Source organism: Brevundimonas intermedia (assembly GCF_004614235.1).
GTDB classification, from domain to species: Bacteria; Pseudomonadota; Alphaproteobacteria; order Caulobacterales; family Caulobacteraceae; genus Brevundimonas; species Brevundimonas intermedia_A.
The window spans coordinates 1,448,901-1,543,057 of record NZ_SPVH01000006.1; the positions used below are offsets into that span (position 1 = coordinate 1,448,901).

At 66.0% G+C, this 94,157-nt stretch carries 95 protein-coding genes, 3 tRNA genes and 1 other RNA gene (1 of these 99 only partly in view); 66 read left to right on the forward strand and 33 right to left on the reverse strand.

The window, feature by feature from the left end; all coding sequences use genetic code 11:
• On the reverse strand, window positions 1-274 hold the 5' end (the start) of the coding sequence (locus EGY25_RS13530; RefSeq protein ID WP_135195455.1) for a patatin-like phospholipase family protein. Its footprint begins 1,484 nt before the window's first position; only the first 274 of its 1,758 coding nucleotides appear in the window; the start codon lies at window positions 272-274; the stop codon falls past the left edge of the window.
• 851 nt (window positions 275-1,125) lie between these two features.
• Here EGY25_RS13530 and serS point away from each other — a divergent pair.
• The 10 genes from serS to EGY25_RS13585 all read left to right on the forward strand — a co-directional run bounded on the left by serS (window position 1,126) and on the right by EGY25_RS13585 (window position 9,593).
• The gene (serS, locus tag EGY25_RS13535) at window positions 1,126-2,592 is read left to right on the forward strand and encodes a serine--tRNA ligase (protein ID WP_135195456.1); all 1,467 of its coding nucleotides are present in this window, start codon (window positions 1,126-1,128) and stop codon (window positions 2,590-2,592) included.
• A gap of 2 nt (window positions 2,593-2,594) precedes the next feature.
• Window positions 2,595-2,984, forward strand: coding sequence for a hypothetical protein (locus tag EGY25_RS13540; RefSeq protein ID WP_135195457.1), 390 nt, complete (start codon window positions 2,595-2,597; stop codon window positions 2,982-2,984).
• 2 nt (window positions 2,985-2,986) lie between these two features.
• Window positions 2,987-3,781: a 5'/3'-nucleotidase SurE gene (surE, locus tag EGY25_RS13545; protein WP_135195458.1), complete on the forward strand. Its 795-nt coding sequence runs from the start codon at window positions 2,987-2,989 to the stop codon at window positions 3,779-3,781.
• A 133-nt stretch (window positions 3,782-3,914) separates the two neighbouring features.
• Window positions 3,915-4,559, forward strand: a complete 645-nt coding sequence (locus tag EGY25_RS13555) for a protein-L-isoaspartate(D-aspartate) O-methyltransferase (RefSeq protein ID WP_135195460.1) — start codon at window positions 3,915-3,917, stop codon at window positions 4,557-4,559.
• A 38-nt stretch (window positions 4,560-4,597) separates the two neighbouring features.
• Window positions 4,598-4,993, forward strand: coding sequence for an OmpA family protein (locus EGY25_RS13560; protein ID WP_135195461.1), 396 nt, complete (start codon window positions 4,598-4,600; stop codon window positions 4,991-4,993).
• 96 nt (window positions 4,994-5,089) lie between these two features.
• Window positions 5,090-6,190, forward strand: a complete 1,101-nt coding sequence (locus EGY25_RS13565; protein WP_245159464.1) for a M23 family metallopeptidase — start codon at window positions 5,090-5,092, stop codon at window positions 6,188-6,190.
• Between the two features lie 104 nt (window positions 6,191-6,294).
• The gene (yajC, locus tag EGY25_RS13570; RefSeq protein WP_135195462.1) at window positions 6,295-6,612 is read left to right on the forward strand and encodes a preprotein translocase subunit YajC; all 318 of its coding nucleotides are present in this window, start codon (window positions 6,295-6,297) and stop codon (window positions 6,610-6,612) included.
• Between the two features lie 34 nt (window positions 6,613-6,646).
• On the forward strand, window positions 6,647-8,239 hold the full coding sequence (gene secD / locus EGY25_RS13575; protein WP_135195463.1) for a protein translocase subunit SecD: 1,593 nt from the start codon (window positions 6,647-6,649) through the stop codon (window positions 8,237-8,239).
• Entirely contained in the window at window positions 8,239-9,228 is a 990-nt protein-coding gene (gene secF / locus EGY25_RS13580) for a protein translocase subunit SecF (RefSeq protein WP_135195464.1), read from the forward strand. The genes secD and secF overlap by 1 nt, the downstream gene beginning before the upstream one ends.
• An 89-nt stretch (window positions 9,229-9,317) precedes the next feature.
• Entirely contained in the window at window positions 9,318-9,593 is a 276-nt protein-coding gene (locus EGY25_RS13585; RefSeq protein ID WP_135195465.1) for a hypothetical protein, read from the forward strand.
• A gap of 49 nt (window positions 9,594-9,642) precedes the next feature.
• Here the strand turns inward: EGY25_RS13585 and EGY25_RS13590 are convergent, their stop codons facing one another.
• Window positions 9,643-10,848: a pyridoxal phosphate-dependent aminotransferase gene (locus EGY25_RS13590; protein WP_135195466.1), complete on the reverse strand. Its 1,206-nt coding sequence runs from the start codon at window positions 10,846-10,848 to the stop codon at window positions 9,643-9,645.
• Between the two features lie 125 nt (window positions 10,849-10,973).
• Between EGY25_RS13590 and EGY25_RS13595 the strand changes: the two genes are divergently transcribed.
• From EGY25_RS13595 to EGY25_RS13635, 9 genes are all read left to right on the forward strand, one after another.
• Window positions 10,974-11,687 (forward strand): TVP38/TMEM64 family protein, encoded by a 714-nt coding sequence (locus tag EGY25_RS13595; protein WP_135195467.1) that lies wholly within the window; start codon window positions 10,974-10,976, stop codon window positions 11,685-11,687.
• A 73-nt stretch (window positions 11,688-11,760) separates the two neighbouring features.
• The gene (locus EGY25_RS13600) at window positions 11,761-12,216 is read left to right on the forward strand and encodes a hemerythrin domain-containing protein (protein WP_167762552.1); all 456 of its coding nucleotides are present in this window, start codon (window positions 11,761-11,763) and stop codon (window positions 12,214-12,216) included.
• A 221-nt stretch (window positions 12,217-12,437) separates the two neighbouring features.
• Window positions 12,438-13,478 (forward strand): rod shape-determining protein, encoded by a 1,041-nt coding sequence (locus tag EGY25_RS13605; RefSeq protein WP_135195469.1) that lies wholly within the window; start codon window positions 12,438-12,440, stop codon window positions 13,476-13,478.
• Between the two features lie 151 nt (window positions 13,479-13,629).
• Complete coding sequence (mreC, locus tag EGY25_RS13610) at window positions 13,630-14,778, forward strand: rod shape-determining protein MreC (RefSeq protein ID WP_135195470.1); 1,149 nt, start codon at window positions 13,630-13,632, stop codon at window positions 14,776-14,778.
• Window positions 14,775-15,293, forward strand: coding sequence for a hypothetical protein (locus EGY25_RS13615; RefSeq protein ID WP_135195471.1), 519 nt, complete (start codon window positions 14,775-14,777; stop codon window positions 15,291-15,293). The genes mreC and EGY25_RS13615 overlap by 4 nt, the downstream gene beginning before the upstream one ends.
• Entirely contained in the window at window positions 15,290-17,320 is a 2,031-nt protein-coding gene (mrdA, locus tag EGY25_RS13620) for a penicillin-binding protein 2 (RefSeq protein WP_135195472.1), read from the forward strand. The genes EGY25_RS13615 and mrdA overlap by 4 nt, the downstream gene beginning before the upstream one ends.
• On the forward strand, window positions 17,317-18,471 hold the full coding sequence (gene rodA / locus EGY25_RS13625; RefSeq protein ID WP_135195473.1) for a rod shape-determining protein RodA: 1,155 nt from the start codon (window positions 17,317-17,319) through the stop codon (window positions 18,469-18,471). The genes mrdA and rodA overlap by 4 nt, the downstream gene beginning before the upstream one ends.
• Window positions 18,472-18,602: 131 nt before the next feature.
• Window positions 18,603-19,784, forward strand: a complete 1,182-nt coding sequence (locus EGY25_RS13630) for an acyl-CoA dehydrogenase family protein (RefSeq protein WP_135195474.1) — start codon at window positions 18,603-18,605, stop codon at window positions 19,782-19,784.
• 4 nt (window positions 19,785-19,788) lie between these two features.
• The gene (locus tag EGY25_RS13635) at window positions 19,789-20,907 is read left to right on the forward strand and encodes an acyl-CoA dehydrogenase family protein (RefSeq protein WP_135195475.1); all 1,119 of its coding nucleotides are present in this window, start codon (window positions 19,789-19,791) and stop codon (window positions 20,905-20,907) included.
• Here the strand turns inward: EGY25_RS13635 and EGY25_RS13640 are convergent.
• Window positions 20,904-22,235 carry an Hsp70 family protein gene (locus EGY25_RS13640; protein ID WP_135195476.1) on the reverse strand — a complete coding sequence of 444 codons (1,332 nt, stop codon included), beginning with the start codon at window positions 22,233-22,235 and terminating at the stop codon, window positions 20,904-20,906. The genes EGY25_RS13635 and EGY25_RS13640 overlap by 4 nt on opposite strands.
• 208 nt (window positions 22,236-22,443) lie before the next feature.
• Between EGY25_RS13640 and EGY25_RS13645 the strand changes: the two genes are divergently transcribed.
• Window positions 22,444-23,283 (forward strand): hypothetical protein, encoded by an 840-nt coding sequence (locus EGY25_RS13645; protein ID WP_135195477.1) that lies wholly within the window; start codon window positions 22,444-22,446, stop codon window positions 23,281-23,283.
• Between the two features lie 70 nt (window positions 23,284-23,353).
• On the opposite strand, the gene EGY25_RS13650 is transcribed toward EGY25_RS13645, so the two are convergent.
• Window positions 23,354-23,443, reverse strand: a tRNA-Ser gene (locus EGY25_RS13650).
• 107 nt (window positions 23,444-23,550) lie between these two features.
• On the opposite strand from EGY25_RS13650, the gene EGY25_RS13655 reads away from it, so the two are divergent.
• From EGY25_RS13655 to EGY25_RS13675, 5 genes are read left to right on the forward strand one after another with little or no spacing between them, the layout of a single operon-like run.
• A complete protein-coding gene (locus EGY25_RS13655; protein ID WP_135195478.1) occupies window positions 23,551-24,399 on the forward strand; it encodes a septal ring lytic transglycosylase RlpA family protein in 849 nt (282 codons plus the stop codon).
• Between the two features lie 49 nt (window positions 24,400-24,448).
• Window positions 24,449-25,081, forward strand: coding sequence for a dTMP kinase (gene tmk / locus EGY25_RS13660; RefSeq protein WP_135195479.1), 633 nt, complete (start codon window positions 24,449-24,451; stop codon window positions 25,079-25,081).
• A complete protein-coding gene (locus EGY25_RS13665) occupies window positions 25,078-26,070 on the forward strand; it encodes a DNA polymerase III subunit delta' (protein ID WP_135195480.1) in 993 nt (330 codons plus the stop codon). Before tmk ends, EGY25_RS13665 begins: the two co-directional genes overlap by 4 nt.
• On the forward strand, window positions 26,070-26,852 hold the full coding sequence (locus EGY25_RS13670; RefSeq protein WP_135195481.1) for a TatD family hydrolase: 783 nt from the start codon (window positions 26,070-26,072) through the stop codon (window positions 26,850-26,852). Before EGY25_RS13665 ends, EGY25_RS13670 begins: the two co-directional genes overlap by 1 nt.
• On the forward strand, window positions 26,849-27,643 hold the full coding sequence (locus EGY25_RS13675) for an MBL fold metallo-hydrolase (protein ID WP_135195482.1): 795 nt from the start codon (window positions 26,849-26,851) through the stop codon (window positions 27,641-27,643). Before EGY25_RS13670 ends, EGY25_RS13675 begins: the two co-directional genes overlap by 4 nt.
• 66 nt (window positions 27,644-27,709) lie before the next feature.
• Here the strand turns inward: EGY25_RS13675 and EGY25_RS13680 are convergent, their stop codons facing one another.
• Together EGY25_RS13680 and recG are read right to left on the reverse strand one after the other, a co-directional pair.
• Window positions 27,710-29,323: an NAD(P)/FAD-dependent oxidoreductase gene (locus tag EGY25_RS13680; protein WP_135195483.1), complete on the reverse strand. Its 1,614-nt coding sequence runs from the start codon at window positions 29,321-29,323 to the stop codon at window positions 27,710-27,712.
• 84 nt (window positions 29,324-29,407) lie between these two features.
• On the reverse strand, window positions 29,408-31,495 hold the full coding sequence (recG, locus tag EGY25_RS13685) for an ATP-dependent DNA helicase RecG (protein WP_135195484.1): 2,088 nt from the start codon (window positions 31,493-31,495) through the stop codon (window positions 29,408-29,410).
• Between the two features lie 144 nt (window positions 31,496-31,639).
• On the opposite strand from recG, the gene EGY25_RS13690 reads away from it, so the two are divergent.
• Together EGY25_RS13690 and mfd are read left to right on the forward strand one after the other, a co-directional pair.
• Window positions 31,640-31,969 carry a succinate dehydrogenase assembly factor 2 gene (locus tag EGY25_RS13690; protein ID WP_135195485.1) on the forward strand — a complete coding sequence of 110 codons (330 nt, stop codon included), beginning with the start codon at window positions 31,640-31,642 and terminating at the stop codon, window positions 31,967-31,969.
• Complete coding sequence (gene mfd / locus EGY25_RS13695; RefSeq protein ID WP_135195486.1) at window positions 31,969-35,424, forward strand: transcription-repair coupling factor; 3,456 nt, start codon at window positions 31,969-31,971, stop codon at window positions 35,422-35,424. The genes EGY25_RS13690 and mfd overlap by 1 nt, the downstream gene beginning before the upstream one ends.
• 4 nt (window positions 35,425-35,428) lie before the next feature.
• Here mfd and EGY25_RS13700 read toward each other — a convergent pair whose 3' ends face one another.
• Complete coding sequence (locus EGY25_RS13700; protein WP_135195487.1) at window positions 35,429-36,736, reverse strand: diguanylate cyclase domain-containing protein; 1,308 nt, start codon at window positions 36,734-36,736, stop codon at window positions 35,429-35,431.
• 297 nt (window positions 36,737-37,033) lie between these two features.
• Between EGY25_RS13700 and EGY25_RS13705 the strand changes: the two genes are divergently transcribed.
• Window positions 37,034-37,879, forward strand: coding sequence for a YihY/virulence factor BrkB family protein (locus tag EGY25_RS13705; protein WP_432417381.1), 846 nt, complete (start codon window positions 37,034-37,036; stop codon window positions 37,877-37,879).
• On the opposite strand, the gene EGY25_RS13710 is transcribed toward EGY25_RS13705, so the two are convergent.
• Together EGY25_RS13710 and EGY25_RS13715 are read right to left on the reverse strand one after the other, a co-directional pair.
• Window positions 37,857-38,087: a sulfurtransferase TusA family protein gene (locus tag EGY25_RS13710; protein ID WP_135195489.1), complete on the reverse strand. Its 231-nt coding sequence runs from the start codon at window positions 38,085-38,087 to the stop codon at window positions 37,857-37,859. The two genes, EGY25_RS13705 and EGY25_RS13710, sit on opposite strands and share 23 nt — an antisense overlap.
• Window positions 38,084-38,572 carry a CinA family protein gene (locus EGY25_RS13715; RefSeq protein ID WP_135195490.1) on the reverse strand — a complete coding sequence of 163 codons (489 nt, stop codon included), beginning with the start codon at window positions 38,570-38,572 and terminating at the stop codon, window positions 38,084-38,086. The genes EGY25_RS13710 and EGY25_RS13715 overlap by 4 nt, the downstream gene beginning before the upstream one ends.
• Before the next feature lie 40 nt (window positions 38,573-38,612).
• Here EGY25_RS13715 and EGY25_RS13720 point away from each other — a divergent pair, with 40 nt between their 5' ends.
• Window positions 38,613-40,901: a spermidine synthase gene (locus EGY25_RS13720; protein WP_135195491.1), complete on the forward strand. Its 2,289-nt coding sequence runs from the start codon at window positions 38,613-38,615 to the stop codon at window positions 40,899-40,901.
• Here EGY25_RS13720 and EGY25_RS13725 read toward each other — a convergent pair.
• Window positions 40,898-42,037 (reverse strand): bifunctional 2-C-methyl-D-erythritol 4-phosphate cytidylyltransferase/2-C-methyl-D-erythritol 2,4-cyclodiphosphate synthase, encoded by a 1,140-nt coding sequence (locus EGY25_RS13725; protein ID WP_135195492.1) that lies wholly within the window; start codon window positions 42,035-42,037, stop codon window positions 40,898-40,900. The two genes, EGY25_RS13720 and EGY25_RS13725, sit on opposite strands and share 4 nt — an antisense overlap.
• Before the next feature lie 95 nt (window positions 42,038-42,132).
• Here EGY25_RS13725 and dusB point away from each other — a divergent pair, with 95 nt between their 5' ends.
• The 7 genes from dusB to EGY25_RS13760 all read left to right on the forward strand — a co-directional run bounded on the left by dusB (window position 42,133) and on the right by EGY25_RS13760 (window position 51,036).
• A complete protein-coding gene (dusB, locus tag EGY25_RS13730; protein ID WP_167762553.1) occupies window positions 42,133-43,188 on the forward strand; it encodes a tRNA dihydrouridine synthase DusB in 1,056 nt (351 codons plus the stop codon).
• Entirely contained in the window at window positions 43,185-45,455 is a 2,271-nt protein-coding gene (locus EGY25_RS13735) for a sensor histidine kinase NtrY-like (RefSeq protein WP_135195494.1), read from the forward strand. The genes dusB and EGY25_RS13735 overlap by 4 nt, the downstream gene beginning before the upstream one ends.
• A 9-nt stretch (window positions 45,456-45,464) precedes the next feature.
• Window positions 45,465-46,871, forward strand: coding sequence for a sigma-54-dependent transcriptional regulator (locus EGY25_RS13740; RefSeq protein ID WP_135195495.1), 1,407 nt, complete (start codon window positions 45,465-45,467; stop codon window positions 46,869-46,871).
• Window positions 46,871-47,731, forward strand: coding sequence for a D-amino-acid transaminase (locus tag EGY25_RS13745; protein ID WP_135195496.1), 861 nt, complete (start codon window positions 46,871-46,873; stop codon window positions 47,729-47,731). The genes EGY25_RS13740 and EGY25_RS13745 overlap by 1 nt, the downstream gene beginning before the upstream one ends.
• 101 nt (window positions 47,732-47,832) lie before the next feature.
• Complete coding sequence (gene hfq / locus EGY25_RS13750; RefSeq protein WP_003164861.1) at window positions 47,833-48,078, forward strand: RNA chaperone Hfq; 246 nt, start codon at window positions 47,833-47,835, stop codon at window positions 48,076-48,078.
• Window positions 48,079-49,392, forward strand: a complete 1,314-nt coding sequence (gene hflX, locus EGY25_RS13755) for a GTPase HflX (protein ID WP_135195497.1) — start codon at window positions 48,079-48,081, stop codon at window positions 49,390-49,392.
• A 6-nt stretch (window positions 49,393-49,398) separates the two neighbouring features.
• Entirely contained in the window at window positions 49,399-51,036 is a 1,638-nt protein-coding gene (locus EGY25_RS13760; protein ID WP_135195498.1) for a Na+/H+ antiporter, read from the forward strand.
• 3 nt (window positions 51,037-51,039) lie between these two features.
• Here the strand turns inward: EGY25_RS13760 and EGY25_RS13765 are convergent, their stop codons facing one another.
• The 3 genes from EGY25_RS13765 to EGY25_RS13775 are packed head-to-tail and all read right to left on the reverse strand — an operon-like array spanning window position 51,040 to window position 53,856.
• Window positions 51,040-51,696, reverse strand: a complete 657-nt coding sequence (locus EGY25_RS13765; protein ID WP_135195499.1) for an HAD family hydrolase — start codon at window positions 51,694-51,696, stop codon at window positions 51,040-51,042.
• Between the two features lie 7 nt (window positions 51,697-51,703).
• The gene (gene mazG / locus EGY25_RS13770) at window positions 51,704-52,498 is read right to left on the reverse strand and encodes a nucleoside triphosphate pyrophosphohydrolase (protein WP_135195500.1); all 795 of its coding nucleotides are present in this window, start codon (window positions 52,496-52,498) and stop codon (window positions 51,704-51,706) included.
• Window positions 52,495-53,856 (reverse strand): MFS transporter, encoded by a 1,362-nt coding sequence (locus EGY25_RS13775; RefSeq protein WP_135195501.1) that lies wholly within the window; start codon window positions 53,854-53,856, stop codon window positions 52,495-52,497. The genes mazG and EGY25_RS13775 overlap by 4 nt, the downstream gene beginning before the upstream one ends.
• A gap of 105 nt (window positions 53,857-53,961) precedes the next feature.
• On the opposite strand from EGY25_RS13775, the gene EGY25_RS13780 reads away from it, so the two are divergent.
• The 5 genes from EGY25_RS13780 (at window position 53,962) to EGY25_RS13800 (ending at window position 57,199) form a co-directional block, all read left to right on the forward strand.
• Window positions 53,962-54,819 carry a D-alanyl-D-alanine carboxypeptidase family protein gene (locus EGY25_RS13780; protein WP_135195502.1) on the forward strand — a complete coding sequence of 286 codons (858 nt, stop codon included), beginning with the start codon at window positions 53,962-53,964 and terminating at the stop codon, window positions 54,817-54,819.
• Complete coding sequence (locus EGY25_RS13785; RefSeq protein WP_167762554.1) at window positions 54,795-55,253, forward strand: hypothetical protein; 459 nt, start codon at window positions 54,795-54,797, stop codon at window positions 55,251-55,253. The genes EGY25_RS13780 and EGY25_RS13785 overlap by 25 nt, the downstream gene beginning before the upstream one ends.
• Before the next feature lie 96 nt (window positions 55,254-55,349).
• Window positions 55,350-55,952 (forward strand): NAD(P)H:quinone oxidoreductase, encoded by a 603-nt coding sequence (wrbA, locus tag EGY25_RS13790; RefSeq protein WP_135195503.1) that lies wholly within the window; start codon window positions 55,350-55,352, stop codon window positions 55,950-55,952.
• A gap of 4 nt (window positions 55,953-55,956) precedes the next feature.
• Entirely contained in the window at window positions 55,957-56,715 is a 759-nt protein-coding gene (ygiD, locus tag EGY25_RS13795) for a 4,5-DOPA dioxygenase extradiol (protein WP_135195504.1), read from the forward strand.
• A gap of 73 nt (window positions 56,716-56,788) precedes the next feature.
• Window positions 56,789-57,199 (forward strand): endonuclease domain-containing protein, encoded by a 411-nt coding sequence (locus EGY25_RS13800; RefSeq protein ID WP_245159466.1) that lies wholly within the window; start codon window positions 56,789-56,791, stop codon window positions 57,197-57,199.
• A 51-nt stretch (window positions 57,200-57,250) separates the two neighbouring features.
• On the opposite strand, the gene EGY25_RS13805 is transcribed toward EGY25_RS13800, so the two are convergent.
• Entirely contained in the window at window positions 57,251-58,795 is a 1,545-nt protein-coding gene (locus EGY25_RS13805) for an AMP-binding protein (RefSeq protein ID WP_135195505.1), read from the reverse strand.
• Window positions 58,796-58,978: 183 nt separating this feature from the next.
• On the opposite strand from EGY25_RS13805, the gene lipA reads away from it, so the two are divergent.
• From lipA to EGY25_RS13880, 15 genes are all read left to right on the forward strand, one after another.
• The gene (lipA, locus tag EGY25_RS13810) at window positions 58,979-59,941 is read left to right on the forward strand and encodes a lipoyl synthase (RefSeq protein ID WP_135195506.1); all 963 of its coding nucleotides are present in this window, start codon (window positions 58,979-58,981) and stop codon (window positions 59,939-59,941) included.
• Window positions 59,942-59,948: 7 nt separating this feature from the next.
• Window positions 59,949-60,401, forward strand: coding sequence for a type II toxin-antitoxin system RatA family toxin (locus tag EGY25_RS13815; RefSeq protein WP_135195507.1), 453 nt, complete (start codon window positions 59,949-59,951; stop codon window positions 60,399-60,401).
• The gene (locus EGY25_RS13820; protein ID WP_135195508.1) at window positions 60,398-61,513 is read left to right on the forward strand and encodes an NAD(P)/FAD-dependent oxidoreductase; all 1,116 of its coding nucleotides are present in this window, start codon (window positions 60,398-60,400) and stop codon (window positions 61,511-61,513) included. The genes EGY25_RS13815 and EGY25_RS13820 overlap by 4 nt, the downstream gene beginning before the upstream one ends.
• Window positions 61,510-62,061 (forward strand): sugar O-acetyltransferase, encoded by a 552-nt coding sequence (locus tag EGY25_RS13825; protein WP_135195509.1) that lies wholly within the window; start codon window positions 61,510-61,512, stop codon window positions 62,059-62,061. The genes EGY25_RS13820 and EGY25_RS13825 overlap by 4 nt, the downstream gene beginning before the upstream one ends.
• A gap of 155 nt (window positions 62,062-62,216) precedes the next feature.
• Complete coding sequence (gene rpmF, locus EGY25_RS13830) at window positions 62,217-62,399, forward strand: 50S ribosomal protein L32 (RefSeq protein ID WP_026108365.1); 183 nt, start codon at window positions 62,217-62,219, stop codon at window positions 62,397-62,399.
• 109 nt (window positions 62,400-62,508) lie between these two features.
• Window positions 62,509-63,126: a hypothetical protein gene (locus EGY25_RS13835; RefSeq protein ID WP_245159467.1), complete on the forward strand. Its 618-nt coding sequence runs from the start codon at window positions 62,509-62,511 to the stop codon at window positions 63,124-63,126.
• 89 nt (window positions 63,127-63,215) lie between these two features.
• On the forward strand, window positions 63,216-64,493 hold the full coding sequence (eno, locus tag EGY25_RS13840) for a phosphopyruvate hydratase (protein WP_135195510.1): 1,278 nt from the start codon (window positions 63,216-63,218) through the stop codon (window positions 64,491-64,493).
• 137 nt (window positions 64,494-64,630) lie between these two features.
• Complete coding sequence (locus EGY25_RS13845; RefSeq protein WP_135195658.1) at window positions 64,631-64,930, forward strand: FtsB family cell division protein; 300 nt, start codon at window positions 64,631-64,633, stop codon at window positions 64,928-64,930.
• Window positions 64,931-65,063: 133 nt separating this feature from the next.
• Window positions 65,064-66,092 (forward strand): pyruvate dehydrogenase (acetyl-transferring) E1 component subunit alpha, encoded by a 1,029-nt coding sequence (pdhA, locus tag EGY25_RS13850; protein ID WP_135195511.1) that lies wholly within the window; start codon window positions 65,064-65,066, stop codon window positions 66,090-66,092.
• A 3-nt stretch (window positions 66,093-66,095) separates the two neighbouring features.
• Window positions 66,096-67,475, forward strand: a complete 1,380-nt coding sequence (locus EGY25_RS13855; RefSeq protein WP_135195512.1) for a pyruvate dehydrogenase complex E1 component subunit beta — start codon at window positions 66,096-66,098, stop codon at window positions 67,473-67,475.
• A complete protein-coding gene (locus EGY25_RS13860; protein ID WP_135195513.1) occupies window positions 67,472-67,795 on the forward strand; it encodes a DUF5076 domain-containing protein in 324 nt (107 codons plus the stop codon). Before EGY25_RS13855 ends, EGY25_RS13860 begins: the two co-directional genes overlap by 4 nt.
• Before the next feature lie 4 nt (window positions 67,796-67,799).
• Window positions 67,800-69,101, forward strand: coding sequence for a pyruvate dehydrogenase complex dihydrolipoamide acetyltransferase (locus tag EGY25_RS13865; RefSeq protein WP_135195514.1), 1,302 nt, complete (start codon window positions 67,800-67,802; stop codon window positions 69,099-69,101).
• A 15-nt stretch (window positions 69,102-69,116) separates the two neighbouring features.
• Window positions 69,117-69,596 (forward strand): glutathione peroxidase, encoded by a 480-nt coding sequence (locus EGY25_RS13870; RefSeq protein ID WP_135195515.1) that lies wholly within the window; start codon window positions 69,117-69,119, stop codon window positions 69,594-69,596.
• Between the two features lie 2 nt (window positions 69,597-69,598).
• Window positions 69,599-71,005, forward strand: coding sequence for a dihydrolipoyl dehydrogenase (gene lpdA / locus EGY25_RS13875; protein ID WP_135195516.1), 1,407 nt, complete (start codon window positions 69,599-69,601; stop codon window positions 71,003-71,005).
• Between the two features lie 2 nt (window positions 71,006-71,007).
• Window positions 71,008-71,571 carry a hypothetical protein gene (locus EGY25_RS13880; protein ID WP_135195517.1) on the forward strand — a complete coding sequence of 188 codons (564 nt, stop codon included), beginning with the start codon at window positions 71,008-71,010 and terminating at the stop codon, window positions 71,569-71,571.
• A gap of 13 nt (window positions 71,572-71,584) precedes the next feature.
• On the opposite strand, the gene EGY25_RS13885 is transcribed toward EGY25_RS13880, so the two are convergent.
• From EGY25_RS13885 to EGY25_RS13905, 6 genes are all read right to left on the reverse strand, one after another.
• Window positions 71,585-71,767 (reverse strand): DUF3606 domain-containing protein, encoded by a 183-nt coding sequence (locus EGY25_RS13885; RefSeq protein ID WP_135195518.1) that lies wholly within the window; start codon window positions 71,765-71,767, stop codon window positions 71,585-71,587.
• 33 nt (window positions 71,768-71,800) lie between these two features.
• Entirely contained in the window at window positions 71,801-74,155 is a 2,355-nt protein-coding gene (locus tag EGY25_RS13890; RefSeq protein WP_432417375.1) for an ATP-dependent helicase, read from the reverse strand.
• A 157-nt stretch (window positions 74,156-74,312) separates the two neighbouring features.
• Window positions 74,313-74,462 carry a hypothetical protein gene (locus tag EGY25_RS16590; RefSeq protein WP_167762555.1) on the reverse strand — a complete coding sequence of 50 codons (150 nt, stop codon included), beginning with the start codon at window positions 74,460-74,462 and terminating at the stop codon, window positions 74,313-74,315.
• Between the two features lie 25 nt (window positions 74,463-74,487).
• Window positions 74,488-75,207, reverse strand: coding sequence for an SIMPL domain-containing protein (locus tag EGY25_RS13895; protein ID WP_135195520.1), 720 nt, complete (start codon window positions 75,205-75,207; stop codon window positions 74,488-74,490).
• 24 nt (window positions 75,208-75,231) lie between these two features.
• Complete coding sequence (locus EGY25_RS13900; protein ID WP_135195521.1) at window positions 75,232-75,456, reverse strand: ribbon-helix-helix domain-containing protein; 225 nt, start codon at window positions 75,454-75,456, stop codon at window positions 75,232-75,234.
• The gene (locus tag EGY25_RS13905) at window positions 75,453-75,860 is read right to left on the reverse strand and encodes a YbaY family lipoprotein (RefSeq protein ID WP_135195522.1); all 408 of its coding nucleotides are present in this window, start codon (window positions 75,858-75,860) and stop codon (window positions 75,453-75,455) included. The genes EGY25_RS13900 and EGY25_RS13905 overlap by 4 nt, the downstream gene beginning before the upstream one ends.
• A 106-nt stretch (window positions 75,861-75,966) precedes the next feature.
• On the opposite strand from EGY25_RS13905, the gene EGY25_RS13910 reads away from it, so the two are divergent.
• Window positions 75,967-76,851 (forward strand): DMT family transporter, encoded by an 885-nt coding sequence (locus tag EGY25_RS13910; RefSeq protein WP_135195523.1) that lies wholly within the window; start codon window positions 75,967-75,969, stop codon window positions 76,849-76,851.
• A 4-nt stretch (window positions 76,852-76,855) separates the two neighbouring features.
• Here the strand turns inward: EGY25_RS13910 and EGY25_RS13915 are convergent, their stop codons facing one another.
• The gene (locus EGY25_RS13915; RefSeq protein WP_135195524.1) at window positions 76,856-77,044 is read right to left on the reverse strand and encodes a DUF4169 family protein; all 189 of its coding nucleotides are present in this window, start codon (window positions 77,042-77,044) and stop codon (window positions 76,856-76,858) included.
• Between the two features lie 2 nt (window positions 77,045-77,046).
• Entirely contained in the window at window positions 77,047-78,294 is a 1,248-nt protein-coding gene (locus EGY25_RS13920) for a patatin-like phospholipase family protein (protein WP_135195525.1), read from the reverse strand.
• Between the two features lie 151 nt (window positions 78,295-78,445).
• Between EGY25_RS13920 and EGY25_RS13925 the strand changes: the two genes are divergently transcribed.
• Together EGY25_RS13925 and EGY25_RS13930 are read left to right on the forward strand one after the other, a co-directional pair.
• Window positions 78,446-78,685, forward strand: a complete 240-nt coding sequence (locus EGY25_RS13925; RefSeq protein WP_135195526.1) for a DUF2171 domain-containing protein — start codon at window positions 78,446-78,448, stop codon at window positions 78,683-78,685.
• Window positions 78,686-78,786: 101 nt separating this feature from the next.
• Complete coding sequence (locus EGY25_RS13930; RefSeq protein WP_135195527.1) at window positions 78,787-79,173, forward strand: YccF domain-containing protein; 387 nt, start codon at window positions 78,787-78,789, stop codon at window positions 79,171-79,173.
• 62 nt (window positions 79,174-79,235) lie between these two features.
• Here EGY25_RS13930 and fumC read toward each other — a convergent pair whose 3' ends face one another.
• Window positions 79,236-80,627 carry a class II fumarate hydratase gene (gene fumC / locus EGY25_RS13935; protein WP_135195528.1) on the reverse strand — a complete coding sequence of 464 codons (1,392 nt, stop codon included), beginning with the start codon at window positions 80,625-80,627 and terminating at the stop codon, window positions 79,236-79,238.
• 107 nt (window positions 80,628-80,734) lie between these two features.
• Here fumC and EGY25_RS13940 point away from each other — a divergent pair, with 107 nt between their 5' ends.
• The gene (locus tag EGY25_RS13940) at window positions 80,735-81,094 is read left to right on the forward strand and encodes a RusA family crossover junction endodeoxyribonuclease (RefSeq protein WP_135195529.1); all 360 of its coding nucleotides are present in this window, start codon (window positions 80,735-80,737) and stop codon (window positions 81,092-81,094) included.
• Between the two features lie 6 nt (window positions 81,095-81,100).
• On the opposite strand, the gene EGY25_RS13945 is transcribed toward EGY25_RS13940, so the two are convergent.
• The 3 genes from EGY25_RS13945 to miaA form a co-directional block, all read right to left on the reverse strand.
• Window positions 81,101-81,574 (reverse strand): SspB family protein, encoded by a 474-nt coding sequence (locus EGY25_RS13945; protein WP_135195530.1) that lies wholly within the window; start codon window positions 81,572-81,574, stop codon window positions 81,101-81,103.
• Between the two features lie 105 nt (window positions 81,575-81,679).
• Window positions 81,680-82,047: a transfer-messenger RNA gene (gene ssrA / locus EGY25_RS13950) on the reverse strand.
• Between the two features lie 10 nt (window positions 82,048-82,057).
• Window positions 82,058-82,930 carry a tRNA (adenosine(37)-N6)-dimethylallyltransferase MiaA gene (gene miaA / locus EGY25_RS13955; protein WP_280643956.1) on the reverse strand — a complete coding sequence of 291 codons (873 nt, stop codon included), beginning with the start codon at window positions 82,928-82,930 and terminating at the stop codon, window positions 82,058-82,060.
• Window positions 82,931-83,004: 74 nt separating this feature from the next.
• Between miaA and EGY25_RS13960 the strand changes: the two genes are divergently transcribed.
• Together EGY25_RS13960 and EGY25_RS13965 are read left to right on the forward strand one after the other, a co-directional pair.
• Complete coding sequence (locus EGY25_RS13960) at window positions 83,005-84,072, forward strand: Mrp/NBP35 family ATP-binding protein (protein WP_135195532.1); 1,068 nt, start codon at window positions 83,005-83,007, stop codon at window positions 84,070-84,072.
• Between the two features lie 78 nt (window positions 84,073-84,150).
• Window positions 84,151-85,248, forward strand: coding sequence for an NADH:flavin oxidoreductase (locus EGY25_RS13965; protein ID WP_135195533.1), 1,098 nt, complete (start codon window positions 84,151-84,153; stop codon window positions 85,246-85,248).
• Between the two features lie 19 nt (window positions 85,249-85,267).
• On the opposite strand, the gene EGY25_RS13970 is transcribed toward EGY25_RS13965, so the two are convergent.
• The gene (locus EGY25_RS13970) at window positions 85,268-85,588 is read right to left on the reverse strand and encodes a YbjQ family protein (protein WP_135195534.1); all 321 of its coding nucleotides are present in this window, start codon (window positions 85,586-85,588) and stop codon (window positions 85,268-85,270) included.
• 9 nt (window positions 85,589-85,597) lie between these two features.
• Entirely contained in the window at window positions 85,598-86,125 is a 528-nt protein-coding gene (locus tag EGY25_RS13975; RefSeq protein ID WP_135195535.1) for a dihydrofolate reductase, read from the reverse strand.
• A gap of 57 nt (window positions 86,126-86,182) precedes the next feature.
• Between EGY25_RS13975 and EGY25_RS13980 the strand changes: the two genes are divergently transcribed.
• Entirely contained in the window at window positions 86,183-86,770 is a 588-nt protein-coding gene (locus EGY25_RS13980) for a hypothetical protein (protein WP_135195536.1), read from the forward strand.
• Here EGY25_RS13980 and EGY25_RS13985 read toward each other — a convergent pair.
• From EGY25_RS13985 to EGY25_RS14000, 4 genes are all read right to left on the reverse strand, one after another.
• On the reverse strand, window positions 86,767-87,084 hold the full coding sequence (locus EGY25_RS13985; RefSeq protein WP_135195537.1) for a phosphoribosyl-ATP pyrophosphohydrolase: 318 nt from the start codon (window positions 87,082-87,084) through the stop codon (window positions 86,767-86,769). The two genes, EGY25_RS13980 and EGY25_RS13985, sit on opposite strands and share 4 nt — an antisense overlap.
• On the reverse strand, window positions 87,084-87,614 hold the full coding sequence (locus tag EGY25_RS13990) for a hypothetical protein (protein ID WP_135195538.1): 531 nt from the start codon (window positions 87,612-87,614) through the stop codon (window positions 87,084-87,086). The genes EGY25_RS13985 and EGY25_RS13990 overlap by 1 nt, the downstream gene beginning before the upstream one ends.
• The gene (locus tag EGY25_RS13995) at window positions 87,581-88,438 is read right to left on the reverse strand and encodes a thymidylate synthase (RefSeq protein WP_135195659.1); all 858 of its coding nucleotides are present in this window, start codon (window positions 88,436-88,438) and stop codon (window positions 87,581-87,583) included. Before EGY25_RS13995 ends, EGY25_RS13990 begins: the two co-directional genes overlap by 34 nt.
• Window positions 88,439-89,169: 731 nt before the next feature.
• On the reverse strand, window positions 89,170-89,712 hold the full coding sequence (locus EGY25_RS14000; RefSeq protein ID WP_135195539.1) for a DUF924 family protein: 543 nt from the start codon (window positions 89,710-89,712) through the stop codon (window positions 89,170-89,172).
• Between EGY25_RS14000 and ilvC the strand changes: the two genes are divergently transcribed.
• Complete coding sequence (gene ilvC, locus EGY25_RS14005; RefSeq protein WP_135195540.1) at window positions 89,711-90,769, forward strand: ketol-acid reductoisomerase; 1,059 nt, start codon at window positions 89,711-89,713, stop codon at window positions 90,767-90,769. The genes EGY25_RS14000 and ilvC overlap by 2 nt on opposite strands.
• Before the next feature lie 39 nt (window positions 90,770-90,808).
• Here ilvC and EGY25_RS14010 read toward each other — a convergent pair.
• Window positions 90,809-90,885, reverse strand: a tRNA-Pro gene (locus EGY25_RS14010).
• Between the two features lie 201 nt (window positions 90,886-91,086).
• Between EGY25_RS14010 and EGY25_RS14015 the strand changes: the two genes are divergently transcribed.
• Together EGY25_RS14015 and EGY25_RS14020 are read left to right on the forward strand one after the other, a co-directional pair.
• A tRNA-Gln gene (locus EGY25_RS14015) sits at window positions 91,087-91,160 on the forward strand.
• A gap of 86 nt (window positions 91,161-91,246) precedes the next feature.
• On the forward strand, window positions 91,247-92,911 hold the full coding sequence (locus EGY25_RS14020; RefSeq protein WP_135195541.1) for a site-specific integrase: 1,665 nt from the start codon (window positions 91,247-91,249) through the stop codon (window positions 92,909-92,911).
• The last annotated feature ends 1,246 nt before the right edge of the window (window positions 92,912-94,157 follow it).

The following is a 94,157-nucleotide window of genomic DNA, read 5'->3' on the forward strand; positions in this document are numbered from 1 at the left end:
CGGTGGCGGTGTGGGGGGTGCCGGCCAGCATGGCCATTTCGCCCACCGGCTCGCCGGTCTTGACCACGCCCAGCATGTGCGGCGGCTGATCCGCGTCCAGTCGGAAGACGCCCAGACGGCCCGAACGGACCAGATACAGGGTGTCGGAGGGATCGCCTTCTGAGAACAGCGGCTCGCCGCCGGTCAGGGCGAACCAACTGGCCCGGTCGATCATCCGACCTTCGAAGATGCGCGCGAGCGATGCCGCCAGCGTGTCGGGACGAAGCGTGGCCATGATGGGGTTGTAGGCGAGATTCTGTGGCGGGTGAACGGGTGTTTGGGCGTGCGAGCGCGGCCTCGCGCCTTCGCTGCGAAGGTGTTGGAGGGCTGGGCGGAGCGCCGGGCCTTCGCCCGGAGTGGAGTTTGTGTTGTTACCGTTTCGACGAAGGGTTGACGCTCCGCGCGGTTGGTTGGCCTGCAAGCTCGGGGCGTCGAGCGGTGGCGGTCTTATCGCCTAACTCCATAAGCCTGCGACGGGTCGGCGGGGTCTGCGAAACCCCGTCCCGAGTGCGATCGAGTATCCTCCTCGACCCTCCGACACCGCTCCATGAGTCGCTGTCAGCGCGGGCCGTTCCAGACCCGCTCCCGTTCCATCCGCTCCCGCCGCCGCAAGGTCGCAGGCCAAGCGAGCCCTCCGGGCGACGGGACGGGTTTAGAATACGCGTGTTTCGGAGGGGGGATGGGAGAACGGGGACATAAATCGGTAAGCGGCTGAAAACGCTAAGAATGAACCAGCGGCATTGTGCGGGTTGGAGTGCGATTCACGCCTCTCTACACCCGTCATCCTCGGCCTTGTGCCGAGGACCCACCTGTCCGCCGCATGATCATGGAGCGGGGCGCACGAACTGTTGTGCGCCTTCTCTTCACGTTCGAGTCCGCCTTACCGTGGGTCCTCGGCACAAGGCCGAGGATGACGGACATTAAAAAAGAGGCGAGACGCCTGTGGGACTTCAAAAACCCCTCCACCACGCTACGCGCGGTCCCCCTCCCCACGCTGTGGGGAGGAGACGACGGCTTGCGCGTTGCCCGTAACCGCGTGGGCGGGTAGAGCGTTCGGCTTCTCCCGCCCAGCCGAAGTTTCAGACCATGCACGACATCAGAGCCATTCGCGAGAACCCCCAGGTTTACGTGGCGGGCTGGTCGTCGCGCGGGGTGGATGAGGCCGACGGGCTGGTGGCGGACATCCTGCGGCTGGATGGCGAGCTGCGTCACGCCCAGACGACGGGGCAGGACGCCCTGGCCAAGCGCAACGCGGCGTCCAAGCTGATCGGCGCCGCCATGGGCAAGAAGGACATGGCCGAGGCCGACCGGCTGAAGGCCGAGGTCGAGGCGCTGAAGGGCGACATCGCGGCGGCGGCCGAGATCGAGACCAAGGTCGGCGCTGAACTTCGCAAGAAGCTTTCCGAGTTGAAGAACCTGGCGGCCGAGGATGTGCCCGACGGCGAGGACGAGGCGGGCAACGTCGAGGTCTCGACCTGGGGCGAGCCGCGTCGCACCGGCCCGGCCAAGGACCACGCCGATCTGGGCGAGGCCGTGGGGATGCTGGACTTCGAGGCGGCGGCCAAGATGTCGGGCGCCCGGTTCGCGGTGCTGAAGGGCCAGCTGGCGCGGCTGGAACGGGCCGTGGGGCAGTTCATGCTGGACCTGCAGACGGATCAGCACGGCTATCTGGAAGTGAACCCGCCGCTGCTGGTGCGCGACGAGGCGATGTTCGGCACAGGGCAGTTGCCGAAGTTCGAGGAGGATTTGTTTAGCACAGGCTACGCTACCGACGATATCCTTCGAGCCATTGAAGAAGCAGTCGGCTTATACAACGATGAGGTAGCAACGCTTGTGACTGCAACAATGCAGTTGGAGGAAGCACAAGCGACTGCCCTCCATAACCTACGAGAGCCGTTCGTCCGTCTGCTGGCTCAGGAAGTAGTAACCGACACGAAACGTCGTTTCCTCATCCCCACCGCCGAAGTCTCCCTGACCAATCTCGTGCGCGAGACCATCCTGTCCGAGGACGACCTCGCCACGCCGATGCGGATGACGGCGCTGACGCCGTGCTTCCGGGCTGAGGCGGGGTCGGCGGGGCGGGATACGCGCGGGCTGATCCGTCAGCACCAGTTCTCCAAGGTCGAGATGGTGTCGATCGCGCGGCCGGAAGACAGCGACGCCGAGCACGAGCGAATGACGGCCTGCGCCGAGGCGGTGCTGAAGGCGCTGGAACTGCCGTTCCGGCGCATGCTGCTGTGCAAGGGCGACATGGGCTTTTCGGCGCAGAAGACGTTCGACCTGGAGGTCTGGCTGCCCAGCCAGGGGACCTATCGCGAGATCAGCAGCTGCTCGAATTGCGGGGACTTCCAGGCGCGGCGCATGGATGCGCGGTTCAAGCGGGCCGGGGAGAAGAAGACCGAGTTCGTCCATTCGCTGAACGGGTCGGGCTTGGCGGTCGGTCGGACGCTGGTGGCGATCATGGAGAACTATCAGGAGGAAGACGGGCGGATCGCCGTTCCCGCCGTCCTGCAACCCTATATGGGCGGTCTGACCCACGTCGGAGGAGTGTGATCATGAAGCGTTTCGCCATTGCGGCCTTGGGCGTCCTCGCCCTGTCGGCCTGCGCCACGGCCTCGACCTTGCCGGATCCTGATTTCGACGCGTCCGCGAACAGCTTCACCGGCTGGGTGCGGGTGTCGGGCGGGGAGTTCCAACTGTTCAAGGAACAACGCGACCTGCGTGAAAGCGCAGCACCTCTGCGGTGCGTCAGCGGGGCCCTGCCGCGCAACGCCCAAGAGGCGGCCGGGGACCTGAACGGAACCCAGGTCACCTTCACCGGACGAGCCGTCGCCTGGAGCGAGCGCGACGGCGTGCAGACGATGACGCACGAGGGCGCGCGCATCCAGAACCTGTGCCGCAACGACTATGTCATCAAGGCCCAGTCGGTCCGGGTGCTGCGCTAGGCATGAGAATCCTGCTGACGAACGACGACGGCATCGAGGCCGAGGGCCTGGCGTGTCTTGAGCGGATCGCGCGCACCCTGAGCGACGACGTGTGGGTGTGCGCGCCTGCGGTCGAGCAGTCGGGCAAGGGGCGGGGGATCACCCTGACCGAGCCGCTGCGGGTGGTGAACCTGGGCGAGAAACGGTTCGCGGTGACGGGGACGCCGACCGATTGCGTCGTGCTGGCGGTCAACGACCTGATGCCGGAGAAGCCGGACCTGGTGCTGTCGGGGGTGAACCGGGGGCACAACATTGGCGAGGACGTCAGCTATTCCGGCACGGTGGCGGGCGCGCTGCAAGGGATGGCGTTCGGCATCCGCTCCATCGCCCTGAGCCAGAGCCTGGAGCGGTTTCACGACGAGGTCGTGGCGCACTGGGAGACGGCCGAGGCGTTCGCGCCGGCGATCATCAGCCGCCTGCTGGACCAGAAATGGGCGAACGGGGTGGTGATGAACCTGAACTTCCCCAACCGTTCGCCGGAAGCCGTCGAGCAGGTCGAGGTGACGACCCAGGGCTTCCGCAATGTGGGCGAGATGCATGCGGTGCGGCGCGTCGACCTGCGCGGCCGCGACTATTACTGGATGAGCTTCCGCGGCGAAAAGCAGGAGCATGCCGAGGGCACGGACCTGAGGGCCATCGAGGAAGGGCGGATCTCGGTCACGCCGCTGCATATCGACCTGACGCATATGACCAGCGTGCATGACTTGAAGAAGGTGCTGGGCGGGGCGCCGCCGAAGAAAACGGAACGGGCCGCATGATCCTCCACCGCGCAGCGGGGGAGGGGGACCGCGAAGCGGTGGAGGGGGCGACCCCACACACCGGCCTTTGGTCCGCCCCCTCCACCATCCTTCGGATGGTCCCCCTCCCCCGTGAAGAACGGGGGAGGATCTCTTGAACCTGCACGACGACCGGGCCGGGAGGCTGATCCTGTCGCTGAGGCAGCAGGGGGTTACGGACCCGCGCGTGCTGAAGGCGATGGAGAGCATCGACCGGGCGGTCTTCGTGCACGAGAAGTTCCTGGATCAGGCGTGGGAGGATCAGGCCCTGCCGATCGACTGCGCCCAGACGATCAGCCAGCCCTATATCGTCGGCCTGATGACCCAGGCGCTGGAGGTGCAGGCGCGCCACCGCGTGCTGGAGATCGGGACCGGCAGCGGATACCAGTGCGCGGTGCTGAGCCGGCTGGCGCGCTATGTCTATTCGGTGGAGCGGTATCGTAGCCTGTTGGTCGAGGCCGAGGCCAAGCTGCGCACGCTTCAAATCGACAACGTCATCACGCGGCACGGCGACGGCGGGCTTGGCTGGGCAGAACAGGCGCCGTTCGACCGGATCATGGTCACGGCCGCGTCCCCGACCGAGCCGACCGAACTGCTGAAACAGCTGAAGCCGAACGGGGTGCTGGTCGCGCCGGTGGGGCGGACGTCGGTGCAGATGCTGCATCGCTATGTGGGCCAGGGCGATGGGTCGTTCCACCGTGAGAGCCTGACGGAAGTCCGGTTCGTGCCCCTGGTCGAGGGGACGGCGAAGGAGGGGTAAGGGTTGCAAAAAGGCGTCGCCAGACGCATCGTCTGGGTATGAACCGCGCCATATTGTTATCGACGGCTCTCTGCGCACTAGCGATCCCCTCGCTCGCGTCGGCGCACCAGTTTCTCGACTATTTTGACTATGGGAGATCCGAGCTCTCACCGCTTGGCTATCGGACGGCTCGCGACGTGATGCGTTATGCAGGCGATGGGCGGCATGAGATCATTATCACTGCATATTTGGACACAGCTGAAAATCGTGAGTTCAGCGAAGAGCTCGCGATGCGAAGAGCGCAGTCCATGGCCAGTGAGTTGGTCAATCTTGGAGCAGACCCCGCTCTTATAAAGATGCGATCGGGCGGGATTGCTCTTGCGAAACCCACGCCAGATTACTCTCCAGAGCCTCTCAACCGTCGTCTCGTCGTCGATACGAACTGGCTCCGTTAACCTTCGCGCCCCAATTCCGCGATGATTGCGGGGTTGGCTTATGGGGCGCGAGCGGGCACACCGGGCGGGCGAGTTTAACCATGTGAGGAGCAGCCGGTGGCGGTGATTTCGGGCTGGATGAGAGCGGTTCTGGTGGCGGGGGCGTCGCTGAGCACAGCGGCCTGCATCAGCTATCCGTCCGAGCCGCGCTATTCGACGCATGCGAACCCGGCGCCCACCCAAGGGCAGGGCGCCTATCCGCAGCCGGCCTATCCGAACGCACCGCAAGGCCAGCCCAATCAACCGGCGCCCTATGAATCGCCGCCGCCCGCGACCGCGCCCATCGGCCAGGTGGAGGGCGGGGCCTTGCCGCCGACCGTCAGCGTGGGGCCGAGCCAGCCGGTCTATCAGCCGCCGACCGCTCAACAACCCGCCTACACGCCGGCCCCCTATCCGTCGTCGTCCGCGCCGGTTCGTCCGGGCGCGGCCTATGTGATCCAGCCGGGCGACACCATCTCGGGCGTCGGTCGGCGGTTCCAGACGCCGGTGCAGACGCTGATCGACCTGAACGGCCTGGGGCCGCGCGGGGCCATCACGACGGGCCAGCGAATCATCCTGCCGGAAGCGGCGGTGGATACGGGCAACGATCCCTATGCGACCGGGCCTTCGCCTGTCGGGGTTCTGGTGCCGAACAATGGCGTGATCCCGCCGCCGCCGCCGCCGCCCTCGGGCAATGCGGCCCTGCCGGTGCAGACGCGGCCCGTGACGCAGCCGTTCACTCAAGGACCGGCCCAGGCGCCGGCTGCCCAAGGGCCTGTCGCCGCCGGACAGCCGAACCTGCTGTGGCCTGTGCGAGGCGACATCGTGCGGCGGTTCGGGCCGGTCGGCATGGGCGAGCGCAACAACGGCGTGAACATCGGCGCCTCTGCGGGTGCGGCGGTCAGCGCCTCGGCCGCCGGGCGCGTGGCCTATGTCGGCGACGATCTGGTGGGGCAGGGGCTGACGGTGCTGATCGTCCACGCCAACGGCTGGCGCACGGTCTATGGCCATCTGGGCTCGGCCACGGTGAAGGACGGCGACGACGTGCGGGCGGGGCAACAGATCGGCACCGTGGGTCTGACGGCCGGGGACGGCCGCCCCTCTATCCACTTCGAGACCCGCCAGATGCGCGGCGACGACCCCGTCGCAATCGATCCCCTGACGGTATTGCCGCGCTGATCGATTTAGCCGCGTTGCAATCCGCGAGGCGCGGCCCTAGGTTCCGCGCCTCGTTTTAATGGGGCGCCGACGAGGGCTGCCCCTTCTATGTTCGGAGACTACCCATGGGCGGAGCGGCTGACGGCGGCTTGATGGCGCAACTGATCGGCTTCGCGCCCATCATCGGCATCTTCATCCTGTTCTACTTCCTGCTGATCCGTCCGCAGCAGAAGCGCGCCAAGGAACATGCGACCGCCATCGGCGCGGTCAAGCGTGGCGACACCGTCGTCCTGGGCAGCGGCATGATCGGCAAGGTCACCCGCGTCGAAGAGGCCGAGGTCAACGTCGAGATCGCGCCCAGCGTCAACGTGCGCGTGGTCAAGTCCATGATCGCCGAGGTGCGCAACCGCACCGCCATCGCCGCCAACGATTCCAAGGCCTGATACGCTCGCGTATCGCTGAACCGAGACCGCCCTCATGATTCAGCTGTCGCGCTGGAAAGTCATTCTCGTCGTCGTCGCGGCCGTCTTCGGTTGCCTGTTCGCATTCCCGAACGTGCTGTCGGATGCCCAACGCGAGGCGCTGCCGGGCTTCGTGCCCAAGAACAAGCTGAATCTGGGGCTGGACCTTCAGGGCGGATCGTATCTGCTGCTGGAAGTCGACGTGCCGGCGATGCGCGAGAAGCGCGTCACCAACCTGATCGAAGACGTTCGGGTCACGCTGAACGGCGCAGGCATCGCCACCAACGGCTTCCAGCGTGAAGCCGGCGGCGTGGTCGTCACCCTGGCCAATCCGGCCCAGAGCGATGCGGCGTTCAAGGCGTTGCAGCAACTGGCCGGTCAGGCCGGCGCGGGCGGGCAGGTCGAACGCGCAGCGACGCGCCTGGGCGACAACCGCATCCGCTTCGCCTACACCGACGCCGCGCTGAACGGCATGGGCGCGACGGCCGTGGATCAGTCGATCGAGGTGGTGCGCCGCCGGATCGACAGCCTGGGCACGCGCGAACCCTCCATCACCCGTCAGGGCGCCGACCGCATCGTGGTCCAGGCGCCGGGCGAGAGCGATCCGACCAAGCTGGAAGAAGTCATCGGCCAGACGGCCCAACTGACCTTCCAGATGGTGGACGTCGAGAACTCGGTAACCGAGGCCCAGGCCGGTCGCGTCCCGCCGGATTCCGAACTGCTGGTCGGCGAGGACGGCACGCCGTACCTGGTCAAGAAGCGCGTTCTGGTGTCGGGTGAGAACCTGACCCGCGCGGGCGTCGGTTCGGACCAGAGCGGCCGCCCGGCCATCGATTTCCGCTTCGACGGCGCCGGCGCACGCCGGTTCGGCGAGGCGACCGCCGCCAATCTTCAGAAGCCCTTCGCCATCATCCTGGACGGCAAGGTCATTTCGGCCCCGACGATCCAGAGCGCGATCACCAGCGGGTCGGGCCAGATCACGGGCAACTTCTCCATTCAGGAAGCCGCGACCCTGGTGAACCTGTTGAACGGCGGGGCCCTGCCGGCGCCGCTGAACGTCGAGGAACGCCGCACCGTGACGGCCGAACTGGGCGCCGATGCGGTCTCCGCCGGCGCCCTGTCGACCGCGGTCGGGTTCGCCATCATCGTGCTGTTCATGATCCTGGCCTATGGCCTGCTGTTCGGCGGCGTGTCCGTGGTCGGCCTGGTGCTGAACGGCGTGCTGATCGTGGCGGCCATGTCGCTAACGCAGGCGACGCTGACCCTGCCGGGCATCGCGGGTCTGATCCTGACCTTCGCGGTCGCGGTGGACGCCAATGTGCTGATCTACGAGCGGATGCGTGACGAGGCCCGGTCGGGCCGCAGCGTCATCGCGTCGATGGACGCCGGCTTCAACAAGGCCATGGGCACCATCATCGACGCCAACCTGACGACCCTGGTCGCGGCGGGCATCATGTTCATCTTCGGCGAAGGGCCGGTGCGCGGGTTCGCCTGGACCCTGACCATCGGCGTCTTCACCTCGGTCTTCTCTTCGGTCCTGGTCGCCCAGGTCCTGCTCGGGTATTGGCTCAAGACGGCCAAGCCCAAAAAACTGCCGATCGCGGAGTGATGGCGATGCGTGGATGGCCCCTCATCAAACTGCTGCCGCAGAAGACGAACTTCCATTTCGTCAAATACGCTCGGTTCGCCGGCGTGCTGTCGGTGGTCCTGTGCATCGCGGCGATCGTCTCGTGCTTCTATCCCGGCCTGAACATGGGCATCGACTTCCGGGGCGGCGCCTCGATGGAGGTGTCCAAGCCGGCCGGCCAGGTGATCGAACTGGACCGCGTGCGCGAGTCCGTGAACGGCCTGAACCTGGGCGACGTCCAGGTGCAGGGCATCGCGCGTCGCGACACCAATGCGGATGACGGCTCGACGGCCATCCTGCGCTTCCAGGTGCCGGAAGGCCGCGACCAGACCCAGGTGGTCAACCAGGTCGAGGGTGCCATCAGCCAAGCGGTCGGCGAAGTCACCTATTCGGGCGTCAGCGTCGTCGGCTCCAAGGTTTCGGGCGAGCTGTTCACCTCGGGCCTGCTGGCCCTGGGCGTCGCGATCGGCCTGATGTTCCTCTACATCTGGTTCCGGTTCGAGCCGCAGTTCGGCTTCGGCGCCGTGGTCGGCCTGCTGCACGACGTGATCCTGACGTTCGGGCTGATCGTGCTGTTCAAGCTGGAGTTCAGCCTGAACATGGTCGCCGCCGTCCTGACCGTGATCGGCTATTCGATGAACGACACCGTGGTGGTGTTCGACCGTCTTCGTGAGAACCTGCGCAAATACAAGACCATGCCGCTGCGCGACGTGATCGACCTGTCGCTGAACGAGACTCTGTCGCGGACGATCATCACCGGCGTGACTGCGGTCATGGTGCTGGCGGCCCTGGCCGTCTTCGGCGGCGAGGCCCTGTTCGGCTTCTCCATCGCCCTGATGTTCGGCATCATCATCGGCACCTATTCGTCGATCTATGTCGGCGCGCCGATCATCCTGCTGTGGGGCGTCAAGCGCGGCACGTTGGCCGACGACGCCAAGCCGGTGAAGCTGGGCATGGCCAGCCGGCCGTAGAGGCAGGCTCCGCGTCATCGAAAATCAGGCCGCCCTGGCATCGCTTGGGCGGCCTTTTCCTTGGGCGTCGTCCGTGCAAGGCTGGGCTTATGAAAGCTCTCGCCATCACAGTCACCGCCATCGCCCTGACCGGCGCCCTGTCCGCCTGCACCGACAGCAAGCGCGCGCGCAATGACGCGACCTGGGGCGACAAGCCGGCGGACATCACCTGCTGGACCTATGGGGTGGAGAACTTCAAGGGACGCTCGACCGGCAAGGTCGAGTATGACGACGGAGGACGGATCTCGTTCGTGGACGCGGCGAACAATCGCTACACGACCATCGATGGCGATTGCCGCGTCGTCTATACGCAGCCGAGCACCTAAAGGCCGCGCAAACAGCGAGCGGGGACCGAAGCCCCCGCCCTTGGTTTCGTCAGCGCAGCGAGGCGACGAAGCGCTGGATGCGGGTGCAGGCTTCTTCCAGCACGGCGTCAGAGGTGGCGTAGCTGATGCGGAAATAGGGGCTGAGGCCGAAGGCCTCGCCCTGGACCACGGCGACGCCCTCGGCGTTCAGAAGTTCGGCGGCGAAGGTGCTGTCGCCGTCGATGACCACGCCGTTGTCCGTCGTCTTGCCGATCAGGCCGGCGATGGACGGATAGACGTAGAAGGCGCCCTCGGGCGTGGCGCAGGTGATCCCGGTCGCCTGGTTCAGCATCGACACGACCAGGTCGCGGCGCTGCTCGAAGGCGGCCTTGCGCTCAGGGATGAAGTCCTGGGTTCCGTTCAGGGCCTCGACCGCCGCCCACTGGCTGATGCTGGCGGGGTTTGAGGTCGTCTGGCTGGCCACCTTGCGCATCAGGTCGATCAGCGGCTTGGGTCCGCCAGCGTAGCCGATGCGCCAGCCGGTCATGGCATAGGCCTTCGAGACGCCGTTGACCGTCAGTGTACGGTCGATCAGATCCGGGGCCACCTGGGCGATGGTGGTGTATTCGAAGTCGCCATAGACGAGGTGCTCATACATGTCGTCCGTCAGCACCCAGACGTGCGGATGGCGACGCAGGACCTCGGCCAGGGCTTCCAGCTCGGCGCGGGTATAGGCGGCGCCCGTGGGGTTGGACGGGCTGTTCAGGATCAGCCACTTGGTGCGGGGCGTGATCGCCGCCTCCAGCACGGCGGGCAGAAGCTTGAAGCCGTCCTTCTCCTCGCCGACCACGGTGACGGGCTCGCCGCCGGCCAGCAGGACCATGTCGGGATAGGAGACCCAGTAGGGGGCGGGCACGATGACCTCGTCGCCGGGGTTCAGGGTGGCGACCAGGGCGTTGAAGATGACGGGCTTGCCGCCCGGCGCGACGTGGATGTTCGCGGCCGTATAGTCCAGGCCGTTCTCGCGCTTGAACTTGGCGACGATGGCGGCCTTCAGCTCGGGCATGCCGTCGGCGTCGGTGTATTTGGTCTCGCCGCGATTGATCGCGTCGATGGCGGCCTGTTTGATGTTCTCGGGGGTGTCGAAGTCGGGCTCTCCGGCGCCCAGGCCGATCACGTCGCGACCTTCGGCTTTAAGCTTTCGCGCCTGGGCGGTCACGGCGATGGTGGCCGAAGGCTTGACGCGGGCGAGGGCGGAAGATTGCAGGCTGGACATGACTATCCCGTGGGTTTTGGAAGATTCTTGCCTGGGGAGGGCGGGGTTGTTTACGCGCGGTCGCGGCGCGGGACAATGCGCTGAAGCTCGCCAATGCGCGGGCGGGGTGTTAAGCGGCGCCTCTGATGCGCTGGATCATCGATTTCCTGTCGAACATGGAGGCGCGTCGCTGGCGCGCCGTGCTGGCGACGGCCCTGTTGCTGGGCGCGATGATCGCCCTGTTCGCCGTGGGCAAGAGCCAGCTGGGGCTGGAGGCCGAGGGACGGCTGGAGGACTGGCTGGTCGGGTTCCGTCAGGGGCCGTGGGGGCTGGCCGCCGCCATCGTTGTGTTCACGCTCGCCGCCTTCTTCGCCGCGCCACAGTTCATCCTGATCGCCGCCTGCGTCGTGGCGTTCGGGCCGTGGTTCGGGTTTCTCTATAGTTGGATCGCGACCGTCGTTTCGGCGGGCGTGACCTATTGGCTGGGGCGAGGACCGACGGCGCGGCTGCTGGAGCGCCACGGCGGGCGCACCGTGGGGCGGCTGACCCGGTTCGTCGGCAAGAACGGCTTCTACGCCAGCTTCATGATCCGCAACGTGCCGTCCGCGCCCTTCATCGTCGTCAACATGGCGTTCGGCGCCGCGCGGACGTCGTTTCCGGCGTTCCTGGCCGGCTGCGCTCTTGGGGTGCTGCCCAAGACGGCGCTGGTGGCCTTCTTTGGCGGGTCCTTCATGACGGCGGTCAGCGGCGACGGAATCTGGACCTCGGCCATTCTGGCGGGCGTGGCTATGGCCTGGCTGGTGCTGATGCTGGTGGTGCGCGAACTGGTGAAGCGGCGCGAGACCGCGCGCGGCGAGTGAGGAAATTCGCCTAGCCTTTCGTTTAGGAGTGGTTCACCTAAAGGTTGTAATGTGCAGGTTGGGAGGTATCGCGATGGACGTCGAGATACTGAAGGCGCAGCACCGTCGGATCATTCGCCTGGGCAGCGCGCTGGGCGGCTTGGCCGAAATCCTGAAGACGCAGGACGACGCTTCTCGTGCGCGAGAGCTTATGACCGCGTTGAACGCGGCCTTGATCGAACACCTCGCGATCGAGGACGGCGAACTCTATCCTGTGCTTCTACGGTCGGACGATCCTTCGGTCCGTCAGTTGGCGGAAGATTACGTCGATGACATGGGCGCGGTCAGCGGAGCCTGGGCGCATTACTTCGACGAGTGGTCGCAGGCCAGGATCCTGTCGGATCGGCGCCGGTTCGCCACAGCGAGCAAGGGGCTGATCGGCGCGCTGGCGCACCGGGTCGCGCGTGAGGACGACACCCTTTATCCGGCGATGGAGGCGGCCGACGCTCGATCAAGCTCCATGAAGGGCGGGGCCGTCGGCGCGTCCTGAGTTTTGCATCCACAGGCGCTCGCCCGCCTGATGACAACCCTATATGACGAGACCGTCATCAGGGCTTGTAATCCCGGTTTCATACAGGCACACCCGCCGCTAGTAGGCGTGGCGAATACGATCAGGAACTGTCCGGCGTGGGGATGTCAGGGCAGTTGGGGCGTCGCCAGGTCGACTGAGATAACCAGACGCCCTGCCAGCTAACAACGGTATCGATTCCCATGAGTTTTTCCCTTTTCGGCGCGATCTCGAATGACATCGCGATGGACCTGGGCACCGCCAACACCCTGATCTACATGAAGGGCAAGGGCATCGTCCTGAACGAGCCGTCGGTCGTGGCGCTGAGAAACGTCGGCGGGCGCAAGGTCGTCCACGCCGTGGGCATAGAGGCCAAGCAGATGCTGGGCCGCACTCCGGGTCACATGGAAGCCATCCGCCCGATGCGCGACGGCGTCATCGCCGACTTCGAAGTCGCCGAAGAGATGATCAAGCACTTCATCCGCAAGGTTCATAACCGTAAGGGCTTCGTGAACCCGAAGATCATCGTCTGCGTGCCGTCGGGCGCCACGGCGGTCGAGCGTCGCGCGATCAACGACAGCTGCCTGAACGCCTCGGCGCGCCGCGTGGGCCTGATCGACGAGCCGATGGCCGCCGCGATCGGCGCCGGCCTGCCGATTCACGAGCCGACCGGCTCGATGGTCGTCGACATCGGCGGCGGCACGACGGAAGTCGCCGTCCTGTCTCTGTCGGGCATCGTCTATTCGCGTTCGGTCCGCGTCGGCGGCGACAAGATGGACGACAGCATCATCAGCTACATGCGTCGCAACCATAACCTTCTGATCGGCGAAACGACCGCCGAACGCATCAAGAAGGACATCGGCACCGCCCGTATCCCGGCCGACGGCGAAGGCCTGTCGATCGAGGTGAAGGGCCGTGACCTGATGCAGGGCGTGCCGCGCGAAGTCCGTATCTCGGAACGCCAGGCCGCCGAAGCCCTGGCCGAACCGGTCACGCAGATCATCGAGGCCGTGAAGGTCGCGCTGGAAGCCACCCCGCCGGAACTGGCCGCCGACATCGCCGACAAGGGCATCATGCTGACGGGCGGCGGCGCTCTGCTGCGCGGCCTGGACATCGAGATCCGCGATCACACCGGCCTGCCGGTCTCGGTGGCCGACGATCCGCTGTCGTGCGTCGCCATCGGCTGCGGCCGCGTTCTGGAACACCCGCGCTGGATGAAGGGCATCCTCGACTCCGCGCTCTGATGATTGTCGTTGCGGCCAAGTGAGAGCTTGGCCGCAAATCCTTGTCAGGCCTGCGTGATCACGGTTCCATTCCGGCCTTGATCCTGCGATAGGCAGGCATAGCGGCAGGGGGCGTCCTGCCGATTCCAACCCTTTGAGTGGAAGGTCGCCCGTGGCGTTTCGCGACGGCCCTTTTGAAAACATCAAGGTGCCGCTGGCGTGGACCGCTGCGGTAGTCGTTGTCGTGGCCATTATCGGGGCGATTTTCCTGTTGCTGGGCGACCGGACGACGTCCGAGGGCGGATCCAGCATGGGCGCAGCGCGCGGCGGATTCGAAGCGGCGGCGGGGCCGGTGGGCGGCGTGTTCGCCGCGCCGGTACGCTGGGCCGGGGCGGCCAGAGACTATGTCGGCGGCTATTTCTTCGCGATCGGCGAGAACCGCCGCCTGAAGGCCGAGATCGTCGAGCTGCGCGGCTGGCGCGACGAAGCGATCGCACAGAAGAACATCAATGGTCGGTATGAAGCCTTGCTGGGTCTGCGGACCGAGCCGGCGGTCGCCATGGCGACGGGGCGGGCGATCTCTGACGCGCGTGGGCCGTTCAATCGCGCCAAGTTGATCGATGTCGGCTCAACCAAGGGCGTGCGCATCGGCAATCCGGTCGTCACCGAACACGGCCTGGTCGGTCGCATATCCGGCGTCACCAGCGGCGTCAGTCGCGTGGTCCTGCTGACCGACGTGGCCTCGCGCACCCCCGTCATGATCGAGCGTACGGATGCGCGCGCCATGCTGACCGGCGACGGCGGCGACAGTCCCCGGCTTGAGTTCATTCGCGGCGCCGGTTCGATCCAGGCGGGCGACCGCATCCTGAGTTCGGGCGACGGCGGCGGCTTGCCGCGCGGTCTGCCGGTCGGGGTGGCGGCCAAGGGCGTAGACGGCGCCTGGCGCGTCAAACTGTTCAGCGATCACGGCGCGGTGGACTATGTCCGTGTGCTGTTGTTCCAGACCTTCGGCCAACTGGTCAGCCCCGACGCCCTGAATGCGCCGCCTCTGGCGGGGCTGGCCACGGCGCCTGAGCCGAACGCCGCCGAGGCCGGGGCGATTCGCGACGCCGCCGCACGCCGTCAGACCGCGCAGCAGGCCCAGGCGGAGCGCGCTCGCGCCGCTGCGGCTGCTCCGGTCACGCCTGCGGCCGCGCCTTCGACGACGCCCAACGCCGCCCGGCCTGCGACGACGGCGCCGAGACCCGCCGTTGCGACGCCGCCGCCCGCGCCTGTCGCGACGCCGACGGTCCCCGCAGATGCTCCGGGGGGCGCGGCGTGAGACGGCCGGTCGCGGTCCGTGTCGTCGGACCTCTGCAGTGGATCGTCTATCCGGCGCTGGTCGCCCTCGCCGCCACCGTCGTCCTGGGGACGCCGATCCAGATGTTCGGCCTGCATCTGCCCGAGCCGGTGATCCCGATGATCCTGGCCTTCGCCTGGCCGCTAATCCGTCCATCGATGACGGCGCCGGCGGTTCTGTTTCTGGTCGGGCTTTTCCTCGACCTGTTCTGGAATGCGCCTCTCGGTCTTTGGGCGCTGTGCCTGATGGCGGTCTATGGGACCGTGCTGTTGTCGCGTAACCTGCTGGCGGGCCATGAGGGACTTGTTCGGTTCGGCGCCTATGCCGCCTGCACCCTGGGCGCCTTTTTGTTGGCCTATCTTGTGGTGACGATGCGGGCGGCGAATGCGCCGGCTCTGTTGCCGCTGATCGGTCAGGTCTTGCCGACGCTGCTGCTGTTTCCGGTCGCCAACTGGATGTTGGAGCGTTTCGACGACGGGGATATTCGGTTCAGATGAGCGGCGAACCCTCCATCTTCTTTGCGGACGTGAACGAGCGTCAGGGGTCGTTCCTGCGGCGGACCTTCGTGCTGGGCGGGGTATCGGCGCTGGGCATCACGGCCCTGATCGGGCGGCTGGGTCAGCTTCAGGTCGTGCAGGCCCAGGAGTATGCGACCCTGTCGTCGCAGAACCAGTTCAACTTCCGCATGGTCCCGCCGCCGCGCGGCCTGATCAAGGACCGCAACGGCGTCGTCATCGCCGGCAACCGCCCCAGTTTCCGGGTGCTGGTCGTGCGCGACGAGACCAAGGATCTGGACCAGACGCTGGACCTGCTGGGTCGTTTGCTGCCCGATACGCTGGAGCGTAGGCGCGCCATCATCCGCGACGTCAATGCGGCGTCCAAGTTCAATCCCGTGCCGGTCAAGAGCGACCTGACCTGGGAAGAGTTCGCCAAGGTCAACCAGTACGCCAACGAGCTGCCGGGCGTGATGGTCGACATGAACGAGGCGCGTTACTATCCGTTCGGCGGATCGTTCGCCCATGTCATCGGCTATGTGGCCAAGGTGTCGGATCGGGACGTCAAGGCGATCCGCGACAAGGGCGAGCAGCCGCCGGCCCTGTTGTTCAACCCCAGCTTCCGTATCGGTCGCCAAGGCGTCGAAAAGGCGCTGGATCTGTCGCTGCGCGGCGAGCCGGGCGGCAACAGGGTCGAGGTCGATGCGCGCGGGCGCGTGGTCGCCGAGGACATCGGCGGATCTCGGCCGGCCGTGCCGGGCAAGGAAGTCATCCTGACGCTGGACGCCGACGTGCAGAACCGGGCGCTTGAGGTTTTCGGCGACGAGTCCGGGGCCTGTGTCGTCATGGATGTGCGAAACGGCGACATCCTGTGCATGATGTCGGCGCCGTCGTTCGATCCCAACCTGTTCGTCGGCGGGGTGCCGACCAAGACTTATCGCGCGCTGGCGGACTATGAGCGCAAGCCGTTGCTGGACAAGACGCTGAACGGCACCTTCCCGCCGGGATCGACCTTCAAGCCGACGACGGCGTTGGCCTTGCTGGAGGCGGGCGTCGATCCGAACCTGACGGTGTTCTGCTCGGGTTCGTATCGCACCGGCAACCGGACGCAGCGCTGCTGGGGCCGTCACGGCACCCAGAACATGCACGACGCGATCAAGAACTCCTGCGACGTCTATTTCTATGCCATGTGCAATCGCGCGGGCGTCGACAACATCCGCAAGGCCGGCCTGGCCCTGGGCTTCGAGCATGAGTTCGACATCGGTGTGGGCAACCAGCGCAAGGGCCTGTTGCCGTCCACGGAATGGAAGGCCCGGACCTTCCCGCGCGATCCCGTCTGGCATCCGGGCGAGACGACGTCGGTCGCCATCGGGCAGGGGGCCATCACCGTCAACGCCCTGCAGCTGGCGGTCATGACCTCGCGCCTGGCGAATGGCAAGAAGCAGCTGCAGCCGCGTCTGATCAAATCGATCGGCGGCGTCGAACAGCCCAGCGGGGCAGAGGCGCCGGACCTGCCGTTCGATCCCGCCCACGTCGAATATGTGCGCCAGGGCATGATCGCCGTGGCCAACGACCGTTCCGGCACGGCCTATCGCCAGAGCCAGCTGGGCCTGGGCGACATTCAGATGGCGGGTAAGACCGGCACGGCCCAGGTCCGCAACTATGGCACCGGCTCACGCAAGAGCGAGATCTGGGCGCTGAAGGACCACAATCTGTTCGTGGCCTTCGCGCCGGTCGATGCGCCGAGATACGCCGTCGCCATCATCGTGGAGCACGGCGGCAAGGGCGGAGCGACCGCCGGCGCGCCGCGCGCCCGCGAAGTGATGCGCACGGTGCTGCTGAAGGATCCCGACATGCGTGCGCGGATCGAGCGGCCGCTGCCGCCCGAACCGACGGGGGCCGCCATCGTCGAGGACGGCGTCGTCGGCGCCGCGCCCGAGCCGGATGTGGTCGCGACGCCTCAAGCCCCCCGAGCTGCGCCCACGACGACCAGCGGCCCGCGCCCCTATCTGTCCGAGCCGCGCCGTTGACCGCATCGGCCCTTTCACGTCCCGGCGAGCGCGAACGCGTCTCGACCAAGATCGGCCAGATCGACTGGCGGCTGACGGCGCTTCTGTGCGTCGTGTCCGGCACCGGCGCCCTGATGCTCTATTCCGTGGCGGGTGGGTCGTGGTCGCCTTGGGCGGCGAAGCATCTGATCCGGTTCGGCATGTGTCTGGCGCTGATGCTGGCGCTGTCGATGATCAACATCCGCTACTGGTTCGCCTTGGCCTATCCGATCTATGGGATGGCGCTGTTCATGCTGGCGCTGGTGGAGACGCCGCTGGGCTATACGGCCTTGGGCGCCACGCGATGGCTGGATCTGGGCTTCATACGTCTTCAGCCGTCCGAGATCATGAAGATCGGCGTCGTGCTGGCCCTGGCGCGCTGGTATCACGGCGCATCGGCCAAGGAGGCGAGTTTCCACTGGAAGCTGATCTTCCCGGTCGGGATCATCGGCCTGCCGTTCCTGCTGGTGGCGCACCAGCCGGACCTGGGCTCGGCCATGCTGATCGGCATGACGGGAGCGGCGATCATGTTCGTCGCCGGACTGAGCTGGCGGATTATCCTGCCGTTGATCGTCGCCGCGGCTGTGCTGGTCCCGCCCTATGTCATGTTCGGCATGCACGACTATCAGCGCCACCGGGTGCTGACCTTCCTGAACCCCGAGGCCGACATGTCGGACAAGGGCTATCAGATCGTGCAGTCCAAGATCGCCATGGGATCGGGCGGACCGCTGGGGCGCGGGTTCGGCCTGGGCAGCCAGAGCCAGCTGGAGTTCCTGCCCGAGCGCCAGACCGACTTCATCTTCGCCGCCTTCGCCGAGGAGTTCGGCTTCGTGGGCACCTTCACTCTGTTGGCCTGCTATGCGGCCATCATCCTGATCTCGTTGAGGATCGCGTCGCTGTCGCACAGCCACTTCGGGCGATTGGCGGCGTCGGGGGTGACGGCGACGTTCGCGCTGTATGTGCTGATCAATGGGGCGATGGTGATGGGGCTGGCGCCCGTGGTGGGCGTGCCGATGCCGCTGCTGTCCTATGGCGGCACCGTCATGCTGACGGTGATGATCGGGTTCGGCCTGGTGATGGCGACGCGGGTCCACCGCTACGCCGAACTGCCCAAGGGTCATGGGCTGATATGACGTTACGTCAGCTAAGTGATCGGCATTCAGGTTTCGCTTTCTAAGGCGAGGATTTCCCGGATAAGGTCGTTCCCAACGATGTCTCGCATCGGCTCCGGCCGGTCAGCGACGCACGCCATGGGAGACGATGGATGACCGATCTGGAGCGATTCCGCGCCGAGACGCGCGCCTGGCTGGAGGCGAACTGCCCGGCCGAATGTCGCGGGCCGATGGCCGACGACGAGATGATCTGGGGCGGGCGGGACGCCACGTTCAAGACGCCGGCGCACAGGCTGTGGCTGGAGCGGATGGGGGCGCGCGGCTGGACCGCGCCGGAGTGGCCGGCGGAATACGGCGGCGGGGGGCTGAGCCGCGAGGAGGCCAAGGTGCTGGCGTCCGAACTGCGGCGCATCAAGGCGCAACCGGCCCTGGCCAGTTTCGGCGTCTGGATGCTGGGCCCGGCGCTGCTGGCCTTCGGGACCGAGGAGCAGAAGAAACGCTTCCTGCCAGAGATCGTGCGCGGCGAGATCCGTTGGTGCCAGGGCTATTCCGAGCCGGGTGCGGGGTCGGATCTGGCGTCCATTCAGACGCGGGCCGAGGATCGCGGCGACCACTGGATCGTCAATGGCCAGAAGATCTGGACCTCCTACGCCGACAAGGCCGACTGGATATTCTGCCTGGTGCGGACGGACCCGGATGCGCCCAAACATCTGGGCATCAGCTTCGTGCTGTTCGACATGAAGACGCCGGGCGTGACGACGCGGCCGATCACCCTGATCAGCGGCAAGTCGCCCTTCTGCGAGACCTTTTTCGACGACGTGCGGGTAGAGAAGGAAAACCTGGTCGGGACGCTGAACCGGGGCTGGGACGTGGCCAAATATCTGTTGGCGCATGAGCGGACGATGATCGGCGCCATGGGCGAGGTCGGCGGCGGGCGGCCCGTGGGGCAGGTGGCGCTGGACGCCATCGGCGCGGACGAGGCCGGGCGGCTGGACGAGCCGATGCTGCGCGCCCGGATCGCGGATCTGGAGATCGACGCCGCCGCCTTCCGTCTGGCGATGGAGCGGGTGGGGGATCAGGTGAAGGCCAAACAGGCGCACCCCGCCATCGCATCGATGCTGAAATACTATGGGTCGGAACTGAACAAGCGCCGCCACGAACTGCTGATGGCGGCGGGCGGGGCCGATGCACTGGAATGGGAAGGCGAGCGGTCGCACGACGGCAAGACAGCCCGCGACTGGCTGCGGACCAAGGCTAACTCCATCGAGGGCGGCACCAGCGAGGTTCAGCTGAACATCATCGCCAAACACCTGCTGCAACTGCCGGGAGCGTGAGACGATGCCGCTGATCCTGACCGAAGAACAGACGATGTTGCAGGACGCCGCCGACGGCTTCCTGAACGAACAGGCGCCGATTGCCCACCTGCGCAAGCTGCGCAACGACCGCGACGCCGACGGGGTGTCGCGCGACCTGTGGCGGGCGTTCGGCGAGATGGGTTTCGCCGGCGTCATCATTCCCGAGGCGTTGGGCGGCATGGGGCTGGGCGCCGTGGAGGCCGGTGTGATCGCCGAGAGCCTGGGGCGCACCCTGACGCCGTCGCCCTATCTCGGGTCGTCGATCCTGTCGGCCAAGGTGCTGATCGAGGGCGGGTCGCAGGCGCAGCAGGCGTGGCTGCCCAAGATCGCGGCGGGCGAGGCCATTCTGGCGCTGGCGGTGGACGAGGGCGCCAAGCACGCGCCGTCGCGCATCGCCACGCGAGCCGAGCGGGTCGGAAACGGCTTCAGGCTGAGCGGCGCCAAGGCCTTCGTGCTGGACGGCCATGTTGCGGACGCCCTGATCGTCGCAGCAACGGCGGACGAGGGGACGACGCTGTTCCTGGTCGATCCGGCGACGGCGGGCGTCGAGATCGAGCGCACGATGATGGTGGATGCGCACAACGCCGCGCGGGTCACGCTGACCGACGTGGCGGTCGATGCGGACGCGGTGATCGGTGCGGTCGGGGGCGGGGAGGCGTTGCTGGACGGGGCGCTGAGCCTGGGGCGGGCCTGCGCGGCCTCCAGCCTGACGGGCGCCGGCGATCAGGCGTTCAAGACGACGCTGGACTATCTGCGGACCCGCAAACAGTTCGGCAAGCTGATCGGCGAGTTCCAGGCGCTGCAGCACCGGGCCGCGCATCTGTTCTCCGAGCTGGAGCTGGCCCGCGCGGCGACGATCGGCGCGCAGATCGCCATCGACGAGGGGCGCGAGGGGGCGTCTCTGGCGGCCTCCATCGCCAAGGCCAAGGCGGGGCGCGTCGCCGAGCTGGCGGTGCAGGAGGCGGTCCAGATGCACGGCGGCGTCGGCATGACCGACGAATACGACGTGGGCCTGTTCATGAAGCGGGTGCGGGTGCTGAACGAACTGCTGGGCGACGCCGGTTTCCACGCCGAACGGGTGGCGCGGGCGCAGGGGTTCTAGGTTCGGTTCTGGCCCGCCTTCTCGCTCCACAGGTCCAGATCCGGCTCGCGGCCGATCAGGGCCAGGCCGGCGGCGATGGATTCGAACTCGCCGCCGGTCTCGATCCGCTCTGAGCCGAAACGGCTCTGGAAGATGGCGCGCACGGCCGGCACGAAGGAGGTGCCGCCGGTCAGGAAGACCCGGTCGATGGTGTCGGGACCTAGGCCGCTGCGAGCCATGGCCTCGTCCACCGCGCCTTCGATGGCGGCCAGTTCCGGCGCGATCCAGCGTTCGAAATCGGCGCGGGCGACCGGTTTTTCGATATGGACGCCGCCGGCCTCGAACAGGAAGGTGGCGGTCTCCTCGGCCGACAGGGCCATCTTCAGCGTGGACACGGCGCGGTAGAGGTCGTGACCGTGGTTGTCGTCCAGCACCTCGATCAGGCGCTCGATCTTCTCCGGCTCCAAGGCTGTGCGAGCCAGGGAGCGGATGTCGCGCATGTCCCGGGACGCGCGCAGCAGGGCCAACTGGTCCCAGCGGGCGAAGGCGGAATAATACCGCTGGGGGATCGGCAGCTGCTTGCCGACCGAGCTGTAGAGGCCGCCCTTGCCCAGTTCGGGCGAGACCAGCTGGTCGATGATTCGATAGTCGAAGGCGTCGCCCGCCACGCCGACGCCCGAACGCGCCAACGGCGTCGAACGCAGGCCGTCATCCGTCCGTTCGAACCGTATGATGGAGAAGTCGCTGGTGCCGCCGCCGAAATCGGCGACCAGAACCGTCGCGTCCTCCTTTAGCTGACGCGCGAAGTAGAAGGCCGCGCCGACCGGCTCGTGCGCATAGCGGATGTCGGTGAAGCCCAGCCGTTCGAACGCCGTCTGATAGCGTGACAGGGCCAGGGTCTCGTCAGGATTGCCGCCTGCGAAGGTGACGGGGCGGCCCACGATCACGGCGGGCGGGGTGCTCGCCAGTTCGTCGCCCGCATGGTGGCGCAGGCGCAGGAGGAAGGCGGCCAGCAGGTCCTCGAACGCATAGCGACGGTTGTCGATGCGGGTCTCGGTGAAGGCGGCGCTGGCGGCGAAGGTCTTGAACGACTGGATGAAGCGGGTCTCCAGCGGATCCTCGACATAGGCGGCGATGGCCCAGGGACCGGCCTCGACCACGCGCTCGGGCGGTTCGCCGTCCACGCCCTGATGGATCTGGAAGCTGAGCGCCGAGCGGAAGGTGGTGGTCTGGCCCTCGACCGCGCCGAAGGTCACCAATCGCGCAACACCGTCCGCATCGGTCAGGGCGACGACCGTATTGGTCGTGCCGAAGTCGATGCCGATCGTCATCGGTTTCGTCGCCGTCATGGCAGGGCTCCAGGCAGGGGAGCCGGGTTCCTAGCGGCAGGCGGGCCAATAGCAAGGGCTAAGTCGATATACCTCGTCGCTAGGCTCGTGCTAAGATTTTTGCACTGATTGATTTTGAACGTGTGCTTGGAGCGATAACGATCAGCGACGATATCCAACATTTAATCCAGAAGGCTTTACTTTGACGTGGCTTGACTGGGTCCCGGCCGTGAGCGTCACGTCAGCAGTCGGTGTAGCCTTGGCGTTATTCGGCAAGGACTTCATCGCGAAACTTGTTGAGGGCGCGGCGAAGCACTCATTCGACCGGCGACTTGAGGACTTCAAAGCAGAGCTGCGTAAAGACGAGGAACGCTTAAAGGCTGAACTTCGGGACCACGAAAAGCAACTGGATAGCCTGCGGGATGGGGCCTTACGGGGGCTCGCAGATTCGAACGCACGCCTGGAAGCGCGCAGGCTGCAGGCGATTGAGGCAGTATGGAAAGGCGTTGTCGATTTAGGGCCAGTCAAAGCGATTTCGTCCATGACTGGGACAATGAAGATGGACGTGTTTCTTCGTGATGCTGCGGGCGCGTCACAGAACGCTCGAAACATGCAGTCGTTCGCCGAGGTAATGCTCAAAAGCATGGGGCCCGAGGGCTATAAACATGATGCGACACCCGACCATCATCGGCCGTTTATGTCTCCTCAGGTCTGGTCGCTGTTCTCCGCCTATAGGATACTATTAGCTCGCCCGACCTTCATGCTGATGATGGCGAAGTTTGGTCAGGAGCCAGGCATGCTAGCTCCACCCAACGAGCTGATAAAAATGCTCAAGGCGGCAATGCCAGAGTACGTCAGCTACTTGGATGAATATGGTGAGCCAGCGCTGCACAATCTCATCCAGCCGCTAGAAGAAAAGCTGCTGGCATCCATCAGAGCCGAACTGAACGGCACAATCGGCGCACTCATGTCGGTGGAGCAGGCTAAGACCATCACAGATCATGTCGCAAAAATCGATGCCGAGGCCAGGAAGAAGGTCGGTGTTTCTCCGCTTGATGGAGCCAAGTAGGGCGAAATTCCCACCATGTGATTGAGTGACATCCGCCAGCGGCGTTAATTTCTTAGTTAAATCAATATATTGGCGGAAGCGGTGGGATTCGAACCCACGGACGGCTTTCACCGTCGCTGGTTTTCAAGACCAGTGCCTTAAACCACTCGGCCACACTTCCTTGCCGTCAGAGCGGAGGCGGACGCCATAGCAGGCGAACGGGTCATTAACCAAAGCGGAAATGTCTTCGATCATCCTGTTTCTCGTATTCCTTGACGAGGCGGATCGATGACGTGTGGAAAATGGGTGCGCGGCGCCCTGATCCTGGGACTGTTCTCGCTGCTGGCCGCCTGTTCGACGGCGGGCGGCGCAGGCGTGGGCGGAACGCGGGGCGAGGCGCGCCTGCCTGTGGTCAAGGACCCGGCGCCGATCGTGTCGGGGACGATGCGGCCGTATCAGGTGCGCGGGCGCTGGTACACGCCCAAGGAACAGCCGGATTACGAAGAGGTCGGGATGGCGTCCTGGTACGGCGACGCCTTCAACGGGCGGCCGACCTCGACCGGCGAGCGGTTCGACATGCATGCCCTGACGGCGGCGCACAAGACCCTGCCTCTGCCCGGTCTGGTCGAGGTGACGAACCTGGACAACGGGCGGCGGCTGGTGGTGCGGATCAACGACCGGGGGCCGTTCGTGGACAGCCGGATCATCGACCTGTCGCGCGAGGCGGCGAATGAGCTGGGGATGCTGTCGCAGGGCGTGGGGCGGGTGCGGGTGCGCTATCTGGGCCGGGCGCCGCAGCAGGGCGGGGGCACGCTGTTGAGGGCGTCTGCGCCTGCGCCGCGCGTCTCGGCCCCGGTGAGCGCGCCCGTGAGCCGGCCCGTGTCGGTCGCCGCCGCGCCGGCCGCGCCCGCGGTAGAGGAGGTCTCGATCTATTGGGTGCAGGCGGGGACCTTCTCGGATCAGGGCGAGGCCCGGCGAATCGCCGACAGCCTGAGCGGCTGGGTGCGGGCCGACCTGAACGGCGGACGGTTCAACGTCGTGGTGGGGCCGTGGGACAGCGCCAATGCAGCCGAAGCCGCCCGACAGTCGGTCGTGGCGCGGGGTTACGCGGGCGCCCTGTTGATATCCGGCAACTGATCGCGCTCACGGGCTTGCGCCGGACAGCGCCCGCGCGCCATGAAGGCGCGTGACCCGTGGACAATTCATAAGCTTCGAAGGCGGCGAGGGCGCCGGCAAGTCGACCCAGGTCGGGCGGCTGGTCGCGCGGCTGGAGCCCGTGCTGGGCGAGCGCAAGGTGGTGCGCACCCGCGAGCCGGGCGGATCGAAGGGGGCGGAGGTGATCCGCAACCTGGTCGTGGCCAATGACGCCGAGCCCTGGTCGGCGATGACCGAGACCCTGTTGATGTACGCCTCGCGTTCGGACCATCTGGAGCGGACCATCCGGCCCGCGCTGGCCGCCGGCGACTGGGTGGTGTGCGACCGGTTCGCCGACAGCAGTCGGGCATACCAAGGCGCGGGCGGCGGCGTGGCCCAGAGTTTCATCGAACAGATCGACGCGGGCGTGGTCGGGGGCGATCAGCCGGACCTGACCCTGGTGTTCGACCTGCCGGTCGAGGTGGGTCTGGAGCGGGCGTTCGGGCGCGGCCTGTTCGAGACGCGGTTCGAATCCAAGGGCGTCGAATTCCACCAGCGACTGCGCGAGGGCTTCCTGCGCATCGTCGAGGCCAATCCCCAGCGCTGTGTGCTGATCGATGCGGTGGGGTCGCTGGACGAGGTCGAGGCGCGGGTCTGGCAGGCGGTTCAGGACCGGCTGCTGTGAGCGAGGATCATCCCCGCGACCGGTTCGACCTGGTCCCAGACGCGGCGGCGGAAGCGGCCTTTCTGGACGCCTGGGAGCGGGGGCGGCTGCACCACGCCTGGCTGCTGTGCGGGGTCGAGGGGACGGGCAAGGCGACCTTCGCCTATCGCGCGGCGCGGCGGCTGCTGGGGGCGGCGGCCGATCCGGCGCGCGGGCCGCTGGGGGCGCGGCGCGAGGATCCGGTCAGTCGGCTGATCTCGGCCCAGTCTCATCCAGACCTGCTGGTGCTGGAACGGCTGGTCGAGGGGGGCAAGACCAAGAAGTCGATCTCGGTCGATCAGTCGCGCGAACTGCCAGAGTTCTTTTCCAAGAGCCCGTCGCAGGCCCAGTATCGGGTGGCGATCATCGACGCCGCCGACGACCTGAATATCAATGCCGCCAACGCCTTGCTGAAGGTTCTTGAGGAGCCGCCCGAGCGGGGCGTGCTGTTTTTGGTGACCCATGCGCCGGGGCGGCTGCTGGCCACGATCCGGTCGCGGTGCCGGCGGCTGAGCTTTCCGATCTGGACGCCGGACCGGCTGGAGACCCTGGTGCGTAACCGCACGGGGGCCGAGCCGGAGGACGCCGAACATGCGGCCATCATGGCGGGCGGATCGCCGGGCGCGGCACTGGCCCTGGCCTCGGGGGCGACCTTCGAGATGGATCAGCTGGCGCGACGTTGGGTCGAGGGCGATGTGGACCGGGCCGAGGCCCTGGCCATTGCTGACAAGTTCCGGGGCGCGGAGGGGCAGGAGCGGTTCGAGACCTTGATGGACCGGCTGATCGCGGCGGTGCGGATGCGGGCCTTGAGCAGCCCGGCCGGCGCAGGCAATCGCTGGGCCGAACTGTGGGAACGGCTGCAGCCGCTGCCGGAACGGGCGGCGGGGCTGAACCTGGACAAGGCCGATGTGCTGGCCGGGGCGCTGGCGGACCTGAGGCGGGTCCAGGCCCAGCAGGAGCGGATGGGCTGATGCTGATCGACAGCCATGTGAACCTGCATGCGCCGCAGTTCGACGAGGACCGGGACGCGGTGATCGCCCGGGCGCGCGAGGCGGGGGTCGGTCTGATGGTCGAGATCTCCGACAAGCTGACGACCTTCGAGGCGACCCACGGGATCGCCATGGCCAACGACGACATCTGGTGCACGGTCGGGGTCCATCCGCACGAGGCCAAGGATGCGGCGGACCTGACGGCGGCGACCCTGATCGCACTGGCGCAGCGACCCAAGGTCGTCGGGATCGGGGAGTGCGGCCTGGATTTCCATTACGACTTCAGCCCGCGCGAGATCCAGGCGGCGGTGTTTCGCCAGCATGTGGCCGCGGCGCGCGAGACGGGCCTGCCGCTGGTGATCCATACTCGCGAGGCGGACGCGGTCATGGGGGCGATCCTGAAGGAGGAGCACGCGGCCGGGCCGTTCAAGATGCTGATGCACTGCTACACCAGCGGGGCAGAACTGGCGGGAATCGCAGCGGAACTGGGGGCCTGGTTCTCGGTATCGGGTATCGCCACCTTCAAGGCGGCCGAGGAGGTGCGGGCGGTGATCCGGGACATGCCCGGCGACCGTATAATCGTCGAGACCGACTGCCCCTATCTGGCGCCCATCCCGCATCGTGGGCGGCGCAACGAGCCGGCCTATGTGGGCCATGTGCTGGACAAACTGGCCGAGATCCGGGGATGGAGCGCCGAGGAGGCGGACCAGAGAACCACCGAGGCCTTCTTCGGCCTCTTTGGCCGGATACCGAGATTGGCATGAGTTTCGAAGTCGTCATCCTGGGCAGCGGATCCTCGGGCGGGGTGCCGCGGGGTGACGGGGACTGGGGCGCGTGCGACCCGGCCGAGCCGAAGAACCGGCGGACGCGCTGTTCGATGCTGGCGAGGAAGACCGGGCCGGAGGGTGTGACCAACGTCCTGATCGACACCTCGCCCGACCTGCGCGAACAGATGTTGGCCAGCGGGACGAAGCATGTGGATGCGGTCCTGTACACCCACGATCATGCGGATCAGACCCACGGGATCGACGACCTGCGCACCTTCGCCGCGCGGTCCAGGAAGCGAATTCCGGCGTGGATGGATGAGGCGACGCTGACGTCCCTGTCGCACCGGTTCGACTATATCTTCGAGAGCAAGTTCGGCTATCCGCCGCTGCTGGACGGGCGGATCATTCCGGCCCACGGGACGGCCTGGTCGGTGGAGGGGCCGGGCGGGGCGATCCCGATCACGACCTTCGACCAGGCGCACGGGCCGATCCGGTCGGTCGGTTACCGGCTGGGCGACATGGCCTATTCCAGCGACGTATCCGATCTGGACGAGGCGGCGCTTGCGGCTGTGGCCGGATGCAAGATCTGGATCGTGGACGCCCTGCGTTATGCGCCGCATCCGACCCATGCGCATCTGGACCGGGCGCTGGAATGGATCGCCGCTGCCGACGTGGAGCGCGCGGTGCTGACGAACCTGCATATCGACATGGATTACAAAGCACTGTCGGCGATTGTTCCCGCCAATGTCGAGGTCGGGTTCGACGGCTGGAGCCGGATGATCGGCTGAGGCTGGCAGAGGTTTGGCGGGGCGGACAGCGCAGGCAGACAGCGTGGGCTGTGCGCCACCTGTTGTCTATGCCGCCCCCTCCGCCACCATCGACCGGGCGACGGCTTCGGCGACCTTGATGCCGTCGACGGCGGCCGAGAGGATGCCGCCAGCATAGCCGGCGCCTTCGCCGGCAGGGAACAGGCCGCGCACGTTCAGGCTCTGAAAATCGGCGCCGCGGGTCATGCGGATCGGGGACGAGCTGCGGGTTTCGACGCCCGTCAGAACCGCCTGGGCGTCGTCGTACCGGGCGATCTTGCGGCCGAAGACGGGCAGGGCCTCACGCATGGCGGCGATCACATAGTCGGGCATCAGGGGCGCCAGGTCGGTTGGGCGCACACCCGGCTTATAGCTGGGGACGACCTCGCCCAGCGCGGTCGAGGGGCGGCCCGCCAGGAAGTCGCCGACCAGCTGGCTGGGCGCGAAATAGTCGCCGCCGCCGGCCGCATAGGCGAGGGTCTCCAGCTCCCGTTGCAGTTCGATGCCCGCCAGCGGGTGGTCGCTCGGATAATCCTCGGGCGAGATGCCGACCACGAAGCCGGAGTTGGCGTTGCGCTCGTTGCGCGAATACTGGCTCATGCCGTTGGTCACGACGCGGCCGGGCTCGCTGGTTGCCGCCAGCACTGTGCCGCCCGGGCACATGCAAAAGCTGTAGACAGTGCGACCGTTGCTGCAATGGTGCGAAAGCGTATAGGCCGCCGCGCCAAGATCGGGGTGGCCGGCGCAAGGACCGAACATCGCCCGATCGATCCACGACTGCGGATGCTCGATGCGGAAACCGACCGAGAACGGCTTGGCCTCGATATGGACGCCACGGTCGTAGAGAGTCTGGAAGGTGTCGCGCGACGAATGGCCGATGGCGAAGACCACGTGATCGGCCTCCAGCGTCTCGCCGGTGTGCAGGCGCACGCCCCGTATGGCGCCTTTGTCGAGATCGATGTCAGTGACCCGGTGCTCGAACCGGTACTCGCCGCCCAAGGCCTCGATCTTCTCGCGCATGGCCTCGACCATGGTCACCAGGCGGAAGGTGCCGATGTGCGGGTGGGCCTCGGTGAGGATTTCCTCCGGCGCCCCGGCCGCGACGAATTCGGTCAGCACCTTGCGGGCCAGGAAGCGCGGATCCTTGATCTGGCTGTAGAGCTTGCCGTCGGAGAAGGTGCCTGCGCCGCCCTCGCCATACTGGACGTTGGACTCCGGGTGCAGCTTGCCTTTCCGCCAGAGCTCCCAGGTGTCCTTGGTCCTCTCACGGACCACCTTGCCGCGGTCGAGGATGATCGGCTTGAAGCCCATCTCGGCCAGGATCAGCCCGACGAACAGGCCGCACGGCCCGGCCCCGATCACGACCGGCCGAAGGCGCTCGGTCGTAGGCGCAACAGCGACCGGGCGATAGGCGACGTCTGGCGTCGGCGCCACGTGCACGTCGTCTGCAAGGCGGGCGAGCACCGCCGCTTCATCCCTCACCTCGACGTCGAGGATGTAGACTTTCAGAATCGCGGATTTCCTGCGGGCGTCGTGCGCCCGTTTCCATATCGACCAAGACATGAGATCGTGCGGCGGCACGCCCAGCCGGGCGGCGATCGCGGCGGGCAAGGCCTCCGGCGGGTGGTCGAGGGGCAGCTTGAGTTCTGACAGGCGCAACATTCGGGCCGTTCTAGCCGCTCAAGTCTTTGGATCCTAGGCATAAGGCCTGGGATGGCGGGCTGATGGCCTATGGGAAGCCGCCCCTCAGTCCGCCCCCGACCTATGCCCCTTCCAGTCGAACAGCTCCTCCAGAATCTGTACGGCCTGGCCGCGCTCTGACGCGAGATCGGGGTCGCGGTTGAGGATCAGGCGGGCGTCGTCGGCGGCGGCCAGCATCAGGCTGCGATGGCGGATCGGGTCGGCGAAGCGGTAGGCGGGGAAGCCGCTCTGTTTCAGGCCGAGGGGATCGCCGCCGCCGCGCAGGCGGAAGTCTTCTTCGGCGATGACGAAGCCGTCCTCGGTGCGGCGCAGGGTTTCGAGGCGTTCCTTGGCGGTCTCGCCGAGGGCGCCGTCCTGGCCGCCGTACAGCAGGATGCAGGAACTGGCCTTCGAGCCGCGACCGACGCGGCCGCGCAGCTGGTGCAGCTGGGCCAGGCCGAAGCGGTCGGCGTGTTCGATGACCATGATGGAGGCGTTGGGCACATCGACCCCGACCTCGACCACGGTGGTGGCGACCAGCAGGGGAATGCGGCCGTCGGCGAAGTCGGCCATGACGGCTTCGCGCTCGGCGCCCGGCATCTGGCCGTGGGCCAGGCCGACCTCGACGCCCAGCAGGCGGCGCAGGTCGTCGGCGCGGTCCACGGCGGCGGCCAGGTCGATGGCCTCGGATTCGGCGACCAGGGGGCAGATCCAATAGGCCTGGGCGCCGGCGTCGAGCGCCGTCTTCAGCCGGGCGGCGACCTCGCCGATCCGCGCGAGGGGAACGACGGCGGTGGTGACTGGGGTGCGGCCCGGCGGCTTCTCCATCAGACGGCTGACTTCCAGCTCGCCATACTGGGTCAGTTCCAGGGTGCGGGGGATTGGGGTGGCCGACATTGTGAGCAGGTGGACGGCGCCGATGCGCGGGTCGCCCTTGGCCTGAAGCCGCTGGCGCTCGTTGACGCCGAACCGGTGCTGTTCGTCGATGACGGCCAGGGCCAGGCGGTCGAAGCGGACGGCGTCCTGGAACAGGGCGTGGGTGCCGATGGCGACCTGGGCGTGACCGGAGGCCAGGGCGGCCAGTTTTTCGCGCCGCTGGCCGTTGGTGTCGCGACCGGTCAGGAGGACGGAGGCGACGCCGGCCGACTCCAGCAGGGGGCCGAGCTTTTCGTAATGCTGGCGGGCCAGGATTTCGGTCGGGGCCATCAGGGCGGACTGGAAGCCGCTGGCGGCCGCGTCGGCCAGGGCCAGGGCGGCGACGGCGGTCTTGCCTGAACCCACATCCCCCTGAAGCAACCGGCCCATCTGTTTGCCCGAAACCAGATCGCGGCGGATTTCGGCGACGGCCTGGGCCTGGGCGTTCGTCAGGGTGAAGAGCAGGGCCTGGAGCAGGTGGTCGGAGGCGGCGCCGGGCGTGATGACGGGCGAGGGCTTGATTTCGCGGGCGCGACGACGGCGGGCCAGGGCCAGCTGGTGGGCCAGGAATTCGTCATAGGCCAGACGCTGGCGGGCCGGGGCGTCGGGCGTCAGGTCCAACTCGCCCGCCGGGGCGTGCAGGGCGTCGAGGGCGGCGCGCCAGCCCAGCCAGTTCTGCTTCTTCAGCCAGGCCGGGTCCTGCCATTCCGGCAGGTCGGGGGCGGCGGGCAGGGCGGCCTGGACCAGTTTGCGGAGCTGGCGCGAGGTCAGACCCTGGGTCGCCGGATAGACGGGTTCGGAGGCCGGGATGTCGGCGGCCTTGTCCAGGGTGACGATGTCCGGGTGGACGATCTGGACCTCGCCGTTGAACCGTTCGACCTTGCCCGAGACCAGCCGGGTCTCGCCGCGCGGCAACAGGCGGTCGATATGCTGGGTCGAGCCGCCGAACCAGACCAGGTGAACGAAGCCGGTCGGGTCGCTGGCGCGGACCTTTAGCGGGGCGCCGGGGCGGCTGGGGACGAACAGGCGGTCGATGACGATCTCGAAGATCCCGACCTCGCCGTCCACGGCGGTCGCCGCCTCCATAGGGCGGCGGACGATGACGCCGGAGGGGCTGAGGAAGGCCAGGTCGCGCACCAGCGGGCCCGCCACCTTCTGCACCAAGGGCAGGACACGGGGGCCCACGCCCTTCAGGGTGGAGACCTCGGCGAACAGGGGAAAGAGAATCTGCGGACGCATCGCCGGGAACATAGCGTGACCATGACGGGTGGCGAAGTCCGTTCAGGAACGCTATCTGCGCTTCTTCCATTTGAGGACGCTAAGGCTCGCCACGCGGTGGATCGCGGCTTGAACGTCCTTCAACCTTGCCGGCCAGGATTGCTTGTGACCGAAATCCCCCAAGACGACAGTGGCGACCAGGCGGCGCTGGCCCGCAAGCAGCGGCTGGGCCGTATCCAGTTCCGGTCCTGGCGGCGGGGCTTCCGCGAGGCCGACATGGTGCTGGGTCCGTTTTCGGACCAGGTGGCGCCGACGCTGACGGACGCCGAGCTGGACCAGTTCGAACTACTGATCGACGAGGAGGATCAGTGGCTCTACGGCTGGATCATCGAGCGTGACCCGACGCCGCCCGAGTTCGAGACGCCGGTGATGGCCAAGGTCCGCGCCTTCATGCGCGAGCATGTGGCGGCCGAGGTCGGCAAGGGCATCGGCTGATGGATCAACAGGTCACTGCGCAGCACCGGACCGACGCCGATCTGGGCGGGGCGCCGGAGGGGCTGGACGCCTTGGTCGTAGCCGAGCGGATCAAGGCGAACGGCGGGGTCGGCGTGTTCGTGGCGCGCGACTATCAGCGGTCGGGCGGGTTCGTTCAGGCGTTCCGCTTCTTCTCTCAAGATATAGAAATCCTTGAATATCCGGCCTGGGACTGCTTGCCCTATGACCGGCTGAGCCCGACAGCGGGCATCGCCGCCCAGCGGATGGCGACCCTGACGCGCTTGGTCCAGCGCAAGACGGGCGACGCGCCGGTTCTGGTGGTCACGACCGTCGGCGCGGCCATGCAGAGGACGCCACCCCGATCGGTGACGACCCAAGCGGGGTTCGAGACCAAGGTGGGCCGCGATCTCGATATCCAGGCGCTGGAGCGGTATTTCGCCGCCAACGGCTATGTCCGGGCCTCGACCGTGTCGGAGCGAGGCGAGTTCGCCGTGCGGGGCGGGGTGGTGGATGTTTATCCACCGGGCTTCGAGGAGCCGGTGCGGCTGGACATGTTCGGGTCCGAGCTGGAATCGATCCGCACCTTCGATCCCGAGACCCAGCGCTCGACCGGGCAGATGACGGCGGTGTCGCTGGCGCCCGTGTCGGAGGCTCTGCTGGATGCGGACGCGATTTCGCGCTTCCGCACCGGCTATCTGAAGCTGTTCGGGGCGCCGGGCGACGATCCCCTGTATGCGACCATCAGCGAGGGCGCGCGGCGTCAGGGCATGGAGCAGTGGCTGCCGCTGTTCTACGAGAGCCTGGATTCGCTGTTCGACTATCTGCCGGATCAGGCGCTGATCTTCCTGGACAATCAGGCCGAGAGCGCGCGGGCCGAGCGGTGGGACCTGATCGCTGACGCCTATGAGGGGCGGACAGAAGCGGCAAAGACCAAGGGCCATGCGGCGGCCAATCGCGCGCTGCCCCCTCGGTCGCTGTATCTGGACGCCGGCGACTGGAACCAGGCCTTGGCGGGTCGCGCCGTGCGGCGGTTCACGCCGTTTTCCGGCGGTGGCGAGGACGCCGGGGGCCGGCTGGGCCGGACCTTCGCGGCCGAGCGGGCGCAGGACAGCGTCAACCTTTTCGAAGCCGTCGCGGCCCATGCTGCGGCGCTGAAGGCTGACGGCAAACGGGTGCTGTTCGCCTCATGGACCGAAGGCTCGTCGGAGCGTCTGGCGACCATGTTGGCCGACCATGGCCTGGATCACATCGTCGCCGTGCGCGACTGGACCGATGTTCAGGCGGCGCCCAAGGACCTGTACCTGCGCGGCGTCCTGCCGGTCGAGCATGGGTTTGCGACGGACGAGGTCGCCGTCATTTCCGAGACCGACATCCTGGGCGACCGGCTGGCGCGACCGCGCAAGAAGCGGCGGGCGTCGAACTTCCTGGCCGAGGCCTCGGCCCTGACGACAGGAGATCTGGTGGTGCACCTGGATCACGGCATCGGGCGGTACGAGGGGTTGAAGACGCTGGAGATCCAGCAGGCGCCGCACGACTGCCTGGAGCTGCTGTACGCCGGTGAGAGCAAACTCTATTTGCCAGTTGAAAATATTGATCTTTTGACCCGTTACGGGTCGGATTCAGAAGGCGCGCAGCTGGACCGACTGGGCGGCGCCGGCTGGCAGGCGCGCAAGGCCAAGGCCAAGGAGCGTCTGCGGGCGATGGCCGAGGGGCTTATTGCGCTGGCGGCCAAGCGGGCGTTGCGCGAGACCGACGCGGTCGTGCCGCCGCCGGGCCTGTTCGCCGAGTTCTGCGCCCGCTTCCCCTACGAGGAGACGGACGATCAGCTGAACGCTATCGGCGATGTGCTGGAGGATCTGGGCAAGGGCACGCCGATGGATCGCCTGATCTGCGGCGACGTCGGCTTCGGCAAGACCGAGGTGGCGCTGCGGGCCGCCTTCGTCGTGGCCATGACGGGACAGCAGGTGGCCATCGTGGCCCCGACGACCCTGTTGGCGCGTCAGCACTACAAGACCTTCACCGAACGGTTCGCCGGCTGGCCGGTCAAGGTGCGACAACTGTCGCGGATGGTGGGCACCAAGGAGGCGGCGGAGACGCGGGCGGGGCTGAAGGACGGCTCGGTCGAGATCGTGGTCGGCACCCATGCGGTGCTGTCCGAACAGGTTGGTTTCCGCGATCTGGGCCTGGTTATCGTCGACGAAGAGCAGCACTTCGGCGTCAAGCACAAGGAGAAGCTGAAGTCGCTGCGCGCCGACGTCCACCTGCTGACCCTGACCGCCACGCCGATCCCGCGCACCCTGCAGATGGCGCTGTCGGGCATTCGCGAGATGTCGATCATCGCCACCCCGCCGGTCGATCGCCTGGCGGTGCGGACCTATGTGACGCCGTGGGATCCGGTGCTGGTGCGCGAGGCCCTGCTGCGCGAGAAGTATCGCGGCGGCCAGGCCTATTATGTCGCGCCGCGCCTGAAGGACCTGCCCGCCATCGAGAAATTCCTGCGTGAGCAGGTGCCCGAGGTGAAGTTCGTCGTCGGCCACGGTCAGATGTCGGCGACCCAGCTCGAGGAGGTGATGAGCGCCTTCTACGACGGCGAATACGACGTGCTGGTCTCGACCACCATCGTCGAGAGCGGGCTGGATATTCCGACGGCCAACACCCTGGTGGTGCACCGCGCCGACATGTTCGGCCTGGCGCAGCTGTATCAGATCCGGGGCCGGGTCGGCCGGTCCAAGGCGCGGGCCTTCGCCTATCTGACCACGGACGCGGTCAAGCCGATGACCCTGTCGGCCGAGCGGCGTTTGCAGGTGCTGCAGTCGCTGGACAATCTGGGCGCCGGCTTCCAGCTGGCCAGCCACGATCTGGACCAGCGCGGCGGCGGCAATCTGCTGGGCGACGAACAGTCGGGCCATATCCGCGAGGTGGGCGTCGAACTGTACCAGCAGATGCTGGAGGACGCGGTCGCGGAACTGCGCGAGAAGGGCGAGGGGCTGACCGTGGATCGCGGCTGGTCGCCGTCGATCAATGTCGGCGCTTCCGTGCTGATTCCAGAGGAATACGTCCCGGACCTGAACGTTCGTCTGAGCCTGTACCGCCGCCTGTCCGACGCCGAACAGGCCGAGGATCGCGAGGCCCTGGCCGCCGAACTGATCGACCGGTTCGGGCCGTTGCCGGACGAGGCGCAGCAACTGCTGAAGATCGTCGGCATCAAGTCGAACTGCCGTCGGGCCTGTATCGAGAAGATCGACATCGGGCCGCGGGGCGCGGTGCTGACGCTGCGCGACAATAGCTTCCCGAACCCGATGGGTCTGGTGGGGCTGATCCAGAAGAACCAGGCGTTCTGGAAAATTCGACCGGATCAGAAGATCGTCGTGACGGGCGACTGGCCGACGGCGGAAGAGCGGCTGAAGGTTGCGGAGCGGATCACCGCCGACCTGGCGCGGGTGGCGGGGGCGTAAGCCCTCAGCGGGTCTTTTCGAACAGGTCGGCGGAGGCGCGTTCCAAGAGGGCGGCGGCGCTTTCGTTCGGCTGCATCTCGGCGGCGCCCACATCGAACTCGGCGACGAAGGGCGAGCGGTCGGGGCCGGCGTCGAAGGCGGTGCAGCCGATGACGGCGGCGATCCGTTCGGCGGCCAGACGCGCCGGCTCGGCGTGGGTGGCGGGCAGGGCCAGGGCGAACACTTCCTTGGCCAGGCGGGCAGGGGTGTCTTCGACCCGCACCAGGCGCGAGACCATGGCCCCGATCTGGGGCATGGCGCGGTCCAGCCAGCCGCCCTGACGCGCCCAGGTGACGGATTCGGTTTCGCGAACGCGCAGCACGCAGACGGACAGCGGGCGTTTGCGCGCGCGCGACGCCTCAGCGACGCGACCCAGGTGGCTGGCGAACAGTTCGGGCGTGAACAGGCCCGTCGCGGGATCCATCAGCTCCAGGCTGCGCACCGAATCCAGTGTCTTGCGGATGCCCAGGTGGGTGCGGTGTGCGCCAGCCAGGGCCAGGATGCGTTCGGCCGTCTCGCCCTCCGGCGTGTCGGCCGAGGCGACGTCGGCGAAGCCGCGGTTGAACAGCTCCGACAGACTGATCTCGTTCTTGCCGCGCAGATAGAGCATCAGCGGGATGTGATAGAGGCGCGTGTTGCGCTTCATGCCCGCCGCGATGGACAGGGCCGGGGCATGATCTTCGGCGCCCCATAGGACGGCCGCGTCGAACGGGCTTTCGTGCAGATAGTCGAAGGCCGTGTAGGGGGTGGGGGCGGCGACGACTTCGACGCCCGCAGCGGTCAGGGCGTTGGACAGGGCCAGGAAGCGGCGATCCGCGACGCCGGCGGCCAGGATCCGCAGCGGGCCGTCGTCATCGAAACGGACATCCAGCTTTATGTCCTGCTTTGCAAAGGTGGTCACCCGCAGGTGAAACTCTTCCTCGGCGATGGCGGCGCGACCCAATTGCTCCAGCCGCAGGGCGGCCTGGGCCGGATGGGGCGGGGTGGACATGGTCAGGTCCGCGCCCTGCACCGAATCAGGCCGGGCGCCGATGACCAAGATCGGCAAGCGGCGCGGCTCCGCCGCCGCGCGAAGGCGGGTCGCCACGTCCAGGCCAAAGGCAGCGATGTCGATGATGGCGGCTTCCAGCGGGAAATCCTGCAGCGTCATCTCGGCCGAGACGAGGTCGCGCGCCGTGACGGTGGGCCAGCCCAGCGCGTCCAGCCCCGCAGCGAGCGGCCCGATCCGGCCGTCGTCAGCCGCCAGGATCAATACACGCGCGTCGAAAGCCAAGCCGGTCGTCTCCGTAAGTCGCCGCGCCCATAGCCAGCCGGAGACGCGCAGACCATAGCGACGAGGGTGTTAAGGATGCAATGTCACGGCGGGCGGAACCAAGGCGTCCACGAGAAAGTCCGTCCTCACGCGGATGAGACTTTCGCGACCGACGAAATCCGCTAGGTTCCGCCGCTTGTTGCAACGGTTGTGGGGACCGGCTTGAGCGAACAGCTGACACGATCGGTCCTGAAGGCGCCTGGATTCTGGGGCGGACTGGCCGTGCGGGCTTTCACCCGCAGTTGGGGACGCGACGTCATGCTCTATACGGGCGGGGTGTCGTTCTTCGCCCTGCTGGCGGTGTTTCCTGCCATCGCCATTCTGATCGGCTTCTACAAGCTGGGTCTGTCGATCAGCGAGGTCAGCGCCCAGGCGGCCGCCCTGTCGGATCTGCTGCCCAAGGCCGCGCAGAACATCTTCCAGGGCGAGATCACGCGGCTGAGCAACGCCTCGGCGCGGACAGTGTCGGCCCAGAGCGCCTTTGCGCTGTTCGTCGGCGCCTATGCAGCGCACAGGGGATTCAAGGCCTTGCTGGCGGGGTTGAACCTGATCCATGACGAGACCGAACCGCATGGGTTCTTCAAGTTCAACCTGCTGGCCTTCTTCGTCGCCATCTTCGCCTTTGCGCTGTTCACCGTTGTGTCCGGCGCGGTCGTGACAGTGCGGATTCTGGCCCATGCGTCGGCAGCTGCGGGATCGCCAATGCGCAGCGGGATTGCGCCGCTGGACGCCTTTCTGCCCGCCGTCGGACTCGTGATCGGGCTGACGCTGCTCTATCGCTACGCCATGAGCCACCGGACCCCGGTGGCCTGGCTGCCGGCGACGGCGGGCGGTCTGGTGGCGACGCTGATGTCGGTCGTGTCGTCGTGGCTGTGCGCCATCTATGTCGAGCAGATTGCGCCCCTGGGGGCCACCTATGGGTCGGTCGGCGCCGTGGTGGTCCTGCTGATCTGGCTGTCGTGGAACGTCAACGCCATCTTCTATGGCGGGGCCTTCGCGACCGAGATGGAGCTGGCGGCCAGGGCGCAGGCGGTAGCCGACCAGGAACTGGCCAGCGTGGTCAATCTGTCGGAACGTCGCGCTATTCGCCGGTCTCGACCGTAAGACGCAGCAGGCCTTCCGTTTCTTCGACCGCAATCATCCGGCCGTTCTTCTGAGACATCAGGAAGGGCACATCGATCCGCGCCATAGGGTCGGTGGCCAACAGGATGAAGCGCGAGCCGGCCGCAGCGCCGGCTATCGCCTTCATCAGTTTGAGACTGGGCACGGGGCAGCGGTGGCCCTTTGCGTCGACGACGACGGGATCGCTCACGCCAACCGGTCCGCCAGCATGTCCAGAGCGACGCGGACGCTGGCCAGGCGAACGGCGTCGCGGCCGATGTCGCCGAATCGCTCTTCGCGGTGGATCAGGCCTGCGGGACCGCAGGCGGCGAAATGCACCAGGCCGACCGGCTTCTCGTCCGATCCGCCGCTGGGGCCGGCGACGCCGGTGATCGAGACCGAGACGGCGGCGAGCGACCGGGCGACGGCGCCCAGGGCCATGGCGCGGGCGGTCGCCTCGGACACCGCCCCGTGGGCGGCCAGGGTCGCCTCCGGGACGTCCAGCATCTGCATCTTGGCGTCGTTGCTATAGGTGACGAAGCCCCTGTCCAGCGCGGAAGATGAGCCGGGAATTTCTGTCAGGGCCGCCGCGACCAGGCCGCCGGTGCAGCTTTCGGCCGTGGCCAGCATCAGGCCGCGTTCGGTCGCGGTTGCGACGATCTGTTGCGCCTTGCGCTGGATGTCTTGGGCAAACATGGCCTTTTCATAGGCTGCGAGTCCCGCTCTAACCAGAGCCATGACCGAGGCTGTCGATCCGCTGAGCCCCTCCGCCAAGACATGGGATCGCACCCAGCCGATCCTGTTCGCCGTCGCCATCTTCACCTCGGCCTGTCTGGTCTTCGTCGTCCAGCCGATGGTGACGAAGCTGGTGCTGCCGACGCTGGGCGGTTCGCCGTCGGTGTGGAACGCATCGATGGTCTTCTTCCAGACCGCGCTTCTGGCGGGATACGCCTATGCGCACCTGTTGCAGCGCATCCCGACGATGCGGGTGCAGGTGGGGGTGCATTTGGGGCTGCTGATCCTGGCGGCGCTCTTCCTGCCGTTGCAGATCAGCGGCCTGTTGGGCGATCCCGATCCGGCGCGGCCAGCGCTGTGGCTGTTGGCGACCCTGGCGCTGTCGGTGGGCGCGCCGTTCGCGGTGCTGTCGGCGACCGCACCCTTGCTGCAGGCCTGGTATGCGCGGGTGCGCGCGGGCCATGCGGACGGCAAGAACCCCTATGTGCTCTATGCCGCGTCCAACCTGGGCAGTTTCCTGGCGCTGCTGGCTTATCCGGTGCTGATCGAGCCGCTGGCCAGTCTGTCGGACCAACGGATCGGCTGGAGCCTCGGCTATGGCCTGTTCGTGCTGATGGTGGTGATACTCGGGGTGCAGGTGTGGCGGCGGCGCGAGGTCGGGACCGCCGATCCGGCGCCGCTGACGATCAGCCCGCCTATCGCCTGGCGCGAGAAGGGGATGCTGGTGCTGCTGGCCGCCGCGCCGTCCAGCCTGATGCTGGGGGTGACGGCGCACCTGACCACGGACGTGGCCTCGGCGCCCTTCCTGTGGGTCATACCGCTGGCGCTGTATCTGCTGACCTTCGTGATCGCCTTCCAGACGCGACCGGCCATTCCGCCGGCCTTGGGCCTGGGACTGCACGGCGCGATGGCGGCGGCGTGCGCGGCCCTGATCGCGTTTCGAACCGGCGAGTGGCTGCTGGTCTTCACGGTCAATCTGGCGGCCTTCTTCTTCACGGCCCTGATGTGTCACCAGAGGCTGGCGGCGCGGCGGCCGGCGCCCGATCGGCTGACGGAATTCTATCTGCTGCTGTCGTTGGGCGGGGTCGTTGGCGGGGTCTTCAACGGCCTGATCGCGCCGGCCGTCTTCAACATGGTGTGGGAGTATCCGCTGGTTCTGGTCGCGGCGGGGCTGTTGCGGCCCTGGAGCCGTCGCGAGATTCGGCCGTGGGAGATCATCTGCTGCGTCGCGGGCGTGGTCATCGCCTTTCTGGGGCCGCTGTCGATGGAGGCTGTGCGCTATGCGCCCGATGTGCGTGCGGCGATCCCGGATGCGCAGCTGGTGCGTATCGCGCAGGGCGTACTGGGCGTCGCGACGCTGTTCGCCTTTCTGGTGCGGGACCGGGCGGTGCTGTTCACCGTGGTTCTGGCCTCGATCGTCTGGTCCGGTTACCACCTTGCGCGCGGTTATGACTGGGCCCTGTCGGAGCGCAGCTTCTTTGGCGTGATGCGGGTGGCCAAGATCGATGATCCGCTGATGGGCGGGCCGGTCCACGTCCTGATGCACGGCACGACCTTGCATGGGGCGCAGGCGCAAGGTGCGCAGAACCTGTGTCAGCCGACCCTCTATTACGCGACCTCCACACCCTTGGGGCAGGCGATGCTGCAGATGCAGGCGCGCCGTCTGGACGGGGCGCGGGTCGGGGTGGTGGGCCAGGGATCTGGGGCCATGGCGGCCTACAAGCGGGCGCAGGACCAGCTGACCTTCTTCGAGATCGATCCGATGGTGGATTGGCTGTCGCGTGATCCCGAATGGTTCAGCTTCATCAACGGGTGCGCGGATGGGCCGGTGCGGACGGTGATGGGAGATGCGCGCCTGACGATGGATCGCGAGCCGGCGGGATCCTACGACCTGCTGGTCATCGACGCCTTCTCGTCCGACGCCGTGCCGACGCACCTGCTGACGGTCGAGGCGATCCGGGGCTATCTGCGGCTGCTGGCGCCGGATGGGGTCATGGTGCTGCACCTGTCCAACCGGAACCTGGAGATCACCCTACCGGCCGAGGCGGCGGCGCAGGCGCTGAAGGTTCCGCATCTGCATCAGGTCTATATCGAGCAGTCGGGCCAGGGGGACATGGCCGAGGCCTCGACCGAGGCCCTGCTGATCGGCAAAAGCCAGGCGTCGCTGGAGGGTTTCAGCGAGGATGGGCGGTGGAGCACGCTGTCGCCGACGACCGTTCGTCCGTGGACGGATGATTACGTCAATCTGTTCGGATCACTGGTCCGGCAGATGGAGATGGTGGCGCGTTAGGGCGCCGGCAGTTCGACGGTCGCCACGGCCTGGGCGGCCAGGCCTTCGCCGCGTCCGGTGAAGCCAAGCCCTTCAGTCGTTGTGGCCTTGACGCTGACGGCGTCGAGCGGGAGGTCCAGCAGGGCGGCGATGCGGTCGCGCATGGCCTGGCGATGCGGCTTCACCTTGGGTCGCTCGCAGATCAGGGTGACATCGACGTTGACGATGCGCCCGCCACGCTCTGCGACCAGTTCGGCGGCGTGGATCAGGAACTGATCCGACGAGGCGCCCTTCCATTTCGGATTGGTGGGCGGGAAGTGATCGCCGATGTCGCCCGCCGCGATGGCGCCCAGGATGGCGTCGGTCAGGGCATGAAGACCGGCGTCGGCGTCGGAATGGCCGATCAGGGTCTGATCGTGCGGCACCTCGATGCCGCACAGCCAGACCGAACCGCCGGGTCCCCAGCGATGGACATCGTAGCCGGAGCCGATGCGGGTCTGACGGGGCAGCAGGGCCTCGGCCATGGCGAAATCCTCGGGATAGGTCAGTTTCAGCAGGCGGGGATCGCCCTGGACCAGGGCGACTTTGCCGCCATTGCGCTGGACGACCACGGCTTCGTCGGCCGGGGCGTCGGCATCGGTCCAGGCGGCGTAGGCGGCCTCGATCACGCGACGGCGGAAGGCCTGGGGCGTCTGGGCGCGCCAAAGGCCGTCGCGCTCGACCACGTCGGTCATCACTTGAGCTTCGCCTCGGCGCAGGCTGTCGGCGACGGCCAGGACGGGAAGGGCGCCATCGGCGGTTTCGAGGGCGGACAACAGACGGTCGATGACGGCCCGGTCCAGCAGGGGGCGGGCAGCGTCGTGGATCAACACCGGCTGATCCGGCGCACAGGTCAGGGCCGCCAGACCCGCGCGAACCGAATCGGCGCGGGCGTCTCCCCCTGAGACGGCGCGCCAGCGGGGCAGGTCGGACAGCAGGTCCGCCACGCGATCCAGGGCGTCGGGGGCGACCACGACGATCAGTTCGTCGGCGCCGGCGTTCAGCAAAGCCTCTGCCGACCAGCGCAGCACGGGCTTTCCGCCCAGGGTGCGCCACTGTTTGTCGCCGCCGGCGCGCGAACCGGAACCGGCCGCGACGATGATGCCCGAGAATGTCATGGCGGCCTTGATAGTGCGCGCCGCGACGGGGCGAAACCATCAATCGGCCGCGGTCATGCTTGACGAAGGGGGCTGGGATGCTGCGAAAGACGCCTATGGCCAAGACCTTACAGATCGGCGACGTGACCGTGCACGGCCAGGTGCTGATGGCGCCGATGACCGGGATCACGGACCTGCCGTTCCGCGTGCTCGCCTCGCGGCTGGGCGCCGCCTATGTCGCGACCGAGATGGTGGCGGCAAAAGAGCTGGCGCGCGCGCGACCCGACGTGGTGCGGCGTGCGGCCGTGGGCGCGGGCCTGCCGTTGACGGTGATCCAGCTGGTCGGGCGCGATCCCGAACAGATGGGCGAGGGCGCGCGCATGGCCGAAAAGGCCGGGGCCGACATCGTGGATCTGAACTTCGGTTGTCCGGCCAAGGAGGTCACAGGCTCTGCCGCCGGTTCGGCCCTGATGCGGACGCCGGATCTGGCCTGTCGGATCATGGAGGCGGCGGTTCAGGCGACGAGAAGGCCTGTGACGGTCAAGATGCGGCTGGGCTGGGACGACGACAGCAAGAACGCCGCCGAACTGGCCCGGCGCGCCGAGGCGATCGGCGTCAAGGCGGTGACGGTTCACGGTCGCACGCGCAAACAGTTCTATACCGGCCAGGCGGATTGGGATGCGGTCGGGGCGGTCAAGGCGGCGGTCGGCATTCCCGTCATCGTCAACGGCGACATCATCACGGCCGACGAGGCGCGCGAGGCGTTGGCGCGGTCGGGCGCCGATGGCTTGATGCTGGGGCGCGGCGTCTACGGCCGGCCGTGGCTGGCGGCGCATCTGGAGCGGGCGCTGATCGACGGCGTGGCGCTGGATGAGCCGGGGCAGGACGAACGGCTGGCCATTGTGATCGAACATCTGCGGGCGTCGGTCGAATTCTATGGCTTGCCGCTGGGGCTGAAGATGTTCCGCAAGCATCTGGGCTGGTACATCGAACAGGCGCCCTGGCCGGCCGATCCGCAACACCGACGTGAGGCCAAGGCAAGAATTTGCCGACTGGACGAGCCGCAGGCCGTCGAGGCGGCTATGCAGCACCTCTGGTGGCCGGATTTGCCGCAAATCCGCAAGTCTGCTGTTGAAAATGCGCCACAGGTGTTGGAGACTGCTGTGGCATGACGGATACGCCTTCAGCGAAGACCTCTCCGCCCGACCTCGCGTCGGATGACGGGTCGTTCTGGGGGTGGGTCGATACGGAGCGGGCGCGGACCGGGTTCGGGTTGGCGTTTTTCCTGGCCGTCGCGATCACGGCGGCGGCGATCTGGCTGGTCGCCGTAGCGCCAGGTGCGACCTCTGGTGCGGCGCGTGGATCGAGCAGTCAGATCGCGCTGATCGTGTTGGCCGGCAATCTGGTCCTGATTTCCGGTCTGGCCTTTATCGTCGGACGGCGTGTTCTGACCCTGGCGCGCAGCAAGGAAGAAGCGGGTTCGCGGCTGCATCTGCGGTTTGTGGCCCTGTTCTCGATGGTGGCGCTGATCCCGTCGGTGCTGATCGCCCTGGTGTTCGGCGTGCTGGTCACCCGAGGCGTAGACCAGTGGTTCAGCCAGAACGTCCAAGCTTCTGTCGAAAACGGCGCCATCGTGGGGCGCGCCTATATTCAGGACGTGTCCTCGGCGATGGACGCCGACCTTGTGACGATTTCGGATCAGTTGGGCAGTGCACGAAGCCTGTTTAATGATCGCATCCAGTTCAATGACGCCCTGGGTCAGGTCGGCGACATCTTCGGCTATCCCGCCATCTATATTCTGGACAGCCAGGGCGAGGTCCTGGCCCGCGCCGAAAAACCTGGCGCGCCTCCCTATCTCGCGCCGCCACGCGATGAACTGGCGGCCGCCGCCGACGGGGGGCAACCGCCGCAAACCGTCACCCAGAACCCGGATGCCGTAAGGTCGATCATCGCCCTGCCGGCCTATGGCGACGCTTATCTTTATCTGGTGCGTCCGCTGCAGGACGGGCTGGTGGCGCGGATGAATACGTCGATTCAGTCGATCCAGGCCTATCGCGAGGCGCAGGACAGCCGTGCGCGGATCCAGTCGGCCTTCATCCTCAGCTATCTGGAGACGGCGCTGCTGGTGCTGGTGGGGGCGGTGTGGCTGGGCATGTCTGCGGCGAGCAGCATCTCGGCGCCCATCGGGCGGCTGGTGAAGGCGGCAGGGCAAGTGGCGGGCGGCGACTTCACCGCGCGGGTGGACAGCGACGGCGCTCCGGCCGAGATCGCCACCCTGTCGGACGCCTTCAACCGCATGACCGGCGATCTTCAGGCGCAACAGACGGCGCTGAAGGCAGCCAGCGACGAGGCGCACGACCGGAGCCGGTTCATCGAGACCGTCCTGTCGGGCGTCAGCGCGGGCGTCATCGGCCTGGACAAGCGCGGGCGGGTTTCCGCCATCAACGACAGCGCCCTGCAGTTGCTGCACATCGAAGACGCCGAGGTGCTGGGGCATGAACTGGCGGCTCTTTCGCCCGAACTCAGCGATCTCGTGCGCCGCGCCGAGGCCCATATCGAGGAAGACATCGACGTCAGTCGCGGCGGGGATACCAGCCGTCTACGGGTCCGCATCGAGGGCGGGCTGGGCGGCGAGATGGTGCTAACCTTCGACGACATCACCCGTCTGGTGACGGCGCAGAGGAATGCGGCCTGGCGTGATGTCGCCCGCCGCATCGCCCACGAGATCAAGAACCCGCTGACGCCGATCCAGCTGTCGGCCGAGCGGCTGAAACGGAAGTATCGCGCGCGAATCGGCGAGGACGTCGAAATCTTCGATCGCTGCACCGACACCATCATTCGACAGGTCGGGGACATCGGCCGGATGGTGGACGAGTTCTCGTCCTTCGCGCGGATGCCGGCGCCACGCTTCGCCCCCGAAGACCCGGCGGAGATGCTGCGCGAGGCGGTGTTCGCCCAGCGGGTGGCGGCGCCGGATATCGTGGTGGACATCACCGAACCCCTGCCCAAGGCGACCTTGCAGGCAGACGGCCGCATGGTGGGGCAGGCGTTGATCAACATCCTGAAGAACGCCGGCGAGTCCGTCGCGGCGCGTCGTCTGACGGCCGGAGAGGCGGCGGCGTCGGACAATGCGGGCGTGATCACCTCCCTGACGGTCCAGGACGGCGTCGCCACCTTCGTCGTCGAGGACGACGGCGTCGGCTTGCCGACGCGTGACCGCGACCGCCTGACCGAACCCTATGTCACCACGCGCGAGAAGGGCACAGGCCTTGGCCTGGCCATCGTCAAACGTATTTGCGAGGACCACGGCGGCGAGCTGAAGCTGGCCGACGCCGAAACGCTTCGCGGCGCGCGCGTGTGCATGATCTTCCCCCTGAAACCCCACGGCAAAAGCGGCGACGGTGCGGAGCGAAGGCTCCAGACCTTAGCCGCCGAATAGCGAGGCAAGATGCGACCAACCGGTTCCGACATTCTCGTCGTCGATGACGAGGCCGACATCCGCGACCTGGTCTCCGGCCTGCTGGAGGACGAGGGGCACGCCGTGCGCGTCGCCGCCAACTCCGACGAGGCCCTGGCCGCGATCCGGGCCAGGAAGCCGTCGCTGGCGATCTTGGACATCTGGATGCAGGGCGGGGGTCTGGACGGGCTGGAACTGCTGGAGGTGGTCAAGGAACTGGATCCCGACCTGCCGGTGGTGATGATCTCGGGCCACGGCAATATCGAGACGGCGGTGACGGCGCTGAAGCGTGGGGCCTATGACTTCATCGAAAAGCCGTTCAAGTCGGACCGGTTGGTGGTCGTGGTCGAGAGGGCCATCGAGGCGGCGACCCTGAGGCGCGAGAACCGCCGACTGCGCGTGCAGACCATGACGCCGTCGGGCCTGATCGGCCGGTCGCAGGCGGCGCAGGCGCTGCGCAGCACAATCGCCAAGGTGGCCCAGGCCAACAGCCGAGTCCTGATTTCCGGACCGGCCGGGTCGGGCAAGGAGTTGGTCGCGCGCCAGATCCACGAGGGCAGTCCCCGCGCCCGGGCCGAGTTCGTCGCCATCTCGGCTGCGGGTATGACGCCCGAACGGTTGGATCTCGAACTGTTTGGGGAAGAGGGCCAGGACGGCCGCCCGCGCAAGATCGGCGTGTTCGAACGCGCCCACAACGGCACGCTCTATCTGGACGAGATCAGCGACATGCCGCGCGAGAGCCAGAGCCGCATCCTGCGTGTGCTGGTCGATCAGCGGTTCCGCCGGGTCGGCGGCGAACAGGACGTTCAGGTCGATGTGCGCGTCGTGACGTCCACCTCGCGAGACCTGAAGGCTGAGATCGCCGAGGGGCGGTTCCGCGAGGACCTGTTCCATCGTCTGAATGTGGTGCCGATCCGCGTTCCGGCCCTGTCGGAACGGCGCGAGGACATCACCGAACTGGTCGAATATTTCGTCGAGACGATCAGCGCCTCGCAGGGGCTGCCCAAACGGATCATCGGCGACGACGCGGTGGCCGTGCTGCAGGTCCATCCATGGCCGGGCAATATCCGTCAGCTGCGCAACAATATCGAACGGCTGCTGATCCTGGCGACCGGCGATCCGGCCGAGACGATCACCGCCGACATGCTGCCGCAGGAGGTGGCGACATCCAACGGCGGGCCTTCGTCGCTGGGCGGCGAGCGCACGATCGCGCTTCCTCTGAGAGAAGCGCGCGAGGTGTTCGAGCGCGAATATCTGGCGGCGCAGATCATGCGGTTCGGGGGCAATATCTCGCGCACCGCCGCCTTCATCGGCATGGAGCGGTCGGCCCTGCACAGAAAGCTGAAGTCGTTGGGCGTATCGCCGGCGCGCGGCGGCGAAGAGGAAGAGCCGGCCTGATGTCCCGCGTCGCCTATGTGAACGGCGCCTACAGCGCCCACGGCGAGGCCGTGGTCCATATCGAGGACCGGGGCTTCCAGTTCGCGGACGGCGTTTATGAGGTCTGGTCGGTGTTCGACGGCAGGCTAGCCGATTTCGAAGACCACATGACTCGCCTGCACCGCAGCCTGAGCGAGGTGAAGATCGACATCCCCATGAGCGCGGCGGCTTTGGGCGTGGTGCTGCGCGAGACCATCCGGCGCAATCGGGTCCGTGACGGCCTGGTCTATCTGCAGGTCACGCGTGGGACGGCGTCGCGGGATCACGCCTTTCCGGCGGACACCGCGCCCAGCGTCATCGTCACCGCCAAGCGTCTCGACCTGGCCAAGGGTCAGGCGATGGCGGCAAAGGGGGCGGCAGGTGTGACCCGACCCGACATCCGCTGGGGCCGTTGCGACATCAAGACGGTGGGCCTGCTGCCTAACGTGCTGGCCAAACAGGCGGCGCGCGAACGCGGCGCCTATGAGTGCCTGATGTACGACGAGATGGGTCTGATCACCGAAGGATCATCGACCAACGCCTGGATCGTGGACGAGGACGGCAGGCTGCGGACGCGCGATACGCAGGCCAACATCCTGCGTGGCGTCACACGTGAGGCGATCCTGAAACTGATCGCGGCCGAGGGCATCGAGCTTGACGAGCGACCCTTCTCGGTCGAGGAGGCCAAGCGGGCGCGCGAGGTGTTCGTCACCGCCGCCAGTTCCTTCGTCATGCCGCTGGTTTCGCTGGACGGCGTGAAGATCGGCGACGGCAAGCCCGGGCCGATCGCGACCCGCCTGCGCGAGGTCTATCTTGATCAGGCGCGCCGAGACGCCATTTAGGGCGTTGCCCGAGCGGGGAGGCGGCGGTTATTGTCGAAGCCGGTCGCATCGGCCACGCCGCTCCCACGGCGACGAACAACAAAGAACAGGAAAAACCTGCCATGTCGCAAGACAAACGTCAGAACCTTCAGGACACCTTCCTCAACTCGGTCCGCAAGACCAAGACGCCGCTGACCATCTTCCTGGTCAATGGGGTCAAGCTGCAGGGCATCGTGACCTGGTTCGACAACTTCTGTGTGTTGCTGCGCCGCGATGGCCAGTCCCAGTTGGTGTACAAGCACGCCATCTCCACCATCATGCCGTCCGCGCCCGTGCAACTGTACGAGCCCGACGCCGAAGAAGATTGATTGACCCAAAAACTGATCGACCATTCCGTCCCGCTGATCCGGGCGGTCGTCATCCATCCCGACCGACGCTCGGACAGCCCTCGGCTGGCAAGCGAGCGCCTTGAGGAAGCCGTGGGCCTGGCCCGCGCGCTGGACCTTGATGTGCGCGCTGAAGAGATCGTGCGACTGCGTGGGACCACGCCAGCCACCCTGTTCGGAAGCGGCAAGGTCGAGGAACTGGCCGCCCTGGTTCGCGCCGCAGACGCGGAGGCGGTCATCATCGACGACGCCCTGACCCCGGTGCAACAACGCAATCTGGAGAAGGAATGGGAGGTGAAGGTCATCGACCGCACCGGCCTGATCCTGGAAATCTTCGGACGACGTGCGCGGACCAAGGAAGGTCGATTGCAGGTCGAACTGGCGCGTCTGGACTATGAGAAGTCGCGGCTGGTGCGGACATGGACCCACCTTGAGCGGCAACGCGGCGGCACCGGCTCGACCGGCGGTCCCGGCGAAACCCAGATCGAGCTGGATCGACGCCTGATCGCCGACCGCATCGTCAAGCTGAAGGCTGAGGTGGAGGACGTGCGCCGCACCCGCGGTCTGCACCGCAAACAGCGCCAGAAGGCGCCGTTCCCGACCATCGCCCTCGTCGGCTACACCAATGCGGGAAAGTCCACCCTGTTCAACAGGCTGACGGGCTCCGAGGTCTTCGCCAAGGACCTGCTGTTCGCGACGCTGGACACGACCCAGCGCACCATCCGCCTGCCGCAGGGCCGTCCGGCGATCGTGGCGGACACCGTCGGCTTCATCTCCGATCTGCCGCACGAACTGGTCGAGAGCTTCCGCGCCACTTTGGAAGAGGTCGGCGAGGCCGATCTGATCCTGCACGTGCGCGACATCGCCTCGGCCGACAGCGACGCCCAGGCCAAGGATGTCGAGGCGGTGCTGAAACAGATCGAGACGCCAGAGGGCAAGACCCGTCGGGTGCTGGAGGTCTGGAACAAGATCGACCTGCTGGAGGACGAGGCGCGCGAGGCCGTGCTGGGTCAGGCTGAACGTCTGTCAAAAGAGGGTGAGGCCGTCGCCGTCTCCGCTTGGACAGGCGAGGGGATCGAACCTCTGCGCGAGATTATCGCCGGCCTGATCGACGACGACCCCGAGACGCAGTTGACCCTGGAGCCTGAACACGGCGAGGCCATGGCCTGGCTGTATGAGCATGGCCGTGTGATTTCACGCAATACGGACGAGCTTGGCCGTACTGAGGTCACTGTGCGACTGCACCCTGCGGCGCTGGGGCGATTCGAACGCCTGTATCCCGACCTGGCCGACTGACATTCCATGCATCTGATCGAAACCGTCCTGCTTCTGCTTCTGGCCGTTGTGGTGTCGGGTTCGGTCGCGCGGATCACCCGCATCGCCCTGCCTCTGGTGCAGATCGCACTGGGCGCGGCGATCGTGCTGATCACTGGGTCCACGGTCGATCTCGAACCGGACATCTTCTTCCTGCTGTTCCTGCCGCCGCTGCTGTTCCTCGACGGATGGCGCATTCCCAAGGAAGCCCTGTTCCGCGACCGGGCGGTGATCCTGGAACTTGCCCTGGGGCTGGTGCTGTTCACCGTTGTCGGCTTGGGCTTCATGATCTGGTGGATGATCCCGGAGATGCCGCTGCCGGTGGCCTTCGCCCTGGCCGCCATCCTGTCGCCGACCGATCCCATCGCGGTCCAGGCCATCGCCTCGCGCGCGCCGATCCCCAAGCGGCTGATGCACATCCTGGAAGGCGAGTCGCTGCTCAACGATGCGACCGGCCTGACCTGTATGCGGATCGCGGTGATCGCGGCGACCACGGGCGCCTTCTCCATCGGCAGCGCCATCGGAACCTTCGCCTGGCTGGCCCTGGTCGGGGTGGCGGTCGGCGTGCTGATCACGATGGGGATCAGCTATGCGAAAGGCTTCGTCAGTCAGCGGTGGGGCGAGGATGTCGGCGCCCAGATATTGGTCAGCCTGCTGATTCCCTTCGCGGCCTATCTAGTGGCGGAAGAACTGCACGCCTCGGGCATTCTGGCGGCGGTCGCGGCCGGCGTGACCATGAGCTTTACCGAACGCAGTCTGTTCGCCGGGCAGTCGATGGCCGTGACGCGCATCCGGCGGGGCGTGGTCTGGGACACGGTTCAGTTCGTCGCCAACGGCATCATCTTCGTGATCCTGGGCGAGCAGATGCCGTCGATCATGTCGCGCGCGGCCGAGGTGGTGGCGGGCACCAGCCGGCCGGAGGTGTGGTGGCTGGCCGTCTATGTGTTCGGCATCGTCGCCGCCTTGGCGACGCTTCGGTTCGTCTGGGTGTGGACCTCGCTGAAGCTGACGCTGTTCCGTCGTCGTCATCGCGGTCCGCCGGCCAAGGTCGGCTTGCGCCTGACGATGGTGATGTCGTTGGCGGGCGTGCGGGGCGCGATCACCCTGGCCGGTATTCTGACCTTGCCGTTTGTCCTGGCAGATGGATCGCCGATGCCGTCGCGCAGCCTGGCGATCTTCCTGGCGGCGGGGGTGATCATCGTGTCGCTGCTGGTCGCCACCTTCGCCCTGCCACGCCTGTTGAAAGGTGTGGAGTTGCCGCCCGAGCCCTCGCACGAACGCGAGGAGGATCGGGGTCGTGTGGCCGCCGCCTCGGCCGCCCTGCGCGCGATCGAGGACGTGTCGCACGCCATGGCCGAGGGCAAGCCGAACCCGGACCTCTATTCCGATATCGCCAGCCGGATCATGGAAATCTATCGCCAGCGGATCGAGACCCACACGCGCACGGACGAGGACGACGCGGTCCTGTCGCGCAAGATGGATCATGTGGAGCGGCGGCTGTGGCTGGCGGGACTGGCGGCCGAGCGTGACGAACTGGTTCGTCTGGCGCGCGTCAGGCAACTGGACGAGGTGACGGCGAAGAAGATGATCCGAGAAGTGGATCTGCAGGAGCTGCGGTATCTGTAGGCGTCAGCGGTCCATGAAGGCTGCGACCGCCGCGTAGCTGTCGGCGATATGGTGGGCGCCGCGGGCGAGCAGGCGCTCGGCGTGGCCGTCGCGGATATGGCCGCCAGCGGTCAGGCCGACCACGGTCATGCCCGCCGCGACGCCGGCCGTGACGCCCGCCTCGCTGTCTTCGATCACCAGAACGCGAGCCGGATCGACGCCCATGTTTTCGGCGGCGTGCAGGAAGATGTCTGGGTGGGGCTTGCCGCGCTCGACCACCAGGCCGGTGAAGACGGCGCCGTCGAAATGATCGGTCAGGCCGAACAGGTCCAGGCCGACGCCGATCCAGTCGGGGCCGCTGGACGAGGCGATGCAGCGCGCCTCGGACCGGGCGCCGACGAAGTCGAGCATCCCCGGCACGGGCTGAAGCTGGTACGGCGCGCGTTGGCGGCAGGTCGCGAACCAGGTGGTGTGAAAGTCGTCGGGGCAGGCGCGGCCCAGTGCGGCTTCCACAGAGGGCCGGTTGTCGCGCCAGCGCTTGCCGGTATAGGCGGTCAGCACATCGTCCAGCGTGGTGGGCAGGCCGATGGCGGTCAGCTGCTCGGCCATGACGGTGCTGTTCAGCACCTCGCTGTCGGCGACGACGCCGTCATAATCGAAGATGATCAGGTCGTAGGGCATGGGCAGCTCAGTTCGCGGGAGCGGCCTTCTCGGCGACCTTTGCGGCGTCCCAGAGGCGGTCCATCTCCTCCAGCGTCGATTGGTCGGCGGTGCGGCCGTCCTTGGCCAGTTCGGCCTCGATGAAGCCGAAGCGGCGCACGAACTTGGCGTTGGTGGCGCGCAGGGCGTCCTCGGGCTCGACGTCCAGCTTGCGCGCCAGGTTGGCGACGACGAACAGCAGGTCGCCCAGTTCCTCGCGCGCCTTGGCCTTGTCGCCGGCGGCGATCTCGACGCGCAGTTCCGCCACCTCTTCGGCCAGCTTTTCGAACACCTCGTCGGTCGAGGGCCAGTCGAAGCCGACGCGGCCGGCGCGCTTGGTCAGTTTGGCGGCGCGGGTCAGGGCGGGCAGGCCGACGGGGACGTCGTCGAGCACGCCGGGCTTCTTGCGGTCCTTGCGCTCGGCGGCCTTGATGGCTTCCCAGGCGACCGTCTGTTCCTGGGAGGAGCGCTGACCCTCGTCGCCGAAGACGTGGGGGTGGCGACGTTCCAGCTTGTCGGAAATGGCCGTGACCACGTCGTCGAAGGCGAACAGCCCCTGTTCCTCGGCCATGCGGGCGTGGAAGACGACCTGGAAGAGCAGGTCGCCGAGTTCGCCCTTCAACTCGTTCAGGTCGTTGCGCTCGATGGCGTCGGCGACTTCATAGGCCTCCTCGATCGTATAGGGGGCGATGGTGGCGAAGGTCTGCTCCACGTCCCATGGGCAGCCGCCGACGGGATCGCGCAGCCGTTCCATGACGCCCAGCAAGCGGTCGATGGGTCTCAAGTGCGGGCTCCGTCGCGGGCTTCCAGGGCGAGACGGATCTCGTCGTGGCGTTTGGGCGTCAGGGGATAGCCCTTCAGCACCCAGGCGGCGGCGGCCAGCAGCAGGCCGGGAACCAGGATGAACAGGATCTGGAGCGTCAGCAGGGAGAATTCGCTGTTGCCGCCCGCGTCCGGGATCGCCTTGAAGCCCACCCATTGCAGGATCAGGTAGGGGATCAGGGCCACGACATGGCCGATTTTGGTCGTCGCCGACAGGACGGAGAACATCAGGCCGGTGCGGTCCACGCCGGTCTCCAGACGCACTTCGTCACCCGCGTCGGCCATCATAGCACGCAACAGGAACAGGCCGGCGGCATAGGGCAGGCCGGCGATGAACATGGCACCCGCCGTCAGGGCGAAGTTGCCGCCTGGAACCAGGGTTGCGGCGATATAAAGGGCGGCGAAGATCAGGCTGGCGACCGCCAGGGTCTTGTCCTTGCCGATCCGCGTGGCCAACCAGGCCCAGATCGGCGCGCCGCACAGGCCCGCGACGAAGTAGAACAGCATGAAAAGGCCGGCCTGGCTGTGGTCGTAGCCCTTGATCTGGCCGAAGAAAAAGAACAGCAGCGAGCCTGTTATGCCGGGGGCGACGCCCAGCAGCAGGTCTGCGATCAGCAGCTTCCTGACCGTCGGCATCTTCAACAGGGCCAGATAGGCGCCGGCGCCCCCGTGGGGCTGATCCCCCGCATTCACCGGCTCGGGCACGGCGACCATGGCCAAGCCTATGGTCAGGGGCAGGGCGATCAGGATGGCCCAGCCCATGATCCGCACGCCGTCGGCATAGGTTCCCATGCCCGTCTGGACCACCACGGTCGGCAGGACCAGGATCAGGATCACGCCGATGATGTTGAACACCTGCCACCAGCCATAGACCCGGCTGCGCTGGTCATATTGCGGGGCGAGCACGGCGGCCCAGCCGAGCTGACCCAGGGTGCCGATCGAGAAACCGAGATAGAGGACCAGCAGCCAGCCGAACAGATAGGCCGGCCCGGCGCCCGGCTGGACCACCACGAACATCATGAAGGCCGAGAGCATCAGGATGGGCGTCGAGAGCGCCATCCAGGGGCGATAGCGGCCCAGGCGTGTCCTGGTCTTGTCCATGCCCCAGCCGATGAAGGGGTCGAAGACGATGTCGATCAGGCGCACCGCCATGAAGACGGCGGCGACGACCCCCAGCTCCAGACCCACATGGGTGGCGTAAAACTCGGGAAGGGTGACGGGCAGGGCCACGCCGAAGGCCGCCAGCGGCAGGCATGGGCCTGAAAAGGCGGCGAGCACCGCATTGGAGCGGCGGGGGGCGGTCGGCGCGGCGGTGGACATGCGTCGGTCCGAAAGGCGCGGCGCGAGTCGGCCGCGCGTCACCATGCCAGCGATCGGCGAAGCATGCACTTGTGAGATCGACCGGCTTGAGGCTTCCTGTGCGCCATGTGGCGAAGCCTTCTTGCGTTCCTGTCCCTTTGCTTTGCGTTGGTCTTCGCCGGCGGCGCGCGTGCGGCCGGCCCCTGCCACACCAATGCCGACGGTTGGCAGGCGCAGGGACTGGCGAATGCGGCCTCGGCCTATGGGATGGAGTGGGCGCCGTTCGGGGCGGCGGAGTGGGGTTGGCAGGCCTATCTGCCCCTGATCCAGCACGAGTTGCATACGCCCTGCGGCCCCGGCACGCCGATCTTCGCGTCGCAACTGGCGGGGTTCCAGCAGACACACGGCCTGGCGCCCACAGGCCTGTTCGACGCCGCGACGTTTCAGGTGTTCAGGGGGCTATGGCAGGAGCGGCGGCCGTTCGTAATGGCGCGAGTCGGTGGCGCCTGTCCCGAGCCGCCGCCGATCAACCAGCTAGGCTATCTGGTCGCGTCGGAGGAACACGCCGACCGGCTGACGCGGTTGCTGCGCCGCGACGTGCTGGACGCCTATCGCCGGCTGGTCGCCGCAGCCCGCGCCGAGGTTCCCGAGGTGGCGGCCAATCCCGAGTTGCTACAGATCTTTTCCGGCTTCCGCGACCCGGAGGCGGACGCCGCCCGCTGCGCCCAGCAGGGCAACTGCGACGGTCTGCGCCGCGCCGTCTGTTCGCCGCACCGGACGGGGACGGCGGTCGATCTGTATGTCGGCCAGGCGCCGGGGCTGGGCGTCGATTCCACGTCGCCGGCCAGCCGCGAACATATGGCGCGGACGGCGACCTATCGTTGGCTGGTGGCGAACGCCGGGCGGTTCGGGTTTACGCCTTACGTCTATGAGCCCTGGCATTGGGAGTATGTACGTTCGTGGGATCCTTCGTTCGCGCCCTGACCGAGGGTGAGACGGCCCTGGGGCGCGAGGCGTTCGGGGCGGCCTTGCGCCTGGAGACCGTGCGGCTGATCGGCTGGCCGTTCCGGCGCGCCTTCGTCGCCGGGCGCTGGTTCGGGCGCGACTGGATCGTCTGGCCGCACAGGGCGATGGCCAGGGATTTCGCTTCCGCCTCGCTGCATCTGCAGGGCGTGCTGGTGCATGAGCTGACCCATGTCTGGCAGGCGCAGCAGGGGGTGAACCTGTTGTTCGCCAAGCTGAAGGCGGGAGACAATGCGGCCGCCTATGCCTATTCGGCCGACCCGGACTGCCGTTGGGATGGGCTGAACATCGAGCAGCAGGCGATGGTGATGGAACATCGTTTCCATAGAATGCGTGGGGGCAGGGCGCCGGGCAGCGCGGCCTTCTATGACGCGGTCTGTCCTTTCGTGCGTTGAAACCTTGCCGGGGGCTTGCATGGGCCGAAGGGACACGCCAAGTTAGCAACGGTCGTTGTTGCGAATGACGGCCGGTCATTCAACGGAGCTTCCCAAATGCCCAAGATCCTCGTCCTCTACCACTCGACCTATGGCCACCTCGAAACCATGGCCGAAGCCGTCGCCGCGGGCGCGCGCGAGGTCGAAGGCGCGGTGGTGGACATCAAGCGCGTGCCGGAAACCGTGCCGGAAGACCTGGCCAAGGCCTCGCACTACAAGCTGGATCAAAAGGCGCCGATCGCCAAGATCGACGACCTGAAGGACTATGACGCCGTCATCATCGGCGCCGGCACCCGCTTCGGCTCGGCCGCGTCGCAGATGCGCGCCTTCCTGGATCAGGCCGGCGGCCTGTGGTTCAGCGGCGCGCTGATCGGCAAGATCGGCGGCGCCTTCACCGCGACGGCGACCCAGCACGGCGGCCAGGAAACGACCTTCCAGGGTCTGCACAACTTCTTCATGCACCACGGCATGCCGGTCGTGGGTCTGCCTTACTCGTATCAGGCGATGATGACGCTGGACTCGGTCGAGGGCGGTTCGCCCTATGGCGCGACCACCATCACCGGCGGCGACGGTTCGCGCCAGCCCAGCGAGATCGAACTGGGCGGCGCCAGGTTCCAGGGCAAGCACATCGCCGAGCTGGCCAAGAAGCTGCACGGCTGATCCGATGCGCCAGCCCGCCGTCTTCTTCGGTCACGGTTCGCCCATGAACGCGCTTGGCGGTCCCTACGGGGCTGCGTGGCGCGCGCTGGGCGAGGCCATCGGCAAGCCCAAGGGGGTGGTGATGATCTCCGCCCATTGGGAGACGCGCGGGTTGGGCGTGACGGCGCAGGAACGTCCTGAAACCATCCATGATTTCGGCGCCTTCCCGCGTGAACTTCACGAGATGCAGTATCCCGCGCCCGGATCGCCCCAACTGGCGGCCAGGGTGGCGGAGCTGACCGGGGCGGTCCAGACCCAGCAATGGGGGCTGGATCATGGGACCTGGTCGGTGCTGGTTCACGTCTGGCCGGACGCCGATGTGCCGGTGGTGCAGCTATCGCTGAATCGCGAGCTGACGGCGCGCCAGCATTACGATCTGGCCAAGGCGCTGAAGCCGCTGCGGGACGAGGGGATCGTGATCGCCGGCTCGGGCGACTTCGTCCACAATCTGCGGACATGGAAGCGCGAGGACGGGGCCGAGCCCTACGCCTGGGCGACCGGGTTCAACGAGGCGGTGAAGACGGCGTTCGAAAAGGGCGACCACGACGCCCTGATCGACTGGGTCAGCCTGGCCGAGGACGCCCAGCTGAGCGTGCCGACCGACGAACACTATCTGCCGGTGCTCTATGTCGCCGCCCAGCAGGAGCCGGGCGAGGCCGTCAGCTTCTTCAACGACCGCATCGACGGCGGCTCGATCTCGATGACTGGCGTCAGGATCGGCTGACTTCACCTCCCTGTCGGCGAAGGCCGACGGGGAGGACAGGCGCGCGCTGCGCGCCAGGTGGGGGCGACTCGGCGTGAAATTTGAGTTGTGTTTTACTCGCGCCATGGCTGACGGCTTGAGTTTCACACGAGCAAAGGCGTTTCGGAAGGCGTTGACGCCGCCGGAGTTTCGGCTGTGGCAGGCGCTGCGTCGCAACAGCCTCGGCAAGTGCAAATTCCGCCGTCAACATCCGATCGGCCCGTACATCCTCGACTTCTATTGCGCGTCGGCGAAGTTGGCCATCGAAGTCGATGGCGCCGTTCACGATGAGCCGGCGCAGATCACGCATGATCGTCGGCGGACAGCTTGGCTCCATGAGCGCGGCGTTCGCGTGGTGCGGTTAAGCGCCGTGAGCGTGATTCGAGATCATGCGGCCGTGGTCGATTTTATCTATGATTTGGTAAGCGCGCGTTTGGCGGCAGAGTCTCCCCCTCCTGACCGCTGACGCGGTCTGTCCTCCCCGTTCGCCTTCGCGAACGGGGAGGTGATGTTGATGTCAGGCGCCTTCGACCATCTTCTGGATCGTCACATAGTCCGTTTTGCCGGTGCCCAGGACCGGCACTTCGGCGACCTTGACGATTTTCTTGGGCACGATCAGCTCGGGGGCGCCATTGGCGCGGGCCCACTCGGCCAGAGGGGCGACCTCGGCCTCGGCGTGGTCGGTGACCAGGACCAGTTTTTCGCCCTTGCGGCTGTCGGGGATCGACACGACGGCGTGGCGTTGTTCCGGCCAGACGGCGCCGGCAATGCCTTCCACGGCGGTCAGGGAAACCATTTCGCCGCCGATCTTGGCGAAGCGCTTGGCGCGGCCCCGGATGGTGACATAGCCATCGGCGTCCACATCGACGATGTCGCCGGTATCCAGCCAGGTATCGCCGATCGCGTCCCAGGCCAGGGGTTCGGCCGAGGTGACATAGCCGCTCATGACGTTGGGACCGCGCAGCATCAGACGGCCGCCCGCGTCGATGCCTTCCACCGGCTCCAGCGTCCAGTCGATGCCGGGCAGGACCTGGCCCACGGTGCCGGGCGCGTTGCGTTGGGGGTGGTTCACGGCGATGACCGGCGAGGCCTCGGTCGCCCCATAGCCTTCCAACAGGACCACGCCGCCGAACTTTTCGTCGAACAGGGCGCGGGTTTCGGGCCGCACCTTCTCGGCGCCGGCGACCACGAACTTCAGCGTCGAGAAATCGTTCGGCTCGGCGACGCGACCGTACTGGTTCAGGAAGGTGTCGGTGGCGAACAGGATCGAGGCGTTCACCTGGGGCAGCAGGTCGGTGATCTGTTTGGCGTGCAGCGGCGATGGATACTGGAAGGCCTTCAAGCCCTGAAGCAGCGGCAGGATGACGCCGCCGGTCAGGCCGAAGCAGTGGAAGGTCGGCAGGGGATTGAACATCACCCATTCCGGCAGCAGGTCGATATGGGCCGCGACCTGACGGGCGTTGGCGACGAGATTCTTCTGGCTCAGCACCACGCCCTTGGGCGTGCCGAAACTGCCGGAGGTGAACAGGACCACGCCCGGCGCGTCCGGGTCGGTCTTGACGCGGAACCGCTTGGGCGCGGCGCCGGCGGCGAGGCCGTACAGCTTGTCGGCCAGGCCGATGGTCTTGCGCACGTCGTCCAGCCACACGATTTCGGCCACCGTCTTCAGCTCGACGATCAGGTCGTCCAGCTTGGCCTGTTCGATGAAGCGTTTGGCGGTCAGCACCTTCTTGACGCCTGAGGCCTTTATCGCGGCCTTCAGATTGGCCTCGCCGGCGGTGAAGTTCAGCATGACCGGCACACGGCCGTGAGCGTGCAGGCCAAAGAAGGTGACGACGACGCCCATCGACGACGGCAGCAGGATGGCGACCCGCTCGCCCAGATCGGTCATGTGGGCGATCTTGCGGCCCAGCACGAAGGCGGCGCGGATCAGGCCGGTGTAGGTGAGGGGGTGGCGATCCTGATCCTCCAGAATTTCCTTGTCGCCGAACCGCGCCCGCGCATCGATCAGGGCGTCGATCAGGGACGAGTCGTAAAGCGAGGGATCCAGGGCCTGGCGCAAGCGCGTCTCCTACGGAGGGCGCGGAAGGCCCTCTCTGTTGTTCGGGCGACTGTCATTAATGACGCCGCGTCATCTTGAAAAGATGCGTAACGTCGCGTGAGTTCCGCCGTGCGATCACGCCTGCGGCAAGTCTGTTACCCGGTGTGCCTTGCCTTAACGCCTTCAAAGTCCGAAATACCGGGAATGGTCACCCTGATCGACACCCTTCAGCGCAAGCCTTCCGAGCTGCGTCACCCCGAAAAGCAGAACCGGCCCGAGTCGGTGGTTCTGAAGAAGCCAGACTGGCTGAGGGTCAAGGCGCCCGGTTCGGGCCAGTACAATGCGACCAAGGAGATCGTGCGCTCCAAGGGGCTGGTGACGGTCTGCGAGGAAGCGGCCTGTCCGAACATCGGCGAGTGCTGGAGCCAGAAGCACGCCACCTTGATGATCATGGGCGACACCTGCACGCGGGCCTGCGCCTTCTGCAACGTCAAGACGGGCCTGCCCCAGCCGCTGGACCCGGAAGAGGCCGGCAAGGTCGGTCTGGCGGTTCATCAGATGGGCCTGAACCACGTGGTGATCACCTCGGTCGATCGCGACGACGTGTCGGACGGCGGCGCCGCCCACTTCGCCGAGGTGGTGCGCCAGATCCGCATCCAGGCGCCGGGCACCACCATCGAGATCCTGACGCCCGACTTCCTGCGCAAGGACGGGGCGGCGGCCGTGATGATCGACGCCAAGCCGGACGTCTTCAACCACAACCTTGAGACCGTGCCGCGCCTGTATCTGAAGATCCGGCCCGGCGCCCGCTACTTCCACTCCTTACGCCTGCTGCAAATGGTCAAGGAGCGCGACCCGGAGCAGTTCACCAAGTCCGGCATCATGGTCGGCCTGGGCGAGACCAAGGAAGAGGTCATGCAGGTGATGGACGACATGCGCTCCGCCGGCGTGGACTTCATCACCATCGGCCAGTATCTGCAGCCGACGCGCAAACACGCCGCCATCGACCGGTTCGTCACGCCGGAAGAGTTCAAGGCCTATGAGGCGATCGCCCGGGCCAAGGGCTTCCTGATGGTGTCCTCGTCACCGCTGACGCGTTCGTCGCACCACGCCGGCGACGATTTCGCTCGGTTGAAGGCGGCGCGCGAGGCGCAGCTGCGTCGCTAAGTCCCGCATGGCCGTCCACCGCGTCACGCGCATCCTTCCCTATGCGCCCGAACAGCTTGCCGATCTGGTCGCTGACGTGCGCGCCTATCCCGACTTCGTGCCGTGGGTCACGTCGATGCGCGTCTGGAACGAGCGGGCCGAGGGCGAGGGCGTCACTGTGCTGGACGCTGAGGCGGGGGTCGGCTTCTCCTTCCTGAAGGAGCGGTTCTCCACCTGGGTCCGGCATGACCGGAACGCGCCCAAGGTCGAGGTCGGCCTGCTGCGCGGCCCGTTCAAGCATCTAAAAAACCGGTGGGAGTTCTTTCCGCACCCCGACGGCGCGCGGCTGGAGTTCATGATCGACTTCGCCTTCAAGTCGAAGATGCTGGACCTGATGCTGTCGGCCAACTTCGACCGGGCGGTGGAAAAGCTGATCGGCTGTTTCGAGGCCGAGGCGAAGCGGAGATACTCCAGGCCATGAGTTTCGATTTCGACGCGACCGTCGTGGGCGCCGGGGCTGTGGGCCTGGCCTGCGGTCGGGCGTTGTCGAAGCGGGGCCTGACGGTGCTGGTGCTGGAGAAGGAAGGCCACATCGGTCAGGGCGTCTCGTCGCGCAATTCCGAGGTCATCCATGGCGGCCTCTATTATCCGACCGGATCGCTGAAGGCGCAGTTCTGCGTCGAGGGACGGCGCGCCCTCTATGACTTCCTGGCCAGTCGCAAGATCGATCATCGCAAATGCGGCAAGCTGGTCGTGGCGACGCAAGAAGACGAGGTCGAGCGTATCGAAGCCATCTTCGAACAGGCGACGGCCAACGGTGTCGAGGGGCTGGAGCACCTGACCGGCGCCCAGGCGCGGGCGCTTGAGCCCGATCTGAACGCCCACGCCGCCATCCTGTCGCCCGAGAGCGGCCTGTTCGACAGCCACGGCTATATGCTGGCCCTGCAGGGCGAGATCGAGGATGCGGGCGGGTCGGTGGTGGTGTCCGCGCCCTTTGAGGGCGCCGAATCGCTGCCGGGCGGCGGGTTTCGTGTGCGCGTGGGCGGGGAGGGAGCGATGAAGATCACCAGCCGCCTGCTGGTCACCGCGCCCGGCCTGTCGGCTCAGGCCGTGGCTACGGCCATCGACGGCTATCCGGCCAGCGACATTCCCGCCGGTCATTTCGGCAAGGGGGTCTATTTCCGTCTGGTCGGAAAGGCGCCGTTCGACCGGCTGATCTATCCGCCGCCCATCCCCGGCGCCCTGGGCACGCACTATCGCAAGGACCTGGGCGGGCAGGCCGTGTTCGGCCCCGACCTGGCCTATGTCGAGACCGAGGACTATTCGGTCGATCCGGCCAAGGCGGAGGTGTTCGCCGCCTATATCCGCCGCTTCTGGCCCGGCCTGCCCGACGGCGCCCTAACGCCGGACTACGCCGGCATCCGGCCCAAGCTGCATGGGCCGGGCGAGCCGCAACCGGACTTTCAACTGCATGGGCGCGAGCATCACGGCATCGACGGCCTGATGGCGCTGTTCGGCATCGAGAGTCCTGGTCTGACCAGCTCCCTGGCCATAGGCGAGGCCGTAGCCGCCGCCTTGACGGAGATCGCATGACCGAACGCGAGAAGATGCTAGCGGGCCTGCCCTATGATCCGGGCGATCAGGACTTGCGGGACGGTCGCGCCCGCGCGGTCGGCCTGACCGTCGCCATCAACGCCGAGCCGGATCGCGAGCGGCGCGGCGTCCTGGTCAATAAACTGGTGAACGCGGCCGATGGCAAGGCGGTGATCATGCCGGGCTTCTTCTGTGACTATGGCGTCAACATCCATATGGGAGCGCGGGCCTTCGCGAACGCCAACTGCGTGTTCCTGGACTGCGCCGAAATCCGCATCGGCGACAACTTCCAGGCTGGGCCTGGAGTGCAGCTTCTGACGCCGGAGCATCCGCTGGACGCCGTGGCGCGTCGCGGCGAGGAAACGGCGCGGCCCATCGTCATCGGCGACGACGTCTGGATCGGCGGCGGCGCCATCATCCTGGCCGGCGTCACCGTCGGGGATCGATCGGTGATCGGCGCCGGTTCGGTGGTGACCAGGGATGTGCCGTCGGATGTCGTGGTGGTCGGGAATCCGGCGAAGATCGTGCGTCGCCTGACACCTGCTTAAACGCCTTGAAATCGTCGCGGGGTTCATGCATAAGCCGCGCCTCGCGTGGCGGTCCCCCGTTCTTCCTTTGAAGGGTTCAGGGCCGCCGCTATCGTTTTCGCGCTTGATCAGGCTTCGGCTCTGGGCGGCGCCCGACTTAGAAGATTGAGACGGACATGGCCGTTCCGAAGCGGAAAGTATCCCCCTCGCGTCGCAACATGCGCCGCGCCCACGACGCCCTGACCTCGAACGTCTATGTCGAGGACAAGGACACCGGCGAGCTGAAGCGCCCGCACCACATCGACCTGAAGACCGGCACCTATCGCGGTCGCCAGGTCATCACGCCGAAAGAAGACTAGTCTTTCAGGCGATCCTGGCTTCGGCCGGATGACGATTTTAACGGCGCGCGGTGACCCGCGCGCCGTTTTCGTGCGTTCAATGCGGTGAAGCTTCCTCTGGAGACGCCGCATGATGATTCGTTTCACCGCCGTCAGCGCCTGCGCGCTGCTGACGCTCGCCGCCTGTGACCGCCAGGAACAGCCTGCCGCTCCGGCTCCCGTGACCGCTGCGCCGGCTGTGGAGACGCCCGCAGCGCCCGCTGCAGACCCCAACGCCCTGACGGCCGAAGGGCTGGGCCCCGTGCGAATCGGCATGACGCGCGCCGAGCTGGTGACGGCCTGGGGCGATGATTCTCAGCCGAACGCCGTCGGCGGCGCCGATCCGGAGACCTGTGACGAGTTCCACCCGGCCAATGCGCCGGCGGACGTGCGGGTCATGATCCAGAACGGCGTCCTGACGCGAATCACTCTGGCGCGCGGTGCGACGAACAAGACCGATCGTGGATTTGGCGTCGGCGACGCCGCCATGGCGATCAAACAGGCTTACGGCGGCGCCCTTTTCGCCCAGCCGCACAAATACCAGGATGCGCCGGCTGAAGATCTGTTCGTCTGGTCGCGTGGCGGCTCGACGTCCTATGTCACCGATCCGGCGGCACGCGGCGTGCGCTACGAAATCGGCAGCGACGGCAAGGTGATGATGGTTCACGCCGGCGACCCGTCGATCCAACTGGTCGAGGGCTGTTCCTGACGCCAGCCGACGATGTCGGCATTGGCGTTTTGCGGGGAGGCGGCTAAACCGTCGGACCTCCCTTGCCCCTTGAGCCAAAGAGCCGAGCCATGACCGACATCGCCGACATCGTCGCCCGCCAGATCCTCGACAGCCGGGGCAATCCGACGGTGGAAGTCGATGTCACGCTGGAAGACGGCTCCTTCGGCCGCGCCGCTGTCCCGTCGGGCGCCTCGACCGGCGCGCACGAAGCCGTCGAACTGCGTGACGGCGACAAGGACATGTGGGGCGGCAAGGGCGTGCAGAAGGCGGTCGACGCCGTCAACGGCGAGATCTTCGACGCCCTGTCCGGCATGGACGCCGAGCAGCAGCGCCGCATCGACGAGGCGATGATCGATCTGGACGGCACGCCCAACAAGGCGCGTCTCGGCGCCAACGCCATCCTGGGCGTGTCCCTGGCCGTCGCCAAGGCCAGCGCCCTGTCGGCCAATCAGAAACTGTATCGCTATCTCGGCGGCGTCTCGGCCCGTGTCCTGCCGACCCCGATGATGAATATCATCAACGGCGGCGCACACGCCGACAATCCGATCGACATTCAGGAGTTCATGATCCTGCCGACCGGCGCTGAGACCTTCTCGGACGCCGTGCGCATGGGCGCCGAAATCTTCCACGCGCTGAAGAAGCAGCTGAAGGATGCGGGTCACAACACCAACGTCGGCGACGAGGGCGGCTTCGCCCCGAACCTGGCCTCGGCCGACGAAGCGCTGAGCTTCATCACCAAGGCAGGGCAGGCGGCGGGTTATCTGGCCGGTGAAGACTTCCACCTGGGCCTGGACGTCGCCTCGACCGAGTTCTTCAAGGACGGCAAATACATCATGACCGGCGAGGGCAAGACCGTCGATTCCGACGGTATGGCCGCCTATCTGGTCGATCTGTGCGAGCGTTTCCCGATCGTCTCGATCGAGGACGGCATGGCCGAGGACGACTTCGACGGCTGGCGCCTGCTGACCGAACGCCTGGGCGACCGGGTGCAGCTGGTCGGCGACGACCTGTTCGTGACCAATCCTGCGCGCCTGGCCGCCGGCATCGGCGAAGGTCTGGCCAACTCGATCCTGATCAAGGTCAACCAGATCGGCACCCTGTCCGAGACGCTGGACGCCGTCGATATGGCCCACCGCGCCGGCTACACCGCCGTCATGAGCCACCGCTCGGGCGAGACCGAGGACTACACCATCGCCGACTTGGCCGTCGCCACCAACTGCGGGCAGATCAAGACCGGCTCGCTGGCGCGTTCGGACCGGGTGGCGAAATACAATCAGCTGCTGCGCATCGAAGAGATGCTGGGCGACCAGGGCGTCTATTTCGGCGACGGCATGCTGCTGAAGTAAGAATGGAATTGTCGGCGGAGAATCAGCGTTCTCCGCCGACTATCTTACGGTCAAGCTACATTTCGTTAGGCATTTTCGGGCACAGTCCATGAACTGTGTTTTCGCGCTCAGAAGGAGCGTTTTAAGTGCCCGAACGGATGAAACCTTACCGCCTGTCCTTCGCCCTGTTGTTGTTGCTTGCCTATCTTGGGGTGCAGGCGCTGACGGGCGAGCGCGGCTTGCTGAGCGGCTCTTCCCGCGATGCCCTGCTGGGGCAGCGCGAGGACCAATTGGCGCATCTGACCGAACAGCGTCGCGACCTTGAGACGCGCGTTCGCTATCTGCGCACCGACAGTCTGTCCCGTGATCTTCTGGAAGAGCGCGCGCGCGCCGTCTTGGGCTTCTCGGACCCCCGCGACTATGTGATCCGCGTGCCGGGGCCCGCTGTTCAAGGGTGAAAACCTTCGCCACTTGAACTATTGTTACAGGGCGGCTCCCACCCCTTTGCCTTCCGGGAAGGAAGGCTGCTAAAGCCCCTTTCCGTAACGATAAGAAGGCGCCGGTTCTCGACGCCTAGCCGGGAGATACCGGATGGCGAAAGCCCCAGCCAAATCCGCTCAGACGACTTCGCCTGACAAACTGCCCAACACGCCGACGGCGTCCAAGGAGGATCTGCTTCGCTTCTATCGCGAGATGGTCCTGATCCGTCGCTTCGAGGAGCGTGCAGGTCAGCTCTATGGCATGGGTCTGATCGGCGGCTTCTGCCACCTGTACATCGGCCAGGAAGCCGTGGCCGTCGGCGTTCAGGAGAGCGTCAAACAGGGCCACGACAAGATCATCACCGGCTACCGTGACCACGGCCACATGCTGGCCGCCGGGATGGATCCCAAGGAAGTTATGGCCGAGCTGACCGGCCGCAGCGGCGGCTCGTCCAAGGGCAAGGGCGGTTCGATGCACATGTTCGACGTGCCGACCGGTTTCTACGGCGGTCACGGCATCGTCGGCGCCCAGGTGGCGCTGGGCACCGGACTGGCCTTCGCCGGCAAATATCGAGGCGACGATTCGGTGGCCTTCGTCTATTTCGGCGACGGCGCCTCGAACCAGGGTCAGGTCTACGAGAGCTTCAACATGGCCCAGCTGTGGAAGCTGCCGGCCATCTACATCATCGAGAACAACCAGTACGCCATGGGCACGAGCATCGAACGCTCGTCGTCCACGACCGAGCTGTACCAGCGCGGGGCCAGCTTCGGCATTCCGGGCGAACAGGTGGACGGCATGGACGTGCTGGCCGTGCGCGACGCCACGGCGCGTGCGGTCAAACGCGCCCGCGAAGGCGGCGGTCCCTTCATTCTGGAAGTGAAGACCTATCGCTATCGCGGTCACTCGATGTCCGACCCGGCGAAATACCGGACCAAGGAAGAGGTGGACGAGGTCAAGAAGACACGCGACCCGATCGATCACCTGAAGATGCTGCTGTCGGCCGCCAATGCGACCGAGGACGAGCTCAAGGCCATCGACACCGAAATCAAGGCGATCGTCGCCGAAGCTGTTCAATTCGCCCAAGAGAGCCCGGAACCCGATCCGTCCGAGCTCTACACCGACGTCTACGTGGAGGCCTGATCCGTGACCGACATTCTGATGCCGGCGCTGTCCCCCACGATGGAAGAGGGCACGCTGACCAAATGGCACATCAAGGCAGGCGACACGGTGTCGGCTGGCCAGGTGATCGCCGAGATCGAAACCGACAAGGCGACGATGGAAGTCGAGGCCGTGGATGAAGGCGAAGTGCTGGAAATCCTGGTCGCCGAAGGCTCCGAAAACGTGAAGGTCAATACGCCGATCGCGCGTCTGGCTGGCGAAGACGGCGCAGCGGCGCCCGCGCCCAAGGCTGAATCCGACAAGGCTCAGGCCGATGCGCCCAAGGCTACGGCCGAAGGCAAGACGGGCGATCCCGAAAAAGCCCCGGCCCAGACCTCGACCCCCAAGGTCGAGCTGCGCGACCCGGAAATCCCGGCCGACACCAAACTGGTCAAGACGACCGTGCGCGACGCCCTTCGCGACGCCATGGCCGAAGAGATGCGTCGCGATGATCGCGTCTTCCTGATCGGTGAGGAAGTCGCCCAGTACCAGGGCGCCTACAAGGTCAGCCGCGACCTGCTGCAGGAGTTCGGCGACCAGCGCGTCGTCGACACCCCGATCACCGAGCACGGCTTCGCCGGCCTGGGCGTCGGCGCCGCCATGTCGGGCCTGAAGCCGATCGTCGAGTTCATGACGTTCAACTTCGCCATGCAGGCGATCGACCACATCATCAACTCGGCCGCCAAGACCCTGTATATGTCAGGCGGTCAAATCCGGGCGCCTATCGTGTTCCGCGGTCCGAACGGCGCCGCCTCGCGCGTCGGCGCGCAGCACAGCCAGGACTATTCGGCCTGGTATGCTCAGGTTCCGGGTCTGAAAGTCGTCGCGCCCTATGATGCCGCCGACGCCAAGGGCCTGCTCAAGGCCGCCATCCGCGACCCGAACCCCGTCGTCTTCCTCGAACACGAGATGATGTACGGCCTGGAGTTCGACGTGCCGGACGTCGAGGACTACGTTCTGCCGATCGGCAAGGCCAAGGTCCGTCGCGAAGGCAAGGACGTGACCATCACGGCCCACAGCCGCATGGTCGGCTTCGCCCTGCAGGCCGCCGAGAAGCTGGCTGAAGAGGGCATCGAGTGCGAGGTCGTCGATCTGCGAACCCTGCGTCCGCTGGACACCGACACCATCGTCGAGAGCGTCAAGAAGACCAGCCGTCTGGTCTCGGCCGAAGAGGGCTGGGGTCCGATGGGCGTCGGCGCCGAGGTCGTGGCCCGCGTCATCGAACACGCCTTCGATTATCTGGACGCCCCACCGTTGCGGGTGCACCAGGAAGACGTGCCGCTGCCCTACGCCGCCAATCTGGAAGTCTTGTCGCTTCCGGGCGTGGACAAGATCGTGGCGGCCGTGAAGCAGGTGACGGCATGACGGCTGCGGCGCTGCCGATTCCGGAAGAAATCACTGCCGACGGTGAGAGCGTGACCGAACTTGCCAGAGTTTGGTGGAATGGAGACGTTCCCGCGATGGTTATTCGTCCCGCTTTGCGTGATCCGGCGCTGATGGGCGGTGTCCTTGCCGAATTGGCTTGGAACTTCTCTAGAGCCTATGCTGGCAGTCACGGATTAGATCAGGAGCAGGCGCTCCAAGGGATCGTCCAAGGTTGGCAGGACGCGCACAGGCGCGCCGAAGGTCTTAAGGGAACGCCCCTGATGCCGAGCGTTTCCGTCGCCAAAATCTCGGGAGAATGATGGCATGACCGATATCCTAATGCCCGCCCTGTCTCCCACCATGGAAGAGGGCGTTATGGCCAAGTGGCACGTCAAGGTCGGAGACGTCGTCTCGGCCGGCGACGTGATCGCCGAGATCGAGACGGACAAGGCCACGATGGAGGTCGAGGCCGTCGATGAGGGCGAGATCACCGATATCCTGGTCGCCGAAGGCACGGAAGGCGTGAAGGTCAATACGCCCATCGCTCGTTTGAAAGACGAGGGCGCTGCCGCCGCGCCCAAGGCCGCGGAAAAGCCCGCCGCCAAGGCCGAGGAGGCGCAGAAGGCCGAAGCCGCTCCCGTCGCTGAGGCGCCCAAGGCTGCTGCTGCCGCCGCTCCGGCGCCCGCTGCGCCGAAGTCGGAAAACGGCGAGCGCATCTTCTCTTCGCCCTTGGCGCGTCGCATCGCCGCCCAGAACGGCGTTGATCTGAAGTCGATCAAGGGCACCGGCCCGCACGGCCGCATCGTCAAGCGTGACGTGGAGGGCGCGCCGAAGGGCGCCGCTCAATCGGCCGCCTCGACGGCGACCGCCGCCGCCGGGACCTCGGGCATTGAACCGCGCAAGGCTCAGTCGCTGGCCCAGATGGGGATCCCGGACGGCAGCTACGACCTGATCCCGCTCGACGGGATGAAGAAGGCCGTGGCGCGTCGCATGGTCGACAGCATCCAGAACGTGCCGCACTTCCCGCTGTTCATCGACTGCGAGATCGACCAGCTGATGGCCGTCCGCGCGAAGGTGAACAAGATGCTGGAGCCGCAGGGCATCAAGGTGTCGGTCAACGATTTCGTCATCAAGGCTGCGGCCCTGGCCTTGAAGATGGTGCCGGAGGCGAACGCCTCCTACACGCCCGAAGGCATCGCCATGCACCACAACGCCGACGTCTCGATGGCCGTGGCGATCGACGGCGGCCTGATCACCCCGATCATCAAGAAGGCCGAAACCAAGGGGCTGGCGCAGATCGCGACCGAGTCCAAGGACCTGGCCAAGCGCGCCCGCGAACGCAAGCTGAAGCCTGAAGAGTTCCAGGGCGGCACCTTCTCGGTGTCCAACTTGGGCATGTTCGGGATCAAACAGTTCACCTCGATCATCAACGAGCCGCAAGGCTGCATCATGAGCGTGGGGGCGGGCGAGCAGCGCGCGGTCGTCAAGAACGGCCAGGTCGTTGCGGCCACCGTCATGACCGTCACCCTGACTTGCGATCACCGCGTGGTGGACGGCGCGACCGGCGCCCGCTTCCTGCAGGCGTTCAAGCCGCTGATCGAAGATCCCGTCGCGATGCTGGCGTAAGGGGAGGGTGAGGTCATGACCTCGGTCTATGACTTCTCCGCCCGCGCCATCGACGGCACGGAGGTTTCGCTGGACCGTTTTCGCGGTCAGGCGCTGTTGATCGTCAATACGGCGTCCAAGTGCGGTTTCACCGGTCAATATGACGGGCTGGAGAAACTCCACCGGACGTTCGCCGATCGGCCGTTCGAGGTGCTGGGCTTTCCCTGCAACCAGTTCGGCGAGCAGGAGCCCGGCAGGGCGGCGGAGATCGCCGCCTTCTGCGCCACCAGTTTCGACGTGACCTTTCCCCTGTTCGACAAGGTGGAGGTCAACGGGCCGAACCGGCATCCGCTCTATGCCTGGCTGACCGAACAGAAGCGGGGCTTCCTCGGCTCCAAGGCCATCAAGTGGAACTTCACCAAGTTCCTGACCGACCGCGAGGGCAGGGTGGTCGCCCGCTACGCCCCGCAAACAGAACCCGAGGCCATCAAGGCCGACATCGAGAAGTTGATCTGATCATGGCTGCTGAATTCGATCTCGTCGTCATCGGCTCGGGCCCCGGCGGTTACGTCGCGGCCATCCGCGCCAGCCAACTGGGCCTCAAGGTCGCGATCATCGAGCGCGAAAATCTGGGCGGCATCTGCCTGAACTGGGGCTGTATCCCGACCAAGGCCCTGCTGAAGTCGGGCGAGAAGTTCGAAAGCCTGAGCCATCTGAAGGAATACGGCCTGTCCGCCTCGGACGCGTCGTTCGACTTCGACGCCATCATCCAGCGCTCGCGCGGCGTCGCCAAACAGCTAAATCAGGGCGTCGGCTTCCTGATGAAGAAGAACAAGATCGAGGTGATCGAGGGCTCCGCCAAGCTGGAGAAAGGCGCCGCCGCGCCCAAGGTCGTCGTCGATCTGAAGGGGGGCGGCTCGCGCACTCTGGAGGCCAAGTCGGTCATGCTGGCCGTCGGCGCCCGCGCCCGCGCTCTGCCGCAGATCGGTCTGGAAGCCGACGGTGACCGGATCTGGGCCTATCGCGAGGCCATGGCGCCGAAGTTCCTGCCCAAGTCGATCGTCGTGATCGGCTCGGGCGCCATCGGCATCGAGTTCGGCAGCTTCTATCGCGCCCTAGGCTGCGACGTGACCGTGGTCGAGGCCGTGGACCGCGTCATGCCGGTCGAGGACGAGGAGGTCTCCAAGGCCGCCCAGAAGTCGTTCGAAAAGCGCGGCGTGAAGTTCAAGCTGGGCGCCAAGGTCACCAAGGTGAGCAAGGACGCCAAGGGCGTGAAGGTCGCCGTCGAGATCGGCGGCAAGGCCGAGACCCTGGAGGCCGAGGTCTGCATCTCGGCCGTCGGCATCACCGCCAACACCGACGGCATCGGCCTGGAGGCGCTGGGTCTGGAAATGGACCGCGGCCACGTCAAGATCGACGGCCACTGCCAGACCAACGTCAAGGGCCTGTACGCCATCGGTGACTGCGCCGGCGCACCCTGGCTGGCGCACAAGGCCTCGCACGAAGGCATTCACGCCGCCGAACATATCGCCGGCTTCAAGACGCCCAACGTCCATTCGCCCATCGCCGGCTGCACCTACGCCCAGCCGCAGGTCGCCTCCGTCGGCGTCACCGAACAGGCCGCCCGCGCCGAGAAGCGCGAGGTCAAGATCGGCCGCTTCCCGTTCCGCGTGAACGGCAAGGCCATCGCCTCGGGCGACACCGACGGCTTCGTCAAGGTGATCTTCGACGCCAAGACCGGCGCCCTGATCGGCGCCCATATGATCGGCCACGAAGTGACCGAGATGATCCAGGGCTATGTCACCGCCATCACCATGGAGGCGACGGAAGAAGACATCCACGGCATCGTCTATCCGCACCCGACCATGTCGGAAGCCATGCACGAGGCCGCGCTGGACGCCTATGGGCGTGTGATCCACATCTGATAATGACCGAAGTCACCGAGATGTATTCGGAGATCGCTGTGGCGATCGCTGTCTGGAACAGCTTGGAATCGGATTTCATCGAGTTGTTGGGGGCTCTGTCTTCGGACCCGTACGCGATAGCGGTGATTTCGGTGCGTGTGGGCTCCGAGAGCGTATGCGAGTCTCTCCGATCGCTAGCGCGCGACCGGGTTGATGAGCCACTCGTTTCTCATGTCGATCAGGCCACGAAGGCGTTCTCGATTCTTCGCGAGTATCGAAATCAGTTCGTGCACCGCGTGACCTGCGTCATTCCTGGCGATCCGCCACGTGCGTTCACCTACGCAAGACGTGCTAAGAATGGCCTTGAGATCGATCGAGGAGAACTGACCCTAGCGGACCTGAGCAGATGGCAGGAAGGCATGAAGAATCTCAGCCATTACGTCACGTGGATATCATCGCAAGTGACGTGGCACCGAAACGCGCTGGACGATCCACCTCAAGCATTTCGAGCAAAAGCATCTGAGGTCGATCTTATGGATCTACCCATGCCGCTCAATCGGCCATGGATAGCTTGGGACGCTGAATAGGTGCGGGCCATCCTCAGCGCTTCTTGCCCAACTCCGCCGCGATGTCCTTGGTCATGCGGCCGACCTTGCGGTGGGCGGCGGTGATCTGGTCGCGGGTCACGCCCCAGCGTTTCATGAAATATTCGACCGACTGCCGCTCAGACAGGTCGATGCGTTCCTTGTCGATGAAGCCGCGCTTGTCCTTGAGGCCTGCCATGGTCGGCTCCGTCTGTTGCGATAGATCGTCGGGTTAGGCCTTCTCGACGAAGCTGTCGATCACGCGCTTCTCGCCGGCCTTTTCGAAATCGACCAGCAGTTTGTTGCCCTCGATGATGCGGACGTTGCCGTAGCCGAACTTCTGGTGGAAGACGCGTTCGCCCTTTTTCCAGCCGGAGCTGGACTTGGGATCGGCGGTGGCGATCAGACGGCCGTCGCCCTCGATCACGGCCTTGCGGGCAGGGAGCTTGTTCGGCGTCTGGGCGGCGGTGAAGGATTGGGCGCGTTTCCAGCCGGGTGAGGAATAGCCGCTGCCGAAGGAGGGCGCGTCGTCCCAGCGGCTCTTGGCCTCTTTCATACCGGCCGAGGCGCCGTAGTAGCCGGTGTCGGATTGCGGGTCGACGTGGGCGATGGGCAGTTCGTCGACGAAGCGGCTGGGCAGTTGCGAGGTCCAACGGCCGTAGACCAGGCGGTTGGCGGCGAAGGATATGCGCGCGTCCTGCTTGGCGCGGGTGACGCCGACATAGGCCAGGCGGCGTTCCTCTTCGAGGCCCTTTTCGCCCTTTTCGTCGATGCTGCGCTGGCTGGGAAAGACGCCTTCCTCCCAGCCGGGCAGGAAGACCAGCGGGAACTCCAGCCCCTTGGCGCCGTGAAGCGTCATGATCTGAACCGCCCCGTCGCCGTTCGGATCGTCGCTGTTGGCGCGTTCCAGGTCCATGACCAGGGAGACGTGCTCCAGATAGGCCTGCAGCGTCTCGAACTGCTGCATCGACTGGGTCAGTTCCTTCAGGTTGTCCAACCGGGTCTGGCCGCTGGTCCGGTCGGCCTTCTGCATATCGGTGTAGCCGCTCTCCTCCAGCACCGTCTCCATGACCTGCCAGTGGGGCGTGGTCTCGGACAGGGCGCGCCAGCGATCCACATCGCGCACGAAGTTGGACAGGGCGGTGCGGGTGCGAGCCTGAAGCTCGTCGGTGTTGATCAGGCCCCGCACAGCCGTCAGGGCCGACAGGCCGTGCTGGCGGGCAAGTTGCAGAACCTTCTGCACGCTGGTGTCGCCGATGCCGCGCTTGGGCACATTGACGATGCGCTCGAAGGCCAGATCGTCGTCCTCGGACTGGATCAGCCGCATATAGGCGTGGGCGTCGCGGATCTCGGCCCGTTCGAAGAAGCGCGGGCCGCCGATGACGGCGTAGGGGATGGCCAGCATGACCAGCCGCTCTTCGAACGCCCGCATCTGGAACGAGGCGCGGACCAGGATGGCCATGTCCTTGTATTTCAAACCCGGCTCGCCCGCGTGGGGGCGGCGTGCGGTCTCGATCTCGTCGGCGATCAGGCGGGCCTCGGCCTCGCCGTCCCAGACACCGCGCACCCGCACCTTGTCGCCGCTGTCGTCCTCGGTCCACAGGGTCTTGCCTAGGCGATCTCGGTTGGCGGCGATCAGGCCCGAAGCCGCGCCCAGGATGTGGCTGGTCGAGCGATAGTTCCGTTCCAGCTTGACGATCTTGGCGCCGGGGAAGTCGCGCTCGAAGCGCAGGATATTGTCCACCTCGGCCCCGCGCCAGCCGTAGATCGACTGGTCGTCGTCGCCGACGCAGCAGACATTGCCGGTCGAGGCCGTCAGCAGCCGCAGCCATAGATATTGGGCGACGTTGGTGTCCTGGTACTCGTCGACCAGGATGTAGCGGAATCGCCGACGATATTCGTCCGCCAGATCAGCGTGTTTGGACAAGATAGTGATGTTGTGCAGCAGCAGGTCGCCGAAGTCGCAGGCGTTCAGGCTGCGCAACCGCGCCTGATATGCGGCGTACAGGCCCTGGCCCTTGCCGTTGGCGAAGTCTTCGCCGGGCGGCAGTTTCTCGGGGGTCCAGCCGCGGTTCTTCCAGTGGTCGATCAGGCCGGACAGCGACTTGGGCGTCCAGCGCTTGGTGTCGATATTGGCGGCTTCCAGCAACTGCTTCAGCACCCGTTCCTGGTCGTCGGTGTCCAGGATGGTGAAGCTGGATTTCAGCCCGACCAGTTCGGCATGCCGACGCAGGATCTGGGCGGCGACCGAGTGGAAGGTGCCCAACCAGCGCAGCCCCTCGGCCGACGGACCGATCAAATGGGTGATCCGCTCGCGCATTTCGCGCGCGGCCTTGTTGGTGAAGGTGACGGTCAGCAGTTCCCAGGGCTTGGCCCGGCCGGTCGCCAGGATGTGCGCCAGCCGTGTGGTCAGAACCCGCGTCTTGCCGGTGCCGGCGCCGGCGAGGACCAGAACCGGCCCTTCGGTCGTCTCCACCGCTTCACGCTGTTCGGGGTTCAGCCCCTTCAGATAGTCGCGCGACGCCTCACCCTCGGGAGCGCGGGCTCGCGCCAGGTCGGAAATGCGGGGGGCGGGGAGATCGGTCACAGGCGCAGAAACATCCGTCAGTCAGATTCGAAACCGGAACATAAGGGGACCGCGCGGCAATGTCAGGGCCGACGCCACAATGAAACCTCGGAACCGGCAGGGCGACGGCAGGTTCCTAGGTGCGATGCAGCGAAACACTGACACGAGGAAGGCGGCGTCAGACCGCAAACGGCAGGGCAAGAAAGCCGGGTGGCTGGCCTTCGTTCTTGGCATGGCCGGGATGTTCGTGATCATGGCGGTTTGGGTCGCCTTGGTCGAAATGGGCCAGGACCCGCATGCCGACGTCGAATTCATCGGGCAGCCGCAATCCGCCGACGCGGGATCTCGCGAGACTACTTCAGACTATAGGTGATGGTCGTGACGACGCGGACCTTTTTGTCGATTGAGGCGGCCTCGTCGCCGCCTGCGCCATCGCGCGGCAGAATCTCGAACGAGCCCTGGGTGGCCTGACGGATCGGGCCCAGCGGCGTGCCGCTGTCCTTGGCGAACTGTTCCGCGCCGGTGCGCGCCGCCGCCGTGCCTTCGGCGATCATCTGCGGGCGGACATCGTTCAGCTTGGTGAAGATGTAGGACGGTCCCTGGAAGTCCTGCAACACCACGTCCTGACGGACGAGGTCGTTCAACAGCCGCGTCGTGGCCTGAACCCGCGCCACATCGTTGGTTCGCACGATCACCGTCTGGGCCAGGATGAAGCGGGGACCGCCATTCTGTGCGGCGTATTCGCGCGACCGTGTGTCCGCGACCTCCAGCCGGCCCAGTTCGATGGTCTCGGCAGGATAGCCCTGGGCGGCCAGGAAGCGCCGTACAAGCGCAAGGTCGCCGTCGATCTTGGTCTGCACTTCCGACAGAACATCGCCCGATGCGGTGAAGCGCAGCGGCAGGACGGCGAGGTCGGCCTTCACATTGCGTTCGGAAAGGCCGCGCACCGTCACCGTGCGGTCGCCTGCACGCGCATGGATGACGCCCTGACCGATCAGGGCGCCGGCCCCGATGAAGCCGAGGGCCAGAAGGCCGCCCATCACGGCGGCGGGGATCAGACGATTGTCGGTCATGACGCGGTCTCCATTCGGCTGACGCTACGCCTGTCGTCCATGGTCCGCCACCCAGTCCAGGGCCAGCAGACGACAGGCGGAGGCGAGGGGGCGGCGGCCGCGATTGGCGTCGATCTCGGCCAGAAGCTGAGCCTTGCTGAGTTCACGTGCGGCGGCGATCCGGTCCAGCACGGCCCAGAACTCGGGCTCCAGCGCGACTGAGGTGGCATGGCCCGCCAGGGCGACCGAGCGTTTGCTCAGGCTGCTCAACGCGCGGACTTCAACACGATCTCGGCCGAGGCCGGTGCGTCGTGGGTCAGGATCGCGTGACGGGTGTCTGTGACGAAGACCAGGGCGCCGGCAGCGTCGCGGATTTCGGCGCGGGCGGCATAGGTGTGGCGCGGATCGATCTGAGACGTCGGGAAGCCCAGGGTGACGCGATAGGGTGGTCCACCGGTCAGCGGCTCGCTGGCCTCGGCCAGCACCTGGGCCGGGGCATCGGCCAGACTGACATCCTCGACCCTGACCGTCAGGACATGGCCGGGCGGCAGCATGATGCGCTCGCGATAGCTGGCGGTCACGTTCACGACGGTCGTTCCCGTCGTCATTTCCGGTGCGGTCGCGCAGGCGGCCAGAACCAGGGCGGCGGGCAGGATCAGGGGGGCGTTTCGCATGACGATCTCCTTTGTCGTTCTCAGTGTGTCACACTCCGGCGCAAGACGTGAGCGGCGCCGCCGGCTTTGCGATGATAAGCGAACTGTCCGCCGCCGGAGATCGACCTTGAGCCGCCCCTTCGTCATCGCCGCCATCGCCATCTGCGCCCTGATATGGGGCACGACCTGGTATGCGATCACCCTTCAACTGGGGCCGGTCGATTCGATCGTTTCCATCGTCTGGCGGTTCGGTCTGGCGTCGGCGGTGCTGTTCGCCTTCTGCGCCGTGACGCGACGGCCTTTGCGCCTGACCCGGCCCCAGCATCTGGCGGCTATCGGGCAGGGCGCCTTCGTCTTCGCGGTCAGCTATGGCTTCGTCTATGCGGCCGAGGGGCAGGTCGCGTCGGCCGTGGTCGCGGTGATCTTCGCCGCCCTGGCCTTCGTGAACCTGATCCTGTTCCGGCTGATGGGCGGACAGAAGGCGGCGCCCGCCGCGTGGATCGGCGCGGTCCTGGGCGTCCTGGGCGTGGGCGTGCTGTCGTTCGGACAGATCACGGCGGCCGGCGCAGGCCTCAATCCGGGGCTGGGGGTCGTCTTCGCCCTGACCGCCGTCCTGGCGTCGGCGTTCGGCAACTGGTTCGCCTGGAAGGGACAGCAGGCCGGCGCGCCGGTGATGGCCGCCACGTCCTGGGCCATGGCCTATGGCACGGCGATGCTGGCGCTGTATGGCCTGGCGACCGGCGTAACGTGGCGGATCGAGCCGACGCCGCACTATGTTCTGTCGCTGCTCTATCTGTCGCTGTTTGGGTCGGTGGTCGCGTTCGGCCTGTATTTCTCCATCGCACGTCAGCGCGGCTATGCCCTGGCCAGCTATATCTCGGCGCTGACGCCGCCCATCGCCATGCTGGTGTCGGTGATCTTCGAGGGCGCTCGCTTCGGGTGGAGCGCCCTGATCGGACTGGCGCTGGTGCTGGCGGGGCAGGTGATGCTGATCCGCGCGCCCAAGACCTGAGCCGTCAGTCGTCCGACTTCGGATCGCGCTTCTGACCGTCCAGAAGTTTGTCTGCCCGATGACGTTCCAGAGCGGTCAGCGCCTTGTCGGCCTTGGTTCGACCGTGGACCACGCGATTGGCGGCGGCTTGGGCTTTGTCCTCTGCCTTGGCGCGCGTCTTTCGCGCCCGGTTCAAATTGACGATCTCGCCCATGATCAGGTCTTCGGCGGCTCTGCCGGCGCTTCTGCGGGCGTGGGCGGCGGCGCCAGCACCGCAGGCACCTGCGACTCCGAGATGGTCGTCTGGGGGATAAAGGGCTGGTTCGCCGGACGCTCGCCCAGCCGGGTCCAGGCGTCGGGGCCGAGCCCGCGCTTGCGACCCAGTTCGAACATGGCGGTCATGGTCTCCTGGTCGAACTTGAGGCTTGAGGCGGCGACATTGTCGGGAATGGCCGACAGGGCCATGTCCAGGCCGTTGCGCCGCGCGAAAGCCGCTGTCACCGCCAGATGGATGCGCAGCGACGACTTGCTCATGCTGTCATAGGTCCGCGCCAGGATGCCGGACAGGCGGCCGGGCGTGACGCCGTCGTTGCGACCGACCTGACCGTTGACGATGACATAGAGGGCGCCGACACGCCCCTCGTCCTCGGGCCGGCTCCAGAGCATCAGGTCTTCCGGTATGGCGAGGAAGGGCGTGTTGACCCCGCCGTCAACGTGCATTTCCAGCACGACCTTGTCGTCGTCCTGAAGACCCGCGATCAGCACGGGCGGGAAGACGCCCGGAATGCTGGCGGAGGCGACCAGCACCTCCTTGAACAGTTCGCGGGCGTTCTCGTCGCCCTGGGTCGCCAGCAGGCCCATGTCCCAGATGACGGTCTGCTCACTGTCCAGATCTGTCGTGGCGACCAGCAGGCGACGGCCCTTGGCGTTTTCGCGTGCGACAGCCTGCATCAGTTCGGGCGTGACGTTCTCGTCCACCAGGTTTCGCAGAGCCTGCGACGAGAACAGGCTGGGGTTCAGGAAGGCGGCGAAACTGCGCCAGCTCAGCAGATTGTTCGCCCCGCCGCTGGTGTAGGCGTGCTGAAGCTCGTCATCCCATTCCGAGCCCAGGAAGGCGAAGGGAGCCGCAAGGGCGCCGGTGCTGACCCCCGTGACGACGTCGAACACCGGACGGTCGCCCTGTTGGGTCCAACCGACCAGCAGCCCGGCTCCATAGGCGCCGTTGGCCCCGCCGCCTGACAGGGCCAGGATCGATGTCGGATGATCGGGCCGCAATCGTTCGCCGATTTCACGGGTGAAGGCCTGCAGCCTCGCGCTATCGTTGGCGCGAATGCGGGGATCCTCGGCCTTGATCAGCGTGCCATCGGTGATCCTGAGCGGGCCGGTCGGCCGATCCAGGGTGCCGCACGCGGTCAGCGCCAAGGCCATGACGATGCCGAACAGGCCCGATCCGATCCGCCGCATGCGTTTGCTTCCAGCCCTATGTCGAGAAATGCTTTCTACCGCTTCGGGCCGTCCCCTGTCACCACATCACAGAACAAGCGTCGCCGTTTGAAACCCGCCCTGACGCCGCGTGTTCTCACCGGCAGGACAAACCGAACTGTTGGAGACAGACATGGTCGACGTTTCGCTCATCAAGGAACATCTCGAAGTCGTAGGCTCGGACGGCGGCCATGTGGGGCGTGTCGATCACGTCCTGGGCGACCAGATCGAGCTGGCGAAGCTGGATTTCGCCGGCGGCTTCAAGCACCACCTAATCCCGGTCAGCTGGGTCGAGAAGGTCGATGACAAGCACGTCCACCTGAACCTGACCCAGGAAGACGCCAAGGCGCGCTGGACGGAAAAGCCGCACTGATCACGGCGACTTAACGCGAATTCATCGAAGGCCCCGCTGCACAAGCGGGGCCTTATCGCTATCTAGGAGGCGTCGCATGAGGCGGCGCTGGAGCTTCGACCTTGATCCGCCTGATCCTGAATATTCTGTGGTTCGTGCTCGGCGGCTGGCTGTCAGGCCTGCTGTGGTTGTTCGGTGGAGCTATTCTGGCGCTGACTGTCGTCGGTCTGCCGTGGACGTTCGCGGCGTGGCGCATCGCCAGCTATTCCTTCTGGCCTTTCGGCCGTGAGGTCGTGTGGCAGGACGCGCATCCGGTGGCAGGCTGCCTGGGCGTCGTGCTGAACATCGTCTGGTTCGTCGTCGCCGGCTGGTACATCGCCCTGACGCATCTGATCATCGCGGTGGCCGAGTTCGTCTCCATCATCGGCATTCCCTTCGCCCTGAAGGATCTGGAACTGGCCAAGCTGGCGCTGGCCCCGGTGGGTCGCACAATTCGCGACAAGGCCTGACGCCAACGAAAAACGCCGACGTCGCGGGACGTCGGCGTTCGAGCCTTTCGCGTCGGCTGGCGTCAGCCCGGCGAAATCATCTTCTCGGGACGGACCGCCTCGTCGAACTCGGCGTCGGTCAGATAGCCGCCGCCGACGGCTTCCTCGCGCAGGGTGGTGCCGTTCTTGTGTGCGGTCTTGGCGATCTTGGCGCACAGGTCATAGCCCAGCTTGCCGTTCAGGGCCGTGACCAGCATCAGCGAGTTGTTCAGGCCGCGGGCGATGTTGTCTTCGCGGGCCTCGATGCCGACGACGCAGTTGTCGGTGAAGCTGATGGCCGCGTCGGCGACCAGACGCACCGACTGCAGGAAATTGTAGGCCATGACGGGGTTGTAGACGTTCAGCTCGAAATGCCCCTGGGAGCCGGCGAAGGTGATGGCGGCGTTGTTGCCGAACACTTGGACGCAGACCTGGGTCAGGGCCTCGCACTGGGTCGGATTGACCTTGCCCGGCATGATCGAAGAACCCGGCTCGTTTTCCGGCAGGGCCAGTTCGCCCAGGCCTGAACGCGGACCGGAGCCCAAGAAGCGGATGTCGTTGGCGATCTTGAACAGCGAGGCGGCGACCGTGTTGATCGCGCCGTGGCTGAAGACCATCGCGTCGTGGGCGGCCAGGGCCTCGAACTTGTTCGGCGCCGTGGTGAAGGGCAGGCCGGTGATCTCGGCGATCTGGGCTGCGACCTTTTCCGCGAAACCGACGGGGGCGTTCAGGCCGGTGCCGACGGCGGTGCCGCCCTGGGCCAGTTCCATCAGCTTGGGCAGGGTCTGTTCGATGCGCTCGATGCCGTTGGCGACCTGTTGCGCATAGCCGCCGAACTCCTGACCCAGCGTCAGGGGGGTGGCGTCCTGGGTGTGCGTGCGGCCGATCTTGATGATGTGGGCCCAGGCCTTGGCCTTGGCGTCCAGGGCGGCGTGCAGATGCTTCAGGGCCGGGATCAGGTCTTTGACCACCTGTTCTGCGCAGGCCACGTGCATGGCCGTCGGATAGGTGTCGTTAGACGACTGGCTCATGTTGACGTGGTCGTTGGGGTGGACCGGCTTCTTGGAGCCCATCTCGCCGCCCAGGATCTCGATGGCGCGGTTCGAGATCACCTCATTGGCGTTCATGTTCGACTGGGTGCCGGAGCCCGTCTGCCAGACGACCAGCGGGAAGTGGTCGTTCAGCTTGCCTTCGATGACCTCGTTGGCGGCTTTGACGATGGCGTCGGCCAAGGCCGGATCCAGCTTGCCCAGGTCGCGGTTGGTCTCGGCGGCGGCGCGCTTGACGATGCCCAGGGCGCGCACGACCGGCAGAGGCTGCTTCTCCCAGCCGATCTTGAAATTGCCCAGCGACCGCTGCGCCTGAGCGCCCCAGTAGCGATCGGCGGCCACTTCGATGGGGCCGAAGGTATCGGTTTCGGTACGGACGTTGCTCATGCGCGGAATCTCGTCTCTCAGGCGTGGCGATGGGTTGCGCGGCGGTGTAGCACGAGAGCCATGCAGGACAAGACGAGCGCAGACATCCTCAGATCGGCAGGCGTCGCATGACCGCCGGCTGGATCGGGACCGGCAAGGTCCGGGCGCGCGAGGATGGCGACGCGGTCGAGATCGTCATCGACGGCCTAACCACGCAGGCCAAATATTACAAGCCGCTGGTCTACGAGTTCATGCGTAAGGAATGGCGCGGGGCGCGGCCGTCATGGGGCGACCATGTCGTCGAGATCCGCATGGAGCATGTCGGCGAGCCGCCGTGGATGGATCTGGACAACCTGGCCAAGGCCCTGCTCGATTCCATCAAGGGCTATTTGTTCCACGACGACGCCCAGGTCGCGCGACTGGTGGTCGAACGGCGCGAGGGCGAGCGGGAGCGGATTACGATCCGCTCCTATCCGCGACGGGACTGAAGGCGGTTATTTCTTGCGGAACTGGTCCAGCGAGACGACCTTGGGGCCTTCCGAGGATGGGTCGGTGTCCTGTGGCGGGATCGGCTCTTCCTCGACCACTTCCAGAAGCTGCGGATCCTCGAACTGCAGCAGGAACTGCACACTGGGATCGTAGAACCGCGTGACGGCCGAATAGGGGATGACCAGGCTCTTGGGCATGCCGCCGAAACGCAGTTTGACCGAGAAGCGTTGGGGCTCGACGCGCAGATCGTCGTACTGGTGCTGCAGAACGACCGTCATCTCTTCCGGGTATTTCGCCAGGATGTCGGGCGCGACGCTGACGCCGACGGCGCGCGTCTTGAAGGTGATGTAGAAGTGATGCGCACCGGGCAGGCCTTCGGCCAGCACCCGTTCCAGCGCAGCGCGCATGACGCCGCGCAGCGCCTCTTGCGCCAGCTGCTCGTAATGCATCTCATCGACCGGAGGGGCCTGGTCGCTCATCGTCACCTCGCAATAGAGCGCGACTGATAGACGTGCGGATGCGATGGCGAAAGATGCCTTGAGAGTTAAGCGAACCGATTTGTCGCCATACCGATGATTTGGAAAAGCGCCGGGATTCTGTTGCCAGGCTCCCGACAGGCCCCGCCCAAGGATCTGAACCCCTAGGACTTAAGATTCGAAATCACCCGAACCGCATTACGCGGCGAGAGCGACTTCTCCAGCGAAGTTATCGTTCGCAGTTAGAAAATGGCCCGATACGGTGGGCCAGGACGAGCGAAAGCAATCCTCTTTACACGTCCGTCGATGCTAGTCGGCCCCATGCTGCCTCCGCCGATAACGCGGGGAGAAAGTTGGTGGAGCCGCCGGGAATCGCACCCGGGTCCGGTCCGCTTATTACAAGCGCGTTTATCGCTATAGTCCGGCCGAAACCGGACAGGACCAATATAGGCGCTGACTGGACGCATTCCAAGCGCCGCTTTCAAGTCAGACGCGCGGCCAGTCCGGCGTCTGTTGACGAAACCAGGTCAACTGGCGTTTGGCGTAGTTCCGCGTGGCCTGTTTCAGGGCGGATACGGCGTCGTCTCGCGTCAGTTCTCCAGTCAGATAGGCCGCCAGTTCACGCACGCCGACGGCTTTCATGGCGGGCAGGCTGTCCGATAGACCGCGCGCGGCCAAAGCGGCGACCTCATCCACAGCTCCCTGTTCAAGCATCAGGTCCACGCGAGCGTCACAGTTTTGATAGAGGCGCTGCCGGTCAGGCTCGACGACCTGTCCAATCCAAGACCCGTATGGCAGCAGGGGTTTCGTATCGGCCTTCCAGTCGCTGAGCGATCGGCCGCTGGCGGCGAAGACGCTCATGGCCCGCACCAATCTTTGCCGGTCGCCCCTTTCGATGGCGCGCGCAGCGTCGGAATCGGCTTGGGCCAGTCGTGCACGGAACGCCGTCTCGCCCTCGATTGCATATTCGGCCTCGACTGCGTCACGCGTCACCAGCGGGACGGGAGGAATGTCCGCCAAGCCCCGCGTGAGGCTCATGAAATACAGCCCAGTGCCTCCGACGAGGATGGCCGAACGCCCGTCCGCGCGAAGTTCATCGAGGATGTCCAAAGCCGCGCGGCTCCAGCGCCCGACCGACCAGGCGTCGGCCGCGTCGGCGACGCCGTAAAGGCGATGATCGGCCAGAGCTTCGTCCTCGGCGGACGGTCGCGCCGTCAGGATGCGCAGGTCGGCGTAAAGCTGCTGGCTGTCGGCATTGATGATCACCGCGCCGGTTTCACGCGCCATCTTCAGCGCGAGCGCCGACTTTCCCGATGCGGTCGGGCCGGCGATCAGGGTGATTGAGGGCGGCTGGGACAAATCGTGGCTCGCGGGATGGGTCCGACGGCGATAGAACGCGCGCATCATCGCCTGCAAGTCTTCTGGAGACCGCCTTGGTCGAACGCACCGCCGTCATCGCCGCCCTGGACGCCATCATCGATCCGGTTTCCGGCCAGGGTCTGGTCGCCGCCGGTCTGGTTCAGGGGCTGGTGGTGGCTGACGACCGCGCCGGGTTCGCGCTGGAGGTCGATCGCAGTCAGGCGGCCGCCTATGCGCCCGTTCGCGATGCGGCGGAGGCGGCGCTGAAGGCGTTGCCCGGAATGGCGCGTGTCTCCGTCATCCTGACCGCCGAGGCCAAGCCTGCCGCTGCGCCGCGCACGGCGGGCCTGTCCAAGGCGGCGGTCGATCAGGGACGGGCCAAGGCCCGGGTCGCAACTGACCGTCCTGCCCATGTCCGCCGTGTCCTGGCCGTCGCAAGCGGCAAGGGCGGCGTGGGCAAGTCGACCGTCGCCTTAAACCTGGCGGCTGCGCTGGCGGCCCGTGGGTTGTCAGTCGGCATTCTGGACGCCGACGTGTATGGTCCGTCGTTGCCGACGATGCTGGGGATCAGTGGTCAGCCGGCCTATGAGGACGGCGCCATCGTCCCGCACGTCGCCCATGGTCTGAAGGCCATGTCGGTCGGCCTGCTGACCAAGATGGACGACGCCATGATCTGGCGCGGCCCGATGGCGTCGCAAGCCATCACCCAGATGCTGACCCAGACCCGCTGGGGGACTGAAGAGGCGCCGCTGGACGTGCTGGTGGTCGATCTGCCGCCCGGCACAGGCGACGTGCAGTTGACCCTGATCCAGAAGACGCCGCTGGACGGCGCCGTCATCGTCTCGACGCCGCAGGAGGTAGCCCTGGCCGATGCGCGCCGGGCGCACACGCTGTTCCAGCGGGTCAATGTGCCGACGCTGGGCCTGATCGAGAACATGAGCGGTTCGGTGTTCGGTCAGGGCGGGGCCAAGGCCGAGGCGGAGCGTCTATCGATTCCCTTCCTTGGCGATATGCCGCTGGATGCCGCGCTGCGCGAAGGCGGGGACGCAGGCCGTCCTCCGGTTTCGGTTGATCCGTTGGGAGACATCGCCGAACGATTTGCTGTCATTGCCGGCCGTATCGTGGCTGCTCTCGACCTTTAGAAAATATCTGCGAGGGCGGGGTTTTCAAACGCAACCCTATTCGCCACCTTGGGTCTTGCCGATACCCAAGGAGATCCGATGAGCGTCGACGCCCTGTTCAGCCCATTCACCATCAAGGGGCTGACTCTACCCAACCGCATCGTCATGGCGCCCATGACGCGGTCGTTCTCCCCGAACGGCATCCCGACCTCCGATGTCGCCGCCTACTATCGCCGTCGCGCCGAGGGCGGGGTGGGCCTGATCGTTACCGAGGGGACGGTCGTCGAACGGCCGGCCGCGCGTAACGACGCCGCGGTGCCGGTTTTCCACGGCGAGGCCCTGCCGGAGTGGAAGTCCGTCGTGGAGGAAGTCCATGCCGCCGGCGGTCTGATCGCCCCGCAGATCTGGCACGTGGGATCGGCGCGGGGGCGCGGCGATGACTGGACGCCGCTGGGCAAGGTGGACAGCCCGTCGGGCATGACCGCGCCGGGCAAGGCGAAGTTCGAGCCGATGACCGAAGAGGACGTCGCCGACACCATCGCCGCCTTCGGACGCTCGGCCCGTGCGGCACGCGATCTCGGCTTTGACGCCGTCGAGATTCACGGCGCCCACGGCTATCTGATCGATCAGTTCTTCTGGGGCGGGCTGAACGCCCGCGAAGACCGCTGGGGTGGGCCGACCATCGCCGACCGCGCTCGTTTCGGCGCGGAAGTGGTCAAGGCGGTGCGCGAGGGCGTCGGCGACGACATCCCCGTCATCCTGCGCCTGTCACAGTGGAAACTTCAGGATTACACCGCCCGCATCGCCGAAACGCCGGAACAGATGGTCGAATGGCTGACGCCGCTGTCGGACGCCGGCGTCGATGTCTTCCACTGTTCGCAGCGCCGTTTCTGGGAGCCAGAGTTCGAGGGATCGGATCTGAACTTCGCCGGCTGGACCAAGAAGCTGATGGGCAAGCCGACCATCACGGTCGGCTCGGTCGGTCTGGACGGCGAATTCATCGCGGCCTTCGGCGGCGAGGGTTCCAAGCCCGCATCGCTGGACGGTCTGCTGCGACGTCTGGAGAACGAGGAGTTCGATCTGGTCGCCGTGGGCCGCGCGCTGCTGGCCGATCCGCAATGGGTCAACAAGATCCGCGACGGCCGTTCGGACGAACTGCGCAACTTCGAACGCGCGGACCTGATGACCCTGTCCTGACCCAATCAGTCGAGTCGGTTCAGGCCGGCTCGACGATCACGCCCGTGCCATAGCATAGCACCTCCGTCACGCCGGGCATGATCTCGGTGGCGTCATAGCGGACAGCCAGAATGGCGTTGGCGCCGTGCTCGGTCGCGTGTTTGACCAGTTCGTCATAGGCTTCCTGACGCCCGGCCTCGGCCAGTTTCACATAGGCGCCGACCCGACCGCCCAGCATCGATTGGACCCCGCCGATGGCGTCGGAGATGGCGTTGCGCGAACGCACCGTAACGCCGCGCACCAGGCCGATATGGCGGGTGATGCGAAAGCCGGGCAGGTCGTTGGTTGTGGTGACGTACATCGATGTCTCCTAGCGACGTTCCAGCACGCGGAAGGTAAAGGCGTGATCGTCCTTCTCGCCTGCCGGGTGCGATTCCGACGATACCTCGACCCAGGCCGTTTCGTCGAACGCCGGGAAGACCGCGTCGCCGTCGGGCGAAGCCTCGACCTCGGTGATATAGAGACGTCTGGCGCGGGGCAGGGCGGCCTCGAACAGGGCCGTGCCGCCGATGATGCAGATCTCGTCCACGCCGTCCTCCTCGGCCGTCTCGCGCCCGATCTCGATGGCTTCGTCCAGGGTGGCGCAGACCAGGGCGCCCTTGGACATGCCGTCGGCTTCGTAGGATTCGTCCCGCGTCAGCACCATGTTAAGCCGACCGGGCAGGGGCTTGAGCGGCAGGCTCTCCCAGGTCTTGCGGCCCATCAGGCAGGGCTTGCCCACAGTGATGGCCTTGAAGCGTTGCAGGTCCGATCGCAACCGCCAGGGCAGGTCGCCGTCGCGGCCGATGACGCCGTTGCTTCCGCGGGCGACGACCAGAGAAATGATGGGTTGGGGCAAGAACCTTGACCGTATCGATGCGTTGGAGTGGCCCATCCCATGGACGCGAGCCCTGTCATGAGCAAGTACATCCCCGCCATCGTCGTCGGTTTCCTGGTCGCGGTCCTTGTCAGCGGGGGCTTGGCCTTCTTCTTTTCGTCAGCGGGCGCGGACGCCGGCTATCTGCCCATGATGGTCGGGGCCTTCCTGGGTGTGTTCACGGCCTACATCATGGCCAATCTGGCGGGGACCAAGCTGGGCAAGGCCGCGACGCCGGAGCAGAAGCAGGCCGTGCTGGAATTCCGGCCCCAGTTCCATGATCAGGCGCTTTTGATCGTCTATCGCGAAGGTTTCGTGGGCAAGGCGGCGGGCATGGACCTGTCGGTGGACGATCGTTTCGTGGCCCAGCTGAAGAGCCCGCGTTTCACCGCCATTTCGGTCTCGCCGGGCGGCCACCAGTTGTCGATGGCGTTCGGCGGTCTGGCGGGCAAGCAGAACAAGCCGACGCTGGAGGGCTTCATCGCCGCGCCCGGCGACGTGATCGCTTTTCGCGCCACGATGCAAATGGGCATGATGAAGAACCGGATCGTCGTCGAACGCATCCAGAGCGACGACGCTCTGGTCCAGCGCCTGAAGCCGATGATCATGATCGCGCCTGAAGTCTAGGTTGCGGTCGCGACCTCCGTTTGGGGCTCCAGCCAATTCAGCCATTTGCGCTGCATGGCCTGATCCAGGTCGATCCCGGCCCCTGCGCAATAGATCAGCAGCATGCCCAGCACGTCCGCCGCCTCATCCCCCAGCGCTTGGGCGTCGGGCGTGCCCCGCGCGCGGCCGGTCAGGCGCAGATGCTCGGCCGTCAGTTCGCCCAGCTCTTCCTGAAGTTTCAGCAGCGCCCAATCCCGGTCGCGGTCGATCCTGTGTTCGGCCGCGTAGATGTCGGAGATGCGCAGGACCGAGGCTGTGAGGTTTTTTAAGTTCATCAGGTGCCGCCCCAGGTCAGCAATGCATCGCATTTTTCATGAGGTAAGCTGCGTTTGTGGTATTCCCTCAAGCATAATCTGAGCGCACTCGGTGAAATAATAGCATCGATTGGATTGCTAAATTTTATCTCGTCTTCGTCGCTCCAAAATCCGTATTTATCTATACGTTTGACGTAGATGTGCGCCTTTACTGGAAGCGAGAATTTCTTGGCAACATCTAATATTGTAACTCCGTCCAGAATGGCCGTGCGGTTGGTGTCGATAAAATCGCGCAGGTCTTCATCGGTTAACAAATCGACATAGCTTGTTACAATCTGGCTTCCGTTCAATAGCGCATCGAGTTCGCACCAAGGCTGCTGCATAGATTTCGCAAGCTTGGCGGCTAAAGTGCTTTTCCCTGACCCAGGAAAGCCATCCAGCAGGATGTAGCCCTCTGGCAGGCAGTCATGACTCAACCAGTCGGCTAGTGCGCTGGTGTTGGAAAACTCGATGGGTTTCAAATAGCCACGGCCGCCTTGATGTGCGGCCACGCTTCGTAACTCTCAAGCGTGAAATCGGACAGGTCGAAGGCGAACAGGTCGGTCTTGGGGGCGATGTGCATGACCGGCAGGGGCAGGGGCTCGCGGGTCAGCTGAAGCTCGGCTTGGTCCAGGTGGTTCAGATACAGGTGGGCGTCGCCGAAGGTGTGGACGAAGTCGCCCGGCTCCAACCCCACGACCTGGGCCAACATCATGGTCAGCAGGGCGTAGGAGGCGATGTTGAACGGCACGCCCAGGAAGACGTCGGCGCTGCGCTGATACAGCTGGCAACTCAGTTTTCCATCGGCGACGAAGAACTGGAACAGGCAGTGGCAGGGCGGCAGGGCCATGTCGTCGACGTCGGCGGGGTTCCAGGCGGTGACGATGTGGCGGCGGCTGTTGGGATTGGTCTTCAGGCCGTGGACCAGTTTCTCGATCTGGTCGATGACGCGGCCGTCCGGCGCGGTCCACGAGCGCCATTGCTTGCCATAGACCGGACCCAGCTCGCCGTCGGCGTCGGCCCATTCGTCCCAGATGCGGACGCCGTTGTCCTTCAGATAGGCGATGTTTGTCTCGCCCCGCAGAAACCACAGCAATTCGACGATGATCGAGCGCAAATGTAGCTTCTTGGTCGTCAGGACGGGAAAGCCCTTGGACAGGTCGAACCGCATCTGGCGGCCGAAGACGCCCAGGGTGCCCGTACCAGTGCGGTCGTCGCGACGCACCCCATTGTCCAGGATGTCGCGTAGCAGGTTCAGATACTGCCGCTCGGGATGATCGGCGGGCGCGGCGGCGATGCGGGCCTTCACGTCGGCCTGAAGCGTGGCGTGGATCATCTGAACGGTCATGGTTTCAAGTTGCCTCAGAATTCGATTCGGGGTCGCGGCAAATCGGCGGCGTCCACAGGAATTGTTTCGCTCGGACAGGGGTGATCGGCTTCGCGCTTTCGCAGCGAAGTTATTGGAGGGTTGGGCGGAGCGCCGGGCCTTCGCCCGGAGTGTGTTTGTGTTGTTACCGTTTCGACGAAGGGTTGACGCTCCGCGCGGAAGGTTGGCCTGCAAGCTCGGGGCGTCGAGCGGTGGCGGTCTTATCGCCTAACCCCATAAGCCTGCGACGGGTCGGCAGCCCCTGCGAGGGCTGTCCCGAGTGCGGCCGAGTATCCCCCTCGACCCTCCGACACCGCTCCATGAGTCGATGTCAGCGCGGGCCGTTTCAGACCCGCTCCCGTTCCATCCGCTCCCGCCGCCGCAAGGTCGCAGGCCAAGCGAGCCCTCCGATGCGACGGGACGGGTCTAGAATACGCGCGTTTCGGAAGGGGGATGGAAGAAGGGCGACATAAATCGGCAAGCGATTGAAATCACTGCGAATGGACCAGCGTCATTGTGATGGCTGGGCGCATTCTCCCTCCCCTTCATGGGGAGGGGCGGCGAAGCGGAGCGAAGCCGGGGTGGGGACGTGTGAAGCGTTGCGCCTGTCCTTACGGCCCCACCCGGATCGCTGCGCGATCGTCCCTCCCCATAAGGGGAGGGAGAGGCGCCTGGGGGGCTTTGGGAGGAGACGGTGCGCTTCAGCCGCCGAAACCGCCTTTGTCGAGGAAGGCCTGTTCTTCTGCCGTCGTTTCTCGGCCCAGGGCGGCGTTGCGGTGGGGGAAGCGACCGAAGCGGAAGATGATGTCGCGGTGGAGCTTGCCCCATTTCTCCAGCTCTTCGTCGCCGGCGATCAGGGCCATGTAGCGGTCCTGGTCCTCGATCCGTTCGGAGTGTTCGAAGGGCAGCAGGAGGAAGTTCTTCAGCTCGGGTTCGACCTGAAGATGCAGGTCGCGCGCCACGGCCTGATTGGCGAACATCAGGGCCAGCGGGTCGGTGGCGAACTGATGCGCCGTGCCGCGGAAGCTGTTCCTGGGATATTGGTCCAGCAGGATCAGCAGGGCCAGGGCCCCGTCCGGCGTCTCCATCCAGTCGTCCAGTTCGCGGCGCGCCGCCGTCCAGTGAACCGCGCGGCCACGATCGCGCAAATCGGCGTCGAACGCCTCGTCCTTGGCGAACCACTTTTCGGGTCCGGCCTCTTTCCAGAAGGCGACGACGGAGGAAGGGGTTATGAAGACGGTCATGACCCAGACCTTATCCAATCCGCTGCCCGTCTTCCATGACCGCGACTGCGACCTTTCGATCATTCGCGGCAAGCGCGTGGCCATGATCGGTTACGGCAGTCAGGGGCGGACCCATACGCTGAACCTGCGCGATTCAGGGGTGGCGGACATCGTCGTGGGGCTGAAGGCGGGCTCGAAGACCCGTGAACTGGCGCGGGCGGATGGGTTCGCGGTGATGACGGCCGGGCAGGCCGCCGCCGGGGCCGACGTGATCGCGGTCATGACCTCGGACGAGGCGCATCGCGACCTGTGGCGCGACGAACTGGAGCCGAACGTGCGGCCCGGCGCGGCCCTGGTGTTCGCCCACGGCCTGTCGGTGCGGTTCGGCCTGGTGGAGCCCCGCGCCGACCTGGACGTCATCCTGGCGTCTCCCAAGGGCATCGGGCCACGCATCCGCGACCTTTACGAGGCCGGGGAGGGGGTCTTCTGCCTATTCGGGGTGCATCAGGACGCGTCGGGCGGCGCGCACGCCCTGGGCCTGTCCTATGCGGCGGCGCTGGGGTGCGGGCGCAAGGGCATTCTGGAAACGACGATGCGGGACGAGTGCGAGAGCGATCTGTTCGGCGAGCAGGTGGTGCTGTGCGGCGGGATCGCCGAACTGATCGACGGGGCCTTCATTAAGTTGGTGGACGCTGGTTATCCGCCCGAGGTGGCCTGGTTCGAATGTTTCTACGAGACCAAGCTGGTGACCGACCTGATGTACGAACGGGGCATCGCCGGAGCCTTCGCCAAGATCTCCAACACGGCGGAATACGGGGCCTATCTGACCGGACCGCGCATTATCAACGCCGCGTCCCGCGCTGCGATGGATGAGGTGCTGGCCGAGGTTCAGGGCGGAGAATTTGTGCGCCGGCTGATGGCGGATTACGACGCCGGGTCGCCGGATCTGCTGGCGCGTCGCAAGGCGCTGGGGCTGCGGACCATCGAATCGGTGGGGGCGCATCTGAACGCCGTGGCGCGTCAGGCGATGGAGACGGCGGCGAACGACGATGTTGAAAACAGCATGGACCGCGGGTGAAAACCCGCCGTCGCGCCGTCGATATCTCTAAAGAGAAGATGGTCGGAGTGAGAGGATTCGAACCTCCGACCCCTGCGTCCCGAACGCAGTGCTCTACCAGGCTGAGCCACACTCCGACCGTGGGGGCGGGCCTGGCGGCGTCGCCCCGAAGTGAGGACGCGGCTTATAGCCATGGGTTCGGGAGGCCGCAAGCGTCCATTTCACCCCAACTTCGCGGTGCGTGAAAATAGTCCTGAAAGAGGGTGTTGCATCCCAAAACCGCTTGGCGTATCTGACCGCCTCCGCCGCACAGAGTGCTTCGGAAACGCCGGTCCTGCTGGGGAATGGTGTAATGGTAACACTACGGTTTTTGGTACCGTCATTCTAGGTTCGAGTCCTAGTTCCCCAGCCATCCGTTTTTCGAACCCAAGCACAGCAACGATTTCCCGCTCTGTAAGGGTTTGACGGCCATGTCACCGATGCACATAGGTGATACACATGGCGGTAATGGAAAACGTAGTCAGGGTCGGAAAGTCATACAGGGTCCGCAAGCGCATACCGGCTGACTGTCGAGCCGCGTTCGGCATCAATGGGGAGTTCAAAACTGTCTCCCTCAAGACCACGAACAAGCGCGAGGCGCAGGAAAGGGCGGTGCCGATCCTGGCCGAGATTGACGCCAAGATTGCTGAAGCACGGGGCCTGGTCGCACCCCCTTCAGCAGACCGCCGGCTTAGCCCGGCTAGGGTCGAAGCCTTGATCCGGGAGTGGCGGTTTCGCGAGATCGACCGCGCCTATCACGACGCCTACAACGGCCACCGAGACACCCGCGACCCCATCGCGGTTTCGCAATTGCGCTATGCCCTCCAGCATCACTCGACGATCGACAGGATCGCCGACTTCGACGCCCGCATGGCGGCCGTTCTTGGCGTCACACCCCTGCATCCGGTCATCCAGCGGGCCGACGAACGCGAGCGGTTACGAATGGCATGGCATGACGTCGAGACTTTCACGGCCCGGTTCCCGACAGACCTGACTGGCTGGCCGGAGGAAGAGGAGGAGCCACTGATCTCGACTGCGGCCCCTGCGGTGCCCTCCCCGGTCAAGTTGGCCGGGATGAAGCTGTCGGAGTTGCGAGATGCATGGGGTGGCGTGAAACCGCTTGAGGCCCGCCAGAGCGGCTATATCCGCCGCCTCGTCGAGTTTCTTGGCGACGTGGACATCGCCACCATCCAGCCGCTCGATCTGGACCGCTTCTTGATCGAGTTGAAGCGGTTCCCGCTGACCAAGAAGCCGTCAGACGAACGTCTCCCATTCGCCGATCTGATCGCCGCCTACGAGGGAACGGATCAAGCCCGGCTCCATATCAAAACGATCTGGAATTGGACGGTTGTATACAAGGCCATGTTTGCCTTCGCGGTATCGCGCCGGCTGCTGGCCCATAACCCCGCGGCCGGCATGATGAAGAAACCTTCGAGCGAGGAGTCCAACGACCGCAACCCTTACTCGGAAGTCGATCTCGACTTCATCTTCACTCGGCCGATGTTCACCGGTTTCTCGGGTTCGGCCCACACCGGCTATCGTAACCAACCGGGCGAGCAAGTGGTCGAGGATGCGAAATACTGGTTGCCGATAGTCGCCCTCCACACCGGGATGCGACTTGAGGAGCTGGCTTCGCTCAAGACGTCCGAGATCATCAGCGAAGGCGAGGCACTGGCGTTTGATCTGACCAAGCGACCGCTCAAGGGAAACGATGGTGTCAAAAACGGCTCGGCCCGGCGCGTCATTCCCCTCCACAAGCGACTGTACGACCTGGGCTTTGCTGACTGGATGATGGCCCGCGCCGACAACCAGACGCACGTCTTCGCTGATTTGACAACGGACGGCCAAGGCAAGCGGGGCTCGAAGTTCAGCAAATGGTGGGGCTTGTGGTGCCAGTCCAACGCCAACAGGGCGGGTGAGGGGATTGATGACCCGTCTCTGACCTTTCACTCGTTCAGGCACTCGTTCAAACGCGCTGCCCGCCAAAGCCCAGTCAAAGAGGAGGTCCATGATCTTCTGACCGGCCATCAACAAGGCAATAGTGTCGCGCGATCTTATGGCTCCGGGGTGGACCTCGTGACCCTGAAAATCGCTATCGATCAGATCAATATCCACTGGCCCTGACACATCGCTGTCGCGGGTACGGCGCGCGGTGATTTCGACGCCGCGCCGAGCCTGCATGCTCCCCTTGATTGCGGTTCGAGGTGGGTCCTTGCCAGCCAGCAGTGCTCCCTAACCCGTCCCTGCAAGCCGATGTTGGCTAGAACGGTGAAAACGGGCGATTTGCAGTCCCGTCACGACTGGGTTTGCTGGGCGCGGTCCGGGCGGCGCCTACGGCGCCGACGACGGCGCCCGCGGCAGCGTCCCCGTACGATTAGCCTGCCCGCCATGCTGCCGGAGCCGGGTTGTCGCATGATGCCGACCATCTCAAGGCGTTCGCCTACGAAGCCCGTCATGCCGACCGGCTCGCGCGCCCATTTGACCGACGACCCGGCGGACGGCCTCCATTTCTCGCCTCGCTGTGGTTCTCGCCCTACCGGATCGCCTCATCCCTCAGGACGGAATCGCGACCACACGCCGTCCAAATCGTCGTTCCAGGCAGGAGATCCTCAAATTCTTGTGACGTAATCACCTCAGAGAAAAGGGATCCAAGACGGAAAATTCGACCTCCTAGGTCTGCAATCCCAGATGAGCACAAAGCCGACTCACTGCCAAAGGCTGGTGGACACGGACTCGCTCACCGGGTTCGTGACCGAGAACCATGACGGCTTGGCCGCATGAGGCTGAGCGCAGGAAGGCTGAGCAAGAAGTGGAGGCACACATAACGCCTTTGTCTACGTCTCCGCAAGAATTGCTGTAATGCTATCTGACTTATTGCTTGACGGGAAATTCAATGTTCTCAAAATGACTGTTGACTGGTTTCAGTGGGAAGTTTACGACGAATCTACTGGACCCCGCGCAAGATGGTGGGAGCGTTGAAATCGTAAACAACCCATTGCTTGACCGCTAAGTCATGCGTTATTTACTGTCTGCTTGCGTGATCGTGTCTGTTGAGGCGCGCGACGTCAGTACTCTAAGAGTGCAATAAGAATTTAGGTCGGATGAGATGAGGCAGAGGGTTCTGCCGTTCCGGCGCGGATCGGAGAATGAAATGCAGAATGCTAACGTACAGCCTGAAACGGTCTGGACCGCCACGGAAGACCGTGCATGGGACGCAACTATCGTCCTGGCCAGCGCCCGTCTCGCTAATCCAAACACGCAGCTAAGCAGTAAAGACCTACAGGACTGGCTTCGGGACACGTTCAGGACGTTGCAGGCGTTATGTGATCCAATCGTAGGATCTAAGCCTGACACCCGCTCAGTGGTGCCG

Coding starts and splice junctions, on each gene's coding strand:
- serS (WP_135195456.1), top strand. CDS start 1,126: ATGCACGACATCAGAGCCATTCGCGAGAACCCCCAGGTTTACGTGGCG.
- EGY25_RS13540 (WP_135195457.1), top strand. CDS start 2,595: ATGAAGCGTTTCGCCATTGCGGCCTTGGGCGTCCTCGCCCTGTCGGCC.
- surE (WP_135195458.1), top strand. CDS start 2,987: ATGAGAATCCTGCTGACGAACGACGACGGCATCGAGGCCGAGGGCCTG.
- EGY25_RS13560 (WP_135195461.1), top strand. CDS start 4,598: ATGAACCGCGCCATATTGTTATCGACGGCTCTCTGCGCACTAGCGATC.
- yajC (WP_135195462.1), top strand. CDS start 6,295: ATGGGCGGAGCGGCTGACGGCGGCTTGATGGCGCAACTGATCGGCTTC.
- secD (WP_135195463.1), top strand. CDS start 6,647: ATGATTCAGCTGTCGCGCTGGAAAGTCATTCTCGTCGTCGTCGCGGCC.
- secF (WP_135195464.1), top strand. CDS start 8,239: ATGGCGATGCGTGGATGGCCCCTCATCAAACTGCTGCCGCAGAAGACG.
- EGY25_RS13585 (WP_135195465.1), top strand. CDS start 9,318: ATGAAAGCTCTCGCCATCACAGTCACCGCCATCGCCCTGACCGGCGCC.
- EGY25_RS13590 (WP_135195466.1), bottom strand. CDS start 10,848: ATGTCCAGCCTGCAATCTTCCGCCCTCGCCCGCGTCAAGCCTTCGGCC.
- EGY25_RS13595 (WP_135195467.1), top strand. CDS start 10,974: ATGCGCTGGATCATCGATTTCCTGTCGAACATGGAGGCGCGTCGCTGG.
- EGY25_RS13600 (WP_167762552.1), top strand. CDS start 11,761: ATGGACGTCGAGATACTGAAGGCGCAGCACCGTCGGATCATTCGCCTG.
- EGY25_RS13605 (WP_135195469.1), top strand. CDS start 12,438: ATGAGTTTTTCCCTTTTCGGCGCGATCTCGAATGACATCGCGATGGAC.
- mrdA (WP_135195472.1), top strand. CDS start 15,290: ATGAGCGGCGAACCCTCCATCTTCTTTGCGGACGTGAACGAGCGTCAG.
- EGY25_RS13630 (WP_135195474.1), top strand. CDS start 18,603: ATGACCGATCTGGAGCGATTCCGCGCCGAGACGCGCGCCTGGCTGGAG.
- EGY25_RS13635 (WP_135195475.1), top strand. CDS start 19,789: ATGCCGCTGATCCTGACCGAAGAACAGACGATGTTGCAGGACGCCGCC.
- EGY25_RS13640 (WP_135195476.1), bottom strand. CDS start 22,235: ATGACGGCGACGAAACCGATGACGATCGGCATCGACTTCGGCACGACC.
- EGY25_RS13655 (WP_135195478.1), top strand. CDS start 23,551: ATGACGTGTGGAAAATGGGTGCGCGGCGCCCTGATCCTGGGACTGTTC.
- EGY25_RS13670 (WP_135195481.1), top strand. CDS start 26,070: ATGCTGATCGACAGCCATGTGAACCTGCATGCGCCGCAGTTCGACGAG.
- EGY25_RS13675 (WP_135195482.1), top strand. CDS start 26,849: ATGAGTTTCGAAGTCGTCATCCTGGGCAGCGGATCCTCGGGCGGGGTG.
- EGY25_RS13680 (WP_135195483.1), bottom strand. CDS start 29,323: ATGTTGCGCCTGTCAGAACTCAAGCTGCCCCTCGACCACCCGCCGGAG.
- recG (WP_135195484.1), bottom strand. CDS start 31,495: ATGCGTCCGCAGATTCTCTTTCCCCTGTTCGCCGAGGTCTCCACCCTG.
- mfd (WP_135195486.1), top strand. CDS start 31,969: ATGGATCAACAGGTCACTGCGCAGCACCGGACCGACGCCGATCTGGGC.
- EGY25_RS13705 (WP_432417381.1), top strand. CDS start 37,034: ATGCTCTATACGGGCGGGGTGTCGTTCTTCGCCCTGCTGGCGGTGTTT.
- EGY25_RS13715 (WP_135195490.1), bottom strand. CDS start 38,572: ATGTTTGCCCAAGACATCCAGCGCAAGGCGCAACAGATCGTCGCAACC.
- EGY25_RS13720 (WP_135195491.1), top strand. CDS start 38,613: ATGACCGAGGCTGTCGATCCGCTGAGCCCCTCCGCCAAGACATGGGAT.
- EGY25_RS13725 (WP_135195492.1), bottom strand. CDS start 42,037: ATGACATTCTCGGGCATCATCGTCGCGGCCGGTTCCGGTTCGCGCGCC.
- dusB (WP_167762553.1), top strand. CDS start 42,133: ATGGCCAAGACCTTACAGATCGGCGACGTGACCGTGCACGGCCAGGTG.
- EGY25_RS13735 (WP_135195494.1), top strand. CDS start 43,185: ATGACGGATACGCCTTCAGCGAAGACCTCTCCGCCCGACCTCGCGTCG.
- EGY25_RS13740 (WP_135195495.1), top strand. CDS start 45,465: ATGCGACCAACCGGTTCCGACATTCTCGTCGTCGATGACGAGGCCGAC.
- EGY25_RS13745 (WP_135195496.1), top strand. CDS start 46,871: ATGTCCCGCGTCGCCTATGTGAACGGCGCCTACAGCGCCCACGGCGAG.
- hfq (WP_003164861.1), top strand. CDS start 47,833: ATGTCGCAAGACAAACGTCAGAACCTTCAGGACACCTTCCTCAACTCG.
- EGY25_RS13760 (WP_135195498.1), top strand. CDS start 49,399: ATGCATCTGATCGAAACCGTCCTGCTTCTGCTTCTGGCCGTTGTGGTG.
- EGY25_RS13765 (WP_135195499.1), bottom strand. CDS start 51,696: ATGCCCTACGACCTGATCATCTTCGATTATGACGGCGTCGTCGCCGAC.
- EGY25_RS13775 (WP_135195501.1), bottom strand. CDS start 53,856: ATGTCCACCGCCGCGCCGACCGCCCCCCGCCGCTCCAATGCGGTGCTC.
- EGY25_RS13780 (WP_135195502.1), top strand. CDS start 53,962: ATGTGGCGAAGCCTTCTTGCGTTCCTGTCCCTTTGCTTTGCGTTGGTC.
- wrbA (WP_135195503.1), top strand. CDS start 55,350: ATGCCCAAGATCCTCGTCCTCTACCACTCGACCTATGGCCACCTCGAA.
- ygiD (WP_135195504.1), top strand. CDS start 55,957: ATGCGCCAGCCCGCCGTCTTCTTCGGTCACGGTTCGCCCATGAACGCG.
- lipA (WP_135195506.1), top strand. CDS start 58,979: ATGGTCACCCTGATCGACACCCTTCAGCGCAAGCCTTCCGAGCTGCGT.
- EGY25_RS13815 (WP_135195507.1), top strand. CDS start 59,949: ATGGCCGTCCACCGCGTCACGCGCATCCTTCCCTATGCGCCCGAACAG.
- EGY25_RS13820 (WP_135195508.1), top strand. CDS start 60,398: ATGAGTTTCGATTTCGACGCGACCGTCGTGGGCGCCGGGGCTGTGGGC.
- EGY25_RS13825 (WP_135195509.1), top strand. CDS start 61,510: ATGACCGAACGCGAGAAGATGCTAGCGGGCCTGCCCTATGATCCGGGC.
- rpmF (WP_026108365.1), top strand. CDS start 62,217: ATGGCCGTTCCGAAGCGGAAAGTATCCCCCTCGCGTCGCAACATGCGC.
- EGY25_RS13835 (WP_245159467.1), top strand. CDS start 62,509: ATGATGATTCGTTTCACCGCCGTCAGCGCCTGCGCGCTGCTGACGCTC.
- eno (WP_135195510.1), top strand. CDS start 63,216: ATGACCGACATCGCCGACATCGTCGCCCGCCAGATCCTCGACAGCCGG.
- EGY25_RS13845 (WP_135195658.1), top strand. CDS start 64,631: ATGAAACCTTACCGCCTGTCCTTCGCCCTGTTGTTGTTGCTTGCCTAT.
- pdhA (WP_135195511.1), top strand. CDS start 65,064: ATGGCGAAAGCCCCAGCCAAATCCGCTCAGACGACTTCGCCTGACAAA.
- EGY25_RS13860 (WP_135195513.1), top strand. CDS start 67,472: ATGACGGCTGCGGCGCTGCCGATTCCGGAAGAAATCACTGCCGACGGT.
- EGY25_RS13865 (WP_135195514.1), top strand. CDS start 67,800: ATGACCGATATCCTAATGCCCGCCCTGTCTCCCACCATGGAAGAGGGC.
- EGY25_RS13870 (WP_135195515.1), top strand. CDS start 69,117: ATGACCTCGGTCTATGACTTCTCCGCCCGCGCCATCGACGGCACGGAG.
- lpdA (WP_135195516.1), top strand. CDS start 69,599: ATGGCTGCTGAATTCGATCTCGTCGTCATCGGCTCGGGCCCCGGCGGT.
- EGY25_RS13880 (WP_135195517.1), top strand. CDS start 71,008: ATGACCGAAGTCACCGAGATGTATTCGGAGATCGCTGTGGCGATCGCT.
- EGY25_RS13885 (WP_135195518.1), bottom strand. CDS start 71,767: ATGGCAGGCCTCAAGGACAAGCGCGGCTTCATCGACAAGGAACGCATC.
- EGY25_RS13895 (WP_135195520.1), bottom strand. CDS start 75,207: ATGACCGACAATCGTCTGATCCCCGCCGCCGTGATGGGCGGCCTTCTG.
- EGY25_RS13905 (WP_135195522.1), bottom strand. CDS start 75,860: ATGCGAAACGCCCCCCTGATCCTGCCCGCCGCCCTGGTTCTGGCCGCC.
- EGY25_RS13915 (WP_135195524.1), bottom strand. CDS start 77,044: ATGGGCGAGATCGTCAATTTGAACCGGGCGCGAAAGACGCGCGCCAAG.
- EGY25_RS13920 (WP_135195525.1), bottom strand. CDS start 78,294: ATGCGGCGGATCGGATCGGGCCTGTTCGGCATCGTCATGGCCTTGGCG.
- EGY25_RS13925 (WP_135195526.1), top strand. CDS start 78,446: ATGGTCGACGTTTCGCTCATCAAGGAACATCTCGAAGTCGTAGGCTCG.
- fumC (WP_135195528.1), bottom strand. CDS start 80,627: ATGAGCAACGTCCGTACCGAAACCGATACCTTCGGCCCCATCGAAGTG.
- EGY25_RS13940 (WP_135195529.1), top strand. CDS start 80,735: ATGACCGCCGGCTGGATCGGGACCGGCAAGGTCCGGGCGCGCGAGGAT.
- EGY25_RS13945 (WP_135195530.1), bottom strand. CDS start 81,574: ATGAGCGACCAGGCCCCTCCGGTCGATGAGATGCATTACGAGCAGCTG.
- EGY25_RS13965 (WP_135195533.1), top strand. CDS start 84,151: ATGAGCGTCGACGCCCTGTTCAGCCCATTCACCATCAAGGGGCTGACT.
- EGY25_RS13970 (WP_135195534.1), bottom strand. CDS start 85,588: ATGTACGTCACCACAACCAACGACCTGCCCGGCTTTCGCATCACCCGC.
- EGY25_RS13980 (WP_135195536.1), top strand. CDS start 86,183: ATGAGCAAGTACATCCCCGCCATCGTCGTCGGTTTCCTGGTCGCGGTC.
- EGY25_RS13985 (WP_135195537.1), bottom strand. CDS start 87,084: ATGAACTTAAAAAACCTCACAGCCTCGGTCCTGCGCATCTCCGACATC.
- EGY25_RS13995 (WP_135195659.1), bottom strand. CDS start 88,438: ATGATCCACGCCACGCTTCAGGCCGACGTGAAGGCCCGCATCGCCGCC.
- ilvC (WP_135195540.1), top strand. CDS start 89,711: ATGACCCAGACCTTATCCAATCCGCTGCCCGTCTTCCATGACCGCGAC.
- EGY25_RS14000 (WP_135195539.1), bottom strand. CDS start 89,712: ATGACCGTCTTCATAACCCCTTCCTCCGTCGTCGCCTTCTGGAAAGAG.
- EGY25_RS14020 (WP_135195541.1), top strand. CDS start 91,247: ATGGCGGTAATGGAAAACGTAGTCAGGGTCGGAAAGTCATACAGGGTC.